The 113,335-nt window shown below is 70.0% G+C and carries 105 protein-coding genes, 1 tRNA gene and 4 pseudogenes; 55 read left to right on the top strand and 55 right to left on the bottom strand.

Going from position 1 to position 113,335, the window contains the following annotated elements; translation table 11 throughout:
- Window positions 1-131 precede the first annotated feature (131 nt).
- From ssd to OP79_RS20560, 7 genes are all read left to right on the top strand, one after another.
- A complete protein-coding gene (gene ssd / locus OP79_RS20590; RefSeq protein WP_033321779.1) occupies window positions 132-1,235 on the top strand; it encodes a septum site-determining protein Ssd in 1,104 nt (367 codons plus the stop codon).
- Complete coding sequence (locus OP79_RS20585) at window positions 1,232-2,494, top strand: TadA family conjugal transfer-associated ATPase (RefSeq protein ID WP_245685397.1); 1,263 nt, start codon at window positions 1,232-1,234, stop codon at window positions 2,492-2,494. Before ssd ends, OP79_RS20585 begins: the two co-directional genes overlap by 4 nt.
- A gap of 32 nt (window positions 2,495-2,526) precedes the next feature.
- Window positions 2,527-3,381 (top strand): type II secretion system F family protein, encoded by an 855-nt coding sequence (locus OP79_RS20580; RefSeq protein ID WP_051744787.1) that lies wholly within the window; start codon window positions 2,527-2,529, stop codon window positions 3,379-3,381.
- On the top strand, window positions 3,378-4,151 hold the full coding sequence (locus OP79_RS20575; protein WP_033321743.1) for a type II secretion system F family protein: 774 nt from the start codon (window positions 3,378-3,380) through the stop codon (window positions 4,149-4,151). The genes OP79_RS20580 and OP79_RS20575 overlap by 4 nt, the downstream gene beginning before the upstream one ends.
- A gap of 117 nt (window positions 4,152-4,268) precedes the next feature.
- Window positions 4,269-4,529, top strand: coding sequence for a DUF4244 domain-containing protein (locus OP79_RS20570; RefSeq protein ID WP_245685396.1), 261 nt, complete (start codon window positions 4,269-4,271; stop codon window positions 4,527-4,529).
- A complete protein-coding gene (locus OP79_RS20565) occupies window positions 4,516-4,926 on the top strand; it encodes a TadE family type IV pilus minor pilin (RefSeq protein ID WP_033321742.1) in 411 nt (136 codons plus the stop codon). The genes OP79_RS20570 and OP79_RS20565 overlap by 14 nt, the downstream gene beginning before the upstream one ends.
- Window positions 4,923-5,384: an Rv3654c family TadE-like protein gene (locus OP79_RS20560; protein WP_078491905.1), complete on the top strand. Its 462-nt coding sequence runs from the start codon at window positions 4,923-4,925 to the stop codon at window positions 5,382-5,384. The genes OP79_RS20565 and OP79_RS20560 overlap by 4 nt, the downstream gene beginning before the upstream one ends.
- 210 nt (window positions 5,385-5,594) lie before the next feature.
- On the opposite strand, the gene OP79_RS20555 is transcribed toward OP79_RS20560, so the two are convergent.
- A complete protein-coding gene (locus OP79_RS20555) occupies window positions 5,595-8,102 on the bottom strand; it encodes a DEAD/DEAH box helicase (protein ID WP_078491904.1) in 2,508 nt (835 codons plus the stop codon).
- 80 nt (window positions 8,103-8,182) lie between these two features.
- Here OP79_RS20555 and bldG point away from each other — a divergent pair, with 80 nt between their 5' ends.
- The 13 genes from bldG to OP79_RS20490 all read left to right on the top strand — a co-directional run bounded on the left by bldG (window position 8,183) and on the right by OP79_RS20490 (window position 25,815).
- Complete coding sequence (bldG, locus tag OP79_RS20550) at window positions 8,183-8,524, top strand: anti-sigma factor antagonist BldG (protein ID WP_003975386.1); 342 nt, start codon at window positions 8,183-8,185, stop codon at window positions 8,522-8,524.
- Between the two features lie 142 nt (window positions 8,525-8,666).
- A complete protein-coding gene (locus OP79_RS20545) occupies window positions 8,667-9,107 on the top strand; it encodes an ATP-binding protein (RefSeq protein WP_033321741.1) in 441 nt (146 codons plus the stop codon).
- A gap of 321 nt (window positions 9,108-9,428) precedes the next feature.
- Window positions 9,429-11,834 carry a sodium-translocating pyrophosphatase gene (locus OP79_RS20540; RefSeq protein WP_033321740.1) on the top strand — a complete coding sequence of 802 codons (2,406 nt, stop codon included), beginning with the start codon at window positions 9,429-9,431 and terminating at the stop codon, window positions 11,832-11,834.
- Between the two features lie 171 nt (window positions 11,835-12,005).
- Complete coding sequence (locus tag OP79_RS20535) at window positions 12,006-12,596, top strand: hypothetical protein (protein WP_033321739.1); 591 nt, start codon at window positions 12,006-12,008, stop codon at window positions 12,594-12,596.
- A gap of 157 nt (window positions 12,597-12,753) precedes the next feature.
- Entirely contained in the window at window positions 12,754-14,271 is a 1,518-nt protein-coding gene (locus tag OP79_RS20530; RefSeq protein ID WP_033321738.1) for a DUF7059 domain-containing protein, read from the top strand.
- A 199-nt stretch (window positions 14,272-14,470) separates the two neighbouring features.
- Entirely contained in the window at window positions 14,471-14,668 is a 198-nt protein-coding gene (locus OP79_RS20525) for a hypothetical protein (RefSeq protein WP_033321737.1), read from the top strand.
- Between the two features lie 353 nt (window positions 14,669-15,021).
- On the top strand, window positions 15,022-17,826 hold the full coding sequence (gene topA, locus OP79_RS20520) for a type I DNA topoisomerase (RefSeq protein ID WP_033321736.1): 2,805 nt from the start codon (window positions 15,022-15,024) through the stop codon (window positions 17,824-17,826).
- 147 nt (window positions 17,827-17,973) lie between these two features.
- Window positions 17,974-21,159: a dTMP kinase gene (tmk, locus tag OP79_RS20515; RefSeq protein WP_033321735.1), complete on the top strand. Its 3,186-nt coding sequence runs from the start codon at window positions 17,974-17,976 to the stop codon at window positions 21,157-21,159.
- A 124-nt stretch (window positions 21,160-21,283) separates the two neighbouring features.
- On the top strand, window positions 21,284-22,489 hold the full coding sequence (locus OP79_RS20510; RefSeq protein ID WP_033321734.1) for a DNA polymerase III subunit delta': 1,206 nt from the start codon (window positions 21,284-21,286) through the stop codon (window positions 22,487-22,489).
- Window positions 22,490-22,666: 177 nt separating this feature from the next.
- Window positions 22,667-24,328, top strand: a complete 1,662-nt coding sequence (locus tag OP79_RS20505) for an alpha/beta hydrolase (RefSeq protein ID WP_078491903.1) — start codon at window positions 22,667-22,669, stop codon at window positions 24,326-24,328.
- 100 nt (window positions 24,329-24,428) lie between these two features.
- Window positions 24,429-24,502, top strand: a tRNA-Thr gene (locus tag OP79_RS20500).
- A gap of 268 nt (window positions 24,503-24,770) precedes the next feature.
- Window positions 24,771-25,223, top strand: coding sequence for a hypothetical protein (locus OP79_RS20495; protein WP_033321733.1), 453 nt, complete (start codon window positions 24,771-24,773; stop codon window positions 25,221-25,223).
- 34 nt (window positions 25,224-25,257) lie between these two features.
- Window positions 25,258-25,815 carry a hypothetical protein gene (locus OP79_RS20490; RefSeq protein ID WP_033321732.1) on the top strand — a complete coding sequence of 186 codons (558 nt, stop codon included), beginning with the start codon at window positions 25,258-25,260 and terminating at the stop codon, window positions 25,813-25,815.
- A 52-nt stretch (window positions 25,816-25,867) separates the two neighbouring features.
- Here the strand turns inward: OP79_RS20490 and OP79_RS49785 are convergent, their stop codons facing one another.
- The 9 genes and pseudogenes from OP79_RS49785 to OP79_RS20450 form a co-directional block, all read right to left on the bottom strand.
- Window positions 25,868-26,104: a hypothetical protein gene (locus OP79_RS49785; RefSeq protein WP_051744777.1), complete on the bottom strand. Its 237-nt coding sequence runs from the start codon at window positions 26,102-26,104 to the stop codon at window positions 25,868-25,870.
- A gap of 205 nt (window positions 26,105-26,309) precedes the next feature.
- The gene (locus tag OP79_RS20480; RefSeq protein WP_033321731.1) at window positions 26,310-27,206 is read right to left on the bottom strand and encodes a hypothetical protein; all 897 of its coding nucleotides are present in this window, start codon (window positions 27,204-27,206) and stop codon (window positions 26,310-26,312) included.
- A 272-nt stretch (window positions 27,207-27,478) separates the two neighbouring features.
- Entirely contained in the window at window positions 27,479-28,255 is a 777-nt protein-coding gene (locus tag OP79_RS20475) for a hypothetical protein (protein ID WP_033321730.1), read from the bottom strand.
- 13 nt (window positions 28,256-28,268) lie between these two features.
- On the bottom strand, window positions 28,269-28,499 hold the full coding sequence (locus tag OP79_RS20470) for a hypothetical protein (protein WP_033321729.1): 231 nt from the start codon (window positions 28,497-28,499) through the stop codon (window positions 28,269-28,271).
- Between the two features lie 149 nt (window positions 28,500-28,648).
- Window positions 28,649-28,978 carry a hypothetical protein gene (locus tag OP79_RS20465; protein WP_033321728.1) on the bottom strand — a complete coding sequence of 110 codons (330 nt, stop codon included), beginning with the start codon at window positions 28,976-28,978 and terminating at the stop codon, window positions 28,649-28,651.
- A gap of 362 nt (window positions 28,979-29,340) precedes the next feature.
- A complete protein-coding gene (locus OP79_RS20460) occupies window positions 29,341-30,090 on the bottom strand; it encodes a hypothetical protein (protein ID WP_033321727.1) in 750 nt (249 codons plus the stop codon).
- A gap of 68 nt (window positions 30,091-30,158) precedes the next feature.
- Complete coding sequence (locus OP79_RS50475) at window positions 30,159-30,401, bottom strand: hypothetical protein (protein WP_051744776.1); 243 nt, start codon at window positions 30,399-30,401, stop codon at window positions 30,159-30,161.
- 109 nt (window positions 30,402-30,510) lie between these two features.
- A pseudogene (locus OP79_RS51865) lies at window positions 30,511-30,645 on the bottom strand (IS5/IS1182 family transposase); the annotation flags it as partial.
- A gap of 40 nt (window positions 30,646-30,685) precedes the next feature.
- Window positions 30,686-30,949: a hypothetical protein gene (locus OP79_RS20450; RefSeq protein ID WP_033321726.1), complete on the bottom strand. Its 264-nt coding sequence runs from the start codon at window positions 30,947-30,949 to the stop codon at window positions 30,686-30,688.
- Window positions 30,950-31,059: 110 nt separating this feature from the next.
- On the opposite strand from OP79_RS20450, the gene OP79_RS20445 reads away from it, so the two are divergent.
- Window positions 31,060-31,674: a TetR/AcrR family transcriptional regulator gene (locus OP79_RS20445; RefSeq protein WP_033321725.1), complete on the top strand. Its 615-nt coding sequence runs from the start codon at window positions 31,060-31,062 to the stop codon at window positions 31,672-31,674.
- Window positions 31,675-31,852: 178 nt separating this feature from the next.
- On the opposite strand, the pseudogene OP79_RS20440 reads toward OP79_RS20445, so the two are convergent.
- The 8 genes and pseudogenes from OP79_RS20440 to OP79_RS20405 all read right to left on the bottom strand — a co-directional run.
- Window positions 31,853-32,236: pseudogene (locus OP79_RS20440) on the bottom strand (hypothetical protein); the annotation flags it as partial.
- A 40-nt stretch (window positions 32,237-32,276) separates the two neighbouring features.
- On the bottom strand, window positions 32,277-32,624 hold the full coding sequence (locus OP79_RS20435; RefSeq protein ID WP_245685395.1) for a PH domain-containing protein: 348 nt from the start codon (window positions 32,622-32,624) through the stop codon (window positions 32,277-32,279).
- A 122-nt stretch (window positions 32,625-32,746) separates the two neighbouring features.
- Entirely contained in the window at window positions 32,747-37,525 is a 4,779-nt protein-coding gene (locus tag OP79_RS20430; protein WP_033321722.1) for a putative T7SS-secreted protein, read from the bottom strand.
- Window positions 37,526-37,527: 2 nt separating this feature from the next.
- A complete protein-coding gene (locus OP79_RS20425) occupies window positions 37,528-38,184 on the bottom strand; it encodes a hypothetical protein (RefSeq protein ID WP_033321721.1) in 657 nt (218 codons plus the stop codon).
- A complete protein-coding gene (locus OP79_RS20420; protein WP_211270833.1) occupies window positions 38,174-38,596 on the bottom strand; it encodes a hypothetical protein in 423 nt (140 codons plus the stop codon). Before OP79_RS20420 ends, OP79_RS20425 begins: the two co-directional genes overlap by 11 nt.
- Window positions 38,597-38,945: 349 nt before the next feature.
- Entirely contained in the window at window positions 38,946-40,496 is a 1,551-nt protein-coding gene (locus OP79_RS20415; protein ID WP_033321719.1) for an acyl-CoA synthetase, read from the bottom strand.
- A 300-nt stretch (window positions 40,497-40,796) separates the two neighbouring features.
- Window positions 40,797-41,918, bottom strand: a complete 1,122-nt coding sequence (locus OP79_RS20410; RefSeq protein WP_033321718.1) for a DUF5938 domain-containing protein — start codon at window positions 41,916-41,918, stop codon at window positions 40,797-40,799.
- Window positions 41,919-41,982: 64 nt separating this feature from the next.
- On the bottom strand, window positions 41,983-42,786 hold the full coding sequence (locus OP79_RS20405) for an SDR family NAD(P)-dependent oxidoreductase (RefSeq protein ID WP_033321717.1): 804 nt from the start codon (window positions 42,784-42,786) through the stop codon (window positions 41,983-41,985).
- 253 nt (window positions 42,787-43,039) lie between these two features.
- On the opposite strand from OP79_RS20405, the gene OP79_RS20400 reads away from it, so the two are divergent.
- Both OP79_RS20400 and OP79_RS20395 read left to right on the top strand, forming a co-directional pair.
- A complete protein-coding gene (locus OP79_RS20400) occupies window positions 43,040-43,675 on the top strand; it encodes a TetR/AcrR family transcriptional regulator (protein WP_033321716.1) in 636 nt (211 codons plus the stop codon).
- A 224-nt stretch (window positions 43,676-43,899) separates the two neighbouring features.
- A complete protein-coding gene (locus OP79_RS20395; protein ID WP_211270832.1) occupies window positions 43,900-44,847 on the top strand; it encodes an ATP-binding protein in 948 nt (315 codons plus the stop codon).
- Between the two features lie 79 nt (window positions 44,848-44,926).
- Here the strand turns inward: OP79_RS20395 and OP79_RS50470 are convergent, their stop codons facing one another.
- Both OP79_RS50470 and OP79_RS20385 read right to left on the bottom strand, forming a co-directional pair.
- Window positions 44,927-46,444, bottom strand: coding sequence for a patatin-like phospholipase family protein (locus tag OP79_RS50470; protein ID WP_051744775.1), 1,518 nt, complete (start codon window positions 46,442-46,444; stop codon window positions 44,927-44,929).
- The gene (locus OP79_RS20385) at window positions 46,425-48,818 is read right to left on the bottom strand and encodes a GMC oxidoreductase (RefSeq protein ID WP_078491901.1); all 2,394 of its coding nucleotides are present in this window, start codon (window positions 48,816-48,818) and stop codon (window positions 46,425-46,427) included. The genes OP79_RS50470 and OP79_RS20385 overlap by 20 nt, the downstream gene beginning before the upstream one ends.
- A gap of 352 nt (window positions 48,819-49,170) precedes the next feature.
- Between OP79_RS20385 and OP79_RS20380 the strand changes: the two genes are divergently transcribed.
- Entirely contained in the window at window positions 49,171-50,400 is a 1,230-nt protein-coding gene (locus OP79_RS20380) for a lipase family protein (protein WP_157857334.1), read from the top strand.
- Window positions 50,401-50,716: 316 nt separating this feature from the next.
- Here the strand turns inward: OP79_RS20380 and OP79_RS20375 are convergent, their stop codons facing one another.
- From OP79_RS20375 to OP79_RS20365, 3 genes are read right to left on the bottom strand one after another with little or no spacing between them, the layout of a single operon-like run.
- Window positions 50,717-51,109: a type II toxin-antitoxin system VapC family toxin gene (locus tag OP79_RS20375; RefSeq protein WP_033321713.1), complete on the bottom strand. Its 393-nt coding sequence runs from the start codon at window positions 51,107-51,109 to the stop codon at window positions 50,717-50,719.
- Window positions 51,106-51,384 carry a hypothetical protein gene (locus OP79_RS20370; RefSeq protein ID WP_033321712.1) on the bottom strand — a complete coding sequence of 93 codons (279 nt, stop codon included), beginning with the start codon at window positions 51,382-51,384 and terminating at the stop codon, window positions 51,106-51,108. The genes OP79_RS20375 and OP79_RS20370 overlap by 4 nt, the downstream gene beginning before the upstream one ends.
- Before the next feature lie 50 nt (window positions 51,385-51,434).
- Entirely contained in the window at window positions 51,435-52,325 is an 891-nt protein-coding gene (locus OP79_RS20365) for a LysR family transcriptional regulator (RefSeq protein ID WP_033321711.1), read from the bottom strand.
- Between the two features lie 98 nt (window positions 52,326-52,423).
- Here OP79_RS20365 and OP79_RS20360 point away from each other — a divergent pair, with 98 nt between their 5' ends.
- Both OP79_RS20360 and OP79_RS20355 read left to right on the top strand, forming a co-directional pair.
- The gene (locus OP79_RS20360) at window positions 52,424-52,789 is read left to right on the top strand and encodes a YybH family protein (protein ID WP_033321710.1); all 366 of its coding nucleotides are present in this window, start codon (window positions 52,424-52,426) and stop codon (window positions 52,787-52,789) included.
- A 227-nt stretch (window positions 52,790-53,016) separates the two neighbouring features.
- Window positions 53,017-54,411 carry a hypothetical protein gene (locus tag OP79_RS20355; protein WP_033321709.1) on the top strand — a complete coding sequence of 465 codons (1,395 nt, stop codon included), beginning with the start codon at window positions 53,017-53,019 and terminating at the stop codon, window positions 54,409-54,411.
- 133 nt (window positions 54,412-54,544) lie between these two features.
- Here the strand turns inward: OP79_RS20355 and OP79_RS20350 are convergent, their stop codons facing one another.
- The 9 genes and pseudogenes from OP79_RS20350 to OP79_RS20315 all read right to left on the bottom strand — a co-directional run bounded on the left by OP79_RS20350 (window position 54,545) and on the right by OP79_RS20315 (window position 62,409).
- Complete coding sequence (locus OP79_RS20350) at window positions 54,545-54,937, bottom strand: type II toxin-antitoxin system VapC family toxin (protein ID WP_033321708.1); 393 nt, start codon at window positions 54,935-54,937, stop codon at window positions 54,545-54,547.
- Window positions 54,937-55,188 carry a hypothetical protein gene (locus OP79_RS20345; protein ID WP_033321707.1) on the bottom strand — a complete coding sequence of 84 codons (252 nt, stop codon included), beginning with the start codon at window positions 55,186-55,188 and terminating at the stop codon, window positions 54,937-54,939. The genes OP79_RS20350 and OP79_RS20345 overlap by 1 nt, the downstream gene beginning before the upstream one ends.
- A gap of 44 nt (window positions 55,189-55,232) precedes the next feature.
- Window positions 55,233-55,568 carry a hypothetical protein gene (locus tag OP79_RS57065; protein WP_033321706.1) on the bottom strand — a complete coding sequence of 112 codons (336 nt, stop codon included), beginning with the start codon at window positions 55,566-55,568 and terminating at the stop codon, window positions 55,233-55,235.
- A gap of 160 nt (window positions 55,569-55,728) precedes the next feature.
- Window positions 55,729-55,905 (bottom strand): annotated as a pseudogene (locus OP79_RS58560) (Hsp70 family protein); the annotation flags it as partial.
- A 33-nt stretch (window positions 55,906-55,938) separates the two neighbouring features.
- Window positions 55,939-56,766, bottom strand: a complete 828-nt coding sequence (locus OP79_RS20335) for a carbohydrate ABC transporter permease (RefSeq protein WP_033321705.1) — start codon at window positions 56,764-56,766, stop codon at window positions 55,939-55,941.
- On the bottom strand, window positions 56,763-57,701 hold the full coding sequence (locus OP79_RS20330) for a carbohydrate ABC transporter permease (RefSeq protein ID WP_033321704.1): 939 nt from the start codon (window positions 57,699-57,701) through the stop codon (window positions 56,763-56,765). The genes OP79_RS20335 and OP79_RS20330 overlap by 4 nt, the downstream gene beginning before the upstream one ends.
- Window positions 57,698-58,978: an ABC transporter substrate-binding protein gene (locus OP79_RS20325; protein WP_033321703.1), complete on the bottom strand. Its 1,281-nt coding sequence runs from the start codon at window positions 58,976-58,978 to the stop codon at window positions 57,698-57,700. The genes OP79_RS20330 and OP79_RS20325 overlap by 4 nt, the downstream gene beginning before the upstream one ends.
- Window positions 58,979-59,074: 96 nt before the next feature.
- On the bottom strand, window positions 59,075-60,061 hold the full coding sequence (locus OP79_RS20320) for a LacI family DNA-binding transcriptional regulator (RefSeq protein ID WP_051744774.1): 987 nt from the start codon (window positions 60,059-60,061) through the stop codon (window positions 59,075-59,077).
- 2 nt (window positions 60,062-60,063) lie between these two features.
- The gene (locus tag OP79_RS20315; RefSeq protein WP_033321702.1) at window positions 60,064-62,409 is read right to left on the bottom strand and encodes an ATP-binding SpoIIE family protein phosphatase; all 2,346 of its coding nucleotides are present in this window, start codon (window positions 62,407-62,409) and stop codon (window positions 60,064-60,066) included.
- A 362-nt stretch (window positions 62,410-62,771) separates the two neighbouring features.
- Between OP79_RS20315 and OP79_RS20310 the strand changes: the two genes are divergently transcribed.
- Window positions 62,772-63,620, top strand: coding sequence for a glycosyltransferase family 2 protein (locus OP79_RS20310; RefSeq protein WP_051744784.1), 849 nt, complete (start codon window positions 62,772-62,774; stop codon window positions 63,618-63,620).
- A gap of 34 nt (window positions 63,621-63,654) precedes the next feature.
- Here OP79_RS20310 and OP79_RS20305 read toward each other — a convergent pair whose 3' ends face one another.
- The 6 genes and pseudogenes from OP79_RS20305 to OP79_RS20280 form a co-directional block, all read right to left on the bottom strand.
- Window positions 63,655-65,346, bottom strand: a complete 1,692-nt coding sequence (locus tag OP79_RS20305; RefSeq protein ID WP_033321700.1) for a bifunctional 3'-5' exonuclease/DNA polymerase — start codon at window positions 65,344-65,346, stop codon at window positions 63,655-63,657.
- An 87-nt stretch (window positions 65,347-65,433) separates the two neighbouring features.
- On the bottom strand, window positions 65,434-66,165 hold the full coding sequence (locus tag OP79_RS20300; RefSeq protein ID WP_033321699.1) for a Clp protease N-terminal domain-containing protein: 732 nt from the start codon (window positions 66,163-66,165) through the stop codon (window positions 65,434-65,436).
- Window positions 66,166-66,328: 163 nt separating this feature from the next.
- Window positions 66,329-66,937 (bottom strand): Uma2 family endonuclease, encoded by a 609-nt coding sequence (locus OP79_RS20295; protein WP_033321698.1) that lies wholly within the window; start codon window positions 66,935-66,937, stop codon window positions 66,329-66,331.
- Between the two features lie 31 nt (window positions 66,938-66,968).
- Entirely contained in the window at window positions 66,969-67,598 is a 630-nt protein-coding gene (locus OP79_RS50465; protein ID WP_157857333.1) for a TetR/AcrR family transcriptional regulator, read from the bottom strand.
- Window positions 67,599-67,702: 104 nt separating this feature from the next.
- A complete protein-coding gene (locus OP79_RS20285) occupies window positions 67,703-67,954 on the bottom strand; it encodes a DUF397 domain-containing protein (RefSeq protein ID WP_033321697.1) in 252 nt (83 codons plus the stop codon).
- Window positions 67,951-68,388 (bottom strand): annotated as a pseudogene (locus OP79_RS20280) (DUF5753 domain-containing protein); the annotation flags it as partial. The gene OP79_RS20285 and the pseudogene OP79_RS20280, both read right to left, overlap by 4 nt.
- 38 nt (window positions 68,389-68,426) lie before the next feature.
- Here OP79_RS20280 and OP79_RS20275 point away from each other — a divergent pair.
- On the top strand, window positions 68,427-69,554 hold the full coding sequence (locus OP79_RS20275; protein WP_245685394.1) for a DUF2786 domain-containing protein: 1,128 nt from the start codon (window positions 68,427-68,429) through the stop codon (window positions 69,552-69,554).
- A gap of 160 nt (window positions 69,555-69,714) precedes the next feature.
- Here OP79_RS20275 and OP79_RS20270 read toward each other — a convergent pair whose 3' ends face one another.
- The 3 genes from OP79_RS20270 to rpmB all read right to left on the bottom strand — a co-directional run bounded on the left by OP79_RS20270 (window position 69,715) and on the right by rpmB (window position 70,839).
- Window positions 69,715-70,218, bottom strand: a complete 504-nt coding sequence (locus OP79_RS20270; RefSeq protein ID WP_033321695.1) for a hypothetical protein — start codon at window positions 70,216-70,218, stop codon at window positions 69,715-69,717.
- Between the two features lie 79 nt (window positions 70,219-70,297).
- Window positions 70,298-70,603 (bottom strand): 30S ribosomal protein S14, encoded by a 306-nt coding sequence (rpsN, locus tag OP79_RS20265; protein ID WP_033321694.1) that lies wholly within the window; start codon window positions 70,601-70,603, stop codon window positions 70,298-70,300.
- A complete protein-coding gene (gene rpmB, locus OP79_RS20260) occupies window positions 70,603-70,839 on the bottom strand; it encodes a 50S ribosomal protein L28 (protein ID WP_033321693.1) in 237 nt (78 codons plus the stop codon). The genes rpsN and rpmB overlap by 1 nt, the downstream gene beginning before the upstream one ends.
- Before the next feature lie 72 nt (window positions 70,840-70,911).
- On the opposite strand from rpmB, the gene rpmG reads away from it, so the two are divergent.
- From rpmG to OP79_RS20235, 5 genes are all read left to right on the top strand, one after another.
- The gene (rpmG, locus tag OP79_RS20255; protein WP_033321692.1) at window positions 70,912-71,076 is read left to right on the top strand and encodes a 50S ribosomal protein L33; all 165 of its coding nucleotides are present in this window, start codon (window positions 70,912-70,914) and stop codon (window positions 71,074-71,076) included.
- Between the two features lie 5 nt (window positions 71,077-71,081).
- A complete protein-coding gene (locus OP79_RS20250) occupies window positions 71,082-71,336 on the top strand; it encodes a type B 50S ribosomal protein L31 (protein WP_033321691.1) in 255 nt (84 codons plus the stop codon).
- Window positions 71,336-72,460, top strand: a complete 1,125-nt coding sequence (locus OP79_RS20245; RefSeq protein WP_033321690.1) for a CobW family GTP-binding protein — start codon at window positions 71,336-71,338, stop codon at window positions 72,458-72,460. Before OP79_RS20250 ends, OP79_RS20245 begins: the two co-directional genes overlap by 1 nt.
- Before the next feature lie 3 nt (window positions 72,461-72,463).
- Window positions 72,464-72,697, top strand: a complete 234-nt coding sequence (rpsR, locus tag OP79_RS20240) for a 30S ribosomal protein S18 (RefSeq protein WP_033321689.1) — start codon at window positions 72,464-72,466, stop codon at window positions 72,695-72,697.
- A 388-nt stretch (window positions 72,698-73,085) separates the two neighbouring features.
- Entirely contained in the window at window positions 73,086-73,304 is a 219-nt protein-coding gene (locus tag OP79_RS20235) for a DUF397 domain-containing protein (RefSeq protein ID WP_051744783.1), read from the top strand.
- A 66-nt stretch (window positions 73,305-73,370) separates the two neighbouring features.
- Here OP79_RS20235 and OP79_RS20230 read toward each other — a convergent pair whose 3' ends face one another.
- Window positions 73,371-73,847: an ATP-binding protein gene (locus OP79_RS20230; protein WP_033321687.1), complete on the bottom strand. Its 477-nt coding sequence runs from the start codon at window positions 73,845-73,847 to the stop codon at window positions 73,371-73,373.
- 387 nt (window positions 73,848-74,234) lie between these two features.
- On the opposite strand from OP79_RS20230, the gene OP79_RS20225 reads away from it, so the two are divergent.
- From OP79_RS20225 to OP79_RS20200, 6 genes are all read left to right on the top strand, one after another.
- Complete coding sequence (locus OP79_RS20225) at window positions 74,235-75,059, top strand: helix-turn-helix domain-containing protein (RefSeq protein WP_051744772.1); 825 nt, start codon at window positions 74,235-74,237, stop codon at window positions 75,057-75,059.
- Window positions 75,060-75,228: 169 nt separating this feature from the next.
- Window positions 75,229-76,689 carry an aldehyde dehydrogenase family protein gene (locus OP79_RS20220; protein ID WP_033321685.1) on the top strand — a complete coding sequence of 487 codons (1,461 nt, stop codon included), beginning with the start codon at window positions 75,229-75,231 and terminating at the stop codon, window positions 76,687-76,689.
- 96 nt (window positions 76,690-76,785) lie between these two features.
- Window positions 76,786-77,334, top strand: a complete 549-nt coding sequence (locus OP79_RS20215) for a DinB family protein (protein WP_033321684.1) — start codon at window positions 76,786-76,788, stop codon at window positions 77,332-77,334.
- Between the two features lie 24 nt (window positions 77,335-77,358).
- Entirely contained in the window at window positions 77,359-78,000 is a 642-nt protein-coding gene (locus OP79_RS20210; protein WP_033321683.1) for a PadR family transcriptional regulator, read from the top strand.
- Between the two features lie 138 nt (window positions 78,001-78,138).
- The gene (locus tag OP79_RS20205) at window positions 78,139-79,125 is read left to right on the top strand and encodes a daunorubicin resistance protein DrrA family ABC transporter ATP-binding protein (RefSeq protein WP_033321682.1); all 987 of its coding nucleotides are present in this window, start codon (window positions 78,139-78,141) and stop codon (window positions 79,123-79,125) included.
- Window positions 79,126-79,211: 86 nt separating this feature from the next.
- Complete coding sequence (locus OP79_RS20200; protein WP_033321768.1) at window positions 79,212-79,940, top strand: ABC transporter permease; 729 nt, start codon at window positions 79,212-79,214, stop codon at window positions 79,938-79,940.
- Between the two features lie 7 nt (window positions 79,941-79,947).
- Here OP79_RS20200 and gad read toward each other — a convergent pair whose 3' ends face one another.
- Window positions 79,948-81,354, bottom strand: a complete 1,407-nt coding sequence (gene gad, locus OP79_RS20195; protein ID WP_033321681.1) for a glutamate decarboxylase — start codon at window positions 81,352-81,354, stop codon at window positions 79,948-79,950.
- Window positions 81,355-81,594: 240 nt separating this feature from the next.
- Here gad and OP79_RS20190 point away from each other — a divergent pair, with 240 nt between their 5' ends.
- Window positions 81,595-82,587 (top strand): DedA family protein, encoded by a 993-nt coding sequence (locus OP79_RS20190; RefSeq protein ID WP_033321680.1) that lies wholly within the window; start codon window positions 81,595-81,597, stop codon window positions 82,585-82,587.
- Window positions 82,588-82,687: 100 nt separating this feature from the next.
- Here OP79_RS20190 and OP79_RS20185 read toward each other — a convergent pair whose 3' ends face one another.
- Window positions 82,688-84,328: a threonine/serine exporter family protein gene (locus tag OP79_RS20185; protein WP_425428585.1), complete on the bottom strand. Its 1,641-nt coding sequence runs from the start codon at window positions 84,326-84,328 to the stop codon at window positions 82,688-82,690.
- A 157-nt stretch (window positions 84,329-84,485) separates the two neighbouring features.
- Window positions 84,486-84,977, bottom strand: a complete 492-nt coding sequence (locus OP79_RS20180) for an inorganic diphosphatase (protein ID WP_033321679.1) — start codon at window positions 84,975-84,977, stop codon at window positions 84,486-84,488.
- 79 nt (window positions 84,978-85,056) lie between these two features.
- Between OP79_RS20180 and dacB the strand changes: the two genes are divergently transcribed.
- The 6 genes from dacB (at window position 85,057) to folE (ending at window position 92,864) form a co-directional block, all read left to right on the top strand.
- A complete protein-coding gene (gene dacB / locus OP79_RS20175; protein ID WP_051744771.1) occupies window positions 85,057-86,658 on the top strand; it encodes a D-alanyl-D-alanine carboxypeptidase/D-alanyl-D-alanine endopeptidase in 1,602 nt (533 codons plus the stop codon).
- Window positions 86,659-86,862: 204 nt separating this feature from the next.
- Window positions 86,863-87,990: a zinc-dependent metalloprotease gene (locus tag OP79_RS20170; protein WP_033321678.1), complete on the top strand. Its 1,128-nt coding sequence runs from the start codon at window positions 86,863-86,865 to the stop codon at window positions 87,988-87,990.
- 172 nt (window positions 87,991-88,162) lie between these two features.
- A complete protein-coding gene (gene tilS / locus OP79_RS20165) occupies window positions 88,163-89,227 on the top strand; it encodes a tRNA lysidine(34) synthetase TilS (RefSeq protein ID WP_033321677.1) in 1,065 nt (354 codons plus the stop codon).
- Window positions 89,228-89,306: 79 nt separating this feature from the next.
- The gene (gene hpt / locus OP79_RS20160; RefSeq protein WP_033321676.1) at window positions 89,307-89,867 is read left to right on the top strand and encodes a hypoxanthine phosphoribosyltransferase; all 561 of its coding nucleotides are present in this window, start codon (window positions 89,307-89,309) and stop codon (window positions 89,865-89,867) included.
- Window positions 89,868-90,073: 206 nt separating this feature from the next.
- Window positions 90,074-92,116 carry an ATP-dependent zinc metalloprotease FtsH gene (gene ftsH, locus OP79_RS20155; RefSeq protein ID WP_033321675.1) on the top strand — a complete coding sequence of 681 codons (2,043 nt, stop codon included), beginning with the start codon at window positions 90,074-90,076 and terminating at the stop codon, window positions 92,114-92,116.
- Window positions 92,117-92,258: 142 nt separating this feature from the next.
- Window positions 92,259-92,864 carry a GTP cyclohydrolase I FolE gene (gene folE, locus OP79_RS20150; RefSeq protein ID WP_033321674.1) on the top strand — a complete coding sequence of 202 codons (606 nt, stop codon included), beginning with the start codon at window positions 92,259-92,261 and terminating at the stop codon, window positions 92,862-92,864.
- A 215-nt stretch (window positions 92,865-93,079) separates the two neighbouring features.
- Here folE and OP79_RS20145 read toward each other — a convergent pair whose 3' ends face one another.
- From OP79_RS20145 to OP79_RS20120, 6 genes are all read right to left on the bottom strand, one after another.
- Window positions 93,080-93,565, bottom strand: coding sequence for a DUF3180 domain-containing protein (locus tag OP79_RS20145; RefSeq protein ID WP_033321673.1), 486 nt, complete (start codon window positions 93,563-93,565; stop codon window positions 93,080-93,082).
- 46 nt (window positions 93,566-93,611) lie between these two features.
- Window positions 93,612-94,223 (bottom strand): 2-amino-4-hydroxy-6-hydroxymethyldihydropteridine diphosphokinase, encoded by a 612-nt coding sequence (gene folK / locus OP79_RS20140; RefSeq protein WP_033321672.1) that lies wholly within the window; start codon window positions 94,221-94,223, stop codon window positions 93,612-93,614.
- Window positions 94,220-94,579, bottom strand: coding sequence for a dihydroneopterin aldolase (folB, locus tag OP79_RS20135; RefSeq protein WP_033321671.1), 360 nt, complete (start codon window positions 94,577-94,579; stop codon window positions 94,220-94,222). Before folB ends, folK begins: the two co-directional genes overlap by 4 nt.
- Window positions 94,580-94,815: 236 nt before the next feature.
- A complete protein-coding gene (locus tag OP79_RS20130) occupies window positions 94,816-95,346 on the bottom strand; it encodes a nuclear transport factor 2 family protein (RefSeq protein ID WP_033321670.1) in 531 nt (176 codons plus the stop codon).
- On the bottom strand, window positions 95,343-96,221 hold the full coding sequence (gene folP, locus OP79_RS20125; protein WP_033321669.1) for a dihydropteroate synthase: 879 nt from the start codon (window positions 96,219-96,221) through the stop codon (window positions 95,343-95,345). Before folP ends, OP79_RS20130 begins: the two co-directional genes overlap by 4 nt.
- Before the next feature lie 106 nt (window positions 96,222-96,327).
- The gene (locus OP79_RS20120; RefSeq protein ID WP_051744770.1) at window positions 96,328-98,175 is read right to left on the bottom strand and encodes a phosphatidylglycerol lysyltransferase domain-containing protein; all 1,848 of its coding nucleotides are present in this window, start codon (window positions 98,173-98,175) and stop codon (window positions 96,328-96,330) included.
- Between the two features lie 305 nt (window positions 98,176-98,480).
- Here OP79_RS20120 and OP79_RS20115 point away from each other — a divergent pair, with 305 nt between their 5' ends.
- Complete coding sequence (locus tag OP79_RS20115) at window positions 98,481-99,965, top strand: coiled-coil domain-containing protein (protein ID WP_063741954.1); 1,485 nt, start codon at window positions 98,481-98,483, stop codon at window positions 99,963-99,965.
- A 113-nt stretch (window positions 99,966-100,078) separates the two neighbouring features.
- Here OP79_RS20115 and OP79_RS20110 read toward each other — a convergent pair whose 3' ends face one another.
- Both OP79_RS20110 and OP79_RS20105 read right to left on the bottom strand, forming a co-directional pair.
- The gene (locus OP79_RS20110; RefSeq protein ID WP_033321667.1) at window positions 100,079-101,413 is read right to left on the bottom strand and encodes a PH domain-containing protein; all 1,335 of its coding nucleotides are present in this window, start codon (window positions 101,411-101,413) and stop codon (window positions 100,079-100,081) included.
- Window positions 101,410-101,922: a PH domain-containing protein gene (locus tag OP79_RS20105; protein ID WP_033321666.1), complete on the bottom strand. Its 513-nt coding sequence runs from the start codon at window positions 101,920-101,922 to the stop codon at window positions 101,410-101,412. The genes OP79_RS20110 and OP79_RS20105 overlap by 4 nt, the downstream gene beginning before the upstream one ends.
- Before the next feature lie 31 nt (window positions 101,923-101,953).
- Between OP79_RS20105 and OP79_RS20100 the strand changes: the two genes are divergently transcribed.
- Entirely contained in the window at window positions 101,954-103,105 is a 1,152-nt protein-coding gene (locus OP79_RS20100; protein ID WP_033321665.1) for an NADH-quinone oxidoreductase subunit D, read from the top strand.
- Here OP79_RS20100 and OP79_RS20095 read toward each other — a convergent pair.
- Window positions 103,070-104,224 (bottom strand): SAM-dependent methyltransferase, encoded by a 1,155-nt coding sequence (locus tag OP79_RS20095; protein WP_245685393.1) that lies wholly within the window; start codon window positions 104,222-104,224, stop codon window positions 103,070-103,072. The two genes, OP79_RS20100 and OP79_RS20095, sit on opposite strands and share 36 nt — an antisense overlap.
- A gap of 130 nt (window positions 104,225-104,354) precedes the next feature.
- Here OP79_RS20095 and OP79_RS20090 point away from each other — a divergent pair, with 130 nt between their 5' ends.
- Together OP79_RS20090 and OP79_RS20085 are read left to right on the top strand one after the other, a co-directional pair.
- The gene (locus OP79_RS20090) at window positions 104,355-105,554 is read left to right on the top strand and encodes a sensor histidine kinase (RefSeq protein ID WP_033321664.1); all 1,200 of its coding nucleotides are present in this window, start codon (window positions 104,355-104,357) and stop codon (window positions 105,552-105,554) included.
- A gap of 86 nt (window positions 105,555-105,640) precedes the next feature.
- A complete protein-coding gene (locus tag OP79_RS20085) occupies window positions 105,641-106,312 on the top strand; it encodes a response regulator transcription factor (RefSeq protein ID WP_033321663.1) in 672 nt (223 codons plus the stop codon).
- A gap of 27 nt (window positions 106,313-106,339) precedes the next feature.
- Here the strand turns inward: OP79_RS20085 and OP79_RS20080 are convergent, their stop codons facing one another.
- The gene (locus tag OP79_RS20080; RefSeq protein ID WP_106972434.1) at window positions 106,340-107,527 is read right to left on the bottom strand and encodes a threonine aldolase family protein; all 1,188 of its coding nucleotides are present in this window, start codon (window positions 107,525-107,527) and stop codon (window positions 106,340-106,342) included.
- Between the two features lie 157 nt (window positions 107,528-107,684).
- Here OP79_RS20080 and OP79_RS20075 point away from each other — a divergent pair, with 157 nt between their 5' ends.
- Genes OP79_RS20075 through OP79_RS20055 form a run of 5 tightly spaced genes read left to right on the top strand, consistent with a single transcriptional unit; the run spans window position 107,685 to window position 113,177 of the window.
- Window positions 107,685-108,614, top strand: coding sequence for a Rossmann-like and DUF2520 domain-containing protein (locus OP79_RS20075; protein ID WP_033321661.1), 930 nt, complete (start codon window positions 107,685-107,687; stop codon window positions 108,612-108,614).
- Window positions 108,611-109,603: a pantoate--beta-alanine ligase gene (gene panC / locus OP79_RS20070; RefSeq protein ID WP_033321660.1), complete on the top strand. Its 993-nt coding sequence runs from the start codon at window positions 108,611-108,613 to the stop codon at window positions 109,601-109,603. Before OP79_RS20075 ends, panC begins: the two co-directional genes overlap by 4 nt.
- On the top strand, window positions 109,600-111,369 hold the full coding sequence (locus OP79_RS20065; protein ID WP_033321659.1) for an L-aspartate oxidase: 1,770 nt from the start codon (window positions 109,600-109,602) through the stop codon (window positions 111,367-111,369). The genes panC and OP79_RS20065 overlap by 4 nt, the downstream gene beginning before the upstream one ends.
- The gene (gene nadC / locus OP79_RS20060; RefSeq protein ID WP_033321658.1) at window positions 111,366-112,370 is read left to right on the top strand and encodes a carboxylating nicotinate-nucleotide diphosphorylase; all 1,005 of its coding nucleotides are present in this window, start codon (window positions 111,366-111,368) and stop codon (window positions 112,368-112,370) included. The genes OP79_RS20065 and nadC overlap by 4 nt, the downstream gene beginning before the upstream one ends.
- Before the next feature lie 9 nt (window positions 112,371-112,379).
- Window positions 112,380-113,177: a type III pantothenate kinase gene (locus tag OP79_RS20055; protein ID WP_033321657.1), complete on the top strand. Its 798-nt coding sequence runs from the start codon at window positions 112,380-112,382 to the stop codon at window positions 113,175-113,177.
- The last annotated feature ends 158 nt before the right edge of the window (window positions 113,178-113,335 follow it).

Here is a 113,335-nt window from a genome sequence, read left to right as displayed (position 1 = left end):
GGTTTGTCCGGCGGCTATGGCCGGTTCGTATCGGCGGTCCATATGGAGGACCGGTTGCCGGTTCTTGTGCGCGGGCGGGATTCGCGGGGCCGCGGGGGCTTCGCGAGGAAGCAGCGAAGGGGATGGAGATCGTGGCGGGAGCCATCACACACGACCGGCCGTCGGCCGCCGAGGGGCGGCAGGGCAGGCCGTTGATCGTCACGGAAGACGTGGAACTGCTGGACGACCTGCTACGGCTGTGTGCCGCGGCGGGCGCCAGGCCCGAGGTCCACCACGGAGTGCCGGAGCGCGGAGGCGGCTGGGAGACGGCGCCCTTGGTGCTGGTCGGCGATGATGCCGCGCGACGGGTGCGCGGAGCCGTGCGCAGGCGCGGAGTGGTGCTGGTAGGGCGGGATCAGGACGATTCGGGGGTGTGGCAGCGGGCCGTGGAGATCGGCGCCGACCATGTTCTGCTGCTGCCCGATGGCGAACAATGGCTGGTCGATCGGATCGCCGACGTGGCCGAAGGAGTCGGCCCGCCCGCGCTCACCGTCGGCGTGATCGGCGGCCGCGGCGGGGCCGGTTCCTCCACGCTCGCCTGCGCGCTCGCGGTCACCTCGGCGCGCGAGGGGCGGCGCACACTGCTCGTGGACGCGGATCCGCTGGGCGGCGGACTCGACGTACTCCTCGGCGGCGAGACGGCCGAGGGCCTGCGCTGGCCGGCCTTCGCCGCCTCGCGCGGCCGGGTCGGCGGCGGCGCCCTGGAGGAGTCGCTGCCCGAGCTGCACGCCTTGCGTGTCCTCAGCTGGGACCGCGGTGACTGCGTCGCCATCGCCCCCGAGGCCGTGCGGGCGGTGCTGGCCGCGGCCCGGCGGCGGGGCGGCACGGTGGTCGTGGACCTGCCGCGCCGGATCGACGAAGGGGTCGCGGAGGTTCTCGCCCAGCTGGACCTCGGGCTCCTCGTGGTCCCCGCCGAGCTGCGCGCCGTCGCGGCGGCAGGACGGGTGGCGTCCGTGATCGGCATGGTCCTGCGCGATCTACGAGTCGCGGTACGAGGGCCGTACGCACCCGGCCTGGACGACAAGGAGGTGGCCCGACTGCTCGGGCTGCCCCTGGCGGGCGAGGTCCCCGTGGAGACGGGGCTGCCGGTGGCCCAGGAACGCGGGGCCCCGCCCGGAGCAGACGCGCGGGGGCCGCTTGCCCGCTTCTGCTCGGCGTTCTGGGAGCGGGCCGCGGTTGCGGGAGGGGGCGTATGAGCGGGGGCACACGCGTGCGCGCCGGAGGGCTCGGTGGACGTACGAGCGTGGGATTGCCTGTGGACGCGAGGCTGACGGGCGGGCGTACGGGCGTGGGTCGGCCCGCCGATGGGGAGCTGCTGGACGGGGTGCGGCAGTGGCTGGCCGAAAGTGGGGCCGAGCCGACTCCGGCGCGCGTGGCGCAGGCCTTGCGGGATCAGGGGCGGGTGCTGGGGGACGCCGAAGTGCTCGGCGCCGCCGAGCGGTTGCGCTCCGAGCTGGTCGGGACCGGCCCGCTGGAGCCGTTGCTCGCCGATCCCTCGGTGACCGATGTGCTGGTCTCGGCACCTGACCGGGTGTGGGTGGACCGGGGCGGCGGCCTGGAGCTGACGGCCGTTTCCTTTCCGGACGCGGCGGCCGTACGACGGCTCGCGCAGCGCCTCGCGGCCGTGGCCGGGCGTCGGCTCGACGACGCGCACCCCTGGGTCGACGCGCGGCTTCCGGACGGTACGCGTCTGCATGCGGTGCTGCCACCGGTCGCGGTCGGCTCGACGTGCCTGTCGCTGCGGGTCGTGCGGCCTCGGGCGTTCACACTCGACGAACTGGTGGCGGCGGGGACCGTACCCCCTGGCGGCGACCGGGTGCTGCGGGCGCTGCTCGACGCCCGGCTGTCGTTCCTGATCAGTGGCGGTACGGGCAGCGGAAAGACGACGCTCCTGAGTGCTCTGCTGGGGCTGATTGGACCGGGTGAGCGGATCGTGCTCGCCGAGGACTCGGCGGAGCTGCGCCCTGACCATCCCCATGTCGTACGCCTGGAATCCCGACCCGCCAATCAGGAGGGCGCCGGACTCGTCACGCTCCAGGACCTGGTGCGCCAGGCCCTGCGGATGCGGCCGGACCGGTTGGTCGTCGGCGAGGTGCGCGGGCCCGAAGTCGTCCATCTGCTGGCCGCGCTGAACACCGGCCACAACGGCGGTGGCACCGTCCACGCGAACGCCGCGTCATTGGTGCCCGCCCGCTTGGAAGCGCTGGGCACGGCGGCGGGGCTCGACCGGGCCGCCCTGCACAGCCAGGTGGCGGCTGCCCTTTCGGTGGTGCTCCATCTCGTACGCGACCGGGCCGGGCGGCGGCGGATCGCCGAGGTGCACGTGCTGGAGCGGGACCCGGCGGGGCTCGTGGTGACGGTGCCGGCGCTGCGCTGGGGCGCGGAGGCCTTCGCGTACGAGCGGGGTTGGGAGCGGCTGCGGGGGCTGCTCGGTGAGAGGAGTGAGGGCTTGTGACGGGGGTCGGTGAGGTGTCGGTGGGTGCAGCAATGGTGTGTGCCGGAGCGGCGGCCTGGCTGATGAGTGGCCAAGGGCCAGGGGCCCGGCGGGCGCAACTGCTGTGTGCAGGTGGCGGGTTGGCGGGGGCCGGACCGCCGACGTGGGAGCGAAGGGCGCGGGAGCGGGTCGCGCCGGCTGTGGAGTGGCTACGGCGGCTGCATCGGCTTCGGGGCGAGTGGTGGTCGCTGGTCGCCGGATCGGTGATCGCCCTTCTGGGGGCGTCCGTGGTGCCGCTCGTCGTGGGCGCACTCGGGGTGCCGCTGGTGAGGCGAGCTCGGTGGGCCGGTCAGGCGCGGCGTACGCGGGAGCGGTGGGCCGATGCGGTGATCGCGTTGTGCGGGGCGCTCGCGGGGGAGGTGCGCGCCGGGCGGCAGCCGGGTGAGGCGCTGCTGCGCGCCGCTCGTGACTCGGGCGGGCTCGGCGATGCGCAGGCGGTGGTGCTGGCGGCGGCGCGGTTCGGCGGGGACGTGCCCGGCGCGCTCACTGATACGGCACGGCGGCCGGGCGCCGAGGGACTGCTGGGCCTCGCCGCGTGCTGGCGGGTCGCCGTGGACCGGGGGGCCGGACTCGCGGCAGGGCTCGACCGACTGGAGGCGGCGTTGCGCGCGGAACGGGATCAACGTGCCGATCTGCGCGCCCAGCTGGCGGGGGCGCGGTCGACGGCGGTGCTGCTCGCGGGCTTGCCCCTGCTGGGCCTGCTCCTCGGCACCGCGCTCGGCGCCGATCCGCTGCACGTCGTGCTGCACACCGGCGCCGGCCTCGGCTGTCTGCTGGTCGGCGGGGCGCTGGAGGGCGTCGGGCTGTGGTGGGCGCTGCGGATCGTACGGAAGGCGGAGGCGGGATGAGTACGGAGGTTGTCCACAGGCTGGGGGTGGCCCTGTGCCTGGTGGCGGGGATGTGGTCGCTGGTGTGTGCCCTGGGGGCGGCGCGGCGGGAGCGGAGGGTGCGCAGACGGCTGGGAGCGGTGCTGGTCGTGGCACCGATGCCCACCGGACGACGCTTCGACGTGCGGACCTCGATGCGGAAGTGGCTGCCGGTGGCGGGCGCCGTCAGCGCCTGCTGGGTGTTCGTCGGCGGAGTTTCCGGGATCGTCGTGGGGCTCGTGGCCGGGTTCGGAGTGAGGAGGTGGCAGCGAAGGCCTACGCCGGCGGAGGAGTCCGACTCGGGACTGGCCGAGCGGCAACTGCCGCTTGCCGCCGATCTGTTGGCGGCCTGCATCGTGGCCGGCGCCAGTCCCGTGGCGGCGGCTCAGGCGGTGGGGGAGGCGCTGGAAGGGCCTGTGGGAGAACGGCTCGCACGGGGCGCGGCCGAGGTGCGGCTCGGCGGTGAACCGGCCGAGGCGTGGCGGGGGTTGGCCGCGCTGTCCGGCGCCCGGGCACTGGCCCGGCTGCTGGAGCGGGCGGGTGAGTCGGGCGTACCGGCGGCGAGTCCCGTCGGGCGGCTCGCCGCGGAGGCCCGCGCGGAGTGGGGACGTACCGCCACCACTCGTGCGCGGCGGGCGGCCGTCATGGTCACCGCGCCTGTGGGGCTGTGTTTCCTGCCCGCGTTCATCGCCATCGGGGTGCTGCCTGTGGTCATCGGGCTGGCAGGCGGGGTGTTGGGAGGCGGTGGATGACGGGCGAGACGTGATGAGGGGCGAGCGATGAACGGAACGGGTCCAGCGGGGCTGGACGAAGTGAATGAGTCGAACTCGTCGAACGAGTCGACAGAGCGGATCTACACGGGGGTTCGAATGAGCAAGGCAATGCGGGTACGAGTGCGGGCCGGCAGGGTGCAGGCGCTGATGGGCAGGACGTGGGAGCTGCCGACGGCCTGGGCGGTGCGGAGGGCTTCGGCGGCGCGGAGGGATGCCGGAATGGTGACCTCCGAGTACGCGATGGGGCTGATCGCGGCAGTGGGCTTCGCCGCGCTGCTCTACGAGGTGCTGACCAGCGGGCAGGTCAAGGGGGCTCTGCAGGACATTGTGGAGCGAGCGCTCAATGGCCAGTTCTGAGGAGCGGGCGGCCCGTCCGGTACTGGGCCGGGGTCTGGGCCCGCGTATGGCCGGGGACCGAGGGTTCGTGACGGCGGAGGCGGCCATGGTGCTGCCCGTGCTGGTCGCGTTCGCGATGGCACTGGTCTGGGCCCTGATGGCCGTGTCCGCGCAGATCCAGTGCGTGGACGCGGCCCGGGCGGGGGCACGTGCGGCGGCCCGTCAGGACCCACCGGGCACGGTGACGACGGTGGCCCGGCAGACGGCGCCGAGCGGGGCGCAGGTCACGGTTCGGCGCGAGGGCGACCTGGTGCGCGTACGGGTCACGGCGAACCCTCCGGGCCCCGACGCGCTGACCCTCGACCTGGAGCACGAGGCCGTGGCCCTGGCCGAGGAGACGGTGGGGGCGGGCGGATGACGAGGGGAAGCGAGCGATGGTGGGGTTCGCGCAGGAGAGCGTTCGCTTCGGATCGGGGCTCGGCGACCGTCTCGGCGGTGGGCGTGATCGCGGTGCTGTGCGTCTTCTTCGGCGTCATCCTCGCGATGAGCCAAGCGGTTATGACCCGTCACCACGCGGGTGGTGCCGCTGACTTGGCGGCGATCGCGGCGGCGGACCACTGGATGGAGGGCGGTACGGCGGCCTGCGCCCGGGCGGACCGGGTGGCGCGGGCGCAGGGCACCCGCATCGTGCGGTGTGCTGTCTACGGCGAGATCTCGGACGTCAGGGTCGCGGCGGGGCGAGGGCCGTTCACCGCGGAGGTCAGGTCTCGGGCGGGACCGGCAGGGCCGGTGCCTCCGGCGGGGCCCGAGGGGGTGACAGCGCCGCCGCACCCCGCGGGCGAAGCCGCCAAGCCCGCAGAGGGGGTGCACCGATAGAGGGGCTGGCGTGGAGCCGGTGGAGGGTCGGCTTTGCACGGAGGCCGGGAGGAGCCGACCTCGCACCCGGGAGTGAGGCAGGCTCCGCACCGGGGGTGACGCCATGGCGGGCACCCCCGTAGAGCCCGGCAGCCTCCCGCCGGCCCACGTGCCCAGCTTGGGCCGGCGGCCGGAAGCCGACACTCTCGCCGCCCACCCCTCCGCCCCGATCTACCCCTCCGCCCCCTCACCTCCGGCTCCCGCCCCTGAGGCGGCCCCGGTCTCCCGTCCCTCCGGCGTCCCCCGCAGCAGAACCGTCAGCAATCGCACAGCCCCCCGCTTGTGCAGTGGGTCGTTGCCGTTGCCGCATTTGGGGGACTGGATGCAGGACGGGCAGCCGGCCTCGCACTCGCAGGAGGCGATGGCCTGGCGGGTGGCCGTGAGCCACTCGCGAGCCGTGTGGAAGGCGCGCTCGGCGAAGCCCGCCCCGCCGGGGTGGCCGTCGTACACGAAGACCGTCGGGAGGAGGGTGTCGGGATGCAGGGGGATGGAGACGCCGCCGATGTCCCAGCGGTCGCAGGTGGCGAACAGCGGGAGCATGCCGATCGACGCGTGCTCGGCGGCGTGCAGGGCGCCGCCGAGGATCTCCGGGGTCACGCGGGCGGCGTCGAGCTGGTCCTCGGTGACCGTCCACCACACGGCGCGTGTGCGGAGCGTACGAGGAGGGAGGTCGAGTTTCGTCTCGCCGAGCACTTCGCCGGTGATGACACGACGACGCAGGAAGGAGACGACTTGGTTGGTGACCTCCACGGAGCCGTAGCACAACCGGCCCTCGCCCCAGGGGACTTCGACGTCCGTTTCCAGGACGGAGATGGCCGTGGTGTCGCGGGCGACCGTCGAATACGGCGGGTTGGCCTCCTCGACGAGGGCTACCGAGTCCTCGAGGTCCAGTTCCTTCACCAGGTACGTACGGCCCTGGTGAAGGTGGACCGCCCCGTCGTGGACGCTGGTGTGCGCAGCGCCGGCGTCGACCGTGCCCAGCAGTCGGCCCGAACCGGCCTCGACGACCTGTACCGGATTGCCGCCCCCGCCACGGATGTCCGTGAGGTCGGCGGCCCGTTCCCGGCGTGTCCAGTGCCATGCCTTCGTACGGCGACGCAGCAGCTTCGCGGCTTCCAGCTGCGGAAGCAGATCGGCGGCGGCCGGGCCGAAGAGCGGCAGGTCCTCGTCCGTCAGAGGCAGTTCGGCGGCGGCGGCGCACAGGTGGGGCGCGAGGACGTACGGGTTGTCGGGGTCTAGGACGGTGGACTCCACCGGCTGGTCGAACAGGGCCTCCGGGTGGTGGACGAGGAACGTGTCCAGTGGGTCGTCGCGGGCGACCAGGATCGCGAGGGCGCCCTGCCCGGAGCGTCCCGCGCGGCCCGCCTGCTGCCACAGTGAGGCCCTCGTGCCGGGATAGCCGGCGATGACGACGGCGTCCAGACCGGAGACGTCGATGCCGAGTTCGAGGGCGGTGGTGGCGGCGAGGCCGAGGAGTTCGCCGGAGTGGAGGGCTTGCTCGAGGGCGCGGCGTTCCTCGGGGAGGTAGCCGCCGCGGTACGCGGCCACGCGCCGGGCCAGGGAGCGGTCGATCTCGGCGAGCCGTTCCTGGGCGATCACCGAGATCAGCTCGGCGCCCCGGCGGGAGCGTACGAAGGCGACCGAGCGGACGCCCTGCACGGTCAGGTCGGTGAGGAGGTCCGCGGTCTCGGCGGTGGCGGTACGGCGGACGGGGGCTCCCTTCTCGCCGTGGAGTTCGGTGAGCGGGGGCTCCCAGAGTGCGAACACCAGTTCGCCGCGCGGTGAGGCGTCGTCCGCGACCTCGACGACCGGCAGGCCGGTCAGCCGGCGAGCGGCCACCGACGGCTCGGCGGCGGTCGCTGAGGCCAGCAGGAAGACGGGCGAGGAGCCGTACCGCGCACACAGGCGACGCAGCCGGCGCAGTACCTGGGCGACGTGCGAGCCGAAGACGCCTCGGTAGGTGTGGCACTCGTCGATGACGACATAGCGCAGGGCGCGCAGGAAGGAGGACCAGCGGGGGTGGGAGGGCAGTATCCCGCGGTGCAGCATGTCGGGGTTGGTCAGGACGTAGTTGGCGTACTGGCGTACCCACTCGCGTTCCTCGACGGGAGTGTCCCCGTCGTAGACGGCGGGACGCACCGCGTTGCCGAGAGGATGTGAAATTTCCTTCACGGCTCGGCACTGGTCCGCCGCGAGGGCCTTGGTCGGGGCGAGGTAGAGGGCGGTCGTGCCACGGCCGTTCGCGGCCTCGGAGCCGTCGAGCAGACGCGACAGCACCGGGACGAGATACGCCAGCGACTTGCCCGAGGCGGTGCCTGTGGCGACGATCACGGAGTCGCCGTCCAGGGCGTGCTCGGCGGCTTGTGCCTGGTGGGCCCAGGGGTGCTCGATGCCCGTGGCCTGCACCGCCGCGATGACCTCGGAGCGGATCCGGTCGGGCCAGACGGCATGGCGGCCCTCGCGCGGGGGCAAGTGCTCCGTATGAGTGATGCGCGAAGCCCGGCTCGGCCCCGAGGCGAGCCGGTTCAGAACCGTGCTCGGAGCGGGTCGGGATGCGGTGTCCGTCGAGGGTCGATCGGACCGGGGATTCTTGGCCATCGGCATCGAGTGTGTCACTGGCGTGACGGACAATGGGCCTAAGGCGTCGTGCACGCCTGCCGGTAAGTGATTGAATGCCATCGCGGCTGGCGAACAGTCCCGGGGGCTCCGCCGAGGTGTCCCGAGGGGCGACCGCTCGATAGCAAGGTGCTGGAGGATCCGTGGACCTGTCCCTGTCGACACGTACCGTCGGCGATCGTACGGTCGTCGAAGTCGGTGGCGAAATCGATGTATATACCGCGCCCAAGCTGCGCGAGCAGCTGGTCGAGCTGGTGAACGACGGCAGTTTTCATCTTGTCGTCGACATGGAGGGCGTGGACTTCCTCGACTCCACCGGGCTCGGCGTGCTGGTAGGCGGCCTGAAGCGGGTGCGCGCCCACGAGGGCTCGCTGCGACTGGTCTGCAACCAGGAGCGCATTCTGAAGATCTTCCGCATCACCGGCCTCACCAAGGTGTTCCCGATTCACACCTCGGTCGAGGAGGCGGTAGCGGCCACGGACTGAGCGGTCCTCGGTCGTGACCGAGCGGCCCTTGGCCGAAGGCCGGTTCCGGGCCGTGGTCCGGGACGGAAGAAAGTCAACGAGGGGGGGTCGGGCTCGGCGGCCCGGCCCCCTGACAGCACGCCCGTAGTTCCGAGGGGGATGCATGGCCACCGTTGAACTCCGCTTCAGCGCGCTGCCCGAGCACGTCAGGACCGCCCGACTGGTGGCGGCAGCGGTGGCGCGCAGGTCCGGAGTGGACGAGGCCGTCCTCGACGAGGTCAGGCTCGCCGTCGGCGAAGCCTGTACGCGGGCCGTCGGACTGCACCAGAGCGGCGGTATCTCGGCGCCGGTGCGGGTGCTGCTGATCGAGGAGGAGAAGCAGTTCTCCATCGAGGTCGGCGACGAGGCGCCGCATACGGCCCCCGGCGAGGTGCCGGGAGCCCATGGCGGAGCCGACGAGTCGGACGCGGAGACCGAGGAGGACGAGATGGGCCTCGCGGTCATCAGCGGCCTCGTCGACGACGTGGAGGTCACCGCCGGTGAGAACGGCGGACTGATCAGGATGAGCTGGCCAACCACGCCGCCGGCCACGCTCGTCCCCTGACCCCTCACCCACGCAGTACGGAAAGGGCCCTGCTCAGCGGGGCCCTTTTTCGTGCGCGCTCGTGCACGTGGATTGCGCACGCGTTATCGTGAATGAATTCACGATCAGCCTTATGATCGGGTTTACTTCCTGTCGCGCGTCAACGGATCAAGCGTCAATGCTTTTGAGGCATTACCCCTTTCGGGTTCCATGATGGTCCGTGGATCATTTACTCAAGAGCATGTGAAGGACGATTCCGCTTACCGCGCACTGTTTTGATCAGGTTCGGCTACCTACAATCCGTCCACATCTTGAGCTCAGCCCAAGCGTCAAGGAGGACGAATGGCGGGGCTTTCTACCCCTCATCAGTTTGACCATCCCACAACCCTCGCGGCCGCGGTTCTGACCGACGACAACCGACTCATCGTGATCGTCATCGCGGTCGTCGCCCTGGCGGCTCTGGTGGTCGCCGGGGTCCTGGTACGCCAGGTGCTGGCGGCCGGCGAGGGCACCGACAGCATGAAGAAGATCGCGGCAGCGGTTCAGGAAGGCGCGAACGCCTATCTGACGCGCCAGTTGCGCACCCTCGGCGTATTCGCCGTCGTGGTGTTCTTCCTGCTCATGCTGCTGCCCGCGGACGACTGGAATCAGCGCGCCGGACGATCGGTCTTCTTCTTGATCGGCGCGGCGTTCTCGGCGACCACCGGCTATATCGGCATGTGGCTCGCCGTACGCAGCAATGTGCGCGTAGCCGCCGCGGCACGGGAAGCGACTCCGGCGGAAGGTGAACCCGAAAAGGATCTCACCGCCGTCTCACACAAAGCCATGAAGATCGCTTTCCGCACGGGCGGCGTCGTCGGCATGTTCACGGTGGGGCTCGGTCTGCTGGGCGCCTCCTGTGTGGTGCTGGTGTACGCGGCCGACGCGCCGAAGGTCCTGGAGGGCTTCGGTCTCGGCGCCGCGCTGATCGCCATGTTCATGCGTGTCGGCGGCGGCATCTTCACCAAGGCCGCCGACGTCGGCGCCGACCTGGTCGGCAAGGTCGAGCAAGGCATTCCGGAGGACGATCCGCGCAATGCCGCGACCATCGCCGACAACGTGGGCGACAACGTCGGCGACTGCGCCGGTATGGCCGCCGACCTCTTCGAGTCGTACGCCGTCACGCTCGTCGCCGCGCTGATCCTGGGCAGCGCGGCGTTCGGCGACTACGGGCTCGGCTTCCCGCTGATCGTGCCCGCGATCGGTGTCATCACCGCCATGATCGGCATCTTCGCCGTGGCTCCGCGCCGTGCGGACCGCAGCGGGATGAGCGCCATCAACCGTGGTTTCTTCATCTCCGCGGTGATCTCGCTGGTGCTGGTGGCCGCGGCCGTCTTCATCTACCTGCCGTCCTCGTACGCCGACCTGGACGGCGTCACGGACACGGCCATCCTGGACAACGGTGGCGATCCGCGGATCCTCGCGCTCGTCGCCGTCGCGATCGGCATCGTGCTGGCCGCGCTGATCCAGCAGCTCACGGGCTACTTCACCGAGACGACCCGCCGTCCCGTACGGGACATCGGCAAGAGCTCGCTCACCGGTGCGGCCACCGTCGTCCTCGCGGGTATCTCCATCGGTCTCGAATCGGCCGTCTACACCGCCCTGTTGATCGGCCTCGGCGTCTACGGGGCCTTCCTGCTCGGCGGTACGTCGATCATGCTGGCGCTCTTCGCGGTGGCGCTGGCCGGTACCGGCCTGCTCACCACGGTCGGCGTGATCGTCGCCATGGACACCTTCGGGCCGGTCTCCGACAACGCGCAGGGCATCGCCGAGATGTCCGGTGACGTCACGGGCGCGGGCGCGCAGGTGCTCACCGACCTGGACGCCGTGGGCAACACCACCAAGGCCATCACCAAGGGCATCGCCATCGCCACCGCCGTCCTGGCGGCGGCGGCGCTCTTCGGCTCGTACCGCGACGCGATCCTCACGGCCGCGAACGAAGTGGGCGAGACGGTCACCGGCGAGGACGCGCCGCTGAACCTGATGATGGACATCTCGCAGCCCAACAACCTCGTCGGGCTCATCGCGGGCGCCGCGGTCGTCTTCCTCTTCTCGGGGCTGGCGATCAACGCGGTCTCGCGGTCCGCGGGGGCCGTGGTCTACGAGGTGCGGCGGCAGTTCCGCGAGCATCCCGGGATCATGGACTACACCGAGAAGCCCGAGTACGGGCGCGTCGTCGACATCTGCACCAAGGACGCGCTGCGCGAGCTGGCCACACCGGGTCTGCTCGCCGTACTGACGCCGATCGCGATCGGGTTCACGCTCGGGGTCGGTGCGCTCGGCTCGTTCCTCGCGGGCGCGATCGGTACGGGCACGCTGATGGCCGTCTTCCTTGCCAACTCCGGCGGGGCGTGGGACAACGCGAAGAAGCTCGTCGAGGACGGTCACCACGGTGGCAAGGGCAGCGAGGCCCATGCCGCCACGGTGATCGGCGACACGGTCGGTGACCCTTTCAAGGACACCGCCGGTCCCGCGATCAACCCCCTGCTGAAGGTGATGAACCTGGTGGCGCTGCTCATCGCGCCCGCGGTGGTCAAATTCAGCTACGGCGAGGACAAGAGCGTGGGTATGCGCGTCCTCATCGCGGTGCTTTCGATCGCTGTCATCGTGGGCGCGGTGTACGTGTCCAAGCGGCGCGGGATCGCCGTGAGTGACGAAGACAACTCCGAGCCGGTTTCCAAGTCGGCGGATGCGGCGGTGGTTTCGTAGGCGATTGCTCCACGGCTTGGCCTTACGGCTGGTCAGGTTCCGCTCTCGGGTTTTCACGCCGGGTTCGTGAGCCTTCTCTCGCTTGGTGCAAATGGTTGCAATATTTTATAAATCGGACTCCCATCTCGTGGGTGCCGCCCACTTGGCGTGTATGTTCCGGGGCCGAGAGCCATGGAAGGGACCAATCCGGTGAACAAGAAGCTCGCGGCCGCACTGTCCGGCGGTGCGGTACTGGTACTGGCGCTGTCGGGATGTGGCGGAGACGACAGCAGCGAAAAGCTGAACTCCTGGGCCAAAGAGGTCTGTGACGAGGTGCAGCCGCAGGCGAAGAAGATCGAGGCCGCCAACACCTCCATCCAGAAGCAGACCTCGGACAACAGCACGCCGGCGGATGTCCAGAAGACGGACTCCCAGGCCTTCCAGGACATGTCCGACGCCTACAAGGCGATCGGAGCCGCCGTGACCAAGGCCGGGGCGCCGGAGGTCGAGAACGGCGAGAAGAAGAAGGCGGACGCCGTCAAGGAGCTCAACGGCATCTCCACGTCGTACGCCGACCTCAAGAAGCAGGTCGACGCGCTCGACACCAAGGACCAGGGGAAGTTCGCGGACGGACTCAAGGACATCGCCACCGAGCTGGACAAGCTGGGCCAGAGCGGCAACGTCGCCCTGAACAAGCTGCAGGAGGGCGAGGTGGGCCAGGCGATGGCCAAGCAGGAGAGCTGCAAGTCGGCCTCCGGTTCGCCGTCGGCGACCAACGGCTGACCCCAGGAGACAACGGCTGACTCCAGGAGACCGATCGTTCGTCAACCGAACGGTGGCCCGGCACGCGTGCGTGCCGGGCCACCGGCATGTTGTCCACAGGCGGCATGTTGTCCACAGGGACACGCGTCCCGTCGGCGGGAGCGGCAACAATGGAGGCGTGAGTAACACCAGCCTGGCAACGCTGCCCTCGACCGACCGCTCCGACGTCACCGCGCGGCTGCGGGACGCCCTCCTGAGCGCCTCCTTCAGCGCCGACGGCCTGCTCGATCTGCTGGGCGCCTCCGCGTACGCGGCGCTGGCCCGGAGCGAGACCGTACCCGCGCTCCGGGCGACCCGGGGCGACACGCCGCTGGAGACGCTCGTACGGCTGTTCCTGTTGCAGCAGCCCGTGCCGCACGCGCGCGTGGTGGACGTACTGCCGGTTCAGGACTGTCTGGAGGGCGGCTGGCTGACCAGGACCGGCGGCGGCGAGGTCGCGGCGACGGTCGACGTCCGGCCGTACGGCGGACCCGGCGGCGAGGACTGGTTCATCGTCTCGGACCTGGGCTGCGCGGTGGGCGGGGCCGGCGGCATCGGCAGCCGTGACGAAAGGGTCGTACTCGGAGTGGGCGGCGCGTCCACAACCCTGGCGGGTATCACGGTGCGTACGCCCGTCGCGTCCGCCCTCGACCTCGGCAGCGGCTCCGGAATCCAGGCGCTGCACGCCGCACAGCACGCCACGCGGGTGACCGCGACCGACGTCAACCCGCGCGCGCTGCACATCACCGCGCTCACGCTCGCCCTGTCCGGAACCTCGGGGGCAGCTCTGCGTGAGGGCTCGTTGTTCGAGCCGGTGGGCGAGGAGACGTACGACCTGATTGTCTCCAACCCGCCCTTCGTCATCTCCCCCGGTGCCCGGCTCACCTACCGGGACGGCGGGATGGGCGGGGACGATCTGTGTCGCGCGCTCGTTCAAGGTGCGGGCGTTCACCTCAACGAAGGGGGGTATGCGCAGTTCCTTGCCAACTGGCAGCACGTGGAGGGGGAGGACTGGCAGGACCGGCTGCGGTCCTGGGTGCCGCGCGGCTGTGACGCGTGGGTCGTGCAGCGCGAGGTGCAGGACGTCATGCAGTACGCCGAATTGTGGCTGCGAGACGCCGGCGATCATCATGCGGATCCGGTGGAGTACCAGACACGGTACGACGCGTGGCTCGACGAGTTCGAGACGCGCAAGGTCAGGGCCGTGGGCTTCGGGTGGATCACCCTGCGCAAGTCGGGGGCCGCACAGCCCTCGGTCGTCGTGGAGGAGTGGCCGCATCCCGTCGAACAGCCGCTCGGCGAGACGGTGCGCGCGCACTTCGATCGTGTGGACTATCTGCGTGCGCACGACGACGCGGCGCTGCTCGCCGGGCACTTCAAGCTTGCGGGCGAGATCGTGCAGGAGCAGGTCGGACTGCCCGGCGCCGAGGATCCGGAGCATGTCGTACTGCGCCAGAACCGCGGGATGCGGCGGGCCACCAGGGTGGACACGGTGGGCGCGGGTTTCGCGGGTGTGTGCGACGGCACACTCAGTGCGGGGCGAATTCTGGACGCCATTGCCCAACTGGTCGGCGAAGACCCGGTGTTGTTGCGAGACCGTACGCCCACGCAGATCCGGCTGCTGATCGAACAGGGGTTCCTCGAGCCCGCCGGGTGAGCAGAAGCCCCGCGATCGCCGAGCCGTCTTGGATGGCGCGAAATCGCCGCGGCCACACATTCGATCCGAGCCGACACGGCGGTGTGCGCGGGAAGCCGCACGGGTCTGTCCGTCGTGCGTTCATCGTGGGTTCGTGTGCTCGCTTCCCGGAGGTGTCAGCCTCCCGTCCTTGGGCACCCAAGGGCGAAGGGAACGAACCATGGAGAACGGACCGGCGGTCTTCGCGGGATCGGTGTTCGCCCTGTTCGGAGCCGGATTGCTGGTGTGGACCGCGGCCCGGCTGCGGCACCGCGAACCCGTCGCCGACGGGATGGGCCCGGCCGCGTCCGCGATGGTCGCGAGCTTGGCCGGGACGGCCGCGCTGCTCCTCGCCGTGTGGTGCTTCACACGCATCTGAGGATGCGCGCTTTCCGGTGCGGCTCCCGGTGTGGCTCCCGTCCTTGGAGCGATGCCCTCCGGGGAACCGGAGTTGTCCCTTTCGAAGGGTCGGAGGCAAGATCTCCGGCCGTCGCGATCCCGCCGTTTCGGTAACTGAGAAGTCACCCTCCGGATAGGACCGAAACAGCAGGTCCACACTCCGGGCGGCAGGAATGCCGGGAGTCGGGTTACCGTTCGAGTGGCCGTTGCGGGCTTTTCCCGTTTGACACGGGGGCGGGATGTACCGTCACACTCCGCAGCGTCAGCACGACCCGACCCCCGGACCAACGCCCGGGGCGAGCCCCCCTGCGTCGACCGGAGAGAAGAGCGAAGTTGTCCCCGACCAGCGAGACCGCACACGGCGGCCGCCGACTCGTCATCGTCGAGTCGCCTGCCAAGGCGAAGACGATCAAGGGCTATCTCGGCCCTGGCTACGTCGTCGAAGCGAGCGTCGGGCACATTCGCGACCTCCCCAACGGCGCCGCGGAGGTGCCCGAGAAGTACACCGGCGAGGTGCGCCGCCTCGGCGTGGACGTCGAGCACGACTTCCAGCCCATCTATGTCGTCAACGCCGACAAGAGGGCGCAGGTCAAGAAGCTCAAGGATCTGCTGAAGGACTCCGACGAGCTCTTCCTGGCCACCGATGAGGACCGCGAGGGCGAGGCCATCGCCTGGCACCTCCAGGAGGTGCTCAAGCCCAAGGTCCCGGTCAAGCGGATGGTCTTCCACGAGATCACCAAGGCCGCGATCCAGGCCGCCGTCGCCAACCCGCGCGAGCTCAACCAGAAGCTCGTCGACGCCCAGGAGACCCGCCGCATCCTCGACCGCCTCTACGGCTACGAGGTCTCGCCGGTCCTGTGGAAGAAGGTCATGCCGCGCCTGTCGGCCGGCCGTGTCCAGTCCGTGGCGACCCGCATGGTCGTCGAGCGGGAGCGCGAGCGCATCGCGTTCCGTTCCGCCGAGTACTGGGACCTGACGGGCACCTTCGGCACCGGCCGCGCCGGCGACTCGAGCGACCCGTCCTCCCTGGTCGCGCGCCTCACCACGGTCGACGGCAGGCGTGTCGCCCAGGGCCGCGACTTCAACTCGCTCGGGCAGCTGAAGAGCGCGAACACGCTCCACCTGGACGAGGCGAACGCCCGCGCGCTCGCCGCCGCCCTGGAGAACACGAACTTCTCCGTACGGTCCGTCGAGTCGAAACCGTATCGTCGCTCCCCGTACGCCCCGTTCCGTACGACGACGATGCAGCAGGAGGCCTCGCGCAAGCTCGGCTTCGGCGCGAAGGCCACGATGCAGGTGGCGCAGAAGCTGTACGAGAACGGCTTCATCACCTACATGCGTACGGACTCCACGACCCTCTCGGACACTGCGGTCGCCGCGGCCCGCGCCCAGGTCACGCAGCTGTACGGCGCCGACTACCTGCCGCCGCAGCCGCGGACGTACGCCGGGAAGGTCAAGAACGCGCAGGAGGCGCACGAGGCGATCCGCCCCTCCGGGGACCGTTTCCGTACGCCCGCCGAGACCGGGCTGACCGGCGACCAGTTCAGGCTCTACGAGCTGATCTGGAAGCGGACCGTCGCCTCCCAGATGAAGGACGCGACCGGGAACTCCGTCACGGTGAAGATCGGTGGCCGCGCCGCTGACGGCCGGGACGCCGAGTTCAGCGCGTCCGGCAAGACCATCACCTTCCACGGCTTCCTGAAGGCGTACGTCGAGGGCGCGGACGACCCGAACGCCGAGCTGGACGACCGCGAGCGCCGGCTGCCCCAGGTCAACGAGGGCGACGCGCTGTCCGCCGAGGAGATCTCGGTCGACGGCCACGCGACCAAGCCCCCGGCCCGTTACACCGAGGCCAGCCTGGTCAAGGAGCTCGAAGAGCGCGAGATCGGCCGCCCGTCGACGTACGCGTCGATCATCGGGACCATCCTCGACCGCGGCTATGTCTTCAAGAAGGGCACGGCGCTCGTGCCTTCCTTCCTGTCCTTCGCCGTGGTCAACCTCCTGGAGAAGCACTTCGGGCGGCTCGTCGACTACAGCTTCACCGCGAAGATGGAGGACGACCTCGACCGCATCGCGCGGGGCGAGGCGCGGGCCGTGCCGTGGCTGAGGCGCTTCTACTTCGGTGAGGGAGCGAACGGCGACAGCAGCGCGGCCGAGGCCGGCAACGGCGACGGGGACCACCTGGGCGGCCTCAAGGAGCTCGTCACCGACCTGGGTGCGATCGACGCCCGCGAGGTGTCGTCGTTCCCGGTCGGCGACGGCATCGTGCTGCGCGTCGGGCGCTACGGCCCGTACATCGAGCGCGGCGAGAAGGACTCCGAGAACCACCAGCGCGCGGATGTGCCGGAGGATCTCGCTCCGGACGAGCTGAGCGTCGAGTACGCGGAGGAGTTGCTCGCCAAGCCGAGCGGCGACTTCGAGCTGGGGACCGACCCGGTCACGGGTCGCCAGATCATCGCCAGGGACGGCCGCTACGGGCCGTACGTCACCGAGGTACTCCCCGAGGGCACCCCGAAGACCGGCAAGAACGCCGTCAAGCCGCGTACGGCCTCGCTCTTCAAGTCGATGTCCCTGGACACGGTGACCCTGGACGACGCGCTCAAGCTGATGTCGCTGCCGCGTGTCGTCGGCAAGGACGCCGAGGGCGTGGAGATCACCGCGCAGAACGGGCGCTACGGGCCGTACCTGAAGAAGGGCACGGACTCGCGTTCGCTGCAGTCCGAGGACCAGCTCTTCACGATCACGCTGGAAGAGGCACTGGCGATCTACGCTCAGCCCAAGCAGCGCGGGCGCGCCGCCGCCAAGCCGCCGCTCAAGGAGCTGGGCACGGACCCGGTCAGTGAGAAGCCGGTCGTCGTCAAGGACGGGCGCTTCGGGCCGTACGTCACCGACGGGGAGACCAACGCGACCCTGCGGTCCGGCGACAGCGTCGAGGAGATCACTCCGGAGCGGGGTTACGAACTGCTCGCGGAGAAGCGCGCGAAGGCACCCGCCAAGAAGACGGCGAAGAAGGCCGCGGCCAAGAAAACGGCCACCAAGAAGGCACCTGCCAAGAAAACGGCAGCCAAGAAGACGACGACTTCGAAGACGGCTGCCAAGAAGGCTCCGGCCAAGAAGGCGGCGGCTTCGGAGGGCTGAGCTCGAGCGTCCCGGGGCGGTGTTTGAGCGTCCCGGGGGTTGCGCTTCAGCTTCCTGGAGTGGTGCTTCAACGCCCTGTGGAGGCCTCGCGTCCGCATGTGTTGGGCGCCCTTCGGGGTTGTCGGTGCCTCCCGATAGGCTGAACGCATGACGCGAGCGGAGCAGCCAACGGCCCACACCCCGGCCCCAGACGACGCCCTGGTCGCAGATTCACGCGAGCGCGCCGTGAGGGCGCTGCTTCGCGTACCGCAATTGAAGCGGCTGTGGAGCGCTCAGCTCGTGGCCGGCGTCGGCGATGCCCTCGCGCTGCTCGTCCTGGTCGTGCTCGCGCTCCAGGCGGCGGTCGCGGCGGGGTCCTTCGGGGGCAACTACCGCGGGGTGGCCTTCGCCGTCTCGGCCGTCTTCGGGGCGCGGATACTCGCGACGCTGCTCTTCGGAGCCGTACTCCTCGGACCGCTCACCTCCCTGACCTCCCAGGAGGGGCCGCTCGACCGCCGCTGGACCATGGTCGGCGCGGACGGTGTACGGGCCGTACTGCTGATCATCGCGCCCCTGTGGATCGACTGGACGCCCGACGACGCGCTGGCCGTGATCCTGGTGACCGCGTTCGTCATCGGTGTCGCCGAGCGCTTCTGGACGGTGTGCCGGGAGAGTGCGGCGCCCGCTCTGCTGCCCGCGGCGCCCCTGGAGGGCGCGGCGGTTCGCCCGCTGCCGGACCACACGGAGACGCTGCGGCGCCTGTCGCTGCGTACGGGATTCGTGGCGGTGCCCCTGGCGGCCGCCGCCCTCGTCGTGGCCGGGCTGTTCAACAACCTGCTGGGCGCCGGACTGGCCTGGTTCGACCAGCATCAGGCGGCGCTCGCGTCGTACGTCGCGGCGGGCCTGTTCGCTGCCTCTCTGTCGGTGCTGACCGTCCTCGAACTGCCCGACGCACGCACCCCCCGCGCGCGGTCGCCGCTCGAGGGCCTGCGCCGCCCCAAGTCGGGCACCGGCGTCGACAAGGGGCGTACGGGTTCGCTTCCGCTACTGGTCCTGGCCTGCGCGGCCGTCGCCGGGGCGGTCGCCGCCGCGGTCGCCGTCTCCGTGCTGCACGCCAAGGACCTGGGCGGCGGTCCGGTGACGTACGGGCTGCTGGTGGCAGGCCTGACGGGCGGCGTCGTCGTAGGCATCCGTACGGCTCCGAAGGTGCTGCCGCCGCTGTCGCGGCGCCGGCTGCTCTCGCTGGCCATCGCGTTCACGGGCCTCGCGCTGCTCGCCGCCGGGATCGTCCCGGACGTCGCCACGGTGATCCTGATCACGGCGTTCGCGGGCATCGGCGCGGGCATCGCCGCGAACACCGGGCACACGCTGCTCGACCAGGAGGCCGAGGACCACCGGCGGGCGCGTACGACGGAGCATCTCCACGCGGTCGTACGGGTCTACGTCGCCCTGGGTGCGCTGGTGGCCCCCGTGCTGGCGGCGGCGATCGGGCCGCACCGGCTGGAGAACGGCAAGTTCGTGTTCGCGCACGGCGGCGCGGCCTTCACCCTGATGCTGGTCGGCGCGCTGCTGTTGCCGGTCGCGGCGCTGGTGCTGGCGAAGGTCGACGACCGGTCCGGCGTACCGCTGCGGCATGACCTGCGGGACGCGCTGCGGGGCGGGGACGATCCCGCGCAGGCACCGGCTGCGAACGGGTTCTTCATCGCCCTGGAGGGCGGTGACGGGGCCGGGAAGTCGACGCAGGCCGAGGTGCTCGCGGAGTGGATCCGCTCCAAGGGGCACGAGGTCGTGCTGACGCGCGAGCCGGGGGCCACGCCTGTGGGGAAGCGGCTGCGGTCGATCCTGCTGGACGTGTCCTCGGCCGGGCTGTCGAACCGTGCGGAGGCGCTGCTGTATGCCGCCGACCGTGCCGAGCACGTGGACACCGTGGTGCGGCCTGCGCTGGAGCGGGGCGCGGTGGTCATCTCGGACCGCTACACCGACTCGTCCGTGGCGTACCAGGGGGCCGGTCGCGATCTGTCCCCGACCGAGATCGCGCGGATCTCACGATGGGCGACCAATGGGCTGGTGCCTCATCTGACCGTGCTGCTCGATGTGTCGCCTCAGACCGCGCGGGAGCGGTTCACGGAGGCACCGGACCGGCTGGAGTCGGAGCCCGCCGAGTTCCACGCGCGCGTGCGCTCCGGTTTCCTGACGCTCGCCGCCGCCGACCCCACGCGCTACCTGGTGGTCGACGGTGGGCAGGAGTCCGAGGCCGTCACGACGGTGATACGGCACCGTCTCGACGTGATGCTGCCGCTCTCCGAGGCCGAGGTGAAGGCCCAGGAGGAGGCCCGTAAGGCGGCCGAGGAGGAGGCGCGGCGACGCGCCGAGGAAGAGGCCGCCCGCAAGGCCGAGGAGGAGCGCCTCGAGCGCGAGCGGCAGGAGCAGCTCGCCCGGCTGCGCGCGGAGGAAGAGGAACGCAAGCGGCGCGAGCTGGAGGAGGCCCAGCGGCGCGAGCTGGAGCGGCAGGCCGAGGTGGCCCGGCAGCAGGCCGAAGAGGCGCGTCGGCGGGCCGAGGAGGAGCGGGCCCGACGGCTCGCGGAGGAGCAGGCCCGCGCGGCCGAGCAGGAGCGCCTGCGCAAGCAGGCCGAGGAGGAGGCGCGACTGCGGGCGGAGGCTGAGGCGCGGCGTCTGGAGAAGCAGCGGAAGGCCGAGGAGGCGTTGCTCCGGGCCGAGGAGGCTCGCAGAGGGGCGGCTTCGGCGGCTGCTGCGGCCGCTGCCGCGACGGAGGGTTCGGGTTCCGGTGCTGCTCCGGCGACCACCCCCGACAACGAGGTCACGGTGCCGACGCCCACGCCCGTCGTGCCGCCGACGAACGCGTCCGGCGGGCCGGTGGACGACGAGACCAAGGTGCTGCGGCCCGTGCCACCCGGCGACGCTCCCGAAACCGGGCCCGACGCGGAGGAGACAGCCGTGCTGCCGCAGCCTCCGGTGCCGGAGGGGGCCGCGGACGAGACGGCGGTGCTTCCTCCGGTGCGCCCGGACGCGGAGGAGACGGCCGTCCTTCCTCCCGTAAGGGAGGACCAGGCCGTACGGGACGACCGTGGCGGCGAGCAGCGGGGCGGTGACACGGCGGACCGGGTTCCCCCGGGGTACTTCCGGGACGAGCGGCCGGCGCCCGACGGCTCCGACGCCCGCACCCGCGAGCTGCCCCAGGTCGAAGCCGAGGGCGGCCCGCGCCGACGCGGCCGCTCCGACTGGGCGGAGGAGACCCCGCTGGACGATCTTCCGACGCTGGCGGACGAGTTGCTGGGCCCGCGCGAGGACGACGACCTGGACGACAGGCGTGGGCGGGGGCGGCGAGGGCGCTGAGGCTTGCCGTCGCGGGCGCTGACGCGAAGGCGTGAGGGGCGACAGGGCGTGAAGCCCCGTTGTCAGTGCTCTCCCGCACAATGGGATGCGGCAAGGCAGATGTGCGACGGAGGGGCGGCAACCCATGCCCGTATGGGACGACCTGGTGGGTCAGGAGAAGGTGAGCGAGCAGCTCGAGGCCGCCGCCCGGGACGCCGACGCCCTGGTCACGGCGGTGGCCGCCGACACCCAGCTGCCCGAGGCGTCGAGGATGACGCACGCCTGGCTGTTCACGGGTCCGCCGGGCTCGGGCCGCTCCACGGCGGCGCGGGCTTTCGCGGCGGCCCTCCAGTGCGTGAGCCCCGACCGTGCCCTCGGCGGAGTCCCCGGCTGCGGGTTCTGCGACGGTTGCCATACGAGCCTGATCGGTACGCACTCGGATGTGGAGATCGTCCGCACCGACCTCCTCTCGATCGGCGTCAAGGAGACCCGTGACCTGGTCCGCCGTGCCCAGATGTCTCCGGCCGTCGGCCGCTGGCAGGTCATCGTCCTGGAGGACGCCGACCGCCTGACGGAGGGCGCGGGCAATGTCCTGCTGAAGGCTGTCGAGGAGCCCGCCCCCCGCACGGTATGGCTCCTGTGCGCACCCTCCATCGAAGACGTCCTGCCGACCATCCGCTCCCGCTGCCGCCACCTCACACTCCGGACGCCTCCCGTGGCGGCGGTCGCCGACATCCTCGTACGTCGCGACGGCATCGAACCGGAGGTCGCGGCCGTCGCCGCCCGTGCCACCCAGGGCCACGTCGGCCGCGCCCGCCGCCTGGCCACGGACCCGAGCGCCCGCGAGCGCCGCGCCGCCGTCCTCAGGCTCCCGCTCCGTATCGACGACATCGGCGGCTGCCTGAAGGCAGCCCAGGAGCTGATCGACGCGGCCTCCGAGGACGCCAAGCAGATGGCCGAGGAGACCGACGCCAAGGAGACCGACGAGCTGAAGGCGGCGCTCGGCGCATCCCAGGGCGGGCGCATGCCGCGCGGCACGGCGGGCGTGATGAAGGAGCTGGAGGACAAGCAGAAGCGCCGCAGGACACGTACGCAGCGGGACAGCCTGGACCTCGCCCTGATCGACCTGACGGCCTTCTACCGCGACGTCCTCGCCCTCCAGTTCGGCACCAGCCTCGCCCTCGCCAACACGGAGATGCAGGACACGCTGGAGCGCCTCGCACGCGGCACGACCCCCGAGACCACCCTGCGCCGCATAGAAGCGATCGCCGCCTGCCGCGAGGCCCTCGACCGCAATGTGGCGCCGCTGCTGGCGGTGGAGGCGATGACGATGGCGTTGCGGGCGGGGTGAGGCTTAGGGGCAGTGGGCTCAGGGGGTTGCCGTGCGATGCGGTTCAGGGGTGGCTTGGCGCTGCGGCGCTGCGGCGCTGCGGCGCTGCGGCGCTGTGACGGATTGACGGGGGCACTCGTACGAGGCGCGACGGCAACCTTCAGTAGTCAATCCATTTCGCAGGGTTACGCTCGCTTGATGCACATCAGGCGCCAGTTCAGGCCGATCCGGACCAGATCAACGCGTTCCCATCATCCCCACCATCCCCGCCATTCCCATCACCCCTCCTCTCCCCGCAGGTTCCTCCATCTGTACGGCACCCTGCTCGCCCTCGCCGGACTGCTCATCTCCGCTTGTTCCATGGGGAGTTCGACAACCTCCACGGGCCGGGCAGGGGCCTCGACACTGACCGCGCTGCCCAAGGCCACGCCGGCGGCGCTCGCTCCGTACTACGGCCAGAAGCTGAACTGGCGCGGCTGCGGCGCCCCCGGCTTCCAGTGCGCCACGCTCAAGGCCCCGCTCGACTACGCCAAGCCCGCCTCCGGCGACATCAGGCTGGCCGTCACCCGCAAGAAGGCCACGGGCCCGGGCAAGCGACTCGGTTCGCTGCTGGTCAACCCGGGAGGCCCGGGCGGCTCGGCGGTCGGTTACCTCCAGTCGTACGCGGCTGTCGGCTACCCGAAGGAGATCCGCGCCCGCTATGACATGGTCGCCGTCGACCCGCGCGGCGTCGCCCGCAGCGAGCCGGTCGAATGCCTCACCGGCCGGCAGATGGACGAGTACACGCAGACGGACCTGACCCCCGACAACCGACGCGAGAGGGGCCAACTGGTCGACGCCGTCAAGGAGTTCACGGAGAGCTGCGGGCGGCGCTCGGCCAGACTGCTGCGGCATGTGTCCACGGTCGAGGCGGCCCGCGACATGGACGTCCTGCGGGCAGTGCTGGGAGACGAGAAGCTGACGTACGTCGGTGCCTCGTACGGGACGTTCCTGGGTGCGACGTACGCAGGTCTGTACCCGGACCGGGTGGGCCGACTGGTTCTGGACGGCGCGATGGACCCGTCGCTGCCCGCGCGACGGATGAACGAGGACCAGACGGCCGGCTTCGAGACGGCCTTCCAGGCCTTCGCGAAGGACTGCGTACGCAGGTCCGACTGCCCGCTGGGTGGCGCGCGCACCACACCTGACCAGGTCGGCAAGAACCTGAAGGCCTTCTTCCGGCAGCTCGACGCCACGCCCATCGAGGCCGGCGACGCGGACGGCCGCAAGCTCGGGGAGTCGCTGGCGACGATGGGCGTCATCACGGCGATGTACGACGAGGCGGCCTGGCCACGACTGCGGGAGGCCCTGACCACGGCCATGAAGAACAAGGACGGGGCGGGCCTGCTCACCCTCGCCGACACCTACTTCGAGCGCGGCGCCGACGGCCGGTACGCGAACCTGATGTCCGCGAACGCGGCAGTCAACTGCCTGGACCTCCCGGCCGCCTTCTCCTCTCCCGAAGCGCTCGAAGAAGCCCTCCCCTCCTTCGAGAAAGCCTCCCCGGTCTTCGGCGAGCCCCTGGCCTGGGCCTCCCTGAACTGCACGTACTGGCCCGTCCACCCGACCGGCGAACCCCAACGCATCGAGGCGAGGGGCGCCGCCCCCATCGTCGTGGTCGGCACCACCCGCGACCCCGCGACCCCCTACGCCTGGTCCCAGTCCCTCGCCGCCCAGCTCTCCTCCGCCACCCTCCTCACCTACGACGGCGATGGCCACACGGCATACGGCCGCGGCAGCGCCTGCATCGACTCCACGATCAACCGCTACCTCCTCGCAGGCACCCCTCCGACCAAGGGAAAGCGCTGCTCAGCGAACTAATCGCGGGACCGGCCGGGGGGTGCCCCACGGCAGGTACGGAGCACCCCCGGAAACTGTGTAGACTTTCCGACGTTGCTGATCGCACCATAGTCAGCAGCGCGCCGCCTTAGCTCAGATGGCCAGAGCAACGCACTCGTAATGCGTAGGTCTCGGGTTCGAATCCCGAAGGCGGCTCCGAGAAACCCCAGGACTCACTCGCCGTGACCTGGGGTTTTTCCTTGCTCGGGGCGTGACGAGTCACACGGCAGGGGTGCCGAGAGATGGCTTGCGTGAGCGGAGTGGCCTGGGACCTACTATTCGGGCTTCGTCCGCTTGGCCGACATGAGGGTGGCTGCGCCGTGGCGCAGGTCGTGACACTCGTGCCGGCGGAACCGTTTCACCAGGCGCCGTGTCCTCCATCACGGAGGGTGGTTCCACGCCGCGGAACCACCTGTGAAGGGGGATGGCCATGGGGCAGATACGCGAGGGGGCACGGTTAGGGACTTGGGCCGTCGGCGGGGTCATCGGCCTGGCGGTGTTGTACGTGATCGGGGTGTTCGCCTTCGGCGGCGCGGGGTGGATCACCGCCCCGTTCCGTGGTGAGGCGGACAAGCGTGAGAACACCGTCGGCTCGGGCGAGTTCCGTCAGACCACGTACGAGGAGTTCTTCGATCTGTGCGAGGCCGTGCAGAACGCCGAAGGAACGATCCAGGCGCTCCAGGAGGAGCGGAAGGCCGCTTCGGAGACTCGCACGACGCAGATCGACCAGTCGATCACCGCGCTGAAGGCCACGCGGATCGAGTCGGTCAACGCCTACAACTCGAAGGCCGCCCAGGAGCACCGCGCGTCCTTCCGTGACAAGGATCTGCCGTACCGGCTGGACGCCACCGCCGAGCGCACGACGTGCACCAACTGATCCCCATCTCACCCCGGGAAGAGGGCAGCACCGCATGAAGAAGTTCGCACGCATGGCCCTGGCCACCGTCGTCGCGCTCGTTGTGGGCCTTGCCCTGACGTCCTGCACCGACGACTCCAGCCAGGACAAGGAAAACAAGGCCAAGCAGGACAACTACGACCACCTCGTGGCCCAGCAGCCGGCGGGCCGCATGGAGTACTCGCCGACCCGCGAAGCGATCAACCAGTGGATCAAGACGTGGGGGAAGCGGGGCAAACTCTCGTACGTCTACATTCAGAACGCCAACGGCGAGTACGGGTACTTCATCATGAAGGGCCTGCCGGTGCCGCGCTGCAAGATGCTCACTCCGACGGAGAAGATAGAGGACTCCAACAACGGCATCGCGGTCCTCGCACAGCCCGGCATGGACGGCACGTACAGTTCGGGTTCCACCTGCAATGCCTACTACGGTTTCGACGCCACGACGGGCGCGTACATGGAGTTCACGGTCGGCACGAACCAGTCGTTCTTCCTGTTCGACAAGCCCATGACGATGCCGGAGTACGCCAGCGCCAAGCAGTTGGGGCCGACCTCGGTGAAGGACGTCGGGTAGCAGCCTTGAGCGGTCGGGGGCCGGTTGGAAGAGTTCCGGCCCCCGTGTCCGGTCAAGCGGCGTCGATGGCGCCGGTGATCTTGCGGGTCATCTCCGCCAGGACGGGACCGGGCCCGCCCTGGCCGGCCCGGGCTGCCGCTTCGACGGCGACCAGGACGGTGCCGCGGAAGTTGTCGGCCTCGCCGGGCCCTGCTCCTTCAGCAGGCTCATCGCCGCCGTCAGGGCTGGCAGCGCCCGGTCGGCGGTTCCGCCACGGACTTGCCGCGGTGCTGCTCGCGCAGGTCGTCAAGGCGCCGGGCAAACTCCTCGGGGGTGCCCGCCCGGTCGTGGACCTCGCGGAGATCCTTCAGGAGGGTGACAGCGACGGCGTAGGGGCCGGGCTGCTTCTGCCCGATCAGGTTGGCGACGTCCTCCCAGGCTTGCCCCGCGTTCTCGGCCAGGTGGTCCAGGTGGTCCAGGTGGTTCTCGCGGGTCGGCTGTTTGGCCCGGCGGGCCTAGGCGCGGGCCTGTTCCCGCTGCCGGGTGTGCTCGCTGCGCACCTCGTAGGCGGCATCGAGGAGCTCTGCGGCTGAGCGGCGCCGGGTGGCGGTGGACGGTTCGGCTGTGCCGTCGTGGGACGCGGCGCGGTGGCGGGCCAGGAGTGCGGGGCCCGGCTGTGGGGCGGTGCCCAGGGCGGCGTCCAGCAGCAGGGCATCCTTCTCATGTTGTGGCAGGGCGCGGATCCAGGTGGCGAGTGCGTCCTTGTCGATCGCCTGGGAAGGGGCGGCACCGCCGGCGCGGGCGGCAGCGGTGAGCAGGTGCGGGTCGATGTGCAGGAAGTCCGCCAAGGCCTGCTGCGGACCGGTGAGTTGGGCAAGGCCTGCGGGTACGGGCGGTTCGACGGTGGAGGTGTACTCCTCCTCGTCGACGTCCTCCTCCAACTCCCAGCGGGTGAGCGCGGAGAGCCAGGCCAGATAGAGGGGACGCAGGTCGCCCGCGGCGAGTTCGGTACGCAGGGTGGTGAACGAGGCGAGGGTGAAGGAGGTCTCGAAGTCCCACTCGCCGCCGTCCTCGGCCGAGTAGGCGAAGTCGAGCAGCAGATGCCCGTTCCTGGTCCAGCAGGTCAAGGCGTCTTCCATGCAGTACGGTTCGACGCTGCGGGCGGGCAGCAGCGTGGTGGGCAGGCGCAGCATCAGGCGCCGCGAGCCCCAGTTGGCGAAGTACAAGTGGGCGTCGTACAGCTGCTCCATCAGTTTGTGCTCATCGCCGCGGAAGTCGCCGTAGTGGTACTCGTTGACGAAGTGCGTCGCGCTGATCTGGGCCCGGCTCGACAGGGCCCGTACCTGCTTGAGCTCGTCCTTGGTCAACGGTCGGTCGATGGCCTGGAACTCGTAGTACTGGTACTCGCTCACGGCCGTGCAGCCTATCGCCGTGCGCTGCGGCGCATGTGGCGGGTACCTGGCTTTGATCCCCCGGCACCGTCGGGTTCGTGGGATCGGACCGAGGACGAGGGGCCCGTAGGGGGGCGGAGGGCAGGCACGTAGGGGGTGACATCGAGGGAACGGCTGGCTGGGCGCTCAGGGTCTTCAGGAGTAGGTTCACGTGCGCGTACCCTCACCGGATCCGGGCGGCGTCGTGTCGCTCGCTGTCCGCGTCGTTGCCATGGGAGAGGCAGGCCGGTGGGTCACGGCTTCTGCCCGGTTGGCCGGTCGGTGTAGTCCTCGACCAGGTTGCCGATGAGTGAGAGCAGGGCGTCGGTGCGGTGGCGGTCCTCGCGCTGGTTGTGCAGGGCCTCGTCGATGAACCGGAGCCGGGCAAGGGCGGCCGGGTTCCGGTCCCTCACCCCGTCGAGCAGCGGCGTGGTGATCAGGTCCAGGCATTCGGTGAGCAGCCGACGGGTGGCGGGAAAGGGCGGGTTGGGGTCCGGGGCGGCGAAACCAGTGGTCAAGTACCGGACCGGGTCGGTCAGGCTCCAGCCGACGACGGTGCCGTGCTGGACGAGGAGCGCCACGTCGGGGGCGATGCCGACGCGGGCCTCCAGCGGCTCGTCCAGGACGTCGAGGTCGCGCAGGCAGGTGAGAACGGTATCTCCGGGGGCGCGGCAGAGCTCCGTGGCCACCTCCAGACGGAAGTCCCGGGCCTCGTCCGCGTGAAGGCCACTCGGGCGGACAGGGGGTGTGACGGGAACGCGGGCACAGTCCTCGGCATCGGCAGCCTCGTAGGCCAACTGAAATTCGGCGCCGACCAGTTCACGGCTCCGCTGGCCGAACCGGAGCTCGTCAGGGGCGTCCCACAGCCACGGCTCACTGCCGAAGGTGCTCAGCAGGAACCGTTGGCGTTCCTCCACGTTCGTGTACTCCGCGATGCGCACACGGAAGTCCCGAAAATCGAAACGCGGGGTGATGTGCAGCGGGTCGCCCGTCACCGTCGCGGTCCAGTCGCCGTCAAGAGTGAGTCTCATGGTCAATGTCGCCTCATCGGATCTGCACTGCGGGAGCCGTGTAGCCGTTCTTGGCCGGAATCCTGCCCGCCACGATGTCCTTGTGGGTAACCGGCCGACCGGGCTCCGTGCGTTTGCCGCCGAGCGCCGTCGCTCCGGAGTCGCCCTTGGTCCCCGACGATCCGTGCGCCGTGGCGGCCTGGCCGGTTTCTGAGCCGGGCCCCTTGGCCGCGAGGCGGGTCGCACCCGTGAGCGGGCTGTCCACGTGGCCGACGGGATCCGGCGCGGGAGCGAGGCCGACGAGTCGGTGGCGACGGCGAAGAACCGCCGGTGCCACGACTGCGGGGCCGCAGTCGTGGCGTCCCCGATGGGCTCGGACAGTCGTCCGGCAAGGGGGTCTACGGAAACCAGGCCCTACTCCAGTTCCGCCGCGCGCCTCTTGAGGTCCTCGGCGAACGTGTCCCAGTCGGGTCCGAAGGACAGCAGGTCTGCGGCCGCCTCCCGGAGCAACTGCGGGTCGTCGGGGCGTTGCAGGCAGGCCAGGCGGTAGGCGAGATTCCGGGCCCAGGGCGGCAGGGCCATCCAGTCCTCGGTGAGGACGTCCCCGAGCATGGCGAGGATCTCGTCGGCCGTCGCGAAGGTGAGCTTCTCGACGAACTCACGGGCCGCTTCGTTGACCTGCCGGCTGTCGCCACCGTCGATCGCCTGGCTGAGACTCCTGGCCGCGGGGGTCGGATCGGGCATCTCTCGCTTCTCCTGACGGATTTCTTCCGGCGCCCCGGAACACCCAGGAACGCCCCGGAACGCCGCGCGGTCGTCGTGGACGGTACGGGCGCCCAGACCCAGCAGTCGATCCCGGCGCCGCCCGGGCAGCCGGTGCGGTGCCGGGATCGGGGACCGGCCCCTACGGGTTGAGCCAGTAGGTGGACAGTTGGTAGCGCCGTCGGAACGCTGAACGACCCGGTAGCCGACGTCGTGCCCGTCGATCTACCGACTTGTCGAGTGGGCCGGTGAACCCGGAGCCCCGGCGCGGGAAACGGCCCCACCGTCCCTCAAGCCTTGCCGGAGGCCCCGTACGTGTGGTGCTCGGCTTCGTCGGCTTGCCGTCACCAGTTTCCGTAGTCCTCCACGTAGGTGGCGATCAGCTCGAGCAGGGCGTCGGCCCGGTGTCGGTCCTCGCGCTGCTCGCGCAGGGTCTTGTCGGCGGCCTGGAGGCGGGCCAGGGCGGCCGGTTCGCCGTCCGCTACGTCGTCGACCACCGGCGTGGTGATGAGGTCCAGGCATTCGGTGAGTAGTCGACGGGTGGCGGGGGAGGGTGGATTGGGGTCGGGGTCGGTGTACGCCGTGGTCAGGTAGCGCGCGGGGTCGGTGAGGCTCCAGCCGACGACGGTGCCGTGCTGGACGAGGAGCGCCACGTCGGGAGCGATGCCGATGCGGGCGTCCAGTGGTTCGTCGAGGACGTCGAGGTCGCGTAGACAGGTCAGCACGGTGTCCCCGGGGGCACGGCACAGCACCGTGCCCCTCTCATGCCGGAAGTTCCGGACCTCATCGGCACGGAGCCCGCCCGCGCGTACCGCGGGCGCGAGGGGCAGGCGGGCGACCTCCTCGGCGGAGGCGGACTCCTCCGGCCAGTGGAATTCCGCCCCGACCAGCTCTCGGCCCGCCTTGTCGAACCGGAGGATGTCAGGCGCGTCCCACAGCCACTCCTGGCTGCCGAAGGTGTCCGCGAGGAACCGCTCACGCTCCATCACGTTCGCGAAGGGCGCGATGTCCACGGAGTGGCCGAAGCGCGGGGTGATGCGCAGTGGATCGTCCGTCGCCGTCGCATGCCAGTCGCCGTCGAGGGTGAGTCTCACGGTGAATTCCGTCCGGGAAAGAGAATGCGGCCGTGCTTTTCACGAGGAATGTGTCGGACTTCGGTTGTTCACTGCTGACTTTGGTCGGTTCCGGAGTGACGATAAGCGTCCCAGGCTGCGTGCACGGCGGTTTGGAGTCCGACATCGTCAAGGTCGCCGGGTTCCGCCAGCTCAGGATCGACCGAGTAGTCCTCAAGAATCATGAACACCCGGTCGAAGAGAGCGCCGAGTGCGCCCTGGACCCGTCCCCGTTCGCCCGGGAAGCGCGCCGGGCCTCCCACCAGCCATGTGCGAAGTCCGGTGCGCTGCACGTCCCATCGGTGAACGCGTGCAGCAGCGTCACTTGCCGCGCCGCCGCACTGGTCGGGTCGACGTCGTCGAGGTGGGACCAGGCCCTGTGCTCGGGTGGGTGAGCGGCTGCCACGGCCGGCCCCGCCGCACAGCATCAGCGCCCTCGCGACGCAGCGAGGTCACCAACTTGCCGAACAGCCGCGGGCTCAGCCCGGTGAACGGGGCTATCCAAGACGGCTCCGACGCCGTGATCACACCAGCCACACCCGGAGCATCCCAGCTCGCCGGTTGGCCTGTGGACTTCTCACGGGTGGCGGTCCGCCCGCCTCCTCGCGTCGTAGTGACGGCGCGCCGCCATTCCTAGCAGGGCCAGACCCGCGAAGCCGACCAGGAGCGTCGCCCACTCAGGCATATGGGCTGCCCGCAGGAGGCCAGCGACGCCAAAGCTTGTATCCCACCCCGCCTCCGTGATGGCGGAGCCGAAGCCCTGGATGGCCAGGATGGCACCGAACAGCCACAGCAGCCCCTGACCTGAGCTGCTGTCCGTCCTCTGGAGCTGTTTCGCCATGACGAGCTTTCCCTCCCGATGTCCACGCACCTTTCCGATGCGATCGCATCACATCGTGCAGCGGAACCGGATACGATGCAAGTGCATCAGAACGCGGGAAGGAGCAAACCGTGCCCAGGCAGGTCGACTACGAGGACCGACGCCGACGGATCGCCGAGGCGGTCTGCACCCTGATCGCGCGCTCGGGCATGGAGGCCGTCAGCCTCCGCGACGTCGCGGCCCAGGCCAATGTGTCCATGGGTGCTGTCCAGCGGTGCTTCCGCACCAAGCAGGACATGCTGCTCTTCGCGCTGGAGCACATCTCCCAACACGTCAGCGAACGCGCCAACCAGCGCATCGCCGCCACATCCACCCCCCAGGCCGCGTCGACCCTGCTGTCCCACACCCTGGCCGAACTCGCCCTGCTGGATGAGGAATCGAGGACACAGGCTCACGTCTGGCTGGCCTTCATCACGCATGCCCCCGCCAGCGAGAAACTGGCCGCCGTCCTGCACGACACCTATGCCAAGCTCCACGGCCTCATCGCGTGGCTCATCCGCTACGGCCAGGACACCCAGGAAATCCTCCAGCACCTTGACCCCGATCGCGAAGCACACACGCTCCTCGCCCTGGCCGACGGGCTCACGGTCCACGTCCTGGCAGGCCACCAATCCCCGGCCACGGCGCTGGCCACCCTCCAACGCCACATCGACCACCTGCTGGAAAACGCATCCGACCGCGGCTGACGCCTCCAGCCCAACACATCGGCATCGCGCCAGCCCCAGGTGTGCAGCCCGCTCAGGGCAGATCAACAGTTACGGGACATATCCCTTAGGGCTCGCAGAGAATTAACTTGTGGGCTCAGAGACTTGACGTCCCAGGTCAGCGCGCCGCGCGCCCGTATGTTGTTCTTCTGCGAGCCCTTAGGCCGGTTTCGGGGTCGTGTACTGGCCGGGAAAGCGGAGGGGCGTGTAGGCGGTGCTGCTCCGGTGCCAGGAGGTGGTGCCCCAGAGGGTGGACCGGGTGCGCCAGGCGCTGTCCCCGTTCTCGGCGACCAGTTCGGTCGGGGTGCCGACGAGGTCCGTGATGATGGTGAAGAAGCGGCGGCCGATCTCCCGCTGGCCCGCGTCGCGGGCGAGGATGCGTTCGGTCTGGACAAGGGGAGTCGAGCCGCGATGGTCCCAGGTGAGTGTGACGATGTCGGACAGGTCACGGGAGACTGGTCGTCTGTTCGCACAGGACCGTCCCGTCCCAGATAAAACAGGTTTCCTCCAGGACGGTCTCACCGTCGTCCGCGAGACGCTGCTTGACGTCCTCCATTTAAATGAGCTCGTGACGCTCATGGACCTCAGAATTCGTGCACCACCACCCAGTAGTCGGATTCTTCGACCGAGGCGGCACACAGGTGGCGGCCGTCAACCGAAACAGCCACGAACTCGGGTGAACCGGTCACCCCGGAGATACGTGACGGGAGGTTCTTGCCGACCGGGTCTTTTACGCGCACCCAGCCGACCTCGCTCCCGCCGGGTACGGGCGGGAGGATGAGAAACTCTCCGTTCTCCCCGTAGAGCGAAGATTGTGAAGCATGGTGATGCCACGCCTCGTCCAGGTCGTCGGCGGCGTTGGGGGTGGAGGCGGGGATTGCGGCGACCGGCTCCACCTCGAATCCGCTGACCGCATAGATGGCGGCGTTCACGGGTGGGCCGTCAGGTGCCGCCTCCCCCGTCACCTCAAGTCCGCAGCGCCCAAGGGTGTCCAGCCACTCCGGTGCCTGCCGGTCCTTCATGATCCCTGACCTTTCATCGGTCCCTACGGCATTCAGTTGCCTTCGTAGAACAGGTGATGGTCACCACCCGATTTGTTTATCTTGGCATATCTTTCCATGGACTCCGGATAGCCGAGGCTACCGTCGGGTCGCTGCACCCTTGCATTGTCCCAGCCGAAGTTGACGAAGTTCCGGGTGTCATCGATCTTCGGTTTTCCGGCATGGAAGTGTGGACCTGCCGGATCGTGGGTGTGCTCGACGACCACACGCGATCCACTGTCCGTTTCGAATTGCCGGAAATTTCCCCAGTGTGCCGGGTCGGATGAATAAATATGACCCGGCGTGTGCTTCAGTTGCTTGTCCCCAGTGACTACCCACTCGGCTATGGGGTCTTCGCCGTGACGAACACCGGCGAGCTCGTACGCGGCTTTTTCCGCATCCGCACGGTTCTCGAATGGGTTGCCTTTCTCACCACGCGGATACGGGCTGAGTCCGAGAGGGTCGGACCAGGTGTGGGGGTTGTGGACGTAGGTGGCGGGGTTGGGCGCGGGGGTGAGCCCGAGGGGGTCGGGGGTGAGGTATCGCGCGGTTTCAGGGTCGTAGTGGCGGAACAGGTTGTAATGCAGGCCGGTTTCCGGGTCGTAGTACTGACCGGGGAAGCGGAGCGGGGTGTAGGCCGTGCTGGAACTGCTCCAGGCGGTGGTGCCCCAGAGGGTGGCGCGGGTGCGCCAGGCGATGTCGCCGTCCTGGCCGATCAACTCGGTAGGGGTCCCGACGAGGTCGGTGGCGATGGCGAAGAAGCGCCGGTCCACCTCGTCCTGACGGGTGTCCGCCGTGAGGATGCGCTCGGTCTGTGAGAGGGGAACGCCGGACCGATGGTCCCAGGTGAGGGCGACTGCGCCTGGGAGGTCCGGGTGGTGAACGGTCTGTTCGCAGAGGGTCATGCCGTCCCAGGCGAACCGGATCTCCTCCACCACGCTGTCGCCGTCGGCCGCCAGGCGCTGTTTGGCGACGCGGCGGCCCAGGGGGTCGTAGCGGTAGCGCCAACGGGTCCCGTCCGGGGTGATCACCCAGGTGAGTCGGTTCTCGGCGTCCCATTCGTAGCGCCAGGTGTCGGGTTTGCGGGACAGGCGGGTCTTCTGCCGCAGTGTGATGCGGCCGATGGCGTCGTGTTCGAAGCGGACGGCTCCGGCGCGGGTGATCGCTGTGCCGGCGTAAGTCCGCGGTCCGGTGGCTTCGTTGCCAGGGTGGGAAGCGGGCCAGGACGCCTCGGTCAGGTTGCCGCTCGCGTCGTAGGCGTACCGCTCGGTCCAACCCTGAGCGTGGACGGCGGTGACTTGGCCAATCGCGTCCAGGTCGAAGGTGCGGGTGCCTGACAAGAGGTCGCTGACAGAGCTGAGGTGGCCGTCCGGGCGGTAGAAGTAGGTACGGCTGTTGAGAGTACGGCCGTCGGCGGTCAGGTGACTGGCGGAGAGCCGCCCGGCCTCGTCCCAGGCCGAGGTGACGGTGAGGGGGGCGGCGAAGTCTGCGAAGACACGAGCCGTTTCACGGCCCGCGACATCATGGGTGAAGACGACCGGGGACCCTCCGGTGGTCAGGCGCTCGGGACGGCCACTGGCGTCGTACGTGTAGGTGGTCACGTGGCCGGTGGGAGTGATACGGCGGGTGCGGCGGCCCACGGCGTTGTACGCGTAACTGATGGCGCGGCCGTCGACGAGCTCGGACTTGACCCGTCCCCGGCGGTCGTACATGTAGAGGAGTTCGCTGTCCGGGCCGGACGCCTGCAGAAGACGTCCGGCCCGGTCGTAGCCGTAGGTGGTCACCTGGCCGTCGGCGTCCTTCCGGATCACCTGGCCGAGTTGGTCTCGCTCGAAGGAGATGATGTGGCCGAGCGAGTCGGTTCGGGAGGTGAGTTGTCCGGCGGAGTCGAGACGGTAGCTGAGGGTTCGGCCGTCGAAGTCGGTCTCCGAGACCATGCGACCGGCCCCGTCGTACTCGTAAGTCCAGCGCGCGCCCTGCGGGTTGGTGACCTGGATGAGCCGCAGGGCGGCGTCGTACCCGAATTCGTACCGGCCTCCGTTCGGCTGGGTGCGGGCCGCTACCAGGTCGAAGTGGGTGTACTCGAAGCGGGACACCCCGCCGACCGGGTCGGTGTGGGTGAGGCGGTTGCCCTCGCCGTCGTAGGTCCACGACTCGGTGGCGCCGTTCGGGGCCTCCCGGCGGATCAGGTTGCCGTCTGCGTCCCACTCGAGACAAGTGACGCCGCCTGTGGGGTCTGTGACGCGTCTTGCGTTTCCGAGGGCGTCACGCTGAAGAAGAGTGGTTCCGCCGGCCGGGTCGATGACCTGCACGGGCTGGCCCATGGCGTCGCAGCGGACTGTGGTGACGGCTCCCAGCGCGTCGGTGATCGACGTCAGGCATCCCCGAGCGTCGTAGGCGTACTGGGTCGTGTGGCCGGCCGGATCGGTGACCGCTGTCCGGTTGCCGCGCTCGTCGAAGCTCTGGAGCCAGCGGCTGCCGTCCGGGCCGTGGAGGTCCGTGTACCTCCCGAACGGGCCAGGCTTCATGGCGAGTCGGCTGCTGTCCGGGCGGAGCACGGCGACCAGGCGGTCGTTCTCGTCGTAGGTGTAGGCGGTGGTGCGGCCGAGTGGGTCGGTGCGGGTGAGGAGGTTCCCGCGGGTGTCGTAGGTGAAGCTGTTGATGTGGCCGAGCGGATCTGTGGTGGCCAGGACGCGACAGCCGGGGCCGATGAGGTGGCGGGTGGTGTGACCCCCGGCGGTGGTCAGGGTGGTGGTGCGGTGGCCCGTCTCGGGGTCGGGTTCGGTGTAGGTAAGGGTGATCTGGATGTGGCCGGCTTCGCCGCCTTCGGCGATGACGCGGTCGCGGTCGTCGTAGAGGTAGTCGTAGCGGCTTCCGTTGGAGTCGATCCAGGCGATGACGCGGCGGCGTTCGTCGTAGACGAAGGTGGTGGTGGCGCCGGAGGGCTTGGTGACGGCGGTGAGGTTGCCGTCCTCGTAGCCGTAGTTCAGCACCGGCAGGTCCGCGCCGTCCTCGCCCGCGCCGGCCAGGGACAGGGCGGTGACCAGGCCGTCGGTGACGGACAGCTTCACCCGGTGGCCCGCCGAGTGGACGAGGGCCAGTGGCAGACCGTCCTCGGCGCGGTCGACCGTGACGGTGTGGCCGTTGCGTTCGGCGATGCCGGACAGCCAGGCCGTACCGTCCCCGCCCGGCTCGCCGCCGGGCGGGGCGGTGAAGTGGCGGGTCAGACCGGTGTCGGGGTCGGTGACCGTGTAGTCGCCGTCGGCGTCGCGGGCCAGGAGCGTGCGGGACCGGCCCGAATGCGGCCGGGTGGGTGCGCCGGGGACCGGGTGCGGGTACGGGATCAGGAGCCCGTCGGCGGTGACGTGGACGACGCCGATGGCGTCGATCTGCAGACGCTCGTCGACGGTGGACGTCCAGGCGGGTCCGAGGAAGCGGCCGACCGTGCAACCGGACTCGGTGCGGCGGGTGAAGACCAGCGGCAGGATGCCGGGGATCTCGAGGTCGGTCTGGGGCAGGTACATCCGGCCCGAGGCGAGGTCCACCGGGTCGGTGCCGTCGGTGGTGCGCTCGCCGTCCGGTCGGTTGTGGGTCCCGTCCGGGGTGTCGTCGATCAGTTTGCGAGCCCGCGCGGCGTCGGCGGCCTGCTCGGCGACGCGTACGCCCTTCACCGCGGCACCGCCGCCGCCCGTGGCCACGGTCAGCGCGGCGTCGGGCAGCAGACGGCCGAAGCCCTCGGCCGGGTCCTTCATGAAGTCCTTGACGATCTGGGTGCCGGTGCCGACCGGGTCGTTGGCGGCGACCACCAGACCGGCGGCCAGGCTGTTGAGGGACGTGGCGTACTCGGCCGGGTGCGTGAGGTTGTACGGGTCCATGGGGTTGATGCCCCGGACGAAGTTGAGGATCCCCGCCGTGCCCTTGATGATGCCGCCGCCGACGTGGTCGCCCATGATCTGCAGTTCCTGGACGCCGTCGCTCAACTGGTCGGCGTACGACGGCTTCTCCGGGGCCATGTCGCGGGCGGCGCGGACCGCCGTGCGCGCGGTCTCCGCCGCCGAGTTCCGCTGCTTGCGGGCCTCGGCGAGGATGTCCTGGGCCTCCTGCATCAGCTGCTTGCCGGGGTCGTGGAACGTCTCCGCGGGCCTGGGAGGGAGCGAGGACGGGTTGCGCTCGTCGGCGGGCTGGGCGTTGTAGCGGTCGACAGCGGCGTTGAAGCCGTCGACCTTCTTGCGGTGGGCGTCGGCGGCGTCCTCGGACGCCTTGACACCCTCCTTCCACTTGTCGATCGCCGCCTGCGCCTGTCCCTGCGCCCAGGTGACGGTGTCGGCGAACGCGTCGAGCGCGCCGAGCGCCTTCGCGCAGGCGTCGGCGGCGGCGTACCACTTGGGCGGCTGGGTGCTCACCGCGGTGCGCAGCGCTTCGGCCGCCTCGCCCTTGAGCCGGGAGGAGTCGAGGCCCCTGAGACCGTCGCCGGTGTTGTCGAAGGCCGTCTGGAAGGCCCGGAGTTTCTTGGCGGTGGCGTCGAGTTCGGCGGGGCTGCCGTAGATCAGTTTGGTCTTGTCCTCGGTCTGCCCGAGGTCCATCTCGTCGACCTCGGCGCCCATCCGGTTGGCTACCGAACGGGACTGCTCGCGCACCCAGTCCGCACCGGACTCCCAGCCGACGTCATTCAGCCGGTCGGCGGTCCAGTTCCCGGCGTCCTCGACCCGGTTGCCGGCCCACTCGACGCCGTCCTCGACCGCGTTCTCGACCGAGTCGGGCGTGATGTCACTGATGAAGTCGCCGATACCCACAGTCAGTTCCCCCCGGACTCACCCTGCTGCTGCGCCTGCTGGGCGCGTTCCTCCGGCGACGGGCCGAAGGTGTCGTCCAGCGCCTGGTTCCACTGGTCGTCGGAGATGCCGAGCGCGTCGTTGAGCATCTCCGACCGCTGGCCGCCCTGGCCCTCGGTGAGGACGGTGCGGCCGGTGTCCTTCCACGTCTGCTCCATCTCCTGACCGGCCTGCTCCCACGACTCGGCGCTCCAGTCCGGGTTCAGGGCGTCCGGCGTGGCCACCTCGCCCCAGTCCTGCTGGGTGATCTCCTCCTCGGTGGCGTGCGGGTTGCCGCCCATCACGGAGTTGACGCCCACCTTCAGTGAGCCCTCGACGTACTGGTCGTGCTCCCACTGGGTGCCCGCCGCCAGGCCGAGGCGGTTCGCGAGCGCGCTGGCGTCGCTCACCAGGGCTCGCACACCCCACTCCCAGCGCTCGCAGAAGTCCTCGAAGTCGACCGAGAGGCCGTGGTGCCCGGCCTCCATCCCGGTCATCGACAGCTCCGAGAAGCCCTTGCCCATCACCGAACCGGTGGCGCCGCCGAGTTCACCGAGCTGGTCGATGGTCGCGCCCACGCCCTGCGTGAACTTCGCGACAGACGCCTTGTCGAACTGCAGGTCAGCCCCGTCACCACCCATGGCCGCGCCCCTCCTGTGCCTCGCCGGAGTCGACGGCGACGCCGTCCGGGACGATGCCGACGACCGGCGGGAAGAACATCGACCCGTCCTCGGTGGCGATGTCGACGGCAAGGCCGGCGGGCTCGTCCAGGGACGGCACGACCTCGTCGACGATGCGAGCGCCCAGCAGCGCCGCGTAGTCCATGGGCTGATCACCGTACGAGTGATGCAGGGCGAACCGGGCGAGCGCGGCCTCGTCGGTGAACCCGCAGATCCACCGCACCCCGCCCGACCGCGCCGACCAGAGGCCTCCGCCGGCCGTCGGCACCAGAAGGACCGAGCGCCGCATCTCACCGACCAGCGCACGAGGGTCACCGACTCCCCTTCTCCGCTCGGCAATTCGCTCGGCGAGCGCTGTACTTGTCTGCTCCACGGGCCCTCCCCGTCGTGGGTGACTGCTGGCACCGTAGATCAAGACGCGCGGCATGACGGAGTCGGTTCTCGTGAAGATCTGCTCGGGCCGGCTGGTCCTGGAACCGGTAGGAGACGGCAGTCGAGACCCACACGGTTGCGGGTCCGGCGTACTCGGTTGCGTAAGCGCTGCGTGAGCGGACGAGGTGGCACAAGCTGTGCCAGGGCGGCATGGGGCGCTCAGCAGCACGCCTTCGACCAGGGGAAACAGGATCCGGCGGCACGCCCCGGCACCCGCCGTCACGATTGTGCAAGTCCCTACGGGGTCATGCCGACCCCGGCCACGCGCACCTTGTCAGCCATGCGATCTCCTACGAACGGCCAGGGGGGAGTTCGCGCAGCAGTTGGGACCTGACCTCGTTCTTGAGGACCTTGCCGACCTTCGACCGGGGCAGGTCCGGCCATACCTCGACCTGCTTGGGAGCCTTGACGCCGCCGATCCTGGCCTTCACGAAGGCGCGCACGTCGCCCTCGGTCACGCTCTGCTCCGGGTGGAGTTGCACGACCGCTGTCACCCGCTCGCCCCACTTGTCGTCGGGGAGGCCGACGACCGCGCAGTCCTGGACGGCGGGGTGCTCCATCACCGCCTGCTCGACTTCCGCGGAGTAGACGTTGAAGCCGCCGCTGATGATCATGTCCTTCGCGCGGTCGACGATGAACAGGTAGTTGTCGGCGTCGAGGTAGCCGATGTCCCCGGTGTGGTGCCAGCCGTGCCGGGACGCTTCCTCGGTGGCGGAAGGGTTCTTGTAGTAGCCCGCCATCACGAGGGAACCGCGTACCACGATCTCGCCGCGCTCACCGGGTGGCAGCAGGTTCCCCTCGCCGTCCATGATGGCGACGGTCACCAGCGGAGCGGGCCGTCCCGCGGAGGCGAAACGTTCGGAGGCGAGCGAGCCGTCGGCGTGGAAATGGTCCTCGGGCGCCATCGTCGAGATCATCATGGGGGCTTCTGACTGGCCGAAGAGCTGGGCCATCACCGGGCCGATCCGCTCGACGGCCTCCGCCAGCCGGGCCGCCGACATCGGGGCCGCGCCGTACCAGAGGCACCGCAGGGATGTCAGGTCGGTGGCTGCCAGGCGGGCGTGGCCGAGAAGCATGTAGATCAGGGTCGGGGGCAGGAAGGTGTGGGTGACCCGGTGCCGTTCGACCAGCGCGAGGAACTCGGTGAGGTCCGGCGCGGGCATGATGACGATCTCGCCGCCGAGCGTCATGACGGGGAAGCACAGCACTCCGGCCGCGTGGGTCAGCGGGGCGAGCGCCAGGTAGACCGGGCGGGTGCCGAACGGGTAACTCATCAGCGTCAGCGCCGACATGGTCTCGATGTTGCGGTCGGTCAGCATGACGCCCTTGGGCCTGCCGGTGGTGCCGCCCGTACCGACGAGCATGACCGTTCCGTCGACCGGCCCGGCCTGCCAGGGCTCGGTGGGAACGCCGTCCAGCCACTCGCCGAAGGCTGTCGCGAAGGCCGGGGATCCGTCGAGGCAGACCAGCGTGGTGAGCTTCGGCAGATCCGGCAGGATCTTCGCGACCAGGGGGGCGTAGGCCTCCTGGAAGACGAGGCAGGTGCAGTCGAAGAGGTCCAGCAGGTCGCGGTTCTCCGCGGCTTCGTTACGGGGGTTGACCGGGCACCACACCGCGCCCGCCCGTGAGATGCCGAACACGCAGGAGAAGGCGGTCGGATCGTTCGCGGAGAGGATCGCCACCTTGTCCCCGGGGCGTACTCCCGACCGGTCCAGTGCGCGGGCCACCTGCCAGGAGAGCTCCTGGACCTCGCCGTACGTGAGTGTGCGGTCCCCCGTGGTCAGGCAAGGGGCGCCGGGGCCCAGGGACGCGCCCTTGTCGAGATAGTCGGTCAGCCGCATGGACGCCGTCCTCAGTGGTTACGTGGGTGACCGGGGGCTCCGGCGCCAAGCGCTCCGCTGGAGGTGCGGTGCGTCGACCGCGGGTCCGTCGTGGCTGGTCGCTCCCCCACTCTCGGCTGCTCCCCAGTGCCTTAAGGGCCTGGGGGGACCCCCAGAGCGGGGGCCCAGAGCGGGAGACCCCCATCGCGGTGGAGCCGCACATCGATACAGCCCCGCGCCCCTACGGAGAGCTGCCGAACCGCACCGAACCGCACCGGACCTCGCCGGACCCGCTCAGTGCGGCCGGAGCCCCCGGAACGGTCAGTTGTGGACGGTCAGTACCGGGTCGAGTACGAGGCCGAACGCCTTGAGCACGCCGAGCAGTTCCCGGTGGCCGAAGGCCTGGCAGGCCGAGGCCAGGCCGACGCGCCTGGGCGCCTGCTGCAGCAGCGAGTACGCGGCGTACGCCTGGAGCAGTCCGGTCTGCTTGTAGTTGCTGTTGCCGTGGATCACGCAGTGCGCCCGCCCGAGCGGGCCCGAGGCGTGGACGGAGTCCACCGAGGTGTTGATCCTCGGGTTCTCCCGGGGCGGCATGCCCGCCTGCACCGAGGCGGCCACCTCGGCCAGCGCGGCGTCCTGTTCGTCGGCCGGGAGGGTCTTGATCTGGGTCTCGACCATCTTCACCGTCTCGACCACGCCCTGCATGACCCCGCGGTCCATGACGCCGCCGAGGACCCTGCAACTCGCCACACGTGGATCGTTCTTGAACCACACGGGATGACTGGTGCCGCCCCACGGCAAGGCCAGCGCCGTTTCGTGCTGTCCGGGGACGGTCACCTCGACGGCGGTGAGCGGGTCCCACTTCTTGTACTGGTTCTCCTCCAGGTAGTGCCAGTCGGCCTTCAGGATGGTGAAGATCGTCTGCGTGGAGGCGTAGGTCGGGAACCCCTTCCACAGCACCAGCATGTCGAGGGTGTCCAGGCCCGGTGTCTCCAGGCAGATGTTGGCCGCGATCTCCCCGGTGGTGTACATCTGCGCGACACCGGGGGAGAGCAGGAGGCCCTTCTCGGCGTACTGGTCGCCCCACCGCGCCTGCGCGTCGAGGACCCAGTCCTGCTCCCCGGTGGTGTCGAGGTAGTGGCAGCCGGCCGCGAGGGCGGCTTCGACGACCTCCGGCCCGTACTTGATGAACGGGCCGACCATGTTGCTCACCACCTTGGCGCCGCGGAAGAGCTCGGTCAGCGGCCCGACCGCGTGCTCGACCTCGACGACCTCGTGGTCCACGGTGTCGATTCCGGGAACCTTGTCGAGGACCTCCTGGATGCGCGCCTTGTCGCGTCCGGCGGCGATGAAGGGGATGTTGTATTCCCGGAGGTACTCGCAGACGAGGCGGCCGGTGTAGCCGGAGGCCCCGTAGACGACGACGGGCTTGTCGTTGCTCATGATGGTTCGGCCTTTCGATGGTCGGCGGTGGGGGAGTGTGGTGGAGGCGCCGGGAAGGGGCCCGTCACATGCCCATGCCGCCGTCGACCGGCAGGCCGGCCCCGGTGATGAAGCGGGCACCGTCGGAGGCGAGGAAGACCACGGCGTCGGCCATGTCGGCGACCTCGCCGAGCCGGCCGAGCGGGGTCAGGGCGATGACGTCGCCGACGGCTGCCTCCGCGCTCGGCCAGAGGCCCAGGCTTTCCATGTCCGCCGCGAGTTTGGCGCCCATCTCGGTCGGTACGAGGCCGGGATAGACGCAGTTGACGCGCACGCCGTAGCCGAGCTTGCCGGATTCCAGCGCGGCCACCCGGGTGAGCCGGTCGACCGCCGACTTCGTCGCGGCGTAGCCCGCGATACCGGGGAACGGGATGGTCGCCGCGACCGACGAGATGTTGACGACGGCGCCGCCGTTGCCGGCCGGACCGTCGGGGCGCATCGCGCGGAAGGCGTGCTTGACGCCCAGCGCCGTGCCGAGGACGTTCACTTCCAGCATCCGGCGGACATCGGCCGGATCGAGGTCGGCGACCAGGCCGGAGATCTCGACGCCGGCGTTGTTGACGACGATGTCCAGGCCGCCGAGCTCGTCGATCGTCTGCGAGACGGCCGATTCCCAGCTCGCGTCCTCGGTCACGTCGAGGGACACGAAGGCGGCGGTGGCGCCGGACTCCCTGAGCGAATCGGCGGTCGCCTTGCCCGCCTCCTCCTGGATGTCGCCGATGACGACGGCGGCGCCGGCCCGGGCAAGCGCCTCGGCCATGCCTGCCCCGAGTCCTCGGGCCCCACCCGTCACCAGGGCTTTGCGCCCGGTCAGGTCGTACACGCTCATGGAACATCTCCTCGTTGAGATGACGTGCTGTCGGCGTCACGCACTCGGTCGTACGGAAACCCGGACCGGGGGACTGCGGGACGTGACGCCAGCGTAGGCACTTCTGGACAGTCGTCAAGACTTCATTTGACGACTGTCCAAACTTTCTTTGACGACTGTCCAGATTCTTGCTGGGTTCTCGTCCCCGGCCGCGATAGCCTGGCGCAGCGGTCCGCAGGGTGCGGGCGGGCGGAAGGGCCGACGGAGACGCGCTGTGACCCAGACTGCGGGCAAGAGCCGGGACAGGATCTCCCGGCGGCAGGTCGACAAGTTCGCCGAGCGACGGGCACAACTGGCGGCGTCCGCGCTGCAGACCCTGTCCGAACTCGGCTATGCCCGCACGAGCCTGCGCGAGATCGCACAGAACTCCGAGTTCTCCCACGGCGTCCTGCACTACTACTTCCGCGACAAGGTGGAGCTGATCACCTACTGCGTGCGGCAGTACAAGGCGGAGTGCGTCACCCGTTACGACCAGATCATCGTCACCGCCGGCTCGGCCGAGGAACTCAAGCAGGGCTTCGGCGCGGCGATGGCCGACACGCTGCGCGAGGAAGCGACGATGCACCGGCTCTGGTACGACCTGCGGAACCAGAGCCTGTTCGAGGAGTCGTTCCGTGAGGATGTCCTCGACATCGACCAGAGCCTGGAACGGATGATCTGGCGCGTCGTCAGCCATTTCGCCGAGCTCGTCGGCTCGCCCCCCGTGCTGTCGCCCCCAGTGGCGTACGCGCTCTTCGACGGGCTCTTCCAGCAGGCGCTGCTCAGGTACCTGACCGGTCGCGACACTGCCGCGGACGACCTCCGCAAGGGTGTGGAGCACCTCCTGGGGCAGTTGGTCGTCGACGCCTGAGCACGATGTCGCTCGCGACCGGTAACCGGTAAAGCGTGCAGGATCCTGCCCCCGGGCAACCTGTGCAGATCCGACAAGTGCCGTGCGTGGGTGTTGAGGTGCAGCGCGGATGATCCGGGGTTTTCGGGTCTTCGGGATACCGGACACCGGGTGCTGAAAGTCTCTGGAGTGCATGATCGTCGGGCAGTGCGTGCAGGGCACTGCGGATGGTCGAGGGGACTGTTGTGAGGGTCGAACTTCCGCCGGAGCCGGTGTACTTCGTCAACCGCGACGATGAGCGGGAACGTGCCTTGCGCGCCGTGACGGAACGGCGGAGCCGTTCCCGTCCGCTGGTCCTGGCGCTGAGCGGTCCTGGCGGCCTGGGAAAGACGGAGCTGGCCGGCCTGATCGCCCGCGCTCTGCTCGACCGCCGCCCCTTTGCCGATGGTGTGCTGTCCGTCGACCTCGACGACTTCCGGGCGGACGGCGTGCTGGACCCCGGTGATGTGCTCTCCCAGTTGCTGAACTCCCTCGACGTGGCGCCGGACCAGGTGCAGGCCCAGTACGCGGCTCGGTGCAGGCAGTACTGGAACAGGACCTCCGACGCGAATCTGGTCCTCCTGCTGGACAACGCGCGCTACGCCTCGGAGGTCGTCCCCCTGCTTCCGGCGTCGGGCGACAGCGTGGTGATCGTCACGAGTCACGGTCCGCTCCACGACCTCGAAGCCGGAACCGCGGTGGATCTGGCGCTGCCGCCGCTGGAGGAGCGGGCGGCGACGGAGCTGCTGGAACTGATCGTCCGTGACCACCGGCTGGCCGCCGACCCGGAGGCGGCGCGGGCGGTGGTCCGGTTGTGCGACGGCCTCCCCGCGGCGCTGCTCGAATCGGTTCGCATGACGCTTCGCGCCGAGTCCGACCACCGCGAGTTCGCCCTCCGCCGCCAGACCTACGCGGAGTTCCTCGGAGCCGCGGAGACCAGGATCCTCACCGAGCGGAACGGGCGGGGTCAGGCCGACGACGACGTCCTGCTGCAACGCGCCCTGGGCGGGGTGCTCCTGGAAGGCCCGCCGGATGCCGCTGCCGCGGCGCAGCATCTCGTCGACTGTCTGAGACGCCATGAGAGGCCGGACGAACTCAAGCGCGCGAAGCTGGCCTTCGTCTCGGTGGCGCAGGAGTGCTGCCGGTCCCGGTGACCTTCCCCGGCGGAAAGCGGAAGCCCAGGTCAGGGGGATCTGACCTGGGCTCTCTTCCTGAAGCGCTCATGGCGGAGCGTCAGACCGGGCCGGGGTGGAGGACCGGGCGGGCGTACACGTCCCACAGTTTGCCGAGGAACAGCATGCCGAATCTGGCCAGCCCCGCGGCGCGGGCGGCGGGGGAGGGGCCCTCCACCCGGAAGGTGGTGAGTTCCCTCAGGAAGTCCGGGACGCCCAGCCGGAGCACTCCCTCTGCCGTCACCTCGCCGATGGCCTCCTCGCCCTCCGGCACATGTCCGCGCAGTACCCGTGTGCGAAGGGTGGTGGTCTCGCTCCACATCCGCAGCGGGTTGCCGCTGTCGACGGTCTTCACCCCGACGAAGGTGAGCGGCTTGTCCTGGTCGTCGGTGAAGTGCAGCCGGTAGCGCATCTCCTTACGCGTGGGATCGCCGTCGTCGACGAACAACTGGAAGGTCCCGCCGGTCAGTTCCCGTACGCCGCCGAAGGCAGGGCAGCGCACCTGCCCGGTGACCGACGCGGTGTGCCGCGGGTCGCTGGCGAAGCGTTCGACGTTGTCGGTGGCGATCGTGAGGTGCACCGAGAGGCGTACGGACTGCCCGTCCGCCCCGAGGGTGACCCCGCCGCGCATGTCCTCGCTGAACCGCAGCGACACCGGGGTCTCGAGGAGCGGCTGGGGGAGCGGGTCGGCCAGCGGGATCTTCCGCTCCGCGCACCACGAACGAGCGGTCTCGACCCCGCGGTCGACCGCCTCGTGCTGCCGGTCACCGCTGAAGTTGATCAGGTAGTGGAGCGGTACTTCCGCGCGCAGGACGTGCAGTTCGATGTGCCGGCCGAACTCGCCCGGCAGGCCTGCCGCGACGGCGGCGTTGTTCCGCTCGACGCGGTCCACCACGCGGCGGAAAGTGCCGTTGGCCGCCGCCTCGATGATCTGGAAGTACTCGGCCACGAAGCCGGGACGCCACTCGCCCCGTTCGCTCACCGTCCAGATCACCCAGATCTCGTCGGCGCCGCGGTCGATCGCCTCCTCCAGGTTCGCGTCGGTCACGTACACCGGGTCGATGTAGGTGTCGCCGTCGATCCGTACCGGCGGGAACCACATCGGCAGAGACACGCACGCCGCCAGGAAGTCCTCGGACATCCGGGCGGGGGGCAGTACCTCAAGCTCCTGGCGGGTCACGTTGTAGACGTTGAAGGTCGCGTCGAGGGCCGATGACCGGATCTTCCGCCAGTCCAGCCCCCACATCGGGAAGACGTTTCTGCGGTACGCGTCGAGGGTGAACAGTGACTCGGCATAGGCCAGCCGCGCCAGCTGGCGGACGTTGACCGACACCCCGGCCTTCGGCTCGGTCCGGCGCCAGGCGTCGGCGATCTCGGTCCCGGACATGCCCTGGCACATCATCGCGAGGTTGAACGTGCCGCCGCTCGCGCCGTCGACATGGTCGAAGACCAGTCCCGCCTCGTCGAGCCACACCTGCAGCACGCCCGCCTGGAACGCCACTTTGATCCCGCCGCCGGCGAGGATCAGGGACCGCTTGGTGGTACGTGGGGGTGCGGTCTCAGGCGCCGTATCGGTCATCGGACGCTCCTTCGGTGCGGAAGAGACGGGGAAGACGAGGAAGACGAGGAAGACGGGAAAGAGGGCCGGTCGACGGAACGTACGGAATGGGGACGTACGGAATGCGGGGTCGTACGAAGACGTCCCACACCGACCCGGCGAAGAAGATCCCGAACCGGGCCAGGGCCTCGGCCTGGCGCACCGGATTCCGGGTCCCCGTGATCCGTACGGTCGTCAGCTGCCGCAGGTAGTCCAGAGCGTCGAGCCGCAGCACTCCGGAGGACAGTGCCGCGCCGTCGGGTGTGTGGCCGTGGCGGACCGTCGTGTGCAGCGTCGTGGTCGCGTCCCAGATGTCATCCCAGACGTCGATCCGCCCGTGGTCCCGCACGTCCTTGACGCCGTCCAGCAGATACGGCTGCCCGTCCGCCCCGAAGAACGGCAGCGTGTACAGCATCCGCCGGGCCGCCGGAGCGTCTGAGGCGGTCAACAGGTTCACCACCCCGCCGGACACCTTCGCTCCCTGCGGCCCGGTGACTCCCCGGACGTGCACCGTGCCCGTCGCGGCCATCGGGTGGGTCGGGTCGTCGAGGGTGTCGGTCAGTACCGGGGCGGTCACCGTCACCCGGAACCGGGCGGGCGCCGCCTCATCGTGCGGTGCACCGCCTCGCACGGTGCCGTGCATGGTCTCGGTGAACGTCAGCCCGGTTCCCGGGGCGCTCGGCGCCGGGGTGCCGCCCACCGGGATCCGCACCTCGTCCAGCGGATCGGGCACCGGCACCGCGAACTCCCGCTCCGGCGCGCGCCACTCGGCCCGGTCGGTGATCCGGCGGATGGCCGCCTCGATGTTCCGCTCGGCCACCGCCGCGATGGTGAAGGACGGATTGACGCCCGTCGCCTCCGGCAGGCAGCCGCCGTCCAGCACGAACAGGTTCGGGTAACCGAACACCTCGCCCCCGGCGTCGGTGACTCCGTCCGCCGGGTCGTCGGCCATCACACAGCCGCCCAGGTTGTGGACCGAGACCGGAATGTGAAGCGACCGCCACAGCGGGTTGGTTCCGGACCGGCCGCCCAGCGCCGCGGCGACATCGGCGCAGAACCGTTCCTCGGTCTCGTAGAGCCCGAGATTGTCGCCGAGGTTCCACGAGATCCGCAGCTCGCGGCTGACCGGGAGCAGCGAGATCCGGCCGTCGGCGGTGTCCCGGCCCATCGCCAGGAACACCGCGGTGTGTTCATCCGCAAGGTCCGTACGGTCCGGCCGGGCGCCGATCCGCTCCCGCCCGGCGCTGCGGATCGCCGCCAACGCCTCGTCCTGTGAGCGCAGCAGGCCGGCGAAGCGCGGATCGCCCTCGTCGAGGAGCCGGATCAGCCCGGCGACCTCGCGGGGGAAGGCGCCCTCCTGGAAGACGAACCAGCGACGGCCGCTGCCGGTGCCACGGTCGTGCACGATGCCCGAGGTGATCACCGGCCCCCGGGACGGCTCCAGAGCCTTGGCGGTGCCGAAGGCGAACCCGAGGTGGTCGCCGTTGCCCGAGTAGCGGTGGCCGAGCCGCTCGGACAGCTCCGGCAGTGTCCCGTACTCGTCACGGCAGCGCAGCAGCAGCTCCGTACTGTTCACCGCGCCCGCCGCCAGAACCACGACCGGCGCGCTGACCGTCTGACTGGCCCCGGTCGCGTGATCGGTGTATGTGAGCCGGTAACCGGTGACGCCGGACAGCGGTTCGATCCGGGTCACCTCACAGCGCGTACCGACCTCGGCCCCGCGCTGCTCCGCGACAGCCAGGTAGTTGAGATCCAGGGTGTTCTTCGCCTGGAAGTTGCAGCCGATGTCGCACTCACCGCAGTGACGGCAGCCCGACTGGGGCACGCCGAACTTGTTGGGCCGCATCACCTCCGGCTCCCCGAAGTCCACCGCGAGCGGGAGCAGCGCGAACTGTCCCTCGCGACCCATCGCCCGCGCCGCCTCCCGCATCGCCATCGTCTTCGGCGGCAACCCGAGCGGCTGTCGCTCGCTGACCGGTGTGAGGTCCAGCATCCAGGCGACGAGGTCGTAGTACGGATCGAGCGCGGCGCGGCCGTAACCGCTGGGCCAGCCCCGCTCGAACCCGTCCTCGGGCACTCGGAGGTGGACATTGGCGTACAGGTGGGAGCCGCCGCCGTAGGACGCGCCCTGGACCACGGTCATCTCGCTGAAGGGCCGTACGTCGAAAAGCCCCTGGTCCTTCGACCACAGCCAGCCGTTCAGCGGGTTGTCCCAGTCTCGTGGGAAGCCACCGAGCGGGTAGCGCCGCCCGCGCTCCAGAACACCGACCCGCAGGCCCGCCTGAGACAGTCGGCAGGCGGAGACCGCGCCGCCGAAGCCTGTGCCGATCACGAGTGCGTCGTAGCTTCGGCGCATTCGTACCAGTCTCCTTTCGTCATGGGCTCCGCCATGTCCGAGCTTCATCGCAGGGATGGCGGCGTGCAATACGAGGACATTTGTACAGGCCTTATGAGGCGTCTTATGGACGGCGCCTCATGGGCGGGGCTCTATGGGCGGCCGATGAGGCCAAATGGGTGGTCGCCTGCGAATCCGGGATTCGGGGCCGCCCGCGCACGGAAAGCGTAGGCCGACGCATGCCCGGTGCTGATTTCGCTCCTCGCCGCAGGGACCCCGCCCGCGAGAAGTACCGACACATCGGCGTCGTTTTCCGAATTCCCCGACCCAAGAGGTGGGCACCTTGACGCAGAGTCCCCCGACAGCGACCGATGTGCCGTCCCCCGATGGGCATGACGCGCAGATGATGCGATCCGTACTGGAAACCGGCGGGCTGTGGACCGTCGACACTCGGGCTCCGTCGTACCGGCAGCTCCGGCCGTTCAATCAGCCGGACAGGGCGCGGTACTCCCAGCTCCCGGAAGCCGACGAAGAGAGCGCCGCGTACTGGGAGACCGACGGCTTCCCGGTCCACAAAGGCCTGTCGACGCATCTGGCGGGCATCGAGGAGCATCCCGATCCGGTAGCCGCCCATGTCATGGCCGTCTGTTCCGGCTACGCGTATTCGGGGGCGGAAACCGTCTCGATGATCATGGCGAGACTGGGACTCGAGAAGAACCACTGCCGCCTGATCTCGGCAACCGTCGACGCCATGTTCATCTGCTCCAGGGCATTTCTGATCCAGAGCGGCGACGGGAAGGTGGTCATCCTCTGCTACAGAGGCACCGAACCGACGAATCTGGCCAATGGGCTGACCGACGTCGACGTGGAACCGGAGAGGATCAACTACCAGTTCGAAGATCCCTGTGCCAGCGTGCACGCCGGCTTCTACCGCAATGTCCGGGCAACGCGCCACGAGGTCATGGAGGCGTTGCGGCGCGCCGTGGTGGGGCGATCGGTGCGTAAACCGGTGGAGGGTGAATCCGACAGGATGCCGGGGAAGCTCGAGGCGCTGTACATCACCGGGCACAGTCTCGGAGGGGCCATGGCCTCGATGCTGGCGGTGATGCTGCGGCACGAGAAGAAATACGCGGCTGTCGCCGAACTCCTCAAGGGGGTATACACGTTCGGTCAGCCGATGATCGGCGATCCGAGTCTCGCCGGAGCCTGCGAGAACGACCGGGAATTCAGCAGGAAGATCATCCGATACGTTCACGGCGACGATGTCGTTCCGCATTTCCCGCCGGTGACAGCGGGGCCGTACGAGCACTTCGGGCGCGAGTACCGGTACCGGATCTCGCACCTTCAGCAGAGCGTGTCCGGCTGGTTGAGATACCTGGGATCCTCGTACCAGCCGCAGACAGGGGAATGGCGCGAAACGGATACGTACACATCACAGATGTCGAGCTTCCTCGGCTTCGCGCTGGGCGTGACGACGCTGGCCGCACGGAAATCCCAGATCCTGCGGGCTCTTCCAGTCGTGTACTCACTGGAGGACCATCTTCCCGCCCATTACATCGGAGCCCTGACCCCTGGGCGCGTATCGGATGAATTCGGCGATTGACCTCGATCGTTCGATCGTTCATGAGTCCCCGTCAGTTCGCTGACGGGGACTCTGCGTTGTCGGCGAAGACATGGGTGCCGCCGCCGGAGTCGGTCCACGTGCTGCTCATGCGTGCTGCTCATGGGGTAGCCGGCCGCTCCTCCTCAACTGCCGTGCACGTCGCGGTTCGGCGATGAGTGACAGCGTGGTCGGGCCCGCGCCTGGCTGGCCGAGGGGGCTATTGCCCGAGGTTCCCCGTACAGCGACTTTGACCCGCGCATGAGGCGGGAGAAAGCGGTCCGTGTACCGCTCCGGCGCGGATGGAAAGCCCGTCGAGTCAGACCTTGGCGATGCGGACGCCGGGGCCGCACAGCATGTGGAGGTCCTCGGGGTCTGACGTCAGGATGGTCACGGGAGCGGGCGAGGCCAGTGCGGTGGCGGCGACGAGGGCGTCGAGGGCGTATTTGTGGCCGTGCAGGTCGGCTGCGGCGAGCAGCTTGCTGGCATGGCGGGCGATGGCTTCGGTGGGCGAGACGATGTTCACGCGGGAGACGGCGTAGTCGAAGCGGGCCTGGTTGGTTCTGGGATCGCGGGCTTCGACGAGGGTGACGGAGCTGGTGATGACGCGAATGTCCTCCGCCTCGGCCGCAGCCAGCCATTCGGTGAGCTCGGGTGTGCGGCGTACGAGTTCGGACAGGCCTTCGCAGCCCAGAACGAGGGTGCCGCTCATGCGGCGTCGGCCGAGCCGGCTGCGTCGCCGCGCAGGAGCGCCCGCTTGGCCTCGACCGCTGCCTGATCCACCGGTCCTTGCTCGCTCTCCGCGTCTTCGATGAGTTCGCGCAGCCGGTCCCGCTCGAGTTGGCGCTGGATGAGGGCTTCGACGTAGGCGGACATGCCGCGCTTGCCGGTGCGTGCCTTGAGGGCGGCGATGGTGCCTTCGTGGAGGGAGACGGAGACGGGGCGGACGGGGCCTTCGCCGGGAGCGGGGTCGGGGGTGGTGGCCATGAAGCCACATTAACAAAACTCTTGTTATTGGGTGGGCCGAGTGGCTCTCGCTACGCGGGGTCGGGCTTGGTGAATGCCTGTCGGCTGTGCAGGAGCAGCTCACGCACCGAGGGGCTGTGGCTGCTCTTCCAGATCAAAGCGAGCAACGCTGGTGTCTCGATGTCATCGATGGTGCGTGCGGTGAGCCGGTCGCGGTAGCTCTCGGCCATCGAGGTGCTGAGGATGGCGACGGCGAGCCCGCGGGCGGCGAGGTCGGCAATGGCGTCCGCGGCGCTGGCTTGCAGTGCGATCGTGGGTTGGAGGCTCTGTGCCGCGCACGCCTGGTCGAACACCGTGCGCAGGCCGGTGCCGGGTGGCATGCACACGGCCGGGTAGGCGACCACGTCGCGCAGAGTGACCCGCCGCTGTTTCGCCAGGGGGTGCCCGGCAGGAACCGCTACGACGAGCCGCTCGCTGATGATGGTCAGCGCATCCAGCCCGTCGGGGGTGGCGGTTGCGGTCCCGATGAGAGCCAGGTCGATGGTGCCGGCGCGTACCCCCTCGACGAGCCGGTCGGAGTTGTCCTCCAACAGTGAGATCTCCACGCCGGGATGCGCGCGATGAAACGCGGCGAGGGCGTCGAACAGCGGCGTGAGCGTGCAGCCGATGACCATCCCGACCGTGAGCCGACCCCGGATCAGGCCGGTCACGTCACCGACCGCCTGGCCGACCGCCCCGGCTGCGGCGAGCGCGGCGCGGGCGTGTTCGAGCGCGGCCTTTCCCGCGACAGTAAGGGTGGCGGTGCGCGCCGACCGGTCGAACAGCTCGGCACCGAGTTCACGTTCCAGCTGGCGGATCTGGGCGCTGACGCCGGACTGGCTGATGTGCACCCGCTCAGCGGCCCGGGTGAAGTTCTGCTCTTCGGCGACTGCGACGAAGTACTCCAGCTGCCTCAGTTCCATGACTGCAGATTCTAGTTCCCAGTAAATCCATCTGTTGGATTTCTGGTGAGTGAACGACCACGCTGGGAAGCACTGAAGCCCGACATCAGGAGGAACCCATGCCGGAGTATGAGAAGGCCCTGCGGCCCGAGGACCTCACCCGCTTGTTCGTCGAGCGGTCCAATGCCGGTGACGCGGCCGGGGTCGCCGCACTGTACGAAGAGGATGCGGTGATGGCCTACCCGCCCGGCAACCAGACGGTGGGCCGGGAGGCGATCCGTGCGCTGTGGGAGAAGGTGCTGGCCAACCGTCCCCGCTTCGAGCCGGAACAACCGCTGCCGACGCTGGTCAGCGGAGACATCGCCCTCACCTCGACCCCGCCGAAGGACGGGGCCGGCGCCCGGGCACAGGTCGTCCGCCGCCAGCCCGACGGAAGCTGGCTGCGCCTGCTCGACCAGCCCGAGTTCGTCCCTCCCACCCGCTGAGCCCCTCGACGCCCAGGCAACTGGCCGCCCGGGCACGGGCCGCATCGGGGTGCCGCGCCGACAACGCCGGTGCGGGGAGCCCCCCGCGTTTCCCTCCTCTGCCCCATCCCCTTCGCCCTCGCCCTCGTCAACCAGCGTGCATGCCAAGTGCGTTGACCTGATCCAGGCGTACCAGCACAATGAGCCCGCGCTCATGAGAGCGCTCTCACCCTCCGCAAGGGAGACCCATGACCGGCAGACAAGGCCCAGGGCCCAGCCGCCGTACGCTCATCGGGACCGGCCTCGGTGCCGGCGCCGCGGTGCTCACCGCGGCGGTCGGTTCCGGCGCGGCCCACGCGGCCGGATCCGCGGCGGCCGCCGGGACTTCCGCCCAGCGCCGGGGGTACGCCTTTCTCGCCGCCGCCATGGACGCCTATCCCGAGCACGGCAGCATCCGCCTGGCCCAGAGCTACACCGACCAGGCGGGCCTGTTCAGCACCGCGTTCACCTACGACAACGCCCTCGCGATCCTGGCCCACCTCGCGGCGCGTACCGCCGACGGCCGTGCCAGAGCCGGGACGCTCGGTGACGCGCTGCTCTATGCCCAGGCCCACGACCCGGCGTACGACGACGGCAGGCTGCGCCAGGCCTACAACGTCGGGTCGTACACCTTCTTCGACGGTTCGCCGCAGCCGGACGGCTTCGTACGGGCGGACGGCACCGCCAACGTCGGCACCCAGTTCGGCTTCACCGGCACGGCGGTGGGCGACATGGCCTGGGCGGGCATCGCGCTGAGCGCACTGGCCCGCCGGACCGGGGCCCGTCGCTTCCTCGACGGTGCCGTGCGGATCGGTACGTGGATCGAGCGGACCGGCCGTACCGACGAACCCCTCGGCGGCTACAAGTTCGGGGTCAACGGGGCGAACGCGAAACTGCCGTTCACCTCGACCGAGCACAACACCGACCTGGTCTGCCTCTTCGGACGGCTTGCCCGGCTCACCGGCGACCGGGTGTGGCTGGAGCGGCGCGCGCGTGCCGAAGCCTTCGTCAGGAAGATGTGGGAGCCGTCCGGCGGCTTCTTCTACACCGGCACCAACGACGGTGTGACAGTCAACAAGTCCCCGATCCCGGCGGACACCCAGACCTGGACCCACCTCGCACTCGACTCGCGCTCGTACTCCCGGTCGCTGGACTGGGCCGCGGCCGAGCTGGCCGTCCTCGACCACGCCGACCGGCCCAACAGCACGGTGCCCGCGGGCCAGACGTACGAGGGAGTCACCTTCAGCTCCGCCAGTCTCCTGGCGGACGAGGACGCCCCGATCGCCGAGTTCCAGCCCAAGCCCGACCGGAACGGCGTGTGGTTCGAGGGAACGGCCCACCTCGCACTCGCCCTGCGGGACCGGCACGGCCGTGGCGACGAGGCGCGCGCCCGCCGCCTGATCGCCTCCATCGAGCGGGCCCAGGACCTGCTCGGCGGCGACCAGACCGTCGGCGGCAAGGCGCTTCCCGCGCGGGCCGGGGTCGTCTCGGTGAGCAGCCCGCTCGACACGGGTTTCGGCTTCGGCTACTACCCGTACCGGCACACGGGGGCGACCGCCTGGTACTTGCTGGCGGCGGCACGCTCCAACCCGTTGCGGGCCTGACCGACGGCGGGCCGACGTGGTCCAGACGCGGGCCTGATCAGCCCTGATGCGCCCGACGCCGGCTGCTGTCCGCCGGCGCGGGCGACCCCGGTCTGACTCCGGCCGATCGGCCCTCTTGGATCGTGCCGTGTTGTCAGACCTTGATGACCTCGACGCCCGGTCCGCAGAGCAGGTTGATGTCTTCGGGGTCGGAGGTGAGGACGGTGACTGGTCCTGGTGCGGAGCGTGCGATGGCGGCGAGGACTGCATCGATGGCGTACTTGTGGCCGCTGAGCCGGTGGCCGCGCAAGAGTGCTGCGGCTTGGTCGGTGACGTCCTTGGTGACGTCATGGACGTCGATACGGGAGAGTACCCACCGGATGCGGGCGGGGTGGATGCGTTCGTAGTGCGCCTCGAGGGTGGTCATGGCGGTCGTGGCCACCCGGATGCCTTCTTCCGAGGCTGCCTGGACGAGGGCCAGGACAGTGCGGTCCTTGAGGTAGACCTTGGACAGGCCCTCGCTGTCCAGCAGGAGCGTGCCGGGCATCAGGCTGCGGCACCGCCCGAGTCGCGCTGGTCGTGGCGCAGTACGGCGCGGGCTGCGTCGATCTCTGCCCGGGACAACGGGTCGTTGTCGGTCTCGAAGTCGGCGACGATCTCACGAAGCTTGTCCATGGCCACACGCTGCTCCAGCGCCTCGGCCACGTAGGCGGAGAAGCCGCCAGGGCCCACATGGGTGCGTACGGTTTCCGCGAGGTCTTCGGGAAGGCTGATGGAGTACTTCTTGCTACCACTCATGGTTCAGATCCTACCAAGGGTAGGAAGTCCGGGTTCTGCTGCGCTCAAGCCAGCCGAATCACCGGCTGCCGGTCCAGAACCACGGTGTGGCGCCGCAAGTCGTACGCCGTCACCGTCAGCCGCTTGTGGGTGTCGATGCGGAACTCGAGGCGGAAGCGGTCCTCGCCCGCGGTGGCCGGAGGGTTGGCCTCCAGGAACGTGGGGCTGTCCTCGTTGAGCCAGAGCATGGAGCGCTGCTGGCGTTGCTGAGGGGTGACCGCCACGGTGCGGGCGCCGCCGCCCGCGTCGAAGGCGATCTCCAGGTCGGCGCCGGCGTCGCGGTAGGTGGCGTGGGCGAGTTCGTAGACGGCGAGGCCCAGGCGGCGCTGGCCCTCGTGCAACCGCCTTGACCGTGAGGGTTTTCACCGGGTCCTCGGTGGGATAGGCGGTGCCCGCCTCCACCAGGGCCTCGAACTCGTAGGCGCCGGTATCGCGGTTGACGTGCCGGATGGCGTAGTCGTGCTGGATGTGGTCGTACAGTTCGCTGCCGCCCGCGATACCGGCCGCGCCCGCCGCCACCGCCTCCAACGGGCGGTCGAGGCGTACGACTTCGGGGTCGAAGTGCAGATGCACCACGTCCTGCACGGCGGGGATGAGGCAGCTGCCGCCCACCAGGAACACCTGCCGGATGTCGTCGGTGTCGTAACTGCGGGACGAGGCGGCGTCCAGGTGCGCCAACTCTCCCCAAACTCCCGGCCCTTGACGCTCCCTTCAGCCCTTGATGCTCCCCGCCGTGAGCCCGCCCACGATGAAGCGCTGGAAGATCGCGAAGACGCACACCACCGGAACGCACACGACGGCGGCGGTCGCCATCAGCGCTCCCCACGCGGTCCCGTGCTGGCCGACGAAGGAGTTGAGGAGGACGGTGACGGGCTGGACGCCGGGCTCCTTGGCGAGAGTGAGGCCGAAGACGAACTCGCCCCATCCGATCAGGAAGGAGAGCCCGGCCACCGCCACCAGACCGGGCACCATGAGCGGCAGGACGATACGGAGCAGTACGCCCGCGAGCCCGCACCCGTCGACCAGCGCGGCCTCCTCCAGCTCCCGCGGTACGCCCCGCAGTACGGGACGCAGCACGATCACCGCGAACGGCAGGGTGAGCGTGGTGTCGGCGGCGATCAGACCGAGGTACGTGTCGTCGATGCCGGCCCGGCGTTCGAGGATGAACAGCGGGGCCGCCAGCACGATGCTGGGCGGCAGTTGGGCGACGAGCAGCGCGAGCACCATGGTGCCGGAGCCGCGCATCCGGACCCGGGCGAGCGCGTAGCTGAGGGGGACGCCGAGCAGCAGGGTGAGGGCGACGACTCCGCTGGAGATCACCAGGCTGTTGAACAGGGCCTGGAGGAGGGCGTCGTCGTCCAGTGCCGCCGAGTAGTTCTCGGTGGTGAGCGGTGCGGGGATCCAGCGCGGGGACTCGCCGAGAATCCGGTCCGGCTCCGTGAGGCTGGTGTTGAGCATCCAGTAGACCGGCAGCAGAAAGGCGGCGGTGATCAGCGTGGCGGTCGCGGTGAGCAGCCAGGGGCGGCGCGCCGGTTTCATACGGCACCTTCCTCTCGTTCCTCCCGGCGCAGTCGCCGTACGTAGCCGATGCCCGCGAGCAGCGGTACGACGAGCAGCAGCAGTCCGGCGGCGGCGCCCTCGCCGAACCGGAAGAACCTGAAGAAGACCTCGTACGCATAGAGGGAGAGGACGCTGGTGGCGTCGACCGGGCCGCCGCCCGTCATCACGAAGACGAGGTCGAAGACCTTGAAGGTGTAGACGAGGCCGAGCAGCAGCACCGTCACCGAGACGGGCCGCATCAGCGGCAGGGTGATCCAGCGCAGCCGCTGCCAGGCGTTCGCCCCGTCGATGGCGGCGGCCTCGTGCAGCTCCGGGTCGATGGTGTGCAGTCCGACCAGGAGCAGCAGCATGTTGAAGGGCACGCCGACCCATACGTTGGCGAAGACGACCCCGGCCAGGGAGGTGCCCGGATCGATCAGCCAGTCGCGCGACAGGGCGTCCAGGCCGACGGCTCGCAGCAGGGCGTTGTACGCGCCCGACTCGCCGTCGAGCATCCAGCGGAAGAGGGTGCCGCTGACCACCGGCGGCAGCAGCCAGGCCACCAGCAGCAGTGACCGGAGCAGGCCGTTCAGCGGGAAGGGCCGGGCGAAGAGCAGGGCCAGGGCGAAGCCGATCGTGAACTGGAACAGCAGCGAGCCCGCGGTGAACACCGCCGAGAGGCGGGCCGCGTGCCAGAAGTCCGGGTCGGAGACGGTGGCTTGGTAGTTCGCGAGACCGTTGAACGGCGTGGCCCCGCCGAGCAGACCGCTCAGGCCGACGTCGTGTACGGAGGTCCAGGCGTTGTAGAGCAGGGGGTACGCCAGGAAGAGGGCGAGGAAGGCCAGACCGGGGAGGGCGAAGAGGTACCCGGTCCGCCGGAGGCGTGAGGAGGGCGAGCGGGACGGGCGTGGAGCGGTGGTCCGGAGTGGTCTCACCGCCGCTCCAGCGCCTCGTCGATCTTCCCGGCGGCGGTCCGCGCCGCGGCCGAGGGCGCGGCGGAGCCGGTGAGTACGGCCTGCTCGGCCTCGGCGACGGCCTGGGAGATGTCCGGGTAGCCCGGCCCGTACGTGCGCGGGCGGGCGCGGGACAGCTGGCCCAGGAAGAGCCGCAGGGCCGGGTCGGAGGCCCAAGTGCCCTGGTCGGCAAGGTCCTTGCGAGAGGGGAGGTTGCCGAACGACTCCAGGTACGGCACCAGGACCGACCGGCGCTGGGTGTACTTCAGTACCTCCCACGCCTTGTCCTGCTGCTCGCTGCTCGCCATCACCACCCAGTTCTCGCCGCCCAGGCAGGTGGCGGCGGCCTTGTCGCGGGGGAGGGCGACGACGCTCCACTCCAGATCCGTCTCCTTCTTCAGGGTGGGGATCTGCCACGGGCCGTTGATCTGCATCGCGGCGCGCCCGTCGACGAACCGGGTGTTGACGTCCTGCTGGGTCCAGCCCACGCACTGCTCGGACAGCGAGCTCTTGGCGACCAGGTCGTCGAGGAAGGCCAGCGCGGTCGCCCCGTCGGTGGCGAAGGTGTCCAGGTCACCGCCGGTCTGCCACAGGAACGGCAGGAACTGGAAGACGCCCTCTTCGGTCCTGATCGCGCTCATCGCCAGGCCGAACCGGTTCCCGCTGGTCAACCGCTGTGCCGCGGCGGCCAGTTCGTCCCAGGTGGTGGGGGGCTTCACGTTCGCCGAGCGGAGGATCCCGGTGTTGTAGTAGAGGGCGAGGCAGTTGCTGGTGTTGGGGATGCCGAGGGTCTTGCCGTCGACCTGGCAGCCGGCCCAGGGGCCCTCGTAGTACTGGTCCGCCTGGCCCCACTCCTCGACCCGTTCGGTGAGGTCGGCCAGCAGGTCGCTGCCGCCGAGGGAGTTCATCGAGACGTTGTCGACGATGGCGAGGTCCGGGAGGTCACCGGAGACCGCGCCCAGGGTGATCTGCCGCTCCAGGTCCGCGAAGGGGAAGGTGCGGCGGTCGATGCGTACGCCCGGGACGCCCGCCTCGATGTCCTCGATGAGGGCTTTCATGCCGGGCTGGAAGTTCTCCAGGGTGAAGTAGTCCCACCAGGTGAGGGTGGTTCTGCCTCCGCTTCCCTGCCCGGAATTCCCGGAGTTCCCGGAACCGCAGGACGCCAGGGCCCCGACTGTTCCGAGGGCGGCGGCTGACGCACCCGCGGCACGCAGAAAGGCGCGGCGGTCAAAGTCACGGCGGTCAATGGTGGACGGCATACGAGGCTCCCATCAGCACGTGGACCAGGATCAGAACCGGCCTTCATGGACTCGGCAGGGACCCGGCCCGGAAATTCATGAACGCATGTACTCGGCTCAGAAATCGGAACCCGGGAAATCCGGTATGTCGGGAAACTCGGGGAAATCCTGCTTCGGCTCCGAACCGGGCACCGCCCTGCACCTGCCGGTACTCGCCCGCAGGGAGATCAGCGGCTTCAGCAGGACATGCCGGGGCGGCGCTCCGGGTGAGGTGAGCCGTTCCACCATCAGCTCGACACCGACCCGGCTCATCTCCTCGGCGGGTATCTCGGCGGCGGTGAGCTGCGGCGTCACCTGCTCCGCCCAGCGCCCGGCCGCCACGCCGACGACCGAGAAATCCCGGGGTACGGCACGGCCGTGACGCGTCAGACCGCGGTACAGACCGGCGAGGGCCGCCTCATTCATGGTGACGAGTGAGGTGGTCGCCGGGTCGTCCCGCAGGATCCGCTCCAGCACCGCCTCGCCCCCGGCGACGTCGTCGTCGCAGAGGTACGCGTGCGGGGTGAGGCCCAGCCGCACCATGGCCTCGGTGTAGCCCTCCAGCGCGAGGTGCGCGAACCCGTACCCGCTGTCGAAGAGCTGCTCCGAGCGATTGACGAAGGCGATCCGGCTGTGCCCCAGATCAGCGAGGTGCTGTACGCAGCCGTCGGCCAGCCCGGCGAAGTCCAGATCGACCCAGCCGGTCTCCTCCGCCCTCCGGTTCCTCCCGATGGTGACGAACGGAAACCCCACCTTGGCGAGATGCTCGACCCGGTCGTCCTCCCGCCGGATCTCCATCACGATCAGCCCGTCCACCCGCCGCTCGGCCAGGATCCGCTGGAACGAGGGTTCGTTCTCGGACTCACAGGGCGAGAGCAACAGGTCGTACCCAAACTTCGTGGCGGCCTCGGCCACCCCGCCGATGAAGCCGAGCTGCATCCCGGTGTACCGCCGGTCCCGCCCGGCGGGCGGATAGAGCAGTCCGAGGGTGTGGGTACGACCACTGCCGGGGCCCGAGCCGGCTTCGTCACCCCCGGGGGCCGGCTCGCCCCTTCGCCCGCTCATCTTCAGCTGGCCGGGAGGGGTTGTTCGGCCCAGATGGTCTTGCCCGTGGAGGTCTGGCGGGTGCCCCAGCCCTGGGTGAGCTGGGCGACCATGTGCAGGCCTCGGCCGCCCTCGTCGAAGATGCGGGCGCGGCGCAGATGGGGAGCCGTACTGCTGGCGTCGGAGACCTCGCAGATGAGGGCGCGGTCGCGGATCAGGCGCAGGCCTATGGGGACCGCTCCGTACCGGATGGCGTTGGTGACCAGCTCGCTCACCACCAGCTCGGTGATGAACGCCGCCTCTTCCAGCCCCCAGGTCGCCAGTTGGCGGGAGGTCTGGGCGCGGGCGGCGGCGACGATCGCGGGGTCGGACGGCAGGGCCCAGGCGGCGACCTGGTCGGCGTGCAGCGCGCGGGTGCGCGCGAGGAGCAGGGCCACGTCGTCGGCACGGCTGTCGGGCAGCAGCGCCTTGAGGATGGCGTCGCAGGTGACGTCGAGCGAGGGCACGGGGGAGGCGAGGGCCTGGCACAGCCGGTCGAGACCGGCGCCGACGTCATGGTCGCGGGCCTCGACGAGTCCGTCGGTGTAGAAGGCGAGCAGGGAACCCTCGGGCAGTTCGATCTCGGTGGACTCGAAGGGCAGCCCGCCCACCCCCAGCAGCGGCCCGGGCGAGAGCTCGACCAGGGTGACCGTACCGTCGGGCAGCAGCACGGCGGGCGGCGGATGGCCGGCGCTGGCGAGGGTGCACATGCGCGAGACCGGATCGTAGACGGCGTACAGACAGGTGGCGCCGATCTCACCGAAGTCGCCGGGGCCCGGCATGTCCGCGGAGACGGGATCGTCGTCGTCCGAGGTGAGATGGGTGACCAGGTCGTCGAGATGGGTGAGGAGCTCGTCCGGCGGCAGATCGACATCCGCGAGCGTACGTACGGCCGTACGCAGCCGCCCCATCGTCGCCGAGGCGTGCAGCCCATGGCCGACCACGTCCCCGACGACCAGCGCGACCCGCGTACCGGACAGCGGCACCACGTCGAACCAGTCGCCGCCCACCCCGGCCCCCGAACCGGCCGGCAGGTAACGGAACGCGACCTCGACGGCCGCCTGCTCGGGGAACTCGCGCGGCAGGAGGCTGCGTTGCAGCGTGAGCGCGTTGGTGCGCTCGCGGGTGTAACGGCGCGCGTTGTCCACACCGACGGCCGCCCGTCCCGCCAGCTCCTCCGCGAGGACCAGATCGTCCTCGGCGAAGGGCTCCGAGGACCGGCCCCGGGCGAAGACGGCCACCCCGAGCGTGATCCCGCGGGCCCGCAGCGGAACCGCCATGATCGAGTGGAAACCCTGCCCGCGTACGCTCGCGCTCCTGGCCTCGCTCTGCCCGATCCACCGCACGAAGTCGGGATCGTCCGCCCCGCTGAGCACCGCCCGCCCGGTGGCCAGACAGCGCGCCGGAGGCGAGAACGAGGGGTAGGTGTCGGCCTCGCCGAGGCCGACCGCCGCCTCGGGCGACTCCTCGGAGCCGGAGGCGTGCGCGATCCGCCGCAGCACCACGTCCACGTCGACCGGTCCCGCGACCGGTTCCTCCCCGCGGGTCACGGATTCGAGCAGGTCCACGCTGATGAAGTCGGCGAGCCGGGGCACGACCAGATCGGCGAGTTCCTGGGCGGTACGGGTCACATCCAGGGTGGTGCCGATACTGGTGCCCGCCTCGTTCAGCAGGGCCAGCCGCTGCCGCGCCCAGTGCTGCTCGCTGCTGTCGAAGGTGGCGGTGCCGACCCCGCACACCCGGCCGGTGGCGGGATCCCGGACGGGCCACATCTCGGTGACCCAGGCATGCTGACGGAGGGCGGACGGTGCAGGCGTACAGCCCTCGTAACGCGTCGGTGTCGCCTGCTCGGCGACCCGGTCGACGGACCGCAGAAATGCCTCGTTCCCCTCGTTCGGGTACTCGTCGGTGTGCTGCCCCGACGCGGCGACGTGCCACCCGTGCGAATCCTTGGTGAGGGCGGACATGGCGATCGAGGACTGGGTGAACGCCCACTCCACCACCTCGTGGTGGTACGCCGACTCGGGCGCGTCCGTGGTGGCGGTCACGAGGAACGCCTGCGTCTCGCCGTTCCGGTCCAGCGAGGGGGCGGAGTGCACGGTGAGATCGAGGCGGTGGCCGTCCTGGTGGCGGAGGGCCGCCGTGCCGCTCCACTCCCGCGAACTGGCCAGGGCGTAACCGGTGGCGCCGGAGAGTCCCACCGTGGCGAGCAGATCGACCGCGGTGCGCCCCACGATCTCAGGCGCGCTGTAACCCAGCAGTCGGCGAGCTCCTTCGCTCCAGCCCGTGACGATGCCCTGTGGGCTGATGGTGGCTGTGGCGGTGTCCATCGTCGCTCACTTCGCGCTTCGCTCAATCGTGGCGCTTCGCTCGATCGCGCCAGTCATGTCAGACATATCGGTACTGTCCTTGTCAGTCCTCAGCGTGCGCGCTCAGGACTGAACGGACAAGTCGGACCCGCGTGTAGAACGAATGCGCCGAAGACCGTACGAAGACCGCCCGCCGTGAGCGCATCCTCGGCGGCGTACGTACGAGGAAAGGGACCCCGAGGTTCTTGTTCACCGACACAAGCTTCAACTCAGGGTGTACTTAGGGCCTCCTTAGCATTAACGGCTAGCATCGTCCCCGTTGTCGAGGGAGTGAGGTGGGCATCGTGTCGGTCGAACCGCGGATCGCCGTTGCCGTGGTGACCATGGGGAATCGACCCGTGGAGGTCGAAGCGCTGCTGGTCTCGGTGGCCAAGCAGGACCTCCCGCCGGCAAGAGTCGTGGTCGTGGGGAACGGCTGCCCCCTTCCCGAGTTCACCGGGCTTCCCTGCGAGGTCACCACCATCGAGCTCGACGAGAACCTCGGCTGTCCGGGCGGCCGGAACGTCGCGCTGCGGCAGCTGCGGGAGTTCGGCGACGTGGACGTCGTCGTCGAGCTGGACGACGACGGACTGCTCGTCGACACGGATGTCCTCAGCAAAGTACGGGACTTGTACGCCGCCGATCCGCGCCTGGGCATCGTGGCTTTCCGCATCGCCGACGAGCACGGCGAGACCCAGCGGCGCCATGTGCCCCGGCTCGGCGCCAAGGACCCGCTGCGCGGCGGACTCGTGACCGGCTTCCTCGGGGGCGCGCACGCCCTCTCCATGAAGATGCTCGCGGAGATCGGCGACTGGCCCGCGGAGTTCTTCTTCGCGCACGAGGAGACCGACCTGGCGTGGCGGGCCGCCGACGCCGGCTGGACCATCCGGTACGTACCGGAACTGCTCCTCCAGCACCCCAAGACCTCCCCCGCCCGGCACGCCATCTACCACCGGGTCACCGCCCGCAACCGCGTCTGGCTGACCAGGCGCCGGCTGCCCCTCCCGCTCATCCCCGTCCACCTGGGCGTCTGGATCGCGCTGACCCTCCTGCGTACGCGCTCCGTCGGCGGCCTGCGCGCCTGGTTCGGCGGCTTCGTGGAGGGCCTGCGGGAGCCGGGCGGCGAACGGCGGCCGATGCGCTGGCGAACCGTGTGGCACCTCGCACGGCTGGGGCGACCGCCGGTCATCTGAGGCCGCCGTCGTCGGCGTACGTGCCCTTACTCGGCTATTTGGCGTCGGCGTAGCGCTCGACCACCGCCGTCGTGAACGGAAACCGCACCGGCGTCTCGCCGAACGTCAGCCGGCCCGCCAGGTCCGCCGCCTCCCGTACCGCCGTGACCACCGCGTCCGCCTCCTCGGCCGGACAGTGCACGATCACCTCGTCGTGCTGGAAGAAGACCAGCTCGGCGGCCATGTCCCGGCAGGCGCGGCGGAGGGCGGCGAGGACGAGCAGGGTCCAGTCGGCGGCGCTGCCCTGGACGACGAAGTTACGGGCGAAGCGGCCACGGGCGCGGGAGTTGGTGGAGGCGTAACCCGGCACCCACTCGTCGGCGTCGGCGGCCTCGACAGCCGGCTCGTCCTGCGGAATCCCCGCCTCCTCGGCCGAGTCCGCGGCGCCCACCGCCGGAGGGCACGTCCGCCCCAGCCACGTACGCACGAGCCGTCCCTCCTCGCCCGCCCGCGCCGCGTCGTCGACGTACGCGACCGCTTTGGGGAAGCGGCGGCGCAGTGCGGCGAGGTTCTTGAGGCCGTCCCCGGACGTCTGCCCGTACACCGCGCCGAGCACCGCGAGCTTCGCCTGGTCGCGGTTGCCGGAGAAGGCGCGGTCGGAGACGGACTGGTAGAGGTCGGTCTCCCGGCCCGCGACCTCCATCAGGCCCGGGTCGCGCGAGATCGCGGCCAGTACGCGCGGCTCCATCTGATCGGCGTCCGCCACGACGAGCCGCCAGCCCGGGTCGGCGATCACGGCGCGACGGATCACCTTGGGGATCTGCAGCGCGCCCCCGCCATTGGTCACCCAGCGCCCGGTGACCGTCCCGCCCGGCAGATACTCCGGCCGGAACCGTCCGTCCCGCACCCAGTCCTGCAGCCACGACCAGCCGTGCGCCACCCAGATCCGGTACAGCTTCTTGTACTCGACGAGTGGTTTCACGGCCGGATGGTCGACCGTCTCGATCTCCCAGCGACGCGTGGACTTCACCTTGATCCCGGCCTGCGCGAAGGCCTTGACCACGTCCGCGGGCAGATCGGGCCGCACCCGGCGCCCGAACGCGGCCGACACCTCGTCCGTCAGCTCGGCAAGGCGTCGTGGCTCGCCCCCGCCCGCGTACCGCTCGCCGAGCAGTTCATACAGCACTTCGCGGTGCACGTCCGCGCTCCACGGCAGCCCGGCCGCGTTCATCTCGGCGGCCACCAGCGTGCCCGCCGACTCGGCGGCCGTCAGCAGCCGCATCCGCTCGGGGTGCGCGGTCGCGTCGTGTCTTCGCTGCTGGTGCTCATACACCTCTATGAGTTGTTCCAGCGGTACGTGCACGGGGCGCGGCTCGAACAGGGAGGACTGCGAGCCCGGTTCGGCGGAACGCTGCGGTGGGTCCGGCGGTACGGGGCCGCCGCGCAGCCTGGCCAGGGCAGCGGCCGCCGAGCGGGGCTCGCCGAGGCGTCCTTCGTGGCCGAGGAGGAGGGTCTCGGCGGCCTCCATGTCGTAACACCGCTCCACACGGACGCCCGCGTCGTGCAGCCGGGGGTAGACCTCGGCCGTCGACCGCCACACCCAGCGCGTGACGTCCGGCCGGGACCGTACGGACTCCGCGAGGTCCGGCTCCTTGAGGAGCGGTCCGGCGGGCACCCCGTCGGGGCCGAGGGGGGCGAGCTCCGCGCCGCCGTCCTCGGTCGGCGCGAGAGCCCACCGGTCGGTCATGACTGCGAGTCTCGCAGGAGGGTCTGACAACGGCCCTGACTTGCAAGTTCAGGGCCGTGTTCAGCGCCGGGCACAGGTCGCGGTCGGTCATTCCTCCTGGAGGGACTGGCGGATCTTCTCCAGCGCCTTCGCGATGTTCGCCTCGACCGCAGCCTTGTCGACGCCGAGCCCGCTGAGCAGGCCCGTGCCGGCCTCGTGCTCCAGCAGTGCGAGCAGGATGTGCTCCGTGCCGATGTAGTTGTGGCCGAGGCGCAGGGCCTCGCGGAAGGTCAGTTCGAGGACCTTCTTGGCGCTGCCGTCGAAGGGGATGAGTGCGGGGATGCTCTCGGCGCGCGGCGGGAGGGCGGCGGTCGCGGCCTCGCGCACGGCGTCCAGGGTGACGCCCTGCGCGGTGATCGCCTTCGCCCCGAGGCCGTCCGGTTCGGCGATCAGGCCGAGGACCAGGTGCTCGGTGCGGATCTGGTCGTTGCCCGCGGTCCTGGCTTTCTCCTGGGAGACGACCACCACGTTCCTGGCCCGTGGCGTGTAGCGGCTGAAGCCCTGGCTGGGGTCGAGGTCCGACTCGGCCTTCGGCACGAACCGCTTCTGGGCGGCCTGCCGGGTGACCCCCATGCTCTTGCCGATGTCCGTCCAGGACGCGCCCGAACGCCGGGCCTGGTCCACGAAGTGCCCGATCAGGTGATCGGCCACGTCGCCGAGGTGGTCCGCGGCGATCACCGCGTCCTGGAGCTGGTCGAGCGCGTCGGTGTGGACCTTCTTGATGGCTTCGATGAGGTCGTCGAGACGTACGGATGCGGTGGCGGGTGAGTTCTCGGTCATGTGTCAACCGTAGGTTGACAGTGAATGAGTGTCAACCTCGAGTTGACGTCACCTCCGGGGCCCCGGCCACCCGGCGGCTGCGGCGAGATCAACTCGTTCATCTGGTGCTGACCGAAAAGAGGGGCGCCCGGTCCGGGCGCCCCTCTCCGCTTTGTCCTCGCTGTCAGCCGTCCTCGGGCTCCTGCGGGGCTTGGAACCCGGCGGTGTCGAGCGTGCAGTCGAACGGCTCGGGGATGTGGAGCTTCTTGCCGAACGGCACGGTGAGGTGGGATTCGTATCCCTTGGCGGACGGAGTCCAGAGGACGGTGGCCTGCTCCTCCTGCATGTCGAGGATCAGGTAGACGGGGACGCCTGCCTTCCCGTAGGTCTCGACCTTGTCGGTCAGGTCGTCGTCTCGGGTGGAGGGCGAGGTCAGTTCGGCGACCAAGGAGAGGGCCTCCCCGTCCAGTTTGTTGCTCTCGGTCCGGCGGGCCTTCCGGTGAGCCACATGGATGTCAGGGCCGTACGCGCGCTCGATCCCGGGGAACACGAACAGCGCAGGCGACGAGCTGATCCGATGCCCGTCGGGCAGGTGAGGACGCAGCTGATCGCAGATCAGATCCATCACGTCGAGGTAGTACCCCTTCGACCACGGCGACAAGACGATGTTCCCCTTGATGATCTCGGCCTTGTAGCCGTCGGGCACGTGCAGCTCGTCGAGGGCGTCCAGCATGCCCTCGAAGCTGGGGGGTTCAGTGCCGCTTATCGTCGGTCGTTCCAGCATCACCGTCATGATGCGCCTTTCGTGCGAAGCAGGCCATTCACTACTCAGCGTATCCGGGCGTGTACGGGCTCCGCTCGGCCTTGTGGGAACAGTCCGAGCAGGCCGGGGCGAGGCCCAGACAAGCGTGCAGGGCTGTACTCAGGCGGGTGTTGAGGAGTTCCCGGTCGGAAGGGTCGTCCGATGGGGGCGGTACGAGGGCGAACGGTGCCGTCACGGTGAACAGGGTGCGGGCCATGGTCGAGTGGTCCGTGCCGGGGCGCCACTCGTAGAGGCGGGCCTGTACCCAGTACAGGGCTCGTGCGTGCAGTGCGGTGGCCGGTCTCGTCAGGGCGACGAGGAGCAGATCGGGACTCGTACGGGCGGTCGCGCGCGTCACGGGATGCTCGCGCAGCAGCCGGGCCGCGCGCACGATCTGCGCCGGTACTCGGCAGGGCGGCGGCAGTGTGCCGCCCGTGTCGCTCGCCACGTACAGCAGGCGGTCCAGCTCCGCCTCACATGCGTCCCGGGTCAGGACCTGGAAGTCCGGCCAGTTCCGGTACAGGTACTGACGGTTGGTGGCGGCCCGCCGCGCGATCTCCGCGATGGGCGGACGGCGCGGGCCGTGCTCGGCCAGCGTGGCGAGCACGGCTCGGTAGACGGTGCCCATTCCCGGCGGCGCGTGGATGCTCATGTGGGCAGCGTGCCGTGGCGGTGGCGGGCCCGCGCCTGGACTGGCTGCGGGTCCCCCGGAGGGGAGGGGTGTGCGCGGAAATGTGACAGATCGGGGTGCAGGTGTCACATTTTCGCGGGGAGGGTGGTGAGGAGGGCGGTCCAGGCTTCGCCGGAGACGGTGAGGGTGGGGCCGTCGGCGTTCTTGGAGTCGCGGATGTGGATGGTGGTGGCGTGGGGGCAGGTGGCCATCTCGACGCAGTTGCCGCCGCCGCCGTCGCTGTACGTCGACTTGCGCCAGGCATACGCGACTTCGAGGCAAGCGCCGCCGCTGTCATTGCTGTAGCTCGACTTGAACCACTGCGGTGTGCTGTTCATTGACGCTCTTCTCCTGCCAACCGCTGGATGAGGCTCAGGGAGTCGTCCGGGCTCAGAGCCTGTGAGCGGATCTTCGCATAGCGGTGCGAGAGTTGGGCGACCTTGGCGAGATCGCTGACCAGGATGCTCTCGTCCTCGATCTCCATGTAGACCACGTGGTGGTGCTCCTTGGTCTCCACCTGGATCATGTCGCCACGGGCACCCGCATGACTGCCCCGCAAGCCGCGCTCCAGAGGCATCACTTGGATGCTGACATTGTCCCGCTCGGCGTCCTCTGCGAGCGAGTGCAACTGCTCGCGATGCACATCCCAGGGGCCGAACGGCCGCTTCAGCACCGACTCGTCGAGGAGCAACTCGATCATCGCGGTCGGGTCGCGGTCGAAGAGCGCCTTGCGTGCCATACGTGCCTCGACCAGCTCCTCCACCTTGTCCTCGGTGAGCCTCCCCGAAGAGCCGTGACACGATCGAACACGTGAGTACGAGTACACCCGGCACCGTGGACCGCACCTTCAAAACCGCCCTCTACGCCGACACCGACACGGCCCTCGACACGGCCGCGTCCCTGCTCGCCGCCGACCCCTCGGCAGACGCCGAACTCGCCCTGCGCGGCGAGGAGTTCATCGCCACAGCCTGGCGGCGCGGCTGGCAGCCCGCCGATGTCGTACGGATCGTGCGACGCGAGCTGGACGAGACGCACGTACGCCTGGTGTCGGGCCTGATCCTCGGTGCGGAGGCCCGCCACAAGCAGCCACGCGGACGTCGATGGGCGGCCCAACTCGAAGACCTGGACCCCGGCACGGTACGAACGGACCGCTTCTCGTACGCGACCGCCGTACTGGAGCTCTACCGGCTACTCCTCCGCCTGCCACCCCTCGAACCGCTCGACGACCCGATCGCAAAGTCACCCCACAAGGCGACCCACAAAACGCCCGAGTCCCGCATGCTCCCCCGTATCCGCGCCCTGCTCGCCAAGGCGGAAGCGACCGGTTTCCCGGAGGAGGCCGAGGCGCTCACCGGCAAGGCGCAGGAGCTGATGGCGCGGCACAGCATCGACGAGGCCCTGCTCGCGGCGCGTACGCCCGCCGCCGACGCGCCCGGCGCGTGCCGGATAGGGATCGACCCGCCGTACGAGACGGCCAAGGCCACCCTCCTCGACGCGGTCGCCGCCGCGAACCGCTGCCGCGCCGTATGGAACGAATCTCTCGGCTTCTCCACGATGGTCGGCTTCGAGCCGGATCTGGAGGCGGTCGAACTCCTCCACACCTCACTGCTCGTGCAGGCCACCGCCGCGATGACGAAGGCGGAGGCAGCCGCCCGCGCGTCCGGTCGCCGCCGTACGAAGACCTTCCGGCAGTCGTTCCTGGCGGCGTACGCCCACCGCATCGCCACCCGCCTGACGTCCGCCACCGAAACCCAGGTGACCGAGGACCTCCTTCCGGTCCTCGCCACCCGCGAGGCCGCGGTCAGCGACCGAACGGACCGCATGTTCCCGGAGACGACCACGACCCGCGTGCGTGGAGTCAACGACGCGGCGGGCTGGACCCAGGGCGCCGAGGCGGCGGACCGGGCCCAGGTCGAACCGCACCGGCAACTCCCCTGACCGCACCCGGAAAACAGAACCCCGGAAAGCCGAACCCGGAAAGCCGAACGGCCCGTGGAACCCGAAGGATCGGATTCCACGGACCGTCAGCGACATCGGAAGCAGGTCCGGAAGAAGGCAGGCCCGGAAGAAGGCAGGCCCGGAAGAAGAAGGCTCGGACTCAGGAGCCCAAGCCGGCCGTCGGCAATCCCTCAGGCCACTTCCCGTCCTCCGACCGCGTGTACGTCTCCTCGCCGGACCCCTCCCATGTGACCTTCATGGTCGAGGAGTTGACGGAGTCGATCACGCCCTCGGCCCGGTCCTTGCTGCCGTCGTTGCACTTCAGGGCAATCTTCTGGGTGCCCGACGTCTCCCCGGCGGTCCCGCTGCACCAGGACCCAGCCGTCGAGAACAGCGCGACCTTCGCACCGTCGAACATCAACGCGACAAGCTTGCCGTTCTTCGTGGCGACCCAGCTGCCTTCCACCCCGTCGGCCTCGGCCGCATCCCCACCGGAGCCACCGCCGGCGTCAGCCGAACTCGCCGCAGCGCTCGGCTGAGGCTGGGGCGACGAGGCCTCGTCCCCACCCCCGTCGTCGCTGCCACTGCACCCGGTCAGGACGAGCGCGGCAGCCAGCCCCGCCGCCACGGACGCGAACCGCGCCTGCCTGCGCGAGAAGGTCACCGAAGTCACTGAAGCCCCCAAGGGTCGGGCCAGAAGAAGCTGGTCGACCGCAAGCTACCAGTGCGTACAGCAGGACCGTCTACCAGGACGATTTGCGCACACCGGGCAGAAAACCCGCGTGCGCCTGCTTGCGCAGATTCACCCGCGAGAGCCCGAAGGTGCGCAGGTACCCGCGCGGCCGTCCGTCCACACTGTCCCGGTTGCGTACGCGCGTGGCGCTGGCGTCGCGCGGCTGCCTGCGCAGTTCCTCCCGGGCGGCGAGCTTTTCGGCCTCCGAGGAGGACGGCCGGCGGATGATCTCCTTCAGCTCGGCCCGGCGGGCCGCGTACCGCGCGACGATCTCCTGGCGCTTCTCGTTCTTCGCGATCTTGCTCTTCTTTGCCATCAGACCTTCACCCCACGGGCACGAATCCTGGCCACGGCCGCCTCGACGCCGATCGTGTCGACGGTCTTGATCCCCTTCGTGCTGAGCTTCAGCCGTACGTGCCTGCCCTCGCTCGGCAGCCAGTAGCGCTTGCTCTGGATGTTGGGGTCGAAGCGGCGGGACGTACGCCGGTGGGAGTGGGAAATGGTGTTGCCGAAGCGTGGTTGGGCTCCGGTCAGCATGCAGTGGGCGGACATGGTGACGTACCTCTCTGGTTTCTCGCTGACCCGCGTTATTGGAAACGGGACCCGTTTTCATATACTAGCCACATGGCACGCAACGAACTCCGTCCGGTCATCAAGCTCCGGTCCACGGCCGGGACCGGCTTCACGTACGTCACGCGCAAGAACCGGCGTAACGACCCCGACCGGCTGACCCTGCGCAAGTACGACCCCGTCGTGGGCCGCCACGTCGACTTCCGAGAGGAGCGCTGATCCCGATGCGTGAGGGGATTCACCCGGCGTACGGCCCTGTCGTCTTCCGCGACCGTGCCGCCGACTACGCCTTCCTGACCCGCTCGACCATGACGAGCGAGAAGACGATCGAGTGGGAGGACGGCAACACCTACCCGGTCGTCGACGTCGAGATCTCGAACGTGAGCCACCCCTTCTACACGGGGACGGCCCGCGTGCTGGACACGGCGGGCCGTGTGGAGCGCTTCGAGAAGCGGTACGGCAAGCGCGAGGCCGGCTGATGCTGTCCGTCGCCATCGTCGGCGGACTGCACGTCGACGCCCGAAAGGCAGCCGTCGACCGGCTGCTCGCGGACGTGCCGGGGGCCGTCGCGCTGCACCATGACCTGGCAACGGCCGTGCAGGGCACGGTCGTTCGCACGATCCGCGACAGCGGCGGGACGGTGTCGACCGGTGAGGCGCCGCTCGTCAACGACTGCGCGTGCTGTGCGCTGCGCGAGGACCTGGTGCCCGAGCTGGAGCGGCTCGCGGAGGACGGGACGACGCGGCTCGCGGTCGTCGAGCTGTGGGAGTCGGTCGAGCCCAAGGCGATGGCCGAGGTCGTCGCGGGCGCCGGGCTCCGGCTGACCGGCGTGATCACGGCGGTCGACCCCGCCCTGGTGCTGCCGTATCTCGGCAACGGCGACGACCTCGCGGAGGCGGGCCTCGCCGCTGCCGCCACCGACCAGCGCACCATCGCCGACACGTTCGCGCGTCAGCTGGAGTACGCGCCCGTGCTCGCCGTCGCCGAGTCCGACGAGGCCGACGACGAGGACCGGGCGCTGCTGGCGCAACTCCATCCGACCGCCCGCCAAGTCCCGCTCGGCCACGGTGACTTGGCGGGTGCCGCACTGGCCGGCTTCGACGTGGAAGCCGCCGCTGCCGCCCAGCACCCGGCCTGTGCACTGCTGCCGGCCGAGGCGGACGAGTGCGGCGTCTCCACCCTCGTATGGCACCGTCGGCGTCCCTTCCACCCGGAGCGGCTGTACGCGGCGCTGGAGGACGTGACCTGCGCCGCGGCCCGTAGCCGCGGCCGGTTCTGGCTCGCCGACCGGCCCGACACGCTGCTGCACTGGGACGCGGCCGGAGGCGCCCTGTGCGTCGAGAACGCGGGCCCCTGGCTGGCCTCCCTGCCGGACGCGGCCTGGGAGATGGTGCCGCCGGTACGCCGCGCCGCGGCGGCCCTCGACTGGGACCCGGAGCACGGCGACTGCTGCCAGCACCTGGTCTTCACGTCTCCGGGGCTGGACCGCGACGGTCTTGAACGGCTCCTCGAATCCTGCCTGTTGACCGACGCGGAGTACGCGGCGGGCCGCACCGCCTGGAAACAGCTCCCGCCCGCCTTCGACACCCTCCTGGAGGTCTGACCTATGCCCCGCAAGCCCGAACGCAAGCCCCAGAAGTCCCGCCCCAACCCCTTGGACGTGGCCGGGATCACGTACATCGACTACAAGGACACCGACCTGCTGCGGAAGTTCATCTCGGACCGGGGCAAGATCCGCAGCCGCCGCGTCACTCGGGTTTCTTCCCAGCAGCAGCGGCGGCTGGCCCGCGCGATCAAGAACGCACGGGAGATGGCACTGTTGCCGTACGCGTCACGGTAGCCACGCGCCACCCCATCGGCCCTCCACCAGCGGTGTTCATGCCGCCGGCGGAGGGCCGCTGTCGTTGACGGGCAGTCAGTTCGGCGGCCGTTCAATGGAACACAAACCGTGCGGGATACGTCTGTTCCTACGTACGAGGGGTTCGACCGGCACGGGGCCGGAGGCCGCATGCGATGCGATCTCCGGGGCAGGCGCTGAGACAGCTGTCAACGTGTGAGGCGCGAGTGGGTGCTGTAACCGCAGGACCACCGCGCGTGCACGTGCATCTGCCCATGCATCCGCACATGAAGAGGGCTATGATCCGGGTCAGTTGACCACCGCATCACTGGCACCAAACGCCAACTGCGCCACCGGGGAGCGACCTGTGGACCACGACGTGTACAACGGCATGGCTGCCACGGAGCTGAATGGGGCGGCCTGGCAGAAGAGCAGGCACAGCAATTCCCAAGGCTCCTGCGTGGAGTTCGCCCGGCTGCCCGGAGGCGAGGTGGCGGTGCGCAACTCGCGCTTCCCGGACGGGCCCGCGCTCGTCTACACGCGCGCCGAGATCGAGGCCATGCTCCTGGGCATCAAGGACGGCGAGTTCGACCACCTGGTGGGCAACTGAGGGCGATCACCCCCTCGCGCACCGTAACGCGCGTAGAACCGCGGCGCGAAAAAGCGCCGCGGTTCCTCAGCCGACCGAGTGGAGCCGGAACAGCGCCCACACGACCTTGCCGTTGAGCGTGCCCGCGAGCGGGTGCCACCCCCAGCTGTCGGCGAACGAGTCCACCAGGAACAGGCCGCGCCCGGACTCCGCCGAGAAGTCGTCCGAGTCGCGCGCCTCCGGACTGTCGTGACTGGGATCGCGCACGGCGCACACGAGTCTCCCGGTCCAGTGCATCAAGTGCAGCCGCACGGGCGGACCGAACTCGGGTCCGCGTGGGGTGTCCGCGGGCAGCGCATGCCGCAGCGCGTTGGTGACGAGCTCCGAGACCACCAGGCACACGTCGTCGAAGCGGTCGCCTATGTCCCACTCGTCCAGAGTTCCGCGCGTGAACTTCCGTGCGTCGCGCACCGCTTCGTAGCGGGCGGGCAGAGCACAGGAAGCGGCGTTGGACACGGCCGCGGGATCCAGTGGCGGAAGCCCCTGCCGTAACGGCTCGAGCATGGTCGATCCATTCGTCCCCATGCGAGGCACTCCCGGGATTCGCGGTCGTTGCGATGCAGCGGTGGCGCGAGACCATGGTTCCGAATGCTTTCGGCAGATGCAAGGGCAGATGCACGTGCACGTGCCTGAATTGGACCTTGACGTACCACTTCTTGCTCATTTTTTCCGCCAACTTCTTGCAGTTTTCTTACCCCTGACCTCCCTCCGCCCACTCTCTGGCTGGTCTTCTCCTTGCAACTTCCTGTGCAACTGCCCAGGAGGTCTTGCCGTTTGTGTAACCGAACGAGTACACCGTGGAGTGTTTTAGTGGCAGACTGCGGCCCCTGAAGACAGTTGGGGAGGCTGACGAACGTGAGCGCGCAAGAGTCGGGATCGGTGGTACGACGCATGCTGCTCGGCTCGCAACTCAGGCGACTGCGGGAGTCGCGGGGGATCACGCGAGAGGCGGCCGGATACTCGATCCGGGCCTCCGAGTCGAAGATCAGCCGCATGGAATTGGGGAGGGTGAGCTTCAAAACGCGTGACGTCGAGGATCTGCTGACGCTGTACGGCATCACCGACGAGACGGAGCGCAACTCACTGCTCTCCCTCGCCAAGGAGGCCAACGTCGCGGGCTGGTGGCACAGCTACTCGGACGTGCTGCCCACCTGGTTCCCGACCTACGTCGGCCTGGAGGGCGCCGCGTCCCTGATCCGGTCGTACGAAGTGCAGTTCGTGCACGGCCTGTTGCAGACCGAGGCGTACGCGCACGCGGTCGTCGAGCGCGGCATGAAGAACGCGAGCGTGGCCGACATCGACAAGCGCGTGGCGCTGCGCATGGAGCGCCAGAAGTACCTGGTGTCCGAGAACGCCCCGGACTTCCATGTCGTACTCGACGAAGCGGCGCTGCGACGTCCGTACGGCGACCGGGAAGTGATGCGGGGTCAGCTCCAGCATCTGATCGAGGTGTCCGAGCGGCCGAACGTACGGCTTCAGGTCATGCCGTTCAGCTTCGGCGGGCACGCCGGCGAGAGCGGCGCCTTCACGGTGCTCACCTTCCCCGAGTCCGATCTGTCCGACGTGGTCTATCTGGAGCAGCTCACCAGCGCGCTGTATCTGGACAAGCATGAGGACGTCACGCAGTACGGGAAGGCGATGCAGCAGCTCCAGGACGACAGTCCGGGACCGAACGAGAGCCGGGACGTGCTGCGGGGCCTGCTGCAACTGTCCTGAAAAGCCTTCACAGGTTCTCCAGCTTCTCCCCAGAGGGTCCTCCAAGTCCCTTCAAGTCCTTTGAAACACAAGTACGATGACGCGTGATCAGACCTTGACACGGATCGGGTTTCTGCGGGTGTCTGCCATGGGCGGGATCCGCCCCGGCAGTAAGGGATATGAGGGTCACATGTCGTCCTACTTCACGGACCTGGCTCAGCAGTACATCGACGGAGAGTGGCGTCCGGGGACGGGGTCCTGGGACATCATCGACTTCAACCCGTACGACGGTGAGAAGCTGGCGTCGATCACCATAGCCACGGTCGACGAGGTGGATCAGGCCTACAAGGCCGCCGCCCGGGTCCAGAAGGAGTGGGCGGCGACCAACGCGTACGCGCGGCGCGGGGTGTTCGAGAAGGCCCTGCGGATCATCGAGGACCGCGAGCAGGAGATCGCCGAGACGATCATCGCCGAGCTCGGCGGTACGCATCTGAAGGCGGGCTTCGAACTCCACCTCGCCAAGGAGTTCCTGCGCGAGGCGATCCATGTGGCGCTGCGTCCCGAGGGCCGGATCATTCCGTCGCCGGTCGACGGCAAGGAGAACCGCGTCTACCGCGTTCCGGTCGGCGTCGTCGGTGTGATCAGCCCCTTCAACTTCCCCTTCCTGCTGTCGCTGAAGTCCGTGGCGCCCGCCCTGGCGCTGGGCAACGCCGTGGTCCTCAAGCCGCACCAGAACACCCCGATCTGCGGTGGCTCCCTGGTCGCGAAGATCTTCGAGGACGCGGGGCTGCCGGCCGGCCTGCTGAACGTCGTGATCACCGACATCGCGGAGATCGGCGACGCGTTCATCGAGCACCCGATCCCCAAGGTCATCTCCTTCACAGGCTCCGACAAGGTGGGCCGCCACGTCGCCACGGTCTGCGCCTCGCAGTTCAAGCGCGCCGTCCTCGAACTCGGCGGCAACAGCGCGCTGGTGGTCCTCGACGACGCCGACATCGACTACGCGGTCGACGCGGCCGTCTTCAGCCGGTACGTGCACCAGGGCCAGGTCTGCATGGCCGCCAACCGTGTGCTGGTGGACCGCTCGATCGAGGCGGAGTTCACCGAGAAGTTCGTCGCCAAGGTGAAGACCCTGAAGGCGGGCGACCCGCGCGACCCGCAGACGGTCATCGGCCCGGTCATCAACTCCTCGCAGGCGGACGCCATTTCGGGCGCCGTCGACCAGGCGATCGCCGAGGGCGCCACCGCGCTCGTGCACGGCTCCACCACCGACAACCTCGTCGAGCCGAGCGTCCTGACGGGTCTGCCCGCCGACGCGGCGATCCTCCAGCAGGAGGTCTTCGGCCCGGTCGCGCTCCTCATCCCGTTCGACGGCGAGGAGGAGGCCGTACGCCTCGTCAACGACACCCCGTACGGCCTGAGCGGCGCCGTGCACACCGCCAACATCGAGCGAGGCGTCTCCTTCGCCAAGCAGATCGACACAGGCATGTTCCACGTGAACGACGGCACGGTCCACGACGAGCCGCTGGTCGCCTTCGGCGGCGAGAAGTCCTCCGGCATCGGCCGCCTGAACGGCGAGGCGACGGTCGAGGCGTTCACGACGCAGAAGTGGATCTCTGTGCAGCATGGGCGGAGCTTCTTTCCGTTCTGAGGCCCTGGCGGCCTCTCGCGGACAGAATCTGACCTACATGGCCCATAGCTTCGTCGGTGTCAGGCAAGAGGACGTACCGACGAAAGGCGGCCGGTCATGGTTGCTCACGTTTCCGCAGAGGCGCAGGGCGATGAGCGTGGGGCGCTGCTCTCCTTTCTGGAGGAGCAGCGTGGGGGTATTCGCCGGGCGGTGCTCGGGCTGACGGAGGAGCAGGCGGCTTCGCGGCCCAGTGTCAGTGAGTTGTCGCTCGCGGGGCTGGTCAAGCATGTTGCCGAGGTCGAGCAGGGGTGGATCGCGCGGGCCAGGCAGGAGGCCCCCGCGGTGCACCGGGACGAGTCGAACTGGCACGAGTGTTTCCAGCTCGCGGGTGACGAGACGCTCGAGTCGCAGCTCGCGTACTGGGAGAAGGTCGCGGCCGAGACGGAGGCGTTCATCCGGTCGGTGCCCAGCCTCGACGACACCTTCTTGCTGCCGAAGACGTCCTGGAATCCGAAGGATGAATGGCTCTCCATGCGCTGGCTGTGCCTGCACCTGATCCGCGAGACGGCCCGGCACGCCGGTCACGCCGACATCATCCGCGAGTCCCTGGACGGGAAGACGGCCTTCGAGCTCGTCGCTCTGGAGCAGGGCACGAGCTGGGGCTGACCCGCGCGGTTCTACGCTGGCCCCATGTCAGCGATCCGTCTTCTCGTTCTCGGTGCTGTCCGTCAGCACGGCCGGGCCCACGGCTACCAGGTGCGCAACGACCTGGAGTACTGGGGCGCGCACGAGTGGTCCAACGCCAAGCCGGGCTCGATCTACCACGCGCTCAAGCAGATGGCGAAGCAGGGCCTGCTGCGCGCGCACGAGATCGCGCCCTCCACGGCCGGCGGCCCGCCGCGCACCGAGTACGAGATCACGGAGAAGGGCACCGAGGAGTTCCTCACGCTGCTTCGCGGGTCCCTGACCGCGTACGACCAGAGGCCGGACGCGCTCTCGGCCGCGCTCGGCTTCATGGTCGACCTGGACCGTGAGGAGGTCCTCGAACTCCTCGAGGAACGGGTGCTCGCCATAGAGGAGTGGCGCAAAGCCGTCACCGAGTACTACACGCCCGAGGACGGCCCCGAACAGCTCGGCCACATCGGCGAGATCATGAACTTCTGGGTCCACTCGGCCGACACGGGCGCCGAGTGGACCCGCGGCCTGATCGAGCGGATCCGGGGCGGGGCGTACACCTTCGCGGGCGAGGGGGAACCGTTCGTGGGGGTGCTCGCGGAGGGCCAGGAGAATCCGTACGCGACGGGGGAGCGGCATGCGGGGGACGCGCGCTGAGTCGGAGAGTCGGGCGTGTGGGGCCGAGCGCGCTCGGTCGGCTGGGATTAATCAAGTTTGACTAATTGGCCCGGTGGGCATACCTTTCACGGACAAGCTACTAGTCAAGTTTGACTAAGCTGTACCGGAGGGAGCCGGATGACCGACGCGATCGTCGTCGAGGGCGTACGGAAGCGATACGGGGACAAGGCGGCCCTGGACGGGCTGGATCTGGCGGTGCGGAGCGGCACCGTGCACGGTCTGCTCGGGCCGAACGGAGCCGGCAAGACCACCGCGGTACGCGTGCTGACCACGCTGCTGCGGCCGGACGAGGGGCGCGCGGAGGTCGCCGGGTACGACGTCGTACGGGAGGCCGGCCGGGTGCGGCGACGCATCGGCCTGCTCGGCCAGCACGCCGCGCTCGACGAGGAACTCGGCGGACGGCAGAACCTGGAGATGTTCGGGCGCCTCTACCACCTGGGCGCCCGCCACGCGCGCGTGCGGGCCGACGAGCTCCTGGAGCGCTTCGGTCTCGCGGACACGGGCCGCAAGGCGGTGAAGCAGTACAGCGGCGGCATGCGGCGCCGACTGGACCTCGCCGCCTCCCTCATCACGGAGCCGGAGGTGCTCTTCCTCGACGAACCGACCACAGGGCTCGACCCGCGTGGCCGCGCGGAGGTGTGGGGCGCGGTGCGCTCCCTGGTCGGCGGCGGCACGACCGTGCTGCTCACCACGCAGTACCTGGAAGAGGCCGACCAGCTCGCCGACCACATCTCGGTCGTCGACCGGGGCCGGGTCATCGCGGACGGCACGGCGGACGAACTGAAGACGAAGACGGGCGGCGACCGGATCGACGTGGTCCTGCGGGACGGCGGCCAACTGGGCGCCGCCGTAGCCCTGTTGCCGTTCGACAAGGACGACATCTCCGTGGACGCCGACCGCCGCCTCCTCAGCGCCCCGGTCACCGACCGCATGGCGGCGCTCGCCGGGGCCGTACGCGCCCTGGAGGAGGCCGGGATAGAGGCGGAGGACATCGCCCTGCGGCGGCCGACGCTGGACGAGGTGTTCCTGCACCTCACGGGAGACGACTCCACAGGATCCACAGGGGACGATCACCGCGATCACGCTGTGAAGGAGGCCGTGTGAGTACGACGTACGAAGAGAGCCGCGTGGCGACGTACGAGACGAGCCGTGACGGTGGGTGGGCGTACGTCCTCACCGACTGCTGGACCATGACCCGGCGCGAACTCGCCCACTGGGCGCGGCAGCCGGTGCAGATGGTCGTCGGGCTCGTGTTCCCCGTGATGCTGCTGGTGATGTTCGGCTATCTGGTCGGCGGCGGACGGGGCGTCGAGGGCGACTACATCGACTTCCTGGTGCCCGGGATGCTGGCGCTGACCATGGCCTTCGGTCTGGAGGCCACGATGATCGCCGTCACCCAGGACCTCAACAAGGGAGTGATCGACCGCTTCCGGTCGATGCCGATGACCAATGGGGCGGTCCTGGTGGGTCGTTCGGCCGCCGACATGCTCCAGTCTGCGGTGGGTCTGGCCGTGCTGATCGGCGTCGCGTATGCGCTCGGCTGGCGGGCGCACGGCACGTTCGGGTCCTTCCTGGGGGCCGTGGGGCTGCTGCTGCTGTTCCGGTTCGCGATGCTGTGGATCGGCATCCAGCTGGCGATGGTGGCCGGAAAGCCGGAGCTGGTGCAGGCCGTGCAGATCCTGGTCTGGCCGGTCGGCTTCCTGTCCAACGCGTTCGCGGTCCCGAAGTCCATGCCGGACTGGCTGGGCACGGTGGTCGAGTGGAACCCGATGTCACACACGGCCACAGCGGTACGGGACCTGCTCGGCAGCCCCGGCGGCGAGCCCGGCCACGTCTGGGCGGCTATCATCTGGCCGCTCGCCCTGCTGGCGGTGTTCTTCCCGCTGGCGGTGCGGAGGTTCGGGGCGCTGAGCAAGTAGCCGCGGCTCAGTGATGGAACCCGGTCGCCGCCTCCGTGTCGTGCGTCAGCGGATTCGGCTGGCGGCGCAGCTCGGGCAGCAGGCGCCCCAGGTCCTCGACGAACAGTTCGGCGAGGTCCGACGAGAAGCCGTTGCGGCACACCACGCGCAGCGCGGAGAGGTCCTGGCGGTTCGCCGGGAAGGTGTACGCGGGGACGAGCCAGCCTCGCTCGCGCATTCTCCGGGACACGTCGAAGACGTCGTACGCCGTCACGTCGGTTGCTGTCGTGAAGGAGAAGACCGGCAACTGATCGCCACGAGTGAGGAGTCGGAAGTCTCCCAGCCCCTCGACGTGGTCGGCGAGCCCCATGGCCACGTCCCGCGTCGCCTGCTGGACCGCCCGGAAGCCCTCGCGGCCCAGCCGCAGGAACGTGTAGTACTGCGCGACGACCTGGGCGCCCGGCCGGGAGAAGTTGAGTGCGAAGGTGGGCATGTCGCCGCCGAGGTAGTTCACCCTGAAGACCAGTTCTTCGGGCAGCTCGGCGGCGGACCGCCACAGGGCCCAGCCGACACCGGGGTACACGAGCCCGTACTTGTGCCCCGAGGTGTTGATGGAGGCCACGCGCGGCAGCCGGAAGTCCCAGAGCAGGTCCTCGTCGAGGAAGGGAGCGACCATCGCTCCGGACGCCCCGTCGACATGGACGGGAACGTCGAGCCCTGTTCGCTCCTGCAACTCGTCCAGGGCGGTGCAGAGTTCGGCGATCGGCTCGTACGACCCGTCGAAGGTGGACCCCAGGATGCCGACGACACCGATGGTGTTCTCGTCGCACAGCTCGGCAGCCGCCTGCGGGTCGAGGTGGAACCGGTCGCCCTCCATGGGCACTTGGCGCGCCTCGACCTCCCAGAAGGTGCAGAACTTCTCCCAGCAGACCTGGACGTTGACGCCCATGACGAGGTTCGGGCGAGCTCCGGGGTACCGGTCGGCATTCCGCTTGGCCCAGCGGCGCTTGAGCGCCATGCCAGCGAGCATGCATGCCTCGCTCGATCCGGTCGTCGAGCAGCCCACGGCGGCGGACGGATCCGGCGCGTTCCACAGGTCGGCGAGCATCGCCACACACCGCCGCTCCAGCTCTGCCGTTCGCGGATACTCGTCCTTGTCGATCATGTTCTTGTCCCGGCACTCCGCCATCAGCACGTCGGCCTGCGGTTCCATCCAGGTGGTGACGAAGGTGGCGAGGTTGAGGCGAGAGTTCCCGTCCAGCATCAGCTCGTCGTGGACGAGCTGATAGGCCGTGGCCGGTGGCAGCGGCCCGTCCGGCAGCCGGTGCTGGGGTGGGGCCTCGGTCATGCCGCCGACCGGATTGGCCTCGCCGTAGAAGGGGTTGGCGGCCCGGGGGCGCTCGTCGGGCTTCTCGGGGCCGGTGTGGAGCGGCATGGTGCCTCCGGTCGGTCAGGTCGGGCTTCCATGATGGATCACAGGGGTGTCATAACCGGGTAAAGGTTGCATAGCGGCTGGAGGTGATGAGTTACTCACAGGGTGGCTCTCATCGGTGTACAGGGGGCGCACAAGGAGGCCATGGAACCTGGAGGCGTCACTCGGCGTTGATAGCTTTGGTCGTCCGAAGCAGAAAAGACGATCGTCTGCGCCTCACTTCACCCTCAGGAGCCCGGAACCATGACGCTTGCCCTTGGACCAAGCTGGTTGGATCCGGACTACCTGCTCGACACATTCGGCATCTGGGGACTGCTGGTCATCGTCTTCGCCGAGTCCGGCCTGCTCATCGGCTTCTTCCTGCCGGGTGACTCGCTGCTGTTCACGGCGGGGCTGCTGATCGCCGAGGGCACGCTGGACTTCCCGCTGTGGGCGGCCGTCATCCTGATCTGTATCGCCGCGATCCTCGGCGACCAGGCGGGCTACATGTTCGGCAAGAAAGTGGGGCCCGCGCTGTTCAAGCGCCCGGACTCCCGCCTCTTCAAACAGGAGAACGTGGTCAAGGCCCACGACTTCTTCGAGAAGTACGGGCCCAAGTCTCTTGTGCTGGCCCGCTTCGTGCCCATCGTGCGGACGTTCACGCCGATCATCGCGGGCGTCAGCGGCATGCGGTACCGCTCGTTCCTCACGTTCAACATCCTCGGCGGCATCCTCTGGGGCGCGGGCGTCACGCTGCTCGGCCATTGGCTGGGCCAGATCGACTTCGTGAAGAAGAACATCGAGGCGATCCTCATCCTGATCGTCTTCCTCTCCGTGCTGCCGATCATCATCGAGATCCTGAAGGCCCGCGGTAAGTCGAAGAAGAACCCGCCCCAGGTCGCCCCGGAGGCACCGCCCGCCATGGACGACGCGACGACCCAGCTGCGCGCCGTGCCACCGGCCAACCAGGACCAGACGTACGGCCACCAGGGCCAGGACCAGGGCGCATACGGCCACCAGGGCCAAGGCCAGGGATACGGCCCCCAAGGCGGCCAGGGCGGCCAGGGCTACCCGCAGCAGCAGCCGCAACAGCAGCCCCCGTACGGCTCGGACCAGGGTTACGGACAGCAGCAGGGCCAGCCGCCTTACGCCGCGCAGTACCCGCAGGGGCAGCAGTACCCCCAGGGTCAGCAGTACCCGCAGGGCGGCCAGGGCGGCTACCCGTACGGCCAGGGCCAGGACTACCCGCAAGGCTGAGCGGGACTGTATCGATTTGCGGCTCCGCCGCGTGGGCGCGACCAGCCACAAACAACCCGCAGCCGCCAGCGAACCAGTAGCCCCGAGCTATAAGGCGCCCTCAGAAACCACGTGTCCGCTTGGCCGCGCGCCGCCCCTCCGTCGAAACCCCCGGCAGCCGCATGAACAGCCGGGAGATCTCCGAGCCGAGGTTCACACCGATCGCGATGGCCATCGCGAGAGCGGCGGCCTTGGACAGGTTGACAAGGCCGGCGTCGACGTCGTTCTGGGCGATGGACAGCAGCCCGAAGTACGTCGCCGAACCGGGCAGCAGCGGCCCGATCGCCGCCGTCGTGTACGGCATGGCGGAAGCGAACCGGAAGCGGGACAGCAGCTGTCCGAACAGGCCCACCACGCCCGCCGCGACAGCCGTGGAGGCGACCGGCGAGAGCCCGCCCGGGTAGTGCATCGCGCCGTACACCGACCAGGCCACCCCACCGTTGAGGGTCACCATCAGGACGGTGGATCGTTCCTGCTGGAGCAGTACGGCGAAGGCCAGCGCCAGCAGCATCGAGGCGACGATCGCCACCACGGGCTGCTGGGAGCTGCTCACGGCGATATCCGGATCCAGCTCCGCGCCCAGCTTCACCCCGAAGTACAGCGCCAGCAGAACCCCGGTGACGATGCCCACGTAGAAGTACATGACCTCCAGCAGGCGCGCGGCGGCGGTGATGTAGAAGCCCGTCAGCCCGTCCTGGACGCCCGCGACCAGCGCCCGCCCGGGCAGCAACGCGAAGAGCCCACCGGTGACCACCGCGGACGACGCCACGTCGACGTTCGCCAGCGTGAGCGCGATGCCGATCGCGGCCGGAGGCATGGCGGCCACCGTGAACTGGTAGAACTCGGGCAGCCCGCGCCCCGCGCACAGCCACGCGAGCCGGTCGCCGAGCATCGCGCCGAGCGCGGCGGCGACGAACACGATGGCGTCACCGCCGACGAGCACGGAGGCCGCGCCCGCGAGCAGCCCGGCGGCACCGGTCAGTACCCAGCCGGGATAGGGGTGCCGGTTGCGTCGTATCTCCGCGAGCCGCCGGTAGGCCTCCTCAAGGGAGACCTCGGTCTCGTCGTCACTGATGTCGTCGACGAGCCGGTACACGGCCGCGAGCCGCGTGTAGTCGGTGGCCCGGCGGCGTACCGTCCGCGAGGCCGTGATCGGGTCGTCCACCAGGGACGGCTGGTACGACATGGACAGCAAGGTGAAGGTGACGTTCGGCTCGCAGCGGTCCAGGCCGTACGAACGGCAGACGGCGAGCATCGCCGCCTCCACGTCCTCGGCGCCCTCGCCGCCCGCGAGCAGCAGTTCGCCGATACGCAGCGTCAGGTCGAGCACCCGCGGGACGGCCGGGCCGTCGTCCTCCTCCGTGCGCTGGGCGGGCTCGGCGACGGGCCGGTCGGACACCGGCATACGCAGCATCGTGCGCATCCGGTCCTGCCAGGGCACCTCCTTGGTCAGCCTGACCACGGGGATGCCGGTCGGCGGGGTGAAGGCGGGGGCCCGGTACGTACGCGGGGCGTTGAACGCCGAGCCCTCCCGCTCGGCGGACGGCGGCTCGGGCGGCGCGAGCCCTTCAGGGATCGCGAACTCCGACGTCGTATGCGACTCGTCCTCGAACGCCGCTGCCACCCCGCTCGGCGGCGCGAACGCGCTCCTCGCCTCGTCCGACTGCGGCTTACGGTCCTCCGCGTCCGGCTCAGCCACCAGCTCCCGCCCCACTTCTCCTACGTCCGTTCCCGTACGTGCTCCCCCGTACGCCGTATCTCGGATGTACGCCTCTGCGCAAGAACGCCTCAGCGCAAGAACACACGAACGGGCCGCGTCACCCATCGGGTTACGCGGCCCGCCGGTCGATCACTTGGCCTCAGTGGCCGCCGGTCTCCTTGAAGCGCTTGTAGGAGCGCTCGATCTCGGCCTCGGCGTCCGTGCGGCCCACCCAGTTGGCGCCCTCGACGGACTTGCCCGGCTCCAGGTCCTTGTAGACCTCGAAGAAGTGCTGGATCTCCAGACGGTCGAACTCCGACACATGGTGGATGTCCCGCAGGTGCTCCACGCGCGGGTCGTGCGCCGGGACGCACAGCAGCTTGTCGTCACCGCCGGCCTCGTCCGTCATACGGAACATGCCGATCGTGCGGCACTGGATGAGGCAGCCAGGGAAGGTCGGCTCGTCCAGGATGACGAGGGCGTCCAGCGGGTCGCCGTCCTCGCCGAGGGTGTTCTCGACGAAGCCGTAGTCGGCCGGGTAGCTGGTCGAGGTGAAGAGCCGACGGTCCAGGCGGATCCGACCGGTCTCGTGGTCCACCTCGTACTTGTTCCGCGAACCCTTCGGAATCTCGATCGTGACGTCGAACTCCACCGGTGGCTCCTCCATGATCAACACATACGTCTGGTGGTTAAGTGTCCCTCACGCAGGTGTGTGATCGCGAAAGGGGTTGGTGTCCGTGCCGGAGCTGAAGGCTTGGCGGGCCGCGCGACCGCATGTGGAGCGGATCGCGCGAGCCGTGAGGCCGGGGCTCGTACGGGCCGTGGAAGCCGTCAGGCCGTGGCTCGTACGGTCCTTGGGGGCTGTGCGGCCGCGGATCGCACGGCTGACCACCGTGCAGTTCACGGCGGGCGCCGCTCTCCTCGGCCTCGCACTGGCGGCCACCGTGGTGACCGCGGCCGGCCCTTGGGACTCCAGCGGTCAGCGTACGGCCGAGCGGGACTGGGCGGCATCGCGGGAGGGGGTAGGTGGCGCAGATCACGGCCCTGAATCCGGCCCTGGATCCGGTACGTCCGAGAAGGCGCCGCGTCCCGCACCCAGCGCCCCCTCCGTACTCGCGGGCCTCGGGCGCACGACCGGCTCCGTTTCCTCGCCCACCGAGAAGGCCCTCGCCGATGTCCTCGGCCCACTGCTCGACGACCCCTCGCTGGGTTCGGAACGTACGGCCGCGGTCGTCGACGTGGCCACCGGCAAGCGGCTGTACGGCAGGGCCGCGGACGAGGCGCTGACGCCCGCCTCCACCACGAAGATCGCCACCGCCGTCGCGGCGCTCTCCGCGGCGGGCGCCGACCACCGCATCGCGACCCGTACGGTCCTCGATCCCGGCACCAAGAAACTCGTCCTCGTCGGCGGCGGCGACCCCACGCTGACCGCCCGCGAGGAAGCGAAGGGCAACGCGAGCCTGCGTACGCTCGCCGACGAGACCACCCGGGCCCTCAAGGCCCGCAAGCTGGACGCGGTGACGCTCTCGTACGACACCACGCTGTACGACGGCCCTGCGCTGCACCCCATCGGTCCCGACAACCCCAACATCGCGCCGGTCACCGCCCTGATGACCGACGAGGGCCGCCTCGACGACTCGTCCTCCGGCACCGCGGACCGCAGTACGGACCCGGCGGCGGACGCGGCCCGGCAGTTCGCGGCCCTCCTGAACGACCGTGGCATCAAGACCAAGTCCCCCGGCCCCTCCAAGGCGACGGGCCGCGCGGAGCCTCTCGCGAAGGTCGAGTCCCCGCCCCTGTCCGCCCTGGTCGAGCGGATGCTGACCAACAGCGACAACGACATCGCCGAGGCCCTGGCCCGCCAGACCGCACTCGCCTCCGGCGAACAGGCCAGCTTCGAAGGCGGCTCCACGGCGATCCGTACGCAGTTGAAGAAGCTCGGACTGCCCGTGGAAGGCGCCCAGTTCGCGGACGGCAGCGGCCTGGACCGAGCCGACCGGCTCACCGCGGACCTGCTCACCGCCCTCCTGGCCAAGGCAGGCGCCCCCGACCACCCCGAACTCCGCCCCGCCCTGACCGGCCTCCCAGTAGCAGGCTTCACCGGCACCCTCCGCAACCGCTATACGGACCAGTCCGGCACGGGAGTCGTACGAGCGAAGACCGGCACGCTGACGGGCGTACACACCTTGGCGGGCACAGTGGTGGACTCCGAGGGCCGCCTACTGGCCTTCGCTTTCCTGACGTCTTCGAACCGCCCGACGGATCCGGCAGCAACGCAGAAGACGCTGGACGGCGCGGCGTCGGCGCTGGCGAGCTGCGGCTGCGGCGGCTGAGGGAGGCGGCTGTGGCGCTGACGTGGCTGCGCCCCTGGAAGGAGGGCCTGCGGCCCTCCTTCCAGGGGCGCGGGGCTGTGACATATGCGGCTCCGCCGCGTGGGCGCGCCCAGCCACAACGGACCCGCAGCCGAGCTACGACCAAGAACCCCCACGAACCCCACACCCTGCACCCAGCGGCAGCGCTCACGTACGGTTGAGGGCATGACGAGCATCGGTGGTGCCGAGATGGTCGACTGGAATCTCGCGGTGGCGACCGCGACCCGGCTCGTAAGGCCGGGCCCAGAGGTGAGTCGCGACGAGGCCAGGGCCGTCGTCGCGGAGCTGCGCCGACATGCGAAGGCGTCGGAGCAACACGTACGCGAGTACACGCAGATGGGCAGCGAGGACCTGCGTGACACCCCCATCCTCGTCGTCGACCGCCCGGGTTGGATCCGGGCGAACGTCGCCGGGTTCCGGGAGATCCTCAAACCGCTCCTCGACAAGATGCAGGAACGTCGCGGCAGCACCCCCGGCGGAGCCGTCCTCGGCGCCGTCGGCGGCAAGGTCACCGGCGTCGAGCTGGGCATGCTGCTGTCGTTCCTGGCCTCCAGGGTGCTGGGCCAGTACGAGACCTTCGCCCCGGCGACCCGCGAACTCCCGGCGGGCGAGAACGGCGGCGGCAGGCTGCTCCTGGTCGCCCCGAACATCGTGCACGTGGAGCGCGAACTGGACGTACAGCCCCACGACTTCAGGCTCTGGGTCTGCCTGCACGAGGAGACGCACCGGACGCAGTTCACGGCCGTGCCCTGGCTGCGCGACCACCTCGAGGGCGAAATCCAGTCTTTCCTGGAGGAGACCGAGGTCGACCCCATGACGGTCCTCGAGCGCATCCGGGAGGCCGCGCAGACGCTCGCCGGCAGCCGTCCCGAGGGCGAGGAGGGCGACGACGGGGGACGGTCCATCGTCGAGATCGTCCAGACGCCCGCCCAGCGCGAGATCCTCGGCCGGCTGACCGCCGTGATGTCCCTCCTGGAGGGCCACGCGGACTTCGTGATGGACGGCGTGGGCCCCGCCGTGGTCCCGTCCGTCGCCGAGATCCGCGAGAAGTTCCAGCAGCGCCGCCAGCGCGGGGCCTCCCGCCTCGACCTGGCGCTGCGCAAGCTGCTCGGCCTGGACGCCAAGCTGCGCCAGTACCGGGACGGGGAGCGTTTCGTACGAGCGGTCGTGGACCAGGTCGGCATGGAGGGGTTCAACCGCGTGTGGACCTCGCCGAACACGCTCCCCACCAAGTCGGAGATCTCCAAACCGGCGGACTGGGTTGCGCGGGTGCACCGTAAGGCAGAGTCGTGAACTGAATCCGGCCGAGGACAGGTGAGCGCCCCCGCTATCACCCGTCCGAGGGACCGTGGGGCATGGGTAGGCGTGCAATGCTCGGGGAACGGCCCGTTTCTGTCACCATCTAGGCACTCTGCGTGACCGAAGCTCGGGCTCACCCCCGACAATTTCATGAAGGGAACCGGACATGGGTCCCCATCCAGCGGTCGCGGCGATACGCCTGGCGGTCCGCCGCGTCCTCCACGACATCCTCACCGATCACACGCCTGCCCATCCCGACACCGCGCACCCCGATCCCACGCACGCCGATATCGCGCACGAGCAGTCGCCCCCGCCGCTCGTGCTCGTGGCGTGCTCCGGCGGCGCCGACTCGATGGCGCTCGCCTCCGCGCTCGCCTTCGAAGCCCCCAAACTCGGCATCCGCGCCGGTGGCATCACCGTCGACCACGGTCTGCAACCCGGCTCCGACCTGCGCGCCCAGGAAGTCGTCGTACGACTCACCGAACTCGGCCTGGGCCCGGCCGAGTCCATCGCCGTCAGCGTCGGACGCGACGGCGGCCCCGAGGCCGCCGCCCGCGACGCGCGGTACGCCGCCCTGGACGCCGCCGCCGAGCGCCACGGCGCCACGGCGGTCCTGCTCGGCCACACCCGCGACGACCAGGCCGAGACCGTACTGCTCGGCCTCGCCCGCGGCTCCGGCATCCGCTCGCTGTCCGGCATGGCCGCGGTCTCCGGAGGGCCGGGAGCCACCCGCCGCTACCGCCGCCCCTTCCTGCACCTCGACCGGCAGACCGCCCGCAAGGCCTGCATGGTCCAGTCGCTCCCCGTCTGGGAGGACCCCCACAACTCCGACCCGGCCTATACGAGATCACGCCTGCGCCAAGAGGGGCTGCCCGCCCTGGAGAAGGCCCTCGGCAAGGGCGTCGTCGAGGCCCTCGCCCGTACGGCACAGCTGTCCCGCGACGACGCCGACGCCCTCGACGCCTGGGCCCGCCAGGCCGAGGCCTCCGTGCGGGACGCCGCCGGCCTCCTGGAGTGCGCCAAGCTGTACGCCCTGCCGCCCGCCGTGCGCCGCCGTATCCTGCGCCGCGCCGCCATCGAGGCCGGGGCGCCCGCCGGTTCACTGTTCGCCCGGCACATCGAAGAGATCGACCGGCTGATCACCGGTTGGCGCGGCCAGGGGGCCATCAACCTGCCGGGCAAAGTCGCCGTCCAGCGGCAGGGTGGCAGACTGGTGATTCGGCAAGGCTGAATCCGGGTCTTCCGCCGGCCCCTTGTGCGGGTCGTGGGCGGCCCGAGTGGCCGCCATACATGCGGGACGACCGAAAGTGATGCGGGTGGACGCGAAAGACATGGGCACCGACCTCAAGTCGGTGCTCATCACCAAGGAAGAGATCGACGCCAAGCTGGTCGAACTGGCCGCGAAGATCGACGCGGAGTACGCGGGCAAGGACCTGCTGATCGTCGGAGTCCTCAAGGGCGCCGTGATGGTCATGGCGGACCTGGCGCGCGCCCTCACCACCCCCGTCACCATGGACTGGATGGCCGTGTCCTCGTACGGCGCGGGTACGCAGTCCTCCGGCGTCGTGCGGATCCTCAAGGACCTCGACACCGACATCAAGGGCAAGCACGTCCTCATCGTCGAGGACATCATCGACTCCGGTCTGACGCTGTCCTGGCTGATCTCCAACCTCGGCTCGCGCGAGCCCGCGTCGCTCAAGGTGTGCACGCTGCTGCGCAAGCCGGAGGCCGCCAAGGTCGCGATCGACGTGGAGTGGGTCGGCTTCGACATCCCGAACGAGTTTGTCGTGGGCTACGGCCTCGACTACGCCGAGAAGTACCGGAACCTGCCGTTCGTCGGTACGCTCGCTCCTCATGTCTACGGTGGCTGAGGCACTCTCGTAGACAGTGGCGAAGCCCACGCAGCAGTGGAGGACGGCCCGGGAACCCTTGCGGGTTCCGCGCCGTTGGAGCATGCGTAGACGGGTTTGTCAGCCGGACCGTGCGGCTTCGGGTGACAATGCTGGGGTACCGTCCGAAGAACAGTCTTATCAAACTCACTATGGCAGGAGGGACGGGGCGGCACCGCTCCGTATGGATGGACGTGAAGCGATACTTCCGTGGGCCGGTCATGTGGATCGTGCTGGCCGTCCTTGCCGTGGTCGTGTTGATGCAGGTCGTCGGCTCGTCCGGCGGCCACAAGACAGTGGACACCGGCCAGGTCGTCCAGGCGATCAATGACAACAAGATCGAGTCGGCCAAGCTGACCACCGGCGACGAGCAGATCATCAAGGTCGAGCTCAAGGACGGCGAAAAGGTCGAGGGCAGCTCGAAGATCCAGGCGAGTTACATCGGCGACCAGGGTGTGAACCTCGCCAACACACTGCAGACCAAGTACGAGGACAAGCAGATCCCCGACGGCTACACGGTGTCGCCGTCGAAGCAGAACCCGTTCGTCGGGCTTCTGATCAGCCTGCTCCCCTTCGTCCTCATCGTGGTCATCTTCCTGTTCCTGATGAACCAGATGCAGGGCGGCGGCTCCCGAGTCATGAACTTCGGGAAGTCCAAGGCCAAGCTCATCACCAAGGACACCCCGAAGACGACGTTCTCGGACGTCGCGGGCTCGGACGAGGCCGTCGAGGAGCTCCACGAGATCAAGGAGTTCCTCCAGGAGCCGGCGAAGTTCCAGGCCGTCGGGGCGAAGATCCCCAAGGGCGTACTGCTGTACGGCCCGCCCGGTACGGGCAAGACGCTGCTCGCGCGTGCTGTCGCGGGCGAGGCGGGTGTCCCCTTCTACTCGATCTCCGGTTCCGACTTCGTCGAGATGTTCGTCGGTGTCGGTGCCTCCCGGGTCCGTGACCTGTTCGAGCAGGCCAAGGCGAACGCTCCGGCGATCGTCTTCGTCGACGAGATCGACGCCGTCGGCCGGCACCGCGGTGCCGGTATGGGCGGCGGTCACGACGAGCGCGAGCAGACGCTGAACCAGCTGCTCGTCGAGATGGACGGCTTCGATGTGAAGGGCGGCGTGATTCTCATCGCCGCCACGAACCGGCCCGACATCCTCGACCCGGCCCTCCTGCGCCCCGGCCGTTTCGACCGCCAGATCGCGGTCGACCGCCCCGACATGCAGGGCCGTCTGGAGATCCTCAAGGTCCACCAGAAGGGCAAGCCGGTCGCGCCGGACGTCGACCTGTCCGCAGTGGCGCGTCGTACGCCGGGCTTCACCGGCGCCGACCTGTCGAACGTGCTGAACGAAGCGGCGCTGCTCACCGCGCGTGGCAACCAGAAGCTGATCGACAACCACATGCTGGACGAGGCGATCGACCGTGTGGTCGCGGGCCCGCAGAAGCGGACCCGGATCATGTCGGACAAGGAGAAGAAGATCACCGCGTACCACGAGGGCGGTCACGCCCTGGTCGCGGCGGCCTCACCGAACTCCGATCCGGTCCACAAGATCACGATTCTCTCCAGAGGCCGTGCTCTCGGCTACACGATGGTCCTGCCGGACGAGGACAAGTACTCCACGACCCGCAACGAGATGCTCGACCAGCTGGCATACATGCTGGGCGGGCGCGCGGCCGAGGAGCTCGTCTTCCACGACCCGACCACGGGTGCTGCGAACGACATCGAGAAGGCCACCGCAACGGCCCGCGCGATGGTCACGCAGTACGGCATGACCGAGCGCCTCGGTGCGATCAAGTTCGGTGGTGACAACACCGAGCCGTTCCTCGGCCGTGAGATGGGTCACCCGCGCGACTACTCGGAAGAGGTCGCCGCGCTCGTCGACGAAGAGGTCAAGAAGCTCATCGAGACCGCGCACAACGAGGCCTGGGAGATCCTGGTCGAGAACCGCGACGTCCTGGACAACCTGGTCCTCGCGCTGCTCGAGAAGGAGACGCTGAACAAGGAGCAGATCGCCGAGATCTTCGCCCCGATCGTCAAGCGTCCGGCCCGCCCCGCGTGGACCGGCTCCGCCAGGCGCACTCCGTCCACCCGCCCGCCGGTGCTCTCCCCCAAGGAGCTGTCGCTGACGAGCGGGACGAACGGCGCGGCGCCGGCGATCACTGCGAAGTCGAATCCTGCCGCCGAGGCGGCGCTTCCGGTGGCCGAGCCGACTCCGGAGGAGCGTCCCGAGAGCTGAACCACCCGGCCCCGGCTGCCTCGATCGGCCCGGAACGGATGCCGCGCCCCCCTGGTCTAGCCTGGGGGGCGCGGCATATTCGTATGCGCGGACATGAAGCGCGTGATCCGTACGCGTCGAAGGCACAGGAACGAGGCACCAGATGATCGACCCCGTGAGGCTGGACGTCGAGGGTGTGATCGGCGAGTTCGACGAGAAGCGCGCCGAGAACGCCGTACGAGAGCTGCTGATCGCGGTCGGCGAGGATCCGGACCGGGAGGGGCTGCGGGAGACGCCGGGGCGGGTGGCTCGGGCGTATCGGGAGCTGCTGGCCGGGTTGTGGCAGGAGCCCGAGGATGTGCTGACGACGACGTTCGACCTGGGGCACGACGAGATGGTCCTGGTGAAGGACATCGAGATCGTGAGCCTGTGTGAGCATCATCTGCTGCCGTTTCACGGTGTGGCGCACGTGGGGTACATCCCGGCCGAGACCGGGAAGATCACCGGACTGTCGAAGCTGGCGCGGCTCGTCGAGGTGTTCGCGCGGCGACCGCAGGTGCAGGAACGACTCACCACGCAGATCGCCGACTCGCTGATGCGGATTCTTGAGGCGCGGGGGGCGATCGTCGTGATCGAGGCCGAGCACATGTGCATGTCGGTGCGCGGTATACGCAAGCCGGGCGCCAAGACGACGACGTCCGCTGTGCGCGGGCAGTTGCGGGATGCGACGACGCGTGCCGAGGCGATGAGCCTCATCCTGGCTCGGTGAGCCTCAGCTGAGAGCTCCGTCGCGTCTGCCTGGTTGTTGTTCGTACGGGGCTGCGGGTTCGTTGTGGCTTGTCGCGCCCCGCGGCGGAGCCGCAGATGTCTCAGCCCCGCGCCCCTGAGGTGGCTGGGGCGCGTTTGACCCTGCGGGCCGTCGTGGTTGGGCGCGCCCGCGCGGCGGAGCCGCACATTGATACAGCCCCACGCCCCTACGGACGCTTACGCCGCCGGTGCTGCGTTGCCGTTCGTTTCGTCGTCCTCCGGGAGTTTGCACACCCGCTCCAGGAAGAAGGCCGCCGCTATGACGGCGATGCCTGCCAGGACCGAGAAGCCGGCGTAGATGGCCTGGTCGCGGCGGGCCGGAACGTCCAGGGACTCCAGGAGGAAGGCGCCCGTGCCGCCGTACATGCCGGCGACGAGGGCGGCCACCAGGGCGCTGGCCTGGCCGAAGACCACCGCTCGGGCCGCCAGCAGCGGGTCGACCCCCGTGGCGCCGGGGCGGCGCTCGCGCTGGGCCTTGAGGCGGGCTCGGAGGGAGAGCGCCGTGGCCAGGAGGACCACGGCGATCAGGGCCAGGACGATGGGGGCGGCGAGGGGGACCCGGGGCAGCGTGCCCACCGCGTTCCACAGGCGGGCGCCCGCCCAGGACAGCACGCCGGCGACCACGAACACGCCGGCCAGTGTCCTGATGCGCAGCTCTTTCACGATGCCCCTTCGTCGCAACCGGAGATGGTCCGGTAGACCTTAACGACTAGTCGGGCAGCTGTAGTTCCAGGTCGGCGCGGGGCGCGACACCTTCGCGGGGGACGGCGGCCAGGAGTCCGGCCACCGGGCCGACACCCGGGAGCTGGGCGTCCGGCTCCACGTCGTGCCAGGGAGCGAGGACGAAGGCCCGCTCGTGCGCGCGCGGGTGGGGGAGGGTCAGCTCCGGGTCGTCGGAGACCAGGTCGGCGTACGCGACGATGTCCACGTCGATCGTGCGGGGCCCCCAGTGCTCGTCCCGTACGCGATGGAAGGCCTCCTCGACCGCGTGCGCCCGCTCCAGCAGGGAGGACGGGGGGAGCGTCGTGCGCAGGACGACGACCGCGTTGAAGTACGCCGGCTGGCTGTCCGGCTCCACGCCCCAGGGCTCCGTCTCGTACACCGGAGAGACCGCCTTGACGCGTACGCCGGGCGTGTCCTCCAGGGCGTCGACGGCGCCCTGGAGGGTCTCCAGGCGGTTGCCGAGGTTCGAGCCGAGGGAGAGCACGGCACGTTCCGGGTTGTGCAGGGTGGTGTCGGCGGCGTCCACGCGTTCCACGACGGAGGCGGGCACCGGCTGTACGGTCGGGTCGCTCTGACCCTCGGTCAACGAGGCAGTCATACTCGGCTCCGGGTTATGGTGACGGTCACGTCGTCGAAGGGGACGGTGATCGGCGCGTCCGGCTTGTGGACGCAGACTTCGACCTCCTGAACCGCGTCGTGTTTCAGGCACGTGCGGGCGATGCGCTCGGCGAGCGTCTCGATGAGATCGACGGGCTCGCCCTCGACGACGGCCACGACCTCCTGGGCCACGATGCCGTAGTGCACGGTCTTCGCCAGATCGTCGTCGGCCGCGGCCGGCCGGGTGTCCAGACCCAGCGAGAGGTCCACGATGAAGGTCTGGCCCTCCACGCGTTCCTTGGGGAAGACACCGTGGTGCCCGCGGGCCTTGAGGCCGCGCAGCGCGACACGATCCACGCGAATCACTCCTGCAGTCGTCGGTAACGGCGGTCACCGCCATGTGCGGTCGGCCCACCAGCCACAGTCGAATCTACCTGCGAACACTGACAACGCCCGGTCACGGGGACTCGGCGTCGGGCGTATGCCAGGAGGGTTCATCGACTGTTCTTCTGTGGGGACACGACGGCTCACGGGCTGGTAGCCGCGCATACCCAGGGGCCCGCGATCCCAACCACTACGTGTCCCCTACCCACTCAGGAAGGGGAGTCGTCGGTCTCTTCCTCGCCGGATTCGGCCAGTACGGGAGAGGCGTGGTGCGACCAGAGCTTCCAGCCGTCGGATGTGCGGCGGAACACATTCGTGGCGACGACGAGCTGGCCCACGAGCGGTCCCAGTTCGTCGCTGTCCTCCGGGGACGGACCGCCGCTGAGGATGTTCTCGGTGCAGGTCACCAGGGCGGTGTCGGAGATGACGGACACGTGCACATCCGTCAGGAAGAACTGGATGTACTCGGTGTTCGCCATGATCAGCGCGTACGAGCGGAGCACCTCGCCGCGGCCGGTCAGTACGGGCCAGCCGGGGTGGACGCAGGAGACCTCGGCGCCCTGGTCGGCGGTTTCGTCGGGGTCCTCGGGGTCCGTGTCCGTGGTGTGTTCGGCTCCGTCGATGTCCAGGGGGGCCAGCCAGAGCGTCGACAGCTCTTCGAAGTCGCCGCGTTCCATCGCTTCGTAGAAGGCGGTGTTGACGCGGGCGACCTCTTCGACGTCGGTGCGGGGAGTGCTCACTGGGCTCCCTCTGCCGCCCGGGCGCCTTCCACGGCCTGGGCGACCCGGACCGCGTCGGCGGTGGCCCGCACCTCGTGGACGCGGACCGCCCACGCGCCCTGGTGGGCGGCGAGCGCGGAGACGGCGGCGGTGGCGGCGTCGCGTTCCCTGGCGGGCGGCGGGGCGCTTTCCGGGCCCGCCAGTACGCGGCCGAGGAACCGCTTGCGGGACGCGGCGACCAGTACGGGGTGGCCGATGTCCAGGAGGCGGTCGAGGTGGGCGAGGAGAGTCAGGTCGTGCTCGGCCTGCTTGGAGAAGCCGAGGCCCGGGTCGACGACGATGCGGTCCGCGGCGATGCCTCCATCGAGAACGGCCTCCACGCGCGCGTGGAGCTCGTCGACGACTTCGGAGACGACATCCTCGTACCTCCCCTGGATGTTTCCGCCCTCCAGGAAGCCACGCCAGTGCATGACCACGAAGGGCGCGCCGACGTCCGCGACGACCGGGATCATCGCGGGGTCGGCGAGGCCGCCGCTGACGTCGTTGACAAGTGCGGCGCCGGCGGCGAGTGCGCGCTCGGCGACGGAGGAGCGCATGGTGTCGACGGAGATGGTGACGCCTTCGGAGGCGAGGCCGCGGACGACCGGGATGACGCGTTTGAGTTCCTCGGCCTCGTCGACGCGGGTGGCGCCGGGGCGGGTGGACTCGCCGCCCACGTCGACGAGGTCGGCGCCCTCCGCGACCAGGTCGAGGCCGTGCTTGACGGCTGCCGTCGTGTCGAACCACCGGCCGCCGTCCGAGAAGGAGTCGGGGGTGACGTTCACGACTCCCATGACGGCGCACCGGTCCCATGCCGGGAGCCCGGACACTTGGCCTCGCCCGCTGTTCTTGCTCATATGCCCAGCGTAGGCCTCCGCGTTGAGGGCTGGGTTCGTCCATGGGGGTGGTGGCCTGAGCGAGGTCCCGGGGCTTGGGGGGAGTGGGACATCGCTCAGGCCTGCTCTAGACCGCTCTTACGCCGTGTTCCGGCAGGCGGGTTTCCGGCAGCCGGTGTGTGCACGGCGCCGGCGGGGGCGTCCTGCGACGCAGGGCCCGCGGTAGGGGGAGGTCCACGAAACCCTCCGCCCGCAGGGCCGCAAGGCCGAGGCGCGGCAGGTCGCGGGAGGAGCCGTAGACGACGAAGCGGGGCTCCCAGCGGGGGCGGAACTTCGCGTTGAACCTGTACAGCGACTCGATCTGGAACCAGCGGGAGAGGAACACCAGCAGTCCGCGCCAGGCGCGCAGGACCGGGCCCGCGCCGATCTTCTCGCCGCGGGCCAGGGCCGCGCGGAACATCGCGAAGTTGAGCGAGACCCGCCGCACCCCCAGGCGCGGCGCCGCCTGGAGCGCGGCCACGATGAGGAGTTCGTTCATGCCGGGATCGGCCGCGCGGTCGCGGCGCATCAGGTCGAGGGAGACGCCGTCGGTGCCCCACGGGACGAAGTGGAGTACGGCCTTCAGATCGCCGTACGGCCCCGGCTCGGGGTCAACCTTGTGTGCCGTGGCGAGCAGACAGTCCCCGTCGGCCGGGTCGCCGACGCGGCCCAGTGCCATGGAGAAGCCGCGCTCGGTGTCCGTGCCGCGCCAGTCCTGAGCGGCGCGGCGTATCCGGTCCAGTTCGCCCTCGCCCAGGTCACGGACGCGCCGTACCCGGGTCTCGTAACCGGCCCGCTCGATGCGTTTCACCATCTGGCGCACGTTTCGCATCGGGCGCCCGGCCAGGGAGAAATCCGCGACGTCCACCACCGCCTCGTCGCCCAGTTCGAGGGCGTCGAGGCCGGTTTCCCGTGTCCAGACCTCGCCGCCCGTCTCGGAGCAGCCCATGACGGCGGGCGTCCAGGAGTGGGTTTTCGCCACGTCCATGAAGCGCTCGATCGCGCCGGGCCAGGCCTCGACGTCGCCGATCGGGTCGCCGCTGGCGAGCATCACCCCGGAGACGACGCGGTACGTCACCGCCGCCTTGCCGCTGGGCGAGAAGACGACCGCCTTGTCGCGGCGCAGCGCGAAGTGGCCGAGCGAGTCACGGCCGCCGTGCTTCTCCAGGAGTGCCCGCAGTCGTGCCTCGTCGTCCTCGGTGAGGCGTGCGGCGGGGTGTTCGGGGCGCAGCGCCAGGTAGATGGTGGTGAGGGCGGTCAACAGGCCGAGCGCGCCGAGTGAGAAGGCCACCGTCCAGGACGTGTCGCCCTGGTAGCCGACCGGGCCCTCGAAGCCGAACAGGCCGTACACGACATGGGTGATGCGGTCCGCCAGGCTCGGGTAGCCGAGCATCCGGTCCGGGTGGGCGCTGACGACGACCAGGCCGAGGAGGAGTGAACCGGCGCCCATGAGAACGAAGTTGGTGAGCGCGCGCCAGCGGCTGCGGGGGTCGGGCAGCGCCGTGAACTCGCCGCGATGCCGCAGCAGGGGAGCCAGCAGCGCCAGGGAGACGAGGACGCCGATGAGGGAGTGCCGGTAGGTCAGCTGCGCGAGGGCACCGGCCGGCAGGAGGAACACGGCGGCCCGCCAGGCCCGGCGCTTGCGGCGGCGCAGGCCGTGGGCCAGGAGCAGCAGCAGGACGCCCGCGCTGAGCGCCAGGGCGGCGGCGAACGGGCCCAGCGCGCCGGGCAGCACCTCGGCGAGCGTGTGCACACGGCTGTGCCTGAAGCTCGGGAAGACGCCCGCCGCGATGTCCAGGAACCCCACGAGGGTGCAGGCCCTGGCCACCAGGGTGGGGACGGCCTCGGGGCGTGGACCGCTCAGTACGCGCCGCAGTCGGCCCCTCCGGTGGTCCGGAGCCTTGGCCGACGTTTCCCCTTCAACCGTGACAGACATCGCATCCCGTACTTCTGCGAGAGACCTCGAAACCAGTGCCATTTACGGCATCCAGCGACATTGCGCCCTCTAGGACGGTGCCGGGAGGGACCTGGTTCATCCGGTTCTGGAAAAGCGTGTCAAAAGCGCGTCTCAAGAGTGCGGGTGCAGCGGGTGCATACGCGGCCCTCTGCGCGGTGCTGTTGTCACTGGAGTGACTGTTTGGCGTGACCGCCGAGTGGTGAGGTGGTGTCAATCCTCGGGAGTGGCTGGGTTTTTACGGGGCGGGGCTCCAAGATTCGCCTACGCGCGGTAAGTTTCTGGCCATGCCACGTGGACGTCACCGTCATTCCCCACCTCTGCACCGGCTGCTGCCCCCCTCGGCGATCGCAGGCGTCTCGCTCGTCTGTGCCGCCGGGCCCTGGTTGTTCTCGGACGCGTGGGTGCTCCGCGGGCTGGCCGCGGGCGCCGCGGCGACGGCTGTCGTGGGCGCGGTCGTCATGCGCCACTGGGACGTGTCCGCGGGCAAGCGCGTCGCGGACCTCACGCGCGCGCGTGCGAGCGACGAGTGGCGCCACGAGGAGCGCGTCGCCGAGCTCGAGACCGACCTCGACGAGTCGCGCGAGCTGCGTACCAAGCTGGAGCACCGGCTCCGCGAGAAGCGGGCGGAGCTTCAGGGCCTGCGCAACGAACACGCCGCCCTGCTGCGGCGGTACGCCACGGCGGAGACGGAGCGGGCCAGCGTCCTGGAGAGCCGACGTCGCCTCGCCATAGAGGCGACGACTCCGGCTCGTGCCGCCCTGCCCGCGGCGGCTTCGGCGGACCCGGTGGCCGAGGTGACCGAAGAGCCGGCTCCGGCCGCCCGTGCCGCGGCCGCGGTGCTCTACGCGAAGGCCAACGCGGCGTTGGACCGGCTGGCCCAGGCGGCTGCCGCTCACGTGGCCGAGGGCGCGCCCTGGACGGACGGGGCGACGAAGGGCGAGGTCGCGGAGGACGGTTCGACCAAGGACGGTTCGGCCGAGGACGTTTCGGAGGACGCGAGCGGTTCGTCCGCGGTGGACGGCTCCGCGGAGAGCGGTTCGGCTCAGGACGAGCCTCAGGACGCGCCCGTAGAGAGCGAGTCCCCCAAGAGCGGCTCCACGGAGAGCGGTTCGGCGGCGACGGACGAGCCCGGGCCCGGCAAGTCGCCGAAGGACGGCCCTGCGAAGGGTGGTTCGGCCAAGGGCGCCCCCGTGAAGGCCGGTGCGCCCAAGGGTGCGCCTCCGGCGGGCGGTCCTGGTAAGGGCGGGCCCACGCCGGGCGGTTCACCGAAGGGCGGCGCTCGCAAGAAGGCGCCCGCGACGGGCGAGGCCGGGACGGAGGGCGAGGCGACGCAGGGGAAGCCCGAGGCGGTCGGCGGGCATGAGCGCACGGCCGCCGCGACCGCACCGACGTCCGCCGGGTCCGACACCACTGCGGCCGCTCTGAAGCCCGCCCTCAAGCCCGCGCTCGGTTCCGGGCACTTCACCGTGCCCAAGGCCGTGGCGGTCGCTCCGGCTCCTCCCGTACGGCGGCCCTCCGTAGAGGGCGGTTTCGACTTCTTCGGTACGCAGCAGGAGGCGTCCGAGGCCGCCCTGGAGGCCGTACAGAACGAGGATCTCGCCGACGTGGTGGGCCAGGAGGCGCTCGCTCTCCACAAGGCCGAGTCCGAGGCGCAGTTCAAGCCCGCGGACGAGGAGTCCCGCAGCGTCGGTCAGCAGGTCATCGACCTGACCGCGCACGACGAGACGGAGCAGATCGACGTGGCGGAACTGAGGAGCGCGGTTTCCTGAACCTCAGGAGCACGGTTTCCTGAGCGTCAGCGGCAACAGCTCATGAGGGCAGTGGCAACGCAACACGCCACTGCCCTCAGCCGTCCACCGGCCCGACTCGGGCCATCAACCGCTCAACTTCCGGCCATCCACCGATCCGGCCGAGCCTCCCGCCGCCCCGTCCGCGACCGGTCCGCCTGCCCGTACAGCAACTCCGCCGCCTGAGAGGCGTCCCGCAGCCGGGCCCTCACCGTCTTGTTGGCGCCGGTGTCTATGTGGATGTGGGACAGCCCCTTGAAGCGCATCCACGGCCCCTGCTCCAGGCGCACGCTCTGCACCTTGCCGTGCGGAACGAGCGCGAGGCTGCGGCGCAACAGCCCGTGCCGGGACGCGAAGACGGCGTCGGTGACGGCGAGCCCGTAACCCCGCCACCACAGCGGCGCGCACCAGCCCGCCCGGCGCGGCGGCCGAGACAGCTCACCCGGCACCGTCACCCCCGGCAGCACCCGCGCGATCACCGACTCGGCGACCTCGCGCGGAGCGACCGGTACGAGCACGGAGTTGGACGAACCCGCCACGTCCAGCTCGACCCTGACCCACCCGCGTCGCCGCCACAGCAGCGGTTCGACGATGCGGACGGTCTGTACGCGCCCGGGCGGCACCGTCTCGTGCGTACGGTCGAGCAGTCCGTGGTCGATACGGAGCCCGTCCGGGGAGTCGCCCACGGTCCAGTCGTACTCGCCGACGAAGCGCCCCACGCTGCTCGCGCCCGCCGCGCCGAGCAGCGGCAGCGCGACCGCGAGGACCGTCCACACACTGTGCGAGGCCCACCACACCAGCGGCGGTACGACGAGCGCGCCGGCCAGCGAACCCCAGGTGGCGCCCGTCAGCACCAGGGACACGGCGAGGACCCGGGCCGGTACGTGCAGCAGTTGCCGGACCGGCGCCTCGCCCACCTCGTGCGCCGTCTCGGGGGCGAAACCGGCGGCGCGGGCGAGGAGTTCGGCCCGTAGCGCACGGGCCTCGTCCTCGCCCAGGAAGGCGAGTTCGTCCTTCTTGTCGGTTCCTATGACGTCGAGTTTGAGTTTGGAGACGCCCGCGACGCGGGCCAGCAGCGGCTGGGTGACGTCGACGGCCTGGAGCCGGTCGAGCCGGATGTGCGCGGAGCGCCGGAACAACAGGCCCGTACGGATGCGCAGTTCGGTGTCGGTCACCGCGAAGTGGGTGAACCACCAGGTCAGAAAGCCGTACAGGGCGGCGGCCGGAATGACGATGGCGATCGCGATCAGCAGGGTGGAGGTCGTCAGCCGGGTCAGCTGCCGCTGCGTCTGGTCGGGGTCGTGCACCGCCCAGCCGGCGATCACGGCGATCGGCGCCCAGGCACGGCGCAGCGGCGTCACGGGATGCAGCCGCCGCTCCGTCACGGGCTTCTCCTGGCGTACGTCGCGCTCCACGTCGGAAGTTGTCACAACCCCGCCGATCTGGCCTCGCCCAGCTCCGTGAGCCGGTCCCGCAGCCGTTCCGCCTCCGCCGGGTCGAGGCCCGGAATGCGCGCGTCCGTCGCCGCGGCGGCCGTGTGCAACTGCACGCTCGCCAGCCCGAAGTGCCGCTCGACGGGACCCGAGTTCACCTCGACCAGCTGCATGCGCCCGTACGGCACGACCGTCTCCTCACGCCACAGCACACCCCGGCTGATCAGCAGGTCGTCCGCGCGCTCGGCGTACCGCCAGGACTCCCAGTTGCGCCCCAGCATCGGCCAGCCCCACAGCAACAGCGCCAGCGGCAGCAGCGCGAACGCCGCCCAGCCGGGCCCGGCGAGCAGACCGAGCGGCAGCCCCGTACCGAGCGTCAGCGGCACCAGCCAGACGACGAGCAGCAGCCGGCGCATCCGCAGCAGTCCCGGCGGCAGGCCGGTCCACACCGGCTCGGGCTCGGTGTTCCCGGTGGCGCCCATGATCCCCGTACTCCCCGTCTCCATGCCGCAAGCGTACGTACGAGACACTGTTCCCATGACTCCTACGTCGGAGACCACGGTCGGCATCGGCGGTGCCGCGGAGAGCACCGACATGGTGCTCAACATCGGCCCCCAGCACCCGTCCACCCACGGTGTACTGCGCCTCAGGCTCGTGCTGGACGGCGAGCGGATCCAGCATGCGGAGCCGGTCATCGGCTATATGCACCGCGGCGCGGAGAAGCTCTTCGAGGCGCGCGACTACCGCCAGATCATCGTGCTCGCCAACCGCCACGACTGGCTCTCCGCCTTCTCGAACGAGCTGGGTGTCGTCCTCGCCGTGGAACGCATGCTCGGCATGGAGGTCCCCGCCCGCGCGGTGTGGATGCGGACGCTCCTCGCGGAGCTGAACCGCGTCCTCAACCATCTGATGTTCCTGGGTTCGTACCCGCTCGAGCTGGGCGGAATCACTCCGGTGTTCTATGCCTTCAGGGAGCGCGAGGAGCTCCAGGCCGTCATGGAGGAGATCTCCGGCGGGCGCATGCACTACATGTTCAACCGCGTCGGCGGCCTCAAGGAGGACCTCCCCGCCGGATGGGCCACGCGCGCGCGTGCGGCCGTCGCGGACGTCCGCTCGCGCATGGACGTGTACGACAACCTGGTGCTCGGCAACGAGATCTTCCGCGGGCGTACGCGCGACGTGGGCCGGATGTCCCCGGAGACGGTGCACGCCTACGGAGTGAGCGGTCCCCTCGCCCGCGCCTCCGGCGTCGACTTCGACCTGCGCCGCGACGAGCCGTACCTGGCGTACGGGGAACTGGGTGACGTCCTGAAGGTGGTCACCCGGCAGGAGGGCGACTGTCTCGCCCGCTTCGAGGTCCTCCTGGAGCAGACCCACAACTCCCTGGACCTCGCCGACGCCTGCCTGGACCGGCTCGCGTCGCTGCCGCCCGGGCCGATCAACCAGCGGCTCCCGAAGGTGCTCAAGGCCCCGGAGGGCCACACGTACGCCTGGACCGAGAACCCGCTCGGCATCAACGGCTACTACCTCGTCAGCAAGGGCGACAAGACCCCGTACCGGCTGAAGCTGCGCTCGGCCTCGTACAACAACATCCAGGCGCTCACCGAGCTGCTGCCGGGGACGCTCGTCGCGGACATGGTGGCGATCTTGGGGTCACTGTTCTTCGTGGTTGGGGACATCGACAAGTAGGCCTTCCCCGGCTCTCCGTGCTCTCTGTGCTCTCCGTAGAGGGCTGTTTTCGTCGGGCGGCGGATCGGGCATCGGCTCGGGCAGCGGGTTCGGAATGCCAACCGGCTGCACGAGCCAGCCGAAGTCGCCCAGCCCGCCGGGAGCGGTGAGCTCGGCGGCCTCGCCCGCGCCGGCGAGGGCCCGTACGTACGCCGTCGGGTCCGTGGAGGCCAGCGACAGCGGCGGACGGCCGCCACTCACGCCCAGGGCGCGCAGGGCGTCCCGCTGGGTCAGCAGCCGCGCCCCGGGCAGTGCGCACGCGTCCAGGGCCACGTGCGCGGTGATGTCGCAGGAGCCGTCCGGTACGGGCGCCGTCTCGCGGCCCTCGCGGAAGCCGGTGAGCGTCCCGAAGGGTGGGCGCACGTCCGCGCGGTGGGCGTAGTCGACGGCCACGGCGAGACCCCGGTCGAGGGTGGTCACGGCGGATGCCCAAGCGGCATCCCTGGGGAGGCCGATTTCGGCACGCAGCCCTTCGGGGTGCTGATTTGTTCCGTTTGTTCCGTTTGCTTCGGGGTGCTGATTTTCAGGGAGCGGCCACCACCGCGCCAGCCATTCCGCCTCCGCTCCGGAGACCGGCTCCCCGAGGGATTCGGTGCCGTCCTCCCGTACGAGGACCAGCCTCGGCACCCCGTCGGCGTCCGCCTCGGCCACGTCCAGGGGCACGTTGTCCAGCCACTCGTTCGCGAACAGCAGCCCCGTGACCCCCGCCGGAGGCTCCGCGCGCCACTCGATCCGGTGGTCGAGAGCGGCGGGCCGGTCGGCGCGTTCGACGGCGTACCCGCGCGCGCGGGAGGCCACTTCGGCGGGCAGCGCCTTCAGGACGCCGGTCACCAGCTCGCCGCGGCCCGCGCCCATGTCGACGAAGGCCAGCTCGGCGGGCCGGCCGAGCGCCTCGTCGACCCGGCACAGGAGCCGGGCCACGGCCCCCGCGAACAGCGGCGAGGCGTGCACCGAGGTACGGAAATGACCCGCGGGCCCCTCGGGACGGCGATAGAACCCGGAAGGCCCGTACAGGGCTTCCTCGGCGGCCTGCCGCCACCCGCGCCGGCCACCCGCCGCCTCGTGTGCGTCTTGTCTCACGGCTTGTCCCACGGGGCCAGGCTAAGCGCCGGGAATCAGCAGGTCTCCACCTTGGGGAGTACGTACGGTGGTCGCGGATCGGCCCTCCGGTTGACCCCTGCACACTGCACCCTTCCCTACGCTGGGTTACGTGCAGCGCCTCTATGAACTCCTCCGCATACACCCGACGTGGGTCGACAGCTTCTGGGCCGTCCTCCTGCTCGGGATTTCGGTGCTGGGCGGATCGATCACGGAGGAGGCCCGGGGGGCCGATCTCCCGGCCGTCACGGTTCCGGTCATGATCCTGCTGAGCCTGGTGGTCGCGCTGCGCCGCCGTATGCCGGAGAAGATGCTGATCCTGGCGATGGTGGTCGGCCTGGCGCAGCTGATCGCGGATGTCGGGACGCTGCCCGCCAACTTCGCCTTCCTGGTGATCATCTACACGGTCGCGGCGGACGGCGCCCGCTGGTCCTCCCGGATCGCGTTGACCGCCGGCCTGTGCGCCGCCCCCCTGGCACAACTGCGCTGGACGTCGGAGCAGGGCGTCGGGAGCAGCATCGCCATAGTGACCTTCCAGACAGTCCCTTTCGCGCTCGCCTGGGTCCTCGGCGACTCGGTCCGCACACGCCGCGCCTACCTGTCGCAGCTGGAGGAGCGCGCCGCCCGGCTGGAGCGGGAGCGCGAGGCACAGTCCAAGGTCGCGGTCGCCGCCGAGCGGGCCCGGATCGCCCGCGAGCTGCACGACGTGGTCGCGCACAACGTGTCGGTGATGGTGGTGCAGGCTGACGGTGCCGCGTACGTCCTGGACACCGCCCCCGACCAGGCCAAGAAGGCCCTGGAGACCATCTCCGGAACAGGCCGTCAGGCCCTCGCCGAGATGCGCCGGCTGCTCGGCGTGCTGCGCACCGGCGAGCACCAGGAGAGCGGCGAGTACGTCCCCCAGCCCGACGTCGACCAGCTCGACGACCTCATCGAGGAGGTCCGTACGGCCGGACTCCCCGTCGACTACAAGATCGAGGGCACCCCGCGACCGCTGCCGAGCGGTGTCGAGCTCACCGCGTACCGCATCGTGCAGGAGGCGCTCACCAACACGCGTAAGCACGGGGGGCCGAACGCGGGCGCGAGCGTGCGCCTGGTCTACTTCGACGACGGCCTCGGGCTGCTCGTCGAGGACGACGGGAAGGGCGCCCCGCACGAGCTGTACGAGGACGGCGGCGCCGACGGCCGGGGACACGGTCTGATCGGTATGCGTGAGCGTGTCGGTATGGTCGGCGGCACCCTGGACGCGGGGCCGCGTCCGGGCGGCGGCTTCCGGATCAGCGCACTGCTCCCGCTGAAGCCCGCCAACTGACACGTGCACGCTCCACCCGTCGACCCATCGCCCACGCACCGACCACCCCGCACCGCCCGCCCATGATCCGACCGGAGGACCCAGGAATGCCGATCCGCGTGATGCTCGTCGACGACCAGGTGCTGTTGCGCACCGGGTTCCGGATGGTGCTCGCCGCCCAGCCGGACATGGAGGTCGTCGCGGAAGCGGGCGACGGTGTCGAGGCCCTCCAGGTGCTGCGCTCGACCGACGTCGACGTGGTCCTCATGGACGTACGCATGCCGAAGCTGGACGGCGTCGAGGCGACCCGCCGCATCTGCTCGGAACCCGACCCGCCGAAGGTGCTGATCCTGACTACCTTCGACCTCGACGAGTACGCCTTCTCCGGGCTGAAGGCGGGCGCCTCCGGCTTCATGCTCAAGGATGTGCCGCCCGGCGAACTCCTCGCCGCCATCCGCTCCGTGCACAGCGGTGACGCGGTGGTCGCGCCGTCCACGACCCGCCGTCTCCTCGACCGGTTCGCGCCGATGCTGCCGAGCGCCGGCAAGGAGCCCCAGCACCAGGGGCTGGAACGGCTCACCGACCGCGAGCGCGAGGTGATGATCCTGGTCGCGCAGGGCCTGTCGAACGGCGAGATCGCGGCCCGGCTCGTCCTCTCGGAGGCGACGGTCAAGACGCACGTGGGGCGCATCCTCACCAAGCTGGGGCTGCGGGACCGGGTGCAGGTGGTGGTTCTGGCGTACGAGACGGGGCTTGTACGGGCGGGTGGGCAGGGCTGAGCGGGCTCCCGGCTGTCCCGGCTCTCGTCAGCGGGGGAGTCGCGTCACAAAGTCGGCTACGGCTGTCCTGACGTCCTCCGCGGTCCACTCCAGGCCCGGCTCGGCCACCGTCACCTCCGTGTAGGCCAGGCCGGGACCACCCCGTGACCAGCGCAGCGGGAACAGCGAGGTCTTCGTCTCCTCCGCCTGAAGCATCCCCGCGTCGGTCAGGGCGTCGGCCTCGTACGGCAGCCAGAGCTGGAACTGGTGCGTGTGCGGCTCCTCCGGGTGGACGCGCACCCAGGGGACCCCGGCCGCGGCGAAGCCCTCGCGCAGCGCCGCGGCGACCACGCGCGCGTGGGCCACGTATTCCGGCAGCCGCGGCAGCTCCTTCTCCAGGCCGATCAGCGCGGACAGGGCCGTCGGGAACTGCTGGAGGACCTGCCCGCCGTACCGGTGGCGCCAGGCCTTCGCCTCCTCGATCAGCGTCTTCGGGCCCGCGAGGGCGGCGCCGCCGATTCCGTCGAGCGACTTGTAGAACGACACGTAGACGCTGTCCGCGAGACCCGCGATCTCGTCCAGGGGGCGGCCGAAGTGCGTAGTGCACTCCCACAGGCGGGCTCCGTCGAAGTGCACCACGGCGTCGTGTTCCCGCGCCGCTTCCACCGCCGCGGAGAGATCCTCCCAGGTGGGCAGGACGAAACCGGCCCCCACCAGGGGCAGTTCGAGCAGCAGCGCCCCGAAGGGCTCCTCCAGGTCGCGTATCTCTGCGGCGGACGGCAGCCGTGGCTCATGCGTCGGATGGATGATCCGCAGGTCGCTGACCGTGCTGAACGCATGCCGTTCGTACAGCTCGGGGTGGGAGAGCGGATGCATCGCCACGGTCGTGTTCCCCGTACGGCCCGCCCAGCAGCGCAGGGCGACCTGCTGGGCCATGGTGCCGGTGGGGAAGAACGCTGCCGCCTCCTTGCCGAGGAGGCCCGCGACCCGCTTCTCCACGGTCTCGACGATCCCGTCGCCGTACATGTCCACCGGCTGGTCCAGGTCGTACACCTGGGCTGCCGCGTCCGTCAGCCGCGCCAGTCGCTCGCCGACAGTGAAGTGGAAACCGGCCCGCCACAGTCTCCGTTCGGCCCCTCGCGCTGCAGCCCAGCGCCGCACCTGCTTCTGCTCCGGGGAGTGTTCCTCGCCCTGCTCGGCCGACTGATCCTCGTCCTGCTGCGCCGAATCACTCATCCCTGGATCATGCCGGGCCCGGTGTCGGCCCGGCATGCGAATTTCCCGCAATTTCCCACAGCCTGTGGACAACAAAACGGGCCCGGAACCGATCGCGTTAACATGACGAGAAATCGTCCGGTACCCCGAGCGGACTGGAACGGAAGGCCGCCGTCGAGTGAGTACAGTCCCACAACCAGACCCCAAAGATCGCCCCGCGCGGCTCACCGTCGGCGTCGTCGGTGCCGGCCGCGTGGGGCCCGCTCTTGCCGCGTCGCTCCAGCTCGCCGGGCATCGGCCGGTGGCCGTCTCCGGAGTCTCCGACGCCTCCGTACGGCGTGCGGCGCAACTGCTGCCCGACGTACCGCTGGTGACGCCCGCGCAGGTCATGGAGCGGGCCGACCTGGTGCTCCTGACGGTCCCGGACGACGCCCTGCCGGGGCTGGTGGAGGGGCTCGCCGAGACGGGGGCGGTGCGGCCCGGGCAGCTGCTCGTGCACACCTCCGGGCGGTACGGCGCGAAGGTCCTGGACCCCGCGCTGCGGGCCGGTGCGCTGCCGCTGGCGCTGCATCCCGCGATGACGTTCACCGGCACTCCTGTGGACGTACAGCGGCTGGCCGGGTGCTCCTTCGGGGTCACCGCGCCCGAGGAGCTGCGGCTGGCCGCCGAGGCGCTGGTCATCGAGATGGGTGGCGAGCCCGAGTGGATCGCCGAGGCCGCCCGTCCCCTCTACCACGCGGCCCTCGCCCTCGGCGCCAACCACCTGGTGACCCTGGTCGCCGAGTCCATGGAACTGTTGCGTACGGCGGGAGTCGAGGCTCCCGACCGGATGCTTGGCCCGCTGCTCGGTGCCGCTCTGGACAACGCCCTCAGGTCGGGCGACGCGGCCCTCACAGGACCCGTCGCGCGCGGTGACGCGGGCACGGTCGCCGCGCACGTCACGGAGTTGCGCAAGCACGCCCCGCAGACCGTCGCCGGCTATCTGGCGATGGCCCGCGCGACCGCCGACCGGGCCCTGGCCCACGGACTGCTGAAGCCGGAGCTCGCAGAGGACCTTCTCGGGGTACTGGCAGACGGGACCGACACCGCCGAGGGAGACGCCCGATGACCACCGCCCTGCTGCGCACCGCCGACGAGCTCCACGCGCGCGTGGGCACCGGCCGCCGCGCCGTCGTGATGACCATGGGCGCCCTGCACGAGGGCCACGCGACGCTGATCCGCACCGCCCGCGAGATAGCGGGCGGCGACGGAGAGGTGGTCGTCACGGTCTTCGTGAACCCCCTCCAGTTCGGCGCGGGTGAGGACCTCGACCGCTACCCGCGCACCCTGGACGCCGACGTCAAGCTCGCCGAACAGGCGGGCGCGGACGTCGTGTTCGCCCCCTTCGTGGACGAGGTCTATCCGGGCGGCGAACCCCAGGTCCGTATCAGTGCGGGCCCCATGGGCGAGCGCCTTGAAGGGGCCTCGCGGCCCGGACACTTCGACGGCATGCTCACCGTCGTCGCCAAGCTGCTGCACCTCACCCGGCCCGATGTGGCGCTGTACGGGCAGAAGGACGCCCAGCAACTCGCCCTGATCCGCCGCATGGTGCGCGACCTGAACTTCGGGGTCGAGATCGTCGGCGTACCGACGGTTCGCGAGGAGGACGGCCTTGCCCTGTCCAGCCGCAACCGCTACCTCTCGGCCGCCGAGCGCCGCACCGCGCTCGCCCTCTCCCAGGCCCTGTTCGCGGGCAGCGACCGGCACGCCGCACAGGAGGCCCTGCGCGCGCGTGCCCGTGAAGTGCCCGCCACGCGCGCGCGTGCCGAGGCCCTCAGCGCCATCGGCGAGTCCCGCGCGGCGGCCGACGCGCACGCCGTCGCCAAAGCGGTGCCGGGCGGCCCCGCCGCGGTCCGGGCCGCCGCCCGCCTCGTCCTCGACGACGCCGCCCGTATGCAACCCCCGCTCGCCCTGGACTACTTGGCGCTGGTCGACCCGTCCGACTTCACCGAGATCCCGGACGACTACACCGGCGAGGCGGTCCTCGCCGTCGCCGCCCGGGTCGGGACGACCCGGCTGATCGACAACATTCCGCTGACCTTCGGAGCCGCCCCGTGACCAGCACAGGCATACGTCTGCACGCGCCCGCCCCCGGCTGGTTCATCGCAGCCGACGTCGTGGTCGTCGGCTCCGGAGTCGCCGGCCTCACCGCGGCCCTGCGCTGCGACGCCGCGGGCCTGCGGACCGTCGTCGTCACCAAGGCCATGCTCGACGACGGCTCCACACGCTGGGCGCAGGGCGGCATAGCCGCGGCCCTCGGCGAGGGCGACACCCCCGAGCAGCACCTCGACGACACGCTGGTGGCGGGCGCGGGCCTGTGTGACGAGCAGGCCGTACGCCTCCTCGTCACCGAGGGCCCCGACGCCGTACGCCGCCTCATCGCGACCGGTGCCCACTTCGACGAGTCCGAACAGGGCGACCTGGAGCTCACCCGCGAGGGCGGCCACCACCGGCGCCGTATCGCGCACGCGGGCGGTGACGCGACGGGCGCCGAGATCTCCCGGGCCCTCGTCGAGGCGGTACGCGCGCGTGGACTGCGTACGATCGAGAACGCCCTGGTCCTGGACGTGTTGACGGATGCCGACGGCCGCACCGCGGGCGTCACGCTGCACGTCATGGGAGAGGGCCAGCACGACGGCGTGGGAGCCGTTCACGCTCCCGCCGTGGTCCTCGCCACCGGCGGCATGGGCCAGGTCTTCTCGGCGACCACCAACCCGTCCGTGTCCACCGGGGACGGCGTCGCGCTCGCCCTGCGCGCCGGGGCCGAGGTCAGCGATCTGGAGTTCGTGCAGTTCCACCCGACCGTGCTGTTCCTCGGCCCGGACGCCGAAGGCCAGCAGCCGCTGGTCTCCGAAGCGGTACGGGGCGAGGGGGCCCACCTCGTCGACGCGGACGGTGTGCGCTTCATGGCCGGTCAGCACGAACTGGCCGAGCTGGCGCCCCGCGACATCGTCGCCAAGGGCATCATGCGGCGCATGCAGGAGCAGGGCGCCGAGCACATGTACCTGGACGCCCGGCACTTCGGCGCCACCATGTGGGAGCACCGCTTCCCCACGATCCTCGCCGCCTGCCGCGCCCACGGCATCGACCCGGTCACCGAGCCCGTCCCGGTCGCCCCGGCCGCCCACTACGCCTCCGGAGGCGTCCGCACGGACTCCCAGGGCCGTACGACGGTCCCCGGCCTGTACGCGTGCGGTGAGGTCGCCTGCACCGGTGTGCACGGCGCCAACCGGCTCGCCTCCAACTCCCTCCTGGAGGGCCTGGTCTACGCCGAGCGCATCGCCGCCGACATCGCCACGCGCCACGAGGAAAACCGCCTCTACGCGCGCGTGCCCGCGCCGGTCGCCTACCCGGAGCAGCCCGTCCACCCGCTCCTCGACGCCGAGGCGCGGTTCGCGATCCAGCGGGTCATGAGTGACGGCGCCGGTGTGCTGCGGTCCGCCGAGTCCCTGGAGCGGGCGGCCGACCGCCTCGAGCAACTGCACTCCGACGCCCGCGACGCGCTCGCCGAGAACGGCAAGACGGCCGAGCCCGGCGTCGACACCTGGGAGTCCACCAACCTCCTGTGCGTGGCCCGCGTCCTGGTCGCCGCCGCCCGTCTGCGCGAGGAGACCCGTGGCTGCCACTGGCGTGAGGACCACGCCGATCGCGACGACACCGACTGGTCCCGCCACATCGTCGTACGGCTGAATCCGGACCGAACCCTCGCCGTACACACCACCGACACACCAGACTTCCCCCCGACCCTCCCCCAAGATCTCGACTCCGCTCGACTTGGGGGGACCCCCATGCCCCGCCCGGCACCCCGTCCCCAGGAGCAGTGACAGCAGTGAGCAGCACCCCCGATCTTCCCCTCCTCTCCAGCGGTGGCTGTGGCGACGGCTGCGGCTGCGGTGCCGCAGGTGCCGAAGAGGACTACGACCTCGACCCCCTGGAGTGCGGCCTCGACCCGGTCCTCGCGGCACTCCTCGCCGACGCCGGGCTCGACCCCGTCGAGGTGGAGGACATCGCGCACCTCGCCATCGAGGAGGACCTCGACCACGGCGTGGACGTCACCACGGTCGCGACCATCCCCGAAGAGGACGTCTCCACCGCCGACTTCACCGCCCGTGAAGCGGGCGTCGTGGCGGGCCTGAGGATCGCCGAGGCGGTCGTCTCGGTGGTCTGCACGGACGAGTTCGAGGTCGAGCGCCACGTCGACGACGGCGACCGCGTGGCGGCAGGCCAGAAGCTCCTGAGCATCACCAGCCGCACCCGCGACCTCCTGACGGCCGAGCGCAGCGCCCTGAACCTCCTGTGCCGCCTCTCCGGCATCGCGACCGCCACGCGCGCGTGGGCGGACGTTCTTCAGGGCACGAAGGCACGCGTACGCGACACCCGTAAGACCACGCCCGGACTGCGCTCCCTGGAGAAGTTCGCGGTGCGCTGCGGCGGTGGCGTCAACCACCGCATGTCCCTCTCGGACGCGGCCCTGGTCAAGGACAACCACGTGGTCGCCGCGGGCGGCGTCGCCCAGGCCTTCAAGGCCGTACGCGAGACCTTCCCGGACGTACCGATCGAGGTCGAGGTCGACACCCTGGACCAGCTCCGCGAGGTCCTGGACGCGGGCGCCGACCTGATCCTCCTGGACAACTTCACGCCCAGCCAGTGCGAGGAGGCCGTGGCCCTCGTCGACGGCCGCGCGTACCTGGAAGCCTCGGGCCGCCTCACCCTGGACAACGCGGCGGCGTACGCGCGCACCGGCGTCGACTACCTCGCCGTGGGCGCCCTCACCCACTCCTCGCCGATCCTCGACATCGGCCTCGACCTGCGAGCGGCGGAGTAGGTACGGGCCATGCTGCTGACCATCGACGTGGGCAACACCCACACCGTCCTCGGCCTCTTCGACGGCGACGACATCGTCGAGCACTGGCGCATCTCGACGGACGCGCGCCGCACGGCCGACGAGCTGGCGGTGCTGTTGCAGGGCCTCATGGGCATGCACCCGCTGCTCGGCGACGAACTGGGCGACGGCATCGACGGCATCGCCATCTGCGCCACCGTCCCCTCCGTCCTGCACGAGCTGCGCGAGGTGACCCGCCGCTACTACGGCGACGTCCCCGCCATCCTCGTCGAGCCCGGCGTCAAGACGGGCGTACCGATCCTGATGGACAACCCCAAGGAGGTCGGCGCGGACCGCATCATCAACGCGGTCGCCGCCGTCGAGCTCTACGGCGGCCCGGCGATCGTCGTCGACTTCGGTACGGCGACGACGTTCGACGCGGTCAGCGCGCGCGGGGAGTACGTGGGCGGGGTCATCGCCCCCGGCATCGAGATCTCGGTCGAGGCGCTCGGCGTACGGGGCGCCCAGCTCCGCAAAATCGAGGTGGCACGGCCGCGCAGCGTGATCGGCAAGAACACGGTCGAGGCGATGCAGTCGGGCATCATCTACGGTTTCGCCGGCCAGGTGGACGGCGTCGTGAACCGGGTGGCCCGCGAACTGGCCGACGATCCGGACGATGTCACGGTCATCGCGACGGGTGGGCTCGCGCCGATGGTTCTGGGTGAATCCTCGGTCATCGACGAGCATGAGCCCTGGCTCACGTTGATCGGGCTACGGCTGGTGTATGAGCGGAACGTCTCGCGGACGTGACGCTTGCCTCCGGCGGTTGGGCGGGGGCGCTTACGGGGGTGGTGGGTTCGGTTCGTTGGCGGGTGCGGGTGTGTGGGTGGCTGGTCGCGCCGTTCCCCGCGCCCCTGGGGTGGGTGGGGGTGCGGGGTCGTGGGCCGGTGCGTCAGCCCGTCGCAGGG

The sequence above is a fragment of the Streptomyces yerevanensis genome, from assembly GCF_000716805.1.
GTDB lineage: Bacteria > Actinomycetota > Actinomycetes > Streptomycetales > Streptomycetaceae > Streptomyces > Streptomyces flaveus.
The sequence above is the reverse complement of the archived record's forward strand: the minus strand, read 5'-3'. Positions and strand labels throughout refer to the sequence as shown.

Bases quoted from the DNA above. Each gene is read 5' to 3' on its own strand.
- OP79_RS20585 (WP_245685397.1), top strand. From the start codon at position 1,232: ATGAGCGGGGGCACACGCGTGCGCGCCGGAGGGCTCGGTGGACGTACG.
- OP79_RS20580 (WP_051744787.1), top strand. From the start codon at position 2,527: ATGGTGTGTGCCGGAGCGGCGGCCTGGCTGATGAGTGGCCAAGGGCCA.
- OP79_RS20575 (WP_033321743.1), top strand. From the start codon at position 3,378: ATGAGTACGGAGGTTGTCCACAGGCTGGGGGTGGCCCTGTGCCTGGTG.
- OP79_RS20570 (WP_245685396.1), top strand. From the start codon at position 4,269: ATGAGCAAGGCAATGCGGGTACGAGTGCGGGCCGGCAGGGTGCAGGCG.
- OP79_RS20565 (WP_033321742.1), top strand. From the start codon at position 4,516: ATGGCCAGTTCTGAGGAGCGGGCGGCCCGTCCGGTACTGGGCCGGGGT.
- OP79_RS20560 (WP_078491905.1), top strand. From the start codon at position 4,923: ATGACGAGGGGAAGCGAGCGATGGTGGGGTTCGCGCAGGAGAGCGTTC.
- OP79_RS20555 (WP_078491904.1), bottom strand. From the start codon at position 8,102: ATGGCATTCAATCACTTACCGGCAGGCGTGCACGACGCCTTAGGCCCA.
- OP79_RS20545 (WP_033321741.1), top strand. From the start codon at position 8,667: ATGGCCACCGTTGAACTCCGCTTCAGCGCGCTGCCCGAGCACGTCAGG.
- OP79_RS20540 (WP_033321740.1), top strand. From the start codon at position 9,429: ATGGCGGGGCTTTCTACCCCTCATCAGTTTGACCATCCCACAACCCTC.
- OP79_RS20535 (WP_033321739.1), top strand. From the start codon at position 12,006: ATGGAAGGGACCAATCCGGTGAACAAGAAGCTCGCGGCCGCACTGTCC.
- OP79_RS20525 (WP_033321737.1), top strand. From the start codon at position 14,471: ATGGAGAACGGACCGGCGGTCTTCGCGGGATCGGTGTTCGCCCTGTTC.
- tmk (WP_033321735.1), top strand. From the start codon at position 17,974: ATGACGCGAGCGGAGCAGCCAACGGCCCACACCCCGGCCCCAGACGAC.
- OP79_RS20510 (WP_033321734.1), top strand. From the start codon at position 21,284: ATGCCCGTATGGGACGACCTGGTGGGTCAGGAGAAGGTGAGCGAGCAG.
- OP79_RS20505 (WP_078491903.1), top strand. From the start codon at position 22,667: ATGCACATCAGGCGCCAGTTCAGGCCGATCCGGACCAGATCAACGCGT.
- OP79_RS20495 (WP_033321733.1), top strand. From the start codon at position 24,771: ATGGCCATGGGGCAGATACGCGAGGGGGCACGGTTAGGGACTTGGGCC.
- OP79_RS20490 (WP_033321732.1), top strand. From the start codon at position 25,258: ATGAAGAAGTTCGCACGCATGGCCCTGGCCACCGTCGTCGCGCTCGTT.
- OP79_RS20475 (WP_033321730.1), bottom strand. From the start codon at position 28,255: ATGAGACTCACTCTTGACGGCGACTGGACCGCGACGGTGACGGGCGAC.
- OP79_RS20465 (WP_033321728.1), bottom strand. From the start codon at position 28,978: ATGCCCGATCCGACCCCCGCGGCCAGGAGTCTCAGCCAGGCGATCGAC.
- OP79_RS20450 (WP_033321726.1), bottom strand. From the start codon at position 30,949: ATGGCGAAACAGCTCCAGAGGACGGACAGCAGCTCAGGTCAGGGGCTG.
- OP79_RS20425 (WP_033321721.1), bottom strand. From the start codon at position 38,184: ATGGGTGGTGACGGGGCTGACCTGCAGTTCGACAAGGCGTCTGTCGCG.
- OP79_RS20415 (WP_033321719.1), bottom strand. From the start codon at position 40,496: ATGCGGCTGACCGACTATCTCGACAAGGGCGCGTCCCTGGGCCCCGGC.
- OP79_RS20410 (WP_033321718.1), bottom strand. From the start codon at position 41,918: ATGAGCAACGACAAGCCCGTCGTCGTCTACGGGGCCTCCGGCTACACC.
- OP79_RS20405 (WP_033321717.1), bottom strand. From the start codon at position 42,786: ATGAGCGTGTACGACCTGACCGGGCGCAAAGCCCTGGTGACGGGTGGG.
- OP79_RS50470 (WP_051744775.1), bottom strand. From the start codon at position 46,444: ATGACCGATACGGCGCCTGAGACCGCACCCCCACGTACCACCAAGCGG.
- OP79_RS20385 (WP_078491901.1), bottom strand. From the start codon at position 48,818: ATGCGCCGAAGCTACGACGCACTCGTGATCGGCACAGGCTTCGGCGGC.
- OP79_RS20375 (WP_033321713.1), bottom strand. From the start codon at position 51,109: ATGAGCGGCACCCTCGTTCTGGGCTGCGAAGGCCTGTCCGAACTCGTA.
- OP79_RS20370 (WP_033321712.1), bottom strand. From the start codon at position 51,384: ATGGCCACCACCCCCGACCCCGCTCCCGGCGAAGGCCCCGTCCGCCCC.
- OP79_RS20365 (WP_033321711.1), bottom strand. From the start codon at position 52,325: ATGGAACTGAGGCAGCTGGAGTACTTCGTCGCAGTCGCCGAAGAGCAG.
- OP79_RS20360 (WP_033321710.1), top strand. From the start codon at position 52,424: ATGCCGGAGTATGAGAAGGCCCTGCGGCCCGAGGACCTCACCCGCTTG.
- OP79_RS20355 (WP_033321709.1), top strand. From the start codon at position 53,017: ATGACCGGCAGACAAGGCCCAGGGCCCAGCCGCCGTACGCTCATCGGG.
- OP79_RS20350 (WP_033321708.1), bottom strand. From the start codon at position 54,937: ATGCCCGGCACGCTCCTGCTGGACAGCGAGGGCCTGTCCAAGGTCTAC.
- OP79_RS20345 (WP_033321707.1), bottom strand. From the start codon at position 55,188: ATGAGTGGTAGCAAGAAGTACTCCATCAGCCTTCCCGAAGACCTCGCG.
- OP79_RS20335 (WP_033321705.1), bottom strand. From the start codon at position 56,766: ATGAAACCGGCGCGCCGCCCCTGGCTGCTCACCGCGACCGCCACGCTG.
- OP79_RS20325 (WP_033321703.1), bottom strand. From the start codon at position 58,978: ATGCCGTCCACCATTGACCGCCGTGACTTTGACCGCCGCGCCTTTCTG.
- OP79_RS20320 (WP_051744774.1), bottom strand. From the start codon at position 60,061: ATGAGCGGGCGAAGGGGCGAGCCGGCCCCCGGGGGTGACGAAGCCGGC.
- OP79_RS20315 (WP_033321702.1), bottom strand. From the start codon at position 62,409: ATGGACACCGCCACAGCCACCATCAGCCCACAGGGCATCGTCACGGGC.
- OP79_RS20310 (WP_051744784.1), top strand. From the start codon at position 62,772: ATGGGGAATCGACCCGTGGAGGTCGAAGCGCTGCTGGTCTCGGTGGCC.
- OP79_RS20305 (WP_033321700.1), bottom strand. From the start codon at position 65,346: ATGACCGACCGGTGGGCTCTCGCGCCGACCGAGGACGGCGGCGCGGAG.
- OP79_RS20300 (WP_033321699.1), bottom strand. From the start codon at position 66,165: ATGACCGAGAACTCACCCGCCACCGCATCCGTACGTCTCGACGACCTC.
- OP79_RS20295 (WP_033321698.1), bottom strand. From the start codon at position 66,937: ATGACGGTGATGCTGGAACGACCGACGATAAGCGGCACTGAACCCCCC.
- OP79_RS50465 (WP_157857333.1), bottom strand. From the start codon at position 67,598: ATGAGCATCCACGCGCCGCCGGGAATGGGCACCGTCTACCGAGCCGTG.
- OP79_RS20285 (WP_033321697.1), bottom strand. From the start codon at position 67,954: ATGAACAGCACACCGCAGTGGTTCAAGTCGAGCTACAGCAATGACAGC.
- rpsN (WP_033321694.1), bottom strand. From the start codon at position 70,603: ATGGCAAAGAAGAGCAAGATCGCGAAGAACGAGAAGCGCCAGGAGATC.
- rpmB (WP_033321693.1), bottom strand. From the start codon at position 70,839: ATGTCCGCCCACTGCATGCTGACCGGAGCCCAACCACGCTTCGGCAAC.
- rpmG (WP_033321692.1), top strand. From the start codon at position 70,912: ATGGCACGCAACGAACTCCGTCCGGTCATCAAGCTCCGGTCCACGGCC.
- OP79_RS20250 (WP_033321691.1), top strand. From the start codon at position 71,082: ATGCGTGAGGGGATTCACCCGGCGTACGGCCCTGTCGTCTTCCGCGAC.
- OP79_RS20245 (WP_033321690.1), top strand. From the start codon at position 71,336: ATGCTGTCCGTCGCCATCGTCGGCGGACTGCACGTCGACGCCCGAAAG.
- rpsR (WP_033321689.1), top strand. From the start codon at position 72,464: ATGCCCCGCAAGCCCGAACGCAAGCCCCAGAAGTCCCGCCCCAACCCC.
- OP79_RS20235 (WP_051744783.1), top strand. From the start codon at position 73,086: ATGGCTGCCACGGAGCTGAATGGGGCGGCCTGGCAGAAGAGCAGGCAC.
- OP79_RS20230 (WP_033321687.1), bottom strand. From the start codon at position 73,847: ATGCTCGAGCCGTTACGGCAGGGGCTTCCGCCACTGGATCCCGCGGCC.
- OP79_RS20225 (WP_051744772.1), top strand. From the start codon at position 74,235: ATGCTGCTCGGCTCGCAACTCAGGCGACTGCGGGAGTCGCGGGGGATC.
- OP79_RS20220 (WP_033321685.1), top strand. From the start codon at position 75,229: ATGTCGTCCTACTTCACGGACCTGGCTCAGCAGTACATCGACGGAGAG.
- OP79_RS20215 (WP_033321684.1), top strand. From the start codon at position 76,786: ATGGTTGCTCACGTTTCCGCAGAGGCGCAGGGCGATGAGCGTGGGGCG.
- OP79_RS20210 (WP_033321683.1), top strand. From the start codon at position 77,359: ATGTCAGCGATCCGTCTTCTCGTTCTCGGTGCTGTCCGTCAGCACGGC.
- OP79_RS20205 (WP_033321682.1), top strand. From the start codon at position 78,139: ATGACCGACGCGATCGTCGTCGAGGGCGTACGGAAGCGATACGGGGAC.
- OP79_RS20200 (WP_033321768.1), top strand. From the start codon at position 79,212: ATGACCCGGCGCGAACTCGCCCACTGGGCGCGGCAGCCGGTGCAGATG.
- gad (WP_033321681.1), bottom strand. From the start codon at position 81,354: ATGCCGCTCCACACCGGCCCCGAGAAGCCCGACGAGCGCCCCCGGGCC.
- OP79_RS20190 (WP_033321680.1), top strand. From the start codon at position 81,595: ATGACGCTTGCCCTTGGACCAAGCTGGTTGGATCCGGACTACCTGCTC.
- OP79_RS20170 (WP_033321678.1), top strand. From the start codon at position 86,863: ATGACGAGCATCGGTGGTGCCGAGATGGTCGACTGGAATCTCGCGGTG.
- tilS (WP_033321677.1), top strand. From the start codon at position 88,163: ATGGGTCCCCATCCAGCGGTCGCGGCGATACGCCTGGCGGTCCGCCGC.
- hpt (WP_033321676.1), top strand. From the start codon at position 89,307: ATGCGGGTGGACGCGAAAGACATGGGCACCGACCTCAAGTCGGTGCTC.
- ftsH (WP_033321675.1), top strand. From the start codon at position 90,074: ATGGACGTGAAGCGATACTTCCGTGGGCCGGTCATGTGGATCGTGCTG.
- folE (WP_033321674.1), top strand. From the start codon at position 92,259: ATGATCGACCCCGTGAGGCTGGACGTCGAGGGTGTGATCGGCGAGTTC.
- folK (WP_033321672.1), bottom strand. From the start codon at position 94,223: ATGACTGCCTCGTTGACCGAGGGTCAGAGCGACCCGACCGTACAGCCG.
- folP (WP_033321669.1), bottom strand. From the start codon at position 96,221: ATGAGCAAGAACAGCGGGCGAGGCCAAGTGTCCGGGCTCCCGGCATGG.
- OP79_RS20120 (WP_051744770.1), bottom strand. From the start codon at position 98,175: ATGTCTGTCACGGTTGAAGGGGAAACGTCGGCCAAGGCTCCGGACCAC.
- OP79_RS20115 (WP_063741954.1), top strand. From the start codon at position 98,481: ATGCCACGTGGACGTCACCGTCATTCCCCACCTCTGCACCGGCTGCTG.
- OP79_RS20105 (WP_033321666.1), bottom strand. From the start codon at position 101,922: ATGGAGACGGGGAGTACGGGGATCATGGGCGCCACCGGGAACACCGAG.
- OP79_RS20100 (WP_033321665.1), top strand. From the start codon at position 101,954: ATGACTCCTACGTCGGAGACCACGGTCGGCATCGGCGGTGCCGCGGAG.
- OP79_RS20085 (WP_033321663.1), top strand. From the start codon at position 105,641: ATGCCGATCCGCGTGATGCTCGTCGACGACCAGGTGCTGTTGCGCACC.
- OP79_RS20080 (WP_106972434.1), bottom strand. From the start codon at position 107,527: ATGAGTGATTCGGCGCAGCAGGACGAGGATCAGTCGGCCGAGCAGGGC.
- panC (WP_033321660.1), top strand. From the start codon at position 108,611: ATGACCACCGCCCTGCTGCGCACCGCCGACGAGCTCCACGCGCGCGTG.
- OP79_RS20055 (WP_033321657.1), top strand. From the start codon at position 112,380: ATGCTGCTGACCATCGACGTGGGCAACACCCACACCGTCCTCGGCCTC.